The 112,298-nt window shown below is 71.5% G+C and carries 105 protein-coding genes, 1 tRNA gene and 3 pseudogenes (1 of these 109 running past the window's edge); 70 read left to right on the forward strand and 39 right to left on the reverse strand.

All coding sequences use genetic code 11. The features are described from left to right. Positions 1 to 18 precede the first annotated feature (18 nt). Positions 19 to 835 (forward strand): annotated as a pseudogene (locus Psi01_RS07345) (IS5 family transposase). A 191-nt stretch (positions 836 to 1,026) separates the two neighbouring features. On the opposite strand, the gene Psi01_RS07350 reads toward Psi01_RS07345, so the two are convergent. Continuing rightward, positions 1,027 to 1,100 (reverse strand) — tRNA-Pro (locus Psi01_RS07350). A gap of 69 nt (positions 1,101 to 1,169) precedes the next feature. Beyond that, on the reverse strand, positions 1,170 to 2,069 hold the full coding sequence (locus Psi01_RS07355) for a metallophosphoesterase (RefSeq protein WP_204063191.1): 900 nt from the start codon (positions 2,067 to 2,069) through the stop codon (positions 1,170 to 1,172). A gap of 90 nt (positions 2,070 to 2,159) precedes the next feature. Here Psi01_RS07355 and Psi01_RS07360 point away from each other — a divergent pair, with 90 nt between their 5' ends. Beyond that, positions 2,160 to 2,615 (forward strand): GatB/YqeY domain-containing protein, encoded by a 456-nt coding sequence (locus Psi01_RS07360; protein WP_204063192.1) that lies wholly within the window; start codon positions 2,160 to 2,162, stop codon positions 2,613 to 2,615. A gap of 211 nt (positions 2,616 to 2,826) precedes the next feature. Here Psi01_RS07360 and Psi01_RS07365 read toward each other — a convergent pair whose 3' ends face one another. Continuing rightward, positions 2,827 to 5,028 carry a transglycosylase domain-containing protein gene (locus Psi01_RS07365; RefSeq protein WP_307819225.1) on the reverse strand — a complete coding sequence of 734 codons (2,202 nt, stop codon included), beginning with the start codon at positions 5,026 to 5,028 and terminating at the stop codon, positions 2,827 to 2,829. Positions 5,029 to 5,329: 301 nt separating this feature from the next. Here Psi01_RS07365 and Psi01_RS07370 point away from each other — a divergent pair, with 301 nt between their 5' ends. Beyond that, complete coding sequence (locus Psi01_RS07370) at positions 5,330 to 5,626, forward strand: WhiB family transcriptional regulator (RefSeq protein WP_068898049.1); 297 nt, start codon at positions 5,330 to 5,332, stop codon at positions 5,624 to 5,626. A 139-nt stretch (positions 5,627 to 5,765) separates the two neighbouring features. On the opposite strand, the gene bagB is transcribed toward Psi01_RS07370, so the two are convergent. Both bagB and bagA read right to left on the reverse strand, forming a co-directional pair. Further along, on the reverse strand, positions 5,766 to 6,896 hold the full coding sequence (bagB, locus tag Psi01_RS07375) for an ATPase BagB (protein ID WP_204063194.1): 1,131 nt from the start codon (positions 6,894 to 6,896) through the stop codon (positions 5,766 to 5,768). A gap of 46 nt (positions 6,897 to 6,942) precedes the next feature. Then, positions 6,943 to 7,947 carry an ATPase BagA gene (gene bagA, locus Psi01_RS07380; RefSeq protein ID WP_204063195.1) on the reverse strand — a complete coding sequence of 335 codons (1,005 nt, stop codon included), beginning with the start codon at positions 7,945 to 7,947 and terminating at the stop codon, positions 6,943 to 6,945. A 175-nt stretch (positions 7,948 to 8,122) separates the two neighbouring features. On the opposite strand from bagA, the gene sp36 reads away from it, so the two are divergent. The 4 genes from sp36 to Psi01_RS07395 all read left to right on the forward strand — a co-directional run bounded on the left by sp36 (position 8,123) and on the right by Psi01_RS07395 (position 10,450). Beyond that, positions 8,123 to 8,278 (forward strand): Sp36 family protein, encoded by a 156-nt coding sequence (gene sp36, locus Psi01_RS43185; RefSeq protein ID WP_141703503.1) that lies wholly within the window; start codon positions 8,123 to 8,125, stop codon positions 8,276 to 8,278. 5 nt (positions 8,279 to 8,283) lie between these two features. Beyond that, on the forward strand, positions 8,284 to 8,742 hold the full coding sequence (locus tag Psi01_RS07385; protein WP_239127263.1) for a RidA family protein: 459 nt from the start codon (positions 8,284 to 8,286) through the stop codon (positions 8,740 to 8,742). Positions 8,743 to 8,825: 83 nt separating this feature from the next. Further along, positions 8,826 to 9,662, forward strand: coding sequence for an NUDIX hydrolase (locus Psi01_RS07390; RefSeq protein ID WP_204063197.1), 837 nt, complete (start codon positions 8,826 to 8,828; stop codon positions 9,660 to 9,662). Beyond that, on the forward strand, positions 9,659 to 10,450 hold the full coding sequence (locus Psi01_RS07395; RefSeq protein ID WP_239127266.1) for an MBL fold metallo-hydrolase: 792 nt from the start codon (positions 9,659 to 9,661) through the stop codon (positions 10,448 to 10,450). Before Psi01_RS07390 ends, Psi01_RS07395 begins: the two co-directional genes overlap by 4 nt. A 20-nt stretch (positions 10,451 to 10,470) precedes the next feature. On the opposite strand, the gene Psi01_RS07400 is transcribed toward Psi01_RS07395, so the two are convergent. After that, positions 10,471 to 11,151 carry a Crp/Fnr family transcriptional regulator gene (locus Psi01_RS07400; RefSeq protein WP_373872392.1) on the reverse strand — a complete coding sequence of 227 codons (681 nt, stop codon included), beginning with the start codon at positions 11,149 to 11,151 and terminating at the stop codon, positions 10,471 to 10,473. Between the two features lie 160 nt (positions 11,152 to 11,311). Between Psi01_RS07400 and nth the strand changes: the two genes are divergently transcribed. After that, positions 11,312 to 12,031: an endonuclease III gene (gene nth / locus Psi01_RS07405; protein WP_204063198.1), complete on the forward strand. Its 720-nt coding sequence runs from the start codon at positions 11,312 to 11,314 to the stop codon at positions 12,029 to 12,031. A gap of 113 nt (positions 12,032 to 12,144) precedes the next feature. Next, positions 12,145 to 12,789: an NUDIX hydrolase gene (locus tag Psi01_RS07410; protein WP_373872471.1), complete on the forward strand. Its 645-nt coding sequence runs from the start codon at positions 12,145 to 12,147 to the stop codon at positions 12,787 to 12,789. On the opposite strand, the gene Psi01_RS07415 is transcribed toward Psi01_RS07410, so the two are convergent. Next, entirely contained in the window at positions 12,736 to 13,338 is a 603-nt protein-coding gene (locus tag Psi01_RS07415; protein ID WP_204063199.1) for a HEAT repeat domain-containing protein, read from the reverse strand. The two genes, Psi01_RS07410 and Psi01_RS07415, sit on opposite strands and share 54 nt — an antisense overlap. A gap of 72 nt (positions 13,339 to 13,410) precedes the next feature. On the opposite strand from Psi01_RS07415, the gene Psi01_RS07420 reads away from it, so the two are divergent. Beyond that, on the forward strand, positions 13,411 to 14,604 hold the full coding sequence (locus tag Psi01_RS07420) for a MarP family serine protease (RefSeq protein ID WP_204063200.1): 1,194 nt from the start codon (positions 13,411 to 13,413) through the stop codon (positions 14,602 to 14,604). A gap of 116 nt (positions 14,605 to 14,720) precedes the next feature. Here Psi01_RS07420 and Psi01_RS07425 read toward each other — a convergent pair whose 3' ends face one another. The 3 genes from Psi01_RS07425 to Psi01_RS07435 form a co-directional block, all read right to left on the reverse strand. Further along, positions 14,721 to 15,260, reverse strand: coding sequence for a DUF309 domain-containing protein (locus Psi01_RS07425; RefSeq protein WP_204063201.1), 540 nt, complete (start codon positions 15,258 to 15,260; stop codon positions 14,721 to 14,723). Positions 15,261 to 15,359: 99 nt separating this feature from the next. Continuing rightward, entirely contained in the window at positions 15,360 to 16,283 is a 924-nt protein-coding gene (locus Psi01_RS07430; protein ID WP_204063202.1) for an alpha/beta fold hydrolase, read from the reverse strand. Next, entirely contained in the window at positions 16,280 to 16,756 is a 477-nt protein-coding gene (locus tag Psi01_RS07435; RefSeq protein ID WP_204063203.1) for a phage holin family protein, read from the reverse strand. Before Psi01_RS07435 ends, Psi01_RS07430 begins: the two co-directional genes overlap by 4 nt. A gap of 597 nt (positions 16,757 to 17,353) precedes the next feature. Between Psi01_RS07435 and Psi01_RS07440 the strand changes: the two genes are divergently transcribed. Further along, complete coding sequence (locus Psi01_RS07440; protein ID WP_204063204.1) at positions 17,354 to 18,937, forward strand: ABC-F family ATP-binding cassette domain-containing protein; 1,584 nt, start codon at positions 17,354 to 17,356, stop codon at positions 18,935 to 18,937. 61 nt (positions 18,938 to 18,998) lie between these two features. Here Psi01_RS07440 and acs read toward each other — a convergent pair whose 3' ends face one another. After that, the gene (gene acs / locus Psi01_RS07445) at positions 18,999 to 20,984 is read right to left on the reverse strand and encodes an acetate--CoA ligase (protein ID WP_204063379.1); all 1,986 of its coding nucleotides are present in this window, start codon (positions 20,982 to 20,984) and stop codon (positions 18,999 to 19,001) included. A gap of 330 nt (positions 20,985 to 21,314) precedes the next feature. Between acs and Psi01_RS07450 the strand changes: the two genes are divergently transcribed. The 9 genes and pseudogenes from Psi01_RS07450 to Psi01_RS07485 all read left to right on the forward strand — a co-directional run bounded on the left by Psi01_RS07450 (position 21,315) and on the right by Psi01_RS07485 (position 32,810). Then, on the forward strand, positions 21,315 to 22,088 hold the full coding sequence (locus tag Psi01_RS07450; protein ID WP_204063205.1) for a Fic family protein: 774 nt from the start codon (positions 21,315 to 21,317) through the stop codon (positions 22,086 to 22,088). Positions 22,089 to 22,916: 828 nt separating this feature from the next. After that, complete coding sequence (ssd, locus tag Psi01_RS07455; protein ID WP_204063206.1) at positions 22,917 to 23,984, forward strand: septum site-determining protein Ssd; 1,068 nt, start codon at positions 22,917 to 22,919, stop codon at positions 23,982 to 23,984. Further along, positions 23,981 to 25,144, forward strand: a pseudogene (locus Psi01_RS07460) (TadA family conjugal transfer-associated ATPase); the annotation flags it as partial. The gene ssd and the pseudogene Psi01_RS07460, both read left to right, overlap by 4 nt. A gap of 494 nt (positions 25,145 to 25,638) precedes the next feature. Beyond that, positions 25,639 to 26,346 (forward strand): type II secretion system F family protein, encoded by a 708-nt coding sequence (locus Psi01_RS07465; protein ID WP_204063207.1) that lies wholly within the window; start codon positions 25,639 to 25,641, stop codon positions 26,344 to 26,346. A gap of 597 nt (positions 26,347 to 26,943) precedes the next feature. Then, positions 26,944 to 27,402: a type II secretion system F family protein gene (locus Psi01_RS07470; RefSeq protein WP_239127275.1), complete on the forward strand. Its 459-nt coding sequence runs from the start codon at positions 26,944 to 26,946 to the stop codon at positions 27,400 to 27,402. Between the two features lie 880 nt (positions 27,403 to 28,282). Continuing rightward, positions 28,283 to 28,519 (forward strand): DUF4244 domain-containing protein, encoded by a 237-nt coding sequence (locus Psi01_RS07475; RefSeq protein ID WP_204063208.1) that lies wholly within the window; start codon positions 28,283 to 28,285, stop codon positions 28,517 to 28,519. 5 nt (positions 28,520 to 28,524) lie between these two features. Then, on the forward strand, positions 28,525 to 29,037 hold the full coding sequence (locus tag Psi01_RS44045; protein ID WP_275424500.1) for a TadE family protein: 513 nt from the start codon (positions 28,525 to 28,527) through the stop codon (positions 29,035 to 29,037). Positions 29,038 to 29,162: 125 nt separating this feature from the next. Beyond that, positions 29,163 to 29,606: an Rv3654c family TadE-like protein gene (locus tag Psi01_RS07480; RefSeq protein WP_275424497.1), complete on the forward strand. Its 444-nt coding sequence runs from the start codon at positions 29,163 to 29,165 to the stop codon at positions 29,604 to 29,606. Positions 29,607 to 30,116: 510 nt separating this feature from the next. Beyond that, entirely contained in the window at positions 30,117 to 32,810 is a 2,694-nt protein-coding gene (locus Psi01_RS07485) for a hypothetical protein (protein ID WP_204063210.1), read from the forward strand. 172 nt (positions 32,811 to 32,982) lie between these two features. On the opposite strand, the gene sftH is transcribed toward Psi01_RS07485, so the two are convergent. Then, positions 32,983 to 35,271, reverse strand: coding sequence for a DEAD/DEAH box helicase (sftH, locus tag Psi01_RS07490; RefSeq protein WP_373872473.1), 2,289 nt, complete (start codon positions 35,269 to 35,271; stop codon positions 32,983 to 32,985). Positions 35,272 to 35,483: 212 nt separating this feature from the next. Here sftH and Psi01_RS07495 point away from each other — a divergent pair, with 212 nt between their 5' ends. From Psi01_RS07495 to Psi01_RS07510, 4 genes are all read left to right on the forward strand, one after another. Then, positions 35,484 to 35,834: an STAS domain-containing protein gene (locus Psi01_RS07495; RefSeq protein WP_203876546.1), complete on the forward strand. Its 351-nt coding sequence runs from the start codon at positions 35,484 to 35,486 to the stop codon at positions 35,832 to 35,834. Positions 35,835 to 35,836: 2 nt separating this feature from the next. Then, a complete protein-coding gene (locus Psi01_RS07500) occupies positions 35,837 to 36,289 on the forward strand; it encodes an ATP-binding protein (protein ID WP_204063212.1) in 453 nt (150 codons plus the stop codon). Positions 36,290 to 37,121: 832 nt separating this feature from the next. After that, positions 37,122 to 39,464 carry a sodium-translocating pyrophosphatase gene (locus tag Psi01_RS07505; protein WP_204063213.1) on the forward strand — a complete coding sequence of 781 codons (2,343 nt, stop codon included), beginning with the start codon at positions 37,122 to 37,124 and terminating at the stop codon, positions 39,462 to 39,464. Positions 39,465 to 39,890: 426 nt separating this feature from the next. Beyond that, on the forward strand, positions 39,891 to 40,358 hold the full coding sequence (locus Psi01_RS07510) for a SixA phosphatase family protein (protein ID WP_239127286.1): 468 nt from the start codon (positions 39,891 to 39,893) through the stop codon (positions 40,356 to 40,358). Positions 40,359 to 40,376: 18 nt separating this feature from the next. Here the strand turns inward: Psi01_RS07510 and serB are convergent, their stop codons facing one another. After that, complete coding sequence (gene serB, locus Psi01_RS07515) at positions 40,377 to 41,597, reverse strand: phosphoserine phosphatase SerB (protein ID WP_204063215.1); 1,221 nt, start codon at positions 41,595 to 41,597, stop codon at positions 40,377 to 40,379. Between the two features lie 115 nt (positions 41,598 to 41,712). Here serB and Psi01_RS43190 point away from each other — a divergent pair, with 115 nt between their 5' ends. The 3 genes from Psi01_RS43190 (at position 41,713) to Psi01_RS07535 (ending at position 45,805) form a co-directional block, all read left to right on the forward strand. After that, on the forward strand, positions 41,713 to 42,564 hold the full coding sequence (locus tag Psi01_RS43190; protein WP_239127287.1) for a GNAT family N-acetyltransferase: 852 nt from the start codon (positions 41,713 to 41,715) through the stop codon (positions 42,562 to 42,564). Beyond that, positions 42,561 to 43,475 carry a lysophospholipid acyltransferase family protein gene (locus Psi01_RS07530; protein WP_204063216.1) on the forward strand — a complete coding sequence of 305 codons (915 nt, stop codon included), beginning with the start codon at positions 42,561 to 42,563 and terminating at the stop codon, positions 43,473 to 43,475. Before Psi01_RS43190 ends, Psi01_RS07530 begins: the two co-directional genes overlap by 4 nt. Before the next feature lie 233 nt (positions 43,476 to 43,708). Continuing rightward, on the forward strand, positions 43,709 to 45,805 hold the full coding sequence (locus Psi01_RS07535; RefSeq protein WP_204063217.1) for a glycosyl hydrolase family 28-related protein: 2,097 nt from the start codon (positions 43,709 to 43,711) through the stop codon (positions 45,803 to 45,805). 22 nt (positions 45,806 to 45,827) lie between these two features. Here Psi01_RS07535 and Psi01_RS07540 read toward each other — a convergent pair whose 3' ends face one another. From Psi01_RS07540 to Psi01_RS07555, 4 genes are all read right to left on the reverse strand, one after another. Next, positions 45,828 to 46,517, reverse strand: a complete 690-nt coding sequence (locus tag Psi01_RS07540) for a response regulator transcription factor (protein ID WP_204063218.1) — start codon at positions 46,515 to 46,517, stop codon at positions 45,828 to 45,830. 74 nt (positions 46,518 to 46,591) lie between these two features. After that, a complete protein-coding gene (locus Psi01_RS07545) occupies positions 46,592 to 47,053 on the reverse strand; it encodes a DUF11 domain-containing protein (RefSeq protein WP_204063219.1) in 462 nt (153 codons plus the stop codon). A gap of 44 nt (positions 47,054 to 47,097) precedes the next feature. Then, complete coding sequence (locus Psi01_RS07550) at positions 47,098 to 48,189, reverse strand: S-adenosylmethionine:tRNA ribosyltransferase-isomerase (RefSeq protein ID WP_239127289.1); 1,092 nt, start codon at positions 48,187 to 48,189, stop codon at positions 47,098 to 47,100. Continuing rightward, positions 48,186 to 48,851 (reverse strand): SDR family NAD(P)-dependent oxidoreductase, encoded by a 666-nt coding sequence (locus Psi01_RS07555; RefSeq protein WP_204063220.1) that lies wholly within the window; start codon positions 48,849 to 48,851, stop codon positions 48,186 to 48,188. The genes Psi01_RS07550 and Psi01_RS07555 overlap by 4 nt, the downstream gene beginning before the upstream one ends. Before the next feature lie 123 nt (positions 48,852 to 48,974). Between Psi01_RS07555 and Psi01_RS07560 the strand changes: the two genes are divergently transcribed. Beyond that, positions 48,975 to 50,129 carry a GAF domain-containing sensor histidine kinase gene (locus Psi01_RS07560; RefSeq protein WP_204063221.1) on the forward strand — a complete coding sequence of 385 codons (1,155 nt, stop codon included), beginning with the start codon at positions 48,975 to 48,977 and terminating at the stop codon, positions 50,127 to 50,129. A gap of 20 nt (positions 50,130 to 50,149) precedes the next feature. After that, the gene (locus Psi01_RS07565; RefSeq protein ID WP_204063382.1) at positions 50,150 to 50,791 is read left to right on the forward strand and encodes a response regulator; all 642 of its coding nucleotides are present in this window, start codon (positions 50,150 to 50,152) and stop codon (positions 50,789 to 50,791) included. A 10-nt stretch (positions 50,792 to 50,801) separates the two neighbouring features. Here the strand turns inward: Psi01_RS07565 and Psi01_RS07570 are convergent, their stop codons facing one another. Then, on the reverse strand, positions 50,802 to 51,521 hold the full coding sequence (locus tag Psi01_RS07570; protein WP_204063222.1) for an Rv1486c family protein: 720 nt from the start codon (positions 51,519 to 51,521) through the stop codon (positions 50,802 to 50,804). 67 nt (positions 51,522 to 51,588) lie between these two features. Here Psi01_RS07570 and Psi01_RS07575 point away from each other — a divergent pair, with 67 nt between their 5' ends. The 4 genes from Psi01_RS07575 to Psi01_RS07590 all read left to right on the forward strand — a co-directional run bounded on the left by Psi01_RS07575 (position 51,589) and on the right by Psi01_RS07590 (position 54,651). After that, positions 51,589 to 52,383 (forward strand): ABC transporter ATP-binding protein, encoded by a 795-nt coding sequence (locus Psi01_RS07575; RefSeq protein WP_203876559.1) that lies wholly within the window; start codon positions 51,589 to 51,591, stop codon positions 52,381 to 52,383. Between the two features lie 93 nt (positions 52,384 to 52,476). Beyond that, on the forward strand, positions 52,477 to 53,499 hold the full coding sequence (locus tag Psi01_RS07580) for an SPFH domain-containing protein (protein WP_204063223.1): 1,023 nt from the start codon (positions 52,477 to 52,479) through the stop codon (positions 53,497 to 53,499). 133 nt (positions 53,500 to 53,632) lie between these two features. After that, the gene (locus Psi01_RS07585) at positions 53,633 to 54,388 is read left to right on the forward strand and encodes a sulfite exporter TauE/SafE family protein (protein WP_204063224.1); all 756 of its coding nucleotides are present in this window, start codon (positions 53,633 to 53,635) and stop codon (positions 54,386 to 54,388) included. 29 nt (positions 54,389 to 54,417) lie between these two features. Then, a complete protein-coding gene (locus Psi01_RS07590) occupies positions 54,418 to 54,651 on the forward strand; it encodes a DUF8836 family protein (RefSeq protein WP_204063225.1) in 234 nt (77 codons plus the stop codon). 46 nt (positions 54,652 to 54,697) lie between these two features. Here the strand turns inward: Psi01_RS07590 and Psi01_RS07595 are convergent, their stop codons facing one another. The 3 genes from Psi01_RS07595 to Psi01_RS07605 all read right to left on the reverse strand — a co-directional run bounded on the left by Psi01_RS07595 (position 54,698) and on the right by Psi01_RS07605 (position 58,474). Next, positions 54,698 to 55,564 (reverse strand): Rieske (2Fe-2S) protein, encoded by an 867-nt coding sequence (locus Psi01_RS07595; protein WP_239127291.1) that lies wholly within the window; start codon positions 55,562 to 55,564, stop codon positions 54,698 to 54,700. Between the two features lie 88 nt (positions 55,565 to 55,652). Further along, positions 55,653 to 56,207 carry an HD domain-containing protein gene (locus tag Psi01_RS07600; protein ID WP_239127323.1) on the reverse strand — a complete coding sequence of 185 codons (555 nt, stop codon included), beginning with the start codon at positions 56,205 to 56,207 and terminating at the stop codon, positions 55,653 to 55,655. 101 nt (positions 56,208 to 56,308) lie between these two features. Continuing rightward, the gene (locus tag Psi01_RS07605; RefSeq protein WP_204063228.1) at positions 56,309 to 58,474 is read right to left on the reverse strand and encodes a molybdopterin-dependent oxidoreductase; all 2,166 of its coding nucleotides are present in this window, start codon (positions 58,472 to 58,474) and stop codon (positions 56,309 to 56,311) included. Positions 58,475 to 58,587: 113 nt separating this feature from the next. On the opposite strand from Psi01_RS07605, the gene Psi01_RS07610 reads away from it, so the two are divergent. After that, complete coding sequence (locus Psi01_RS07610) at positions 58,588 to 58,803, forward strand: hypothetical protein (RefSeq protein WP_204063229.1); 216 nt, start codon at positions 58,588 to 58,590, stop codon at positions 58,801 to 58,803. Here the strand turns inward: Psi01_RS07610 and Psi01_RS07615 are convergent, their stop codons facing one another. Next, positions 58,804 to 59,034, reverse strand: a complete 231-nt coding sequence (locus Psi01_RS07615) for a hypothetical protein (protein ID WP_204063230.1) — start codon at positions 59,032 to 59,034, stop codon at positions 58,804 to 58,806. Positions 59,035 to 59,641: 607 nt separating this feature from the next. On the opposite strand from Psi01_RS07615, the gene Psi01_RS07620 reads away from it, so the two are divergent. From Psi01_RS07620 to Psi01_RS07635, 4 genes are all read left to right on the forward strand, one after another. Further along, positions 59,642 to 60,502: a helix-turn-helix domain-containing protein gene (locus Psi01_RS07620; RefSeq protein WP_204063231.1), complete on the forward strand. Its 861-nt coding sequence runs from the start codon at positions 59,642 to 59,644 to the stop codon at positions 60,500 to 60,502. 69 nt (positions 60,503 to 60,571) lie between these two features. Further along, positions 60,572 to 60,778 (forward strand): DUF397 domain-containing protein, encoded by a 207-nt coding sequence (locus Psi01_RS07625; RefSeq protein ID WP_204063232.1) that lies wholly within the window; start codon positions 60,572 to 60,574, stop codon positions 60,776 to 60,778. 253 nt (positions 60,779 to 61,031) lie between these two features. Next, positions 61,032 to 62,135 carry a CapA family protein gene (locus tag Psi01_RS07630; protein WP_204063233.1) on the forward strand — a complete coding sequence of 368 codons (1,104 nt, stop codon included), beginning with the start codon at positions 61,032 to 61,034 and terminating at the stop codon, positions 62,133 to 62,135. 45 nt (positions 62,136 to 62,180) lie between these two features. Continuing rightward, positions 62,181 to 62,828, forward strand: a complete 648-nt coding sequence (locus tag Psi01_RS07635; RefSeq protein WP_204063234.1) for a TetR/AcrR family transcriptional regulator — start codon at positions 62,181 to 62,183, stop codon at positions 62,826 to 62,828. Positions 62,829 to 62,867: 39 nt separating this feature from the next. Here Psi01_RS07635 and Psi01_RS07640 read toward each other — a convergent pair whose 3' ends face one another. Then, on the reverse strand, positions 62,868 to 63,359 hold the full coding sequence (locus Psi01_RS07640; protein WP_204063235.1) for a hypothetical protein: 492 nt from the start codon (positions 63,357 to 63,359) through the stop codon (positions 62,868 to 62,870). A 163-nt stretch (positions 63,360 to 63,522) separates the two neighbouring features. Here Psi01_RS07640 and Psi01_RS07645 point away from each other — a divergent pair, with 163 nt between their 5' ends. After that, a complete protein-coding gene (locus Psi01_RS07645; RefSeq protein WP_204063236.1) occupies positions 63,523 to 64,062 on the forward strand; it encodes a tetratricopeptide repeat protein in 540 nt (179 codons plus the stop codon). Positions 64,063 to 64,240: 178 nt separating this feature from the next. On the opposite strand, the gene Psi01_RS07650 is transcribed toward Psi01_RS07645, so the two are convergent. The 6 genes and pseudogenes from Psi01_RS07650 to dnaK all read right to left on the reverse strand — a co-directional run bounded on the left by Psi01_RS07650 (position 64,241) and on the right by dnaK (position 71,883). Then, the gene (locus tag Psi01_RS07650; protein WP_204063237.1) at positions 64,241 to 64,984 is read right to left on the reverse strand and encodes a hypothetical protein; all 744 of its coding nucleotides are present in this window, start codon (positions 64,982 to 64,984) and stop codon (positions 64,241 to 64,243) included. 145 nt (positions 64,985 to 65,129) lie between these two features. Next, complete coding sequence (clpB, locus tag Psi01_RS07655) at positions 65,130 to 67,712, reverse strand: ATP-dependent chaperone ClpB (protein WP_204063238.1); 2,583 nt, start codon at positions 67,710 to 67,712, stop codon at positions 65,130 to 65,132. Between the two features lie 182 nt (positions 67,713 to 67,894). Further along, positions 67,895 to 68,147: pseudogene (locus Psi01_RS07660) on the reverse strand (heat shock protein transcriptional repressor HspR); the annotation flags it as partial. 2 nt (positions 68,148 to 68,149) lie between these two features. Next, positions 68,150 to 69,349 carry a molecular chaperone DnaJ gene (gene dnaJ / locus Psi01_RS07665; protein ID WP_204063239.1) on the reverse strand — a complete coding sequence of 400 codons (1,200 nt, stop codon included), beginning with the start codon at positions 69,347 to 69,349 and terminating at the stop codon, positions 68,150 to 68,152. A 28-nt stretch (positions 69,350 to 69,377) separates the two neighbouring features. Continuing rightward, positions 69,378 to 69,980: a nucleotide exchange factor GrpE gene (gene grpE / locus Psi01_RS07670; RefSeq protein ID WP_204063240.1), complete on the reverse strand. Its 603-nt coding sequence runs from the start codon at positions 69,978 to 69,980 to the stop codon at positions 69,378 to 69,380. 28 nt (positions 69,981 to 70,008) lie between these two features. Next, on the reverse strand, positions 70,009 to 71,883 hold the full coding sequence (gene dnaK / locus Psi01_RS07675) for a molecular chaperone DnaK (protein WP_204063241.1): 1,875 nt from the start codon (positions 71,881 to 71,883) through the stop codon (positions 70,009 to 70,011). Between the two features lie 173 nt (positions 71,884 to 72,056). Here dnaK and Psi01_RS07680 point away from each other — a divergent pair, with 173 nt between their 5' ends. Further along, a complete protein-coding gene (locus Psi01_RS07680; RefSeq protein ID WP_204063242.1) occupies positions 72,057 to 72,494 on the forward strand; it encodes a hypothetical protein in 438 nt (145 codons plus the stop codon). A 226-nt stretch (positions 72,495 to 72,720) separates the two neighbouring features. Here the strand turns inward: Psi01_RS07680 and Psi01_RS07685 are convergent, their stop codons facing one another. Continuing rightward, the gene (locus tag Psi01_RS07685; protein ID WP_204063243.1) at positions 72,721 to 73,209 is read right to left on the reverse strand and encodes a hypothetical protein; all 489 of its coding nucleotides are present in this window, start codon (positions 73,207 to 73,209) and stop codon (positions 72,721 to 72,723) included. 77 nt (positions 73,210 to 73,286) lie between these two features. Here Psi01_RS07685 and Psi01_RS07690 point away from each other — a divergent pair, with 77 nt between their 5' ends. From Psi01_RS07690 to Psi01_RS07720, 7 genes are all read left to right on the forward strand, one after another. Further along, positions 73,287 to 74,018 (forward strand): ABC transporter ATP-binding protein, encoded by a 732-nt coding sequence (locus tag Psi01_RS07690; RefSeq protein WP_204063244.1) that lies wholly within the window; start codon positions 73,287 to 73,289, stop codon positions 74,016 to 74,018. Next, the gene (locus Psi01_RS07695; protein WP_204063245.1) at positions 74,015 to 74,746 is read left to right on the forward strand and encodes an ABC transporter permease; all 732 of its coding nucleotides are present in this window, start codon (positions 74,015 to 74,017) and stop codon (positions 74,744 to 74,746) included. Before Psi01_RS07690 ends, Psi01_RS07695 begins: the two co-directional genes overlap by 4 nt. A 40-nt stretch (positions 74,747 to 74,786) precedes the next feature. Then, complete coding sequence (gene proC, locus Psi01_RS07700) at positions 74,787 to 75,581, forward strand: pyrroline-5-carboxylate reductase (RefSeq protein WP_204063246.1); 795 nt, start codon at positions 74,787 to 74,789, stop codon at positions 75,579 to 75,581. Between the two features lie 103 nt (positions 75,582 to 75,684). Further along, complete coding sequence (locus Psi01_RS07705; RefSeq protein ID WP_204063247.1) at positions 75,685 to 76,254, forward strand: MFS transporter; 570 nt, start codon at positions 75,685 to 75,687, stop codon at positions 76,252 to 76,254. Positions 76,255 to 76,615: 361 nt separating this feature from the next. Next, positions 76,616 to 77,986, forward strand: coding sequence for an efflux RND transporter periplasmic adaptor subunit (locus Psi01_RS07710; protein ID WP_204063248.1), 1,371 nt, complete (start codon positions 76,616 to 76,618; stop codon positions 77,984 to 77,986). Continuing rightward, complete coding sequence (locus Psi01_RS07715) at positions 77,983 to 78,795, forward strand: ABC transporter ATP-binding protein (RefSeq protein WP_204063249.1); 813 nt, start codon at positions 77,983 to 77,985, stop codon at positions 78,793 to 78,795. Before Psi01_RS07710 ends, Psi01_RS07715 begins: the two co-directional genes overlap by 4 nt. After that, positions 78,792 to 79,976, forward strand: coding sequence for an ABC transporter permease (locus Psi01_RS07720; RefSeq protein ID WP_204063250.1), 1,185 nt, complete (start codon positions 78,792 to 78,794; stop codon positions 79,974 to 79,976). Before Psi01_RS07715 ends, Psi01_RS07720 begins: the two co-directional genes overlap by 4 nt. 27 nt (positions 79,977 to 80,003) lie before the next feature. Here Psi01_RS07720 and Psi01_RS44520 read toward each other — a convergent pair whose 3' ends face one another. The 3 genes from Psi01_RS44520 to Psi01_RS07735 all read right to left on the reverse strand — a co-directional run bounded on the left by Psi01_RS44520 (position 80,004) and on the right by Psi01_RS07735 (position 82,197). Next, positions 80,004 to 80,171, reverse strand: a complete 168-nt coding sequence (locus Psi01_RS44520; RefSeq protein WP_373872472.1) for a hypothetical protein — start codon at positions 80,169 to 80,171, stop codon at positions 80,004 to 80,006. 119 nt (positions 80,172 to 80,290) lie between these two features. Further along, positions 80,291 to 80,992: a response regulator gene (locus tag Psi01_RS07730; RefSeq protein ID WP_275424498.1), complete on the reverse strand. Its 702-nt coding sequence runs from the start codon at positions 80,990 to 80,992 to the stop codon at positions 80,291 to 80,293. Beyond that, complete coding sequence (locus Psi01_RS07735; protein ID WP_204063251.1) at positions 80,989 to 82,197, reverse strand: sensor histidine kinase; 1,209 nt, start codon at positions 82,195 to 82,197, stop codon at positions 80,989 to 80,991. Before Psi01_RS07735 ends, Psi01_RS07730 begins: the two co-directional genes overlap by 4 nt. Before the next feature lie 160 nt (positions 82,198 to 82,357). Between Psi01_RS07735 and Psi01_RS07740 the strand changes: the two genes are divergently transcribed. The 7 genes from Psi01_RS07740 to Psi01_RS07770 all read left to right on the forward strand — a co-directional run bounded on the left by Psi01_RS07740 (position 82,358) and on the right by Psi01_RS07770 (position 88,435). Next, complete coding sequence (locus Psi01_RS07740) at positions 82,358 to 83,521, forward strand: acetoin utilization protein AcuC (RefSeq protein WP_204063252.1); 1,164 nt, start codon at positions 82,358 to 82,360, stop codon at positions 83,519 to 83,521. Next, positions 83,518 to 84,306, forward strand: a complete 789-nt coding sequence (locus Psi01_RS07745; protein ID WP_204063253.1) for a phosphatase — start codon at positions 83,518 to 83,520, stop codon at positions 84,304 to 84,306. Before Psi01_RS07740 ends, Psi01_RS07745 begins: the two co-directional genes overlap by 4 nt. 322 nt (positions 84,307 to 84,628) lie before the next feature. Continuing rightward, entirely contained in the window at positions 84,629 to 84,832 is a 204-nt protein-coding gene (locus Psi01_RS07750) for a helix-turn-helix domain-containing protein (RefSeq protein WP_012887307.1), read from the forward strand. Between the two features lie 208 nt (positions 84,833 to 85,040). After that, positions 85,041 to 85,139: a 30S ribosomal protein bS22 gene (locus Psi01_RS07755; protein ID WP_018654693.1), complete on the forward strand. Its 99-nt coding sequence runs from the start codon at positions 85,041 to 85,043 to the stop codon at positions 85,137 to 85,139. Between the two features lie 23 nt (positions 85,140 to 85,162). Beyond that, positions 85,163 to 86,188 carry an NAD-dependent epimerase/dehydratase family protein gene (locus Psi01_RS07760; protein WP_204063254.1) on the forward strand — a complete coding sequence of 342 codons (1,026 nt, stop codon included), beginning with the start codon at positions 85,163 to 85,165 and terminating at the stop codon, positions 86,186 to 86,188. Continuing rightward, positions 86,185 to 87,135, forward strand: coding sequence for a lysophospholipid acyltransferase family protein (locus tag Psi01_RS07765; protein ID WP_204063255.1), 951 nt, complete (start codon positions 86,185 to 86,187; stop codon positions 87,133 to 87,135). The genes Psi01_RS07760 and Psi01_RS07765 overlap by 4 nt, the downstream gene beginning before the upstream one ends. Before the next feature lie 262 nt (positions 87,136 to 87,397). Then, positions 87,398 to 88,435, forward strand: coding sequence for an alpha/beta fold hydrolase (locus tag Psi01_RS07770; protein WP_204063256.1), 1,038 nt, complete (start codon positions 87,398 to 87,400; stop codon positions 88,433 to 88,435). A gap of 211 nt (positions 88,436 to 88,646) precedes the next feature. Here Psi01_RS07770 and Psi01_RS07775 read toward each other — a convergent pair whose 3' ends face one another. From Psi01_RS07775 to Psi01_RS07785, 3 genes are all read right to left on the reverse strand, one after another. Continuing rightward, a complete protein-coding gene (locus Psi01_RS07775) occupies positions 88,647 to 89,513 on the reverse strand; it encodes an HAD family hydrolase (RefSeq protein WP_204063257.1) in 867 nt (288 codons plus the stop codon). Positions 89,514 to 89,611: 98 nt separating this feature from the next. Further along, a complete protein-coding gene (locus tag Psi01_RS07780) occupies positions 89,612 to 90,277 on the reverse strand; it encodes a DUF5667 domain-containing protein (RefSeq protein ID WP_204063258.1) in 666 nt (221 codons plus the stop codon). 138 nt (positions 90,278 to 90,415) lie between these two features. After that, positions 90,416 to 91,060: a sigma-70 family RNA polymerase sigma factor gene (locus Psi01_RS07785; RefSeq protein ID WP_204063259.1), complete on the reverse strand. Its 645-nt coding sequence runs from the start codon at positions 91,058 to 91,060 to the stop codon at positions 90,416 to 90,418. A 205-nt stretch (positions 91,061 to 91,265) separates the two neighbouring features. Here Psi01_RS07785 and Psi01_RS07790 point away from each other — a divergent pair, with 205 nt between their 5' ends. Continuing rightward, positions 91,266 to 92,951 (forward strand): putative quinol monooxygenase, encoded by a 1,686-nt coding sequence (locus tag Psi01_RS07790; RefSeq protein ID WP_204063260.1) that lies wholly within the window; start codon positions 91,266 to 91,268, stop codon positions 92,949 to 92,951. Here Psi01_RS07790 and Psi01_RS07795 read toward each other — a convergent pair. Then, a complete protein-coding gene (locus Psi01_RS07795; protein WP_204063261.1) occupies positions 92,941 to 93,189 on the reverse strand; it encodes a glutaredoxin family protein in 249 nt (82 codons plus the stop codon). The genes Psi01_RS07790 and Psi01_RS07795 overlap by 11 nt on opposite strands. A gap of 158 nt (positions 93,190 to 93,347) precedes the next feature. Between Psi01_RS07795 and Psi01_RS07800 the strand changes: the two genes are divergently transcribed. From Psi01_RS07800 to hemL, 7 genes are all read left to right on the forward strand, one after another. After that, the gene (locus Psi01_RS07800) at positions 93,348 to 94,055 is read left to right on the forward strand and encodes a redox-sensing transcriptional repressor Rex (protein WP_204063262.1); all 708 of its coding nucleotides are present in this window, start codon (positions 93,348 to 93,350) and stop codon (positions 94,053 to 94,055) included. An 85-nt stretch (positions 94,056 to 94,140) separates the two neighbouring features. Beyond that, the gene (locus Psi01_RS07805) at positions 94,141 to 95,448 is read left to right on the forward strand and encodes a glutamyl-tRNA reductase (RefSeq protein WP_204063263.1); all 1,308 of its coding nucleotides are present in this window, start codon (positions 94,141 to 94,143) and stop codon (positions 95,446 to 95,448) included. Positions 95,449 to 95,483: 35 nt separating this feature from the next. After that, positions 95,484 to 96,356, forward strand: a complete 873-nt coding sequence (hemC, locus tag Psi01_RS07810) for a hydroxymethylbilane synthase (RefSeq protein ID WP_239127294.1) — start codon at positions 95,484 to 95,486, stop codon at positions 96,354 to 96,356. Then, positions 96,353 to 97,933, forward strand: a complete 1,581-nt coding sequence (locus Psi01_RS07815) for a bifunctional uroporphyrinogen-III C-methyltransferase/uroporphyrinogen-III synthase (protein WP_204063264.1) — start codon at positions 96,353 to 96,355, stop codon at positions 97,931 to 97,933. Before hemC ends, Psi01_RS07815 begins: the two co-directional genes overlap by 4 nt. 17 nt (positions 97,934 to 97,950) lie before the next feature. Then, positions 97,951 to 98,943, forward strand: a complete 993-nt coding sequence (gene hemB, locus Psi01_RS07820) for a porphobilinogen synthase (protein WP_204063265.1) — start codon at positions 97,951 to 97,953, stop codon at positions 98,941 to 98,943. Between the two features lie 347 nt (positions 98,944 to 99,290). Then, positions 99,291 to 99,935 (forward strand): bifunctional DNA primase/polymerase, encoded by a 645-nt coding sequence (locus tag Psi01_RS07825; RefSeq protein WP_204063266.1) that lies wholly within the window; start codon positions 99,291 to 99,293, stop codon positions 99,933 to 99,935. An 88-nt stretch (positions 99,936 to 100,023) separates the two neighbouring features. Beyond that, a complete protein-coding gene (gene hemL, locus Psi01_RS07830; protein ID WP_204063267.1) occupies positions 100,024 to 101,319 on the forward strand; it encodes a glutamate-1-semialdehyde 2,1-aminomutase in 1,296 nt (431 codons plus the stop codon). 24 nt (positions 101,320 to 101,343) lie between these two features. Here hemL and Psi01_RS07835 read toward each other — a convergent pair whose 3' ends face one another. After that, a complete protein-coding gene (locus Psi01_RS07835; protein ID WP_204063268.1) occupies positions 101,344 to 101,982 on the reverse strand; it encodes a Uma2 family endonuclease in 639 nt (212 codons plus the stop codon). 139 nt (positions 101,983 to 102,121) lie between these two features. Between Psi01_RS07835 and Psi01_RS07840 the strand changes: the two genes are divergently transcribed. The 7 genes from Psi01_RS07840 (at position 102,122) to Psi01_RS07870 (ending at position 111,421) form a co-directional block, all read left to right on the forward strand. Next, complete coding sequence (locus Psi01_RS07840; protein ID WP_204063269.1) at positions 102,122 to 103,051, forward strand: LysR family transcriptional regulator; 930 nt, start codon at positions 102,122 to 102,124, stop codon at positions 103,049 to 103,051. A 57-nt stretch (positions 103,052 to 103,108) separates the two neighbouring features. Next, positions 103,109 to 103,747, forward strand: coding sequence for a histidine phosphatase family protein (locus Psi01_RS07845; protein WP_204063270.1), 639 nt, complete (start codon positions 103,109 to 103,111; stop codon positions 103,745 to 103,747). Positions 103,748 to 103,802: 55 nt separating this feature from the next. After that, positions 103,803 to 104,375: a TlpA family protein disulfide reductase gene (locus Psi01_RS07850; protein WP_204063271.1), complete on the forward strand. Its 573-nt coding sequence runs from the start codon at positions 103,803 to 103,805 to the stop codon at positions 104,373 to 104,375. A 24-nt stretch (positions 104,376 to 104,399) separates the two neighbouring features. After that, positions 104,400 to 105,134 (forward strand): cytochrome c biogenesis CcdA family protein, encoded by a 735-nt coding sequence (locus tag Psi01_RS07855; protein ID WP_204063272.1) that lies wholly within the window; start codon positions 104,400 to 104,402, stop codon positions 105,132 to 105,134. Beyond that, a complete protein-coding gene (resB, locus tag Psi01_RS07860; protein WP_204063273.1) occupies positions 105,134 to 106,690 on the forward strand; it encodes a cytochrome c biogenesis protein ResB in 1,557 nt (518 codons plus the stop codon). Before Psi01_RS07855 ends, resB begins: the two co-directional genes overlap by 1 nt. Next, positions 106,680 to 107,735: a c-type cytochrome biogenesis protein CcsB gene (gene ccsB, locus Psi01_RS07865; RefSeq protein ID WP_204063274.1), complete on the forward strand. Its 1,056-nt coding sequence runs from the start codon at positions 106,680 to 106,682 to the stop codon at positions 107,733 to 107,735. Before resB ends, ccsB begins: the two co-directional genes overlap by 11 nt. Before the next feature lie 143 nt (positions 107,736 to 107,878). Beyond that, positions 107,879 to 111,421 (forward strand): WD40 repeat domain-containing serine/threonine-protein kinase, encoded by a 3,543-nt coding sequence (locus Psi01_RS07870; protein ID WP_204063275.1) that lies wholly within the window; start codon positions 107,879 to 107,881, stop codon positions 111,419 to 111,421. A 130-nt stretch (positions 111,422 to 111,551) separates the two neighbouring features. Here the strand turns inward: Psi01_RS07870 and Psi01_RS07875 are convergent, their stop codons facing one another. After that, the gene (locus Psi01_RS07875) at positions 111,552 to 111,851 is read right to left on the reverse strand and encodes a PLDc N-terminal domain-containing protein (RefSeq protein ID WP_239127295.1); all 300 of its coding nucleotides are present in this window, start codon (positions 111,849 to 111,851) and stop codon (positions 111,552 to 111,554) included. A gap of 140 nt (positions 111,852 to 111,991) precedes the next feature. Here Psi01_RS07875 and Psi01_RS07880 point away from each other — a divergent pair, with 140 nt between their 5' ends. Beyond that, positions 111,992 to 112,298, forward strand: partial view of a hypothetical protein gene (locus Psi01_RS07880; RefSeq protein WP_204063277.1) — the start only. The gene runs 524 nt beyond the window's last position; the window shows 307 of its 831 coding nt (coding positions 1-307); the start codon lies at positions 111,992 to 111,994; its stop codon lies beyond the right edge, outside the window.

The raw sequence follows: 112,298 nt of genomic DNA on the forward strand, positions 1-112,298 counted from the left end.
GCCGGACGTTAGTAGAACATGGAAAGGAACCCCTGGGGGTGGATCGTCCCGAGCGGATTATGGGAGATCGTCCGCCCGCTGCTGCCGCCGACGCGAGCGCGACCACAGGGCGGCGGAACGCAGAACACACCTGATGAAGCGGTGTTCGCGGCCATCGTCTACGTCTTGGTGAGCGGGTGTGCGTGGCGGGCGCTGCCACCGTGTTTCGGGATCTCGAAGTCCACCGCGCACCGCCGTTTTCTGATCTGGTCGCGGGCCGGGGTATGGAGCAAGCTGCACCAGGTCGTGCTCGATCACCTGGCGCGGCCGATCTGCTCGATCTGTCCCGCGTCGTGCTGGACTCCGCCCATGTGCGGGCGAAAAAAGGGGCGACCATACAGGTCCGAGCCCCGTGGACCGGGGCAAGCCAGGTTCGAAGATGCACATCCTGTCCGACCGGTCCGGACTGCCCCTCGTGGTCGGTGTCTCATCTGGTAACACCCACGACAGCGAGGGCCTCAAGCCCATAGTGCTCGAGCTCCAAATGAGACGCGATCCGCGCCACGGCCGTCCCATCAAGCCCGGCAAGCTCCACGCGGATAAGGCCTACGACCGCGATGACCTGCGCCGGTGGCTGCGCGGCAAGCGCATCGCCGTGCTTATCGCCCGCAAAGGCATCGACTCCAGCCGGCGATTGGGCCGACATCGCTGGGTGATCGAGCGGACCATGTCCTGGCTGACCGGCTATCGACGCCTCACCATCCGCTACGAACGCTACTGCGGCAATTACCTGGCCTTTCTCGGCCTCGCTGCTGCCTTGTGCTGCTACAAGCGGCTCATCCGGCTCACCACGTAGGACACGGTCTTAGAAGCCCTGCCGAAGGATCTAGGGGCTTCGAGGCTAGGGTTGTGACTGCGAGAGAGTCGCCTCAGAGCTACCGCCTAGGACGTTCACGTCTAGGTCGTTAGTTACGCAGTTAGTCACGCAGAAAGCCGAGAAGGCTGCTTCCCATCTTCGGAAACAGCCTTCTACCTGGTCTTGCTGGGTCGGGGTGGCGGGATTTGAACCCACGGCCTCTTCGTCCCGAACGAAGCGCGCTGCCAAGCTGCGCTACACCCCGGTGCACGCCGTCTTGCTCGTGCTTGGGAAAGTCTAGCGGACTTCGTGGGTGCTTGTGTCACTCCGGGCGTCAGGTCCGGCGGCGGGGTACGAGGGTCAGGAGGGAGGCCTCGGGGAAGCAGGCGAAACGGACCGGGGCGTAGGGGCTGGTGCCCAGGCCGGCGGAGACGTGGAGGTAGGCGGAGTCGTGCCGGCTCAGGCCCTTGACGCGGGCGCGGTCGATGCCGCAGTTGGTGACCAGGGCGCCGTAGAACGGGATGCACAGCTGGCCGCCGTGGGTGTGACCGGCCAGCAGGAGCTGGTAGCCGTCGGCGGCGAAGCGGGTCATGTTGCGGGGCTCGGGGGAGTGCATCACGCCCAGGCGCAGGTCGGCGTCCGCGGGGGCGGGACCGGCGATCAGGTCGTAGCGGTCGCGGTCGATGTGGGAGTCGTGGATGCCGCCCACGGCCACGTCGAGGTCGCCGACCTTGATGCGGGCGGTGGTGTTGTTCATGTCGAGCCAGCCGGCGGCCGACATGCCGGCGCCGAGCTCCTGCCACGGCAGGCTGGGCGTGTGCTGGCGCTTCTCGCCCTTGGAGGTCCGCCACAGGTAGCGGGCGGGGTTCTTGGGCACGGGGGCGTACAGGTCGTTGGAGCCGTACACGAACAGGCCCGGCCGGGACAGCAGCGGTTCGAGCGCGTGCATCAGCGGGGGGACCGCCTCGGGGTGGGCGATGGAGTCGCCGGTGTTGACCACGAGGTCGGGCTTGAGGTCGCCCAGGGAGCGGACCCAGTTGATGAGCAGCCGCCTGCCGGGGGTCAGGTGCAGGTCGGAGAGCTGGAGGATGCGCACGGGACGCCGGCCGGGCTCCAGGACGGGCACGTCGAAGCGCCGCAGGCGGAAGGTGTTGCGCTCGATGACCGAGGCGTAGGCCAGACCGGCCAGACCGGCACCGAGCAGGGACAGGGGCACCGCTGCTGCTTTCCTCACCTTCCCATCATGCCCGAGTCCGGCTCCGCATCCCGCCCCGAAGGGAAACCCGGGATACAACCGGGCTGGTGAGAGGGCAAGATGGACCGCATGACCGCATTGAAGGACAAGCTGAAGGCCGATCTGACGGCCTCGATGAAGAGCAGGGACGAGATCCGCACCCGCACGATCCGGATGGCCCTGGCCGCCGTCAACGTCGAGGAGGTCTCGGGCAAGACCTCGCGCGAGCTGACCGACGACGAGATCGTCAAGGTGCTCACGAAGGAGGCCAAGAAGCGCCGGGAGGCGGCCGAGGCCTTCAGCGGCGCCGGCCGCACCGAGCAGGCGGAGGCGGAGCTGGCCGAGCAGGCCGTGCTGGAGGAGTACCTCCCGGCCCAGCTGTCCGACGAGGAGCTCGCCGCGCTCGTGGACGAGGCCGTCGCCGAGAGCGGAGCCTCCGGGCCGCAGGCGATGGGCCAGGTCATGAAGGTCCTCAACCCCAAGGTCGCAGGCCGCGCCGAGGGCGGCCGGGTGGCCCAGGCCGTACGGGCCCGCCTGACGGCCTGAGACCCGTCCTCCGGTCGGCCCGGGCCGTACGGACTCCTGACCGTTCTTCAGTCGGGCCCAGGCCGTACGGGCCCCCGGCGGCCCGAGATCCGTTCTCCGGTCGAGGCGGGGCTTCCCGCGCCCGGAGAACGCGCCCGGACCGATGGAACCGTCAGAGCCCTCCCCGGCGTGCCGGGGAGGGCTCTGACGTCGTCAGGGTGACGCGCCCGCGTCAGGGGACGATGGGCGTGCCGCCGTTGGGGTCCTCGCCCCAGCCCGGCGGAGGCTCGTCGCCACCGCCGCCACCGCCGCCGTCGTTGTCACGGCCGCCGCCGTCGCCGCCCCGGTCGGGCTTCTTGATCGGCTTGGGCGGCGCGCACCGGCCGGCGGAGCAGCCGCCGAAGCGCTCCATGTTCACCGGGGTGAACGAGGTCGGCTCGACGCCCTTCAGCGCGCCGATCATGGAGTCCTTCCAGATCCGGCCGGAGATCGACGCGCCGTACACGTAACCGTAGTAGCGCCCGCCGATGGTCACGCCCACCAGGTCGTGCTCGAAGGCGCCGCGCGGGTCGCCGAGGCTGACCGCGGAGGCCAGGTCGGGGGTGTAACCGGCGAACCAGGCCGCGGTGTAGGCGTCGGTGGTGCCGGTCTTGCCCGCCGCGGGCCGGCCGATGCCGCCGACCTCGGTCATCGTGCCCTTGGTGAACACGTTGGACATGATGTGCGAGGCCGCGTCGGCGACCTCCTCGTCCAGGACCTGCTTGCACTTGGGCTTGTAGGTGGTGGCCTTGCCGTTGCGGTCGCGGATCTCGGTGATCGCCATCGGCTTGCAGTAGGCGCCGCGGGAGCCGATCGTCGCGTAGGCGGCGGCGACCGTCACCGGGTCCATCTCGTTGATGCCGAGGGTGAAGGTCTCGAACTCCTTCAGCGGGGCCCCGTCGGCGCGCTTGATGCCCAGGTTCTTGGCCATCTTGACGACGTCGCAGAGCCCGACTTCCTGCTCCAGGCGCATGAAGAAGGTGTTCACCGAGCCGAGGGTGCCGGTGGTGAGGGTCTTGAACCCGCCGCCGCCCTCACTGGAGTTGCGCACCTCGTGGGAGGGCTCGCCCACCCGGTTGCCCTTGCAGTCGCGGAAGGCGCTCTCGCTCGGCGCCCGGTAACCGGAGCCGGTGCCGAAGCCGTCGTTGAGCTTCATGCCCTGGTCGAGCGCGGTGAGCAGGGTGAACGGCTTGAACGTCGAGCCGGCCTGGAACCCCGCGCCGCCGCCGTGCAGCACGTCGCCCGCGAGGTTGTAGCCCATCTCGTTCTTCTTCTTGTTCTGCCCGAACTTCCGGCTGGCGGCCATCGCCTTGATGGCGCCGGTGCCGGGGACGATCATCGCCTGCGAGGCGACCGGCTTGTCGGTCGTCCGCACGTACTTGGCGATGGCCTTCTCGGAGGCCAGCTGGGCCTTCCGGTCGAGCGTCGTCTTGATCGTCAGGCCGCCGCGCTGGAGGAACTTCTTGCGGGCCTCGGCGGTCTTGCCGAAGTCCTCGTTGTTGAGGATCTCGTACTGGGCGTAGAGGCAGAAGTAGGGGAAGTCGCTCTCGTCGCAGCCGCCGGGGACCGGGTTGTCCTTGAACCCGAGCTTCTTGGCCTTGGCCTCCGCGGCCTCCTGCGGCGTGATCTTGCCGAGCTCCTGCATCCGGTTCAGCACGATGTTGCGCCGCTCCAGGAGCCGCTGGCGGGCCGCCTTGCCCGCGTTGGGGTCGGTGCGGCTGGGGTTCTGTACGGCTCCCGCCAGCGTGGCGGCCTCCGACAGGGTCAGCTCGGAGGCCGGCTTCTTGAAGAACCGCTTGGCCGCGGCCTGGATGCCGTGGGCGCCGGCCCCGAAGTAGGAGATGTTGAGATAGCGCTCAAGGATTTCCGACTTGGTGTACTTCTCCTCGATGGCCAGGGCGTAGCGCAGCTCGTTGAGCTTGCGGGAGAAGGTGGGCGCGATGGCGGCCTCCTGCTCCTCCTTGGTCTCGGCACTGCTGAACAGCACGAGCTTGACGTACTGCTGCGTGATCGAGGAACCACCCTGGACGACGCCGCCGCCGGAGAAGTTCTTGACGGCCGCGCGGAAGGTGCCCTCCAGATCGAGGGCTCCGTGTTCGTAGAACCGGAAGTCCTCGATCGCGACGATCGCCGTCTTCATGACGTCGGAGATCTGGTCAAGACTGACGGATTCGCGGTTCTCGTAATAGAACTGGGCGAACTGCTTGCCGTCGGAGTCGAGGAGGACGGTCTTCTCGGGCAGCGGAGGCTCTTTGAGGTCCTCGGGCTGCAGATGCAGCTCCTCCGTCGCGGACTTGACGGTCACGCCCGCGCCGCCCACTGCCGGAAGCGCGATGGCAGCGACCAGCACCCCCGCGGCGGCGCCTGCGGCGACGAGCCGCAGCACGCTCCCCACTGCCGATCTCTGATCTTTGCCTTGAGCTTGCACGAGTCCAAGAGTACGTCGGGCCGATGGTTCAAACGGTAACGGAAGCATGTTTCTGCTTGACTGGTCCCTGCCCGCAGAAGAGGTGACTAGTCATTCCCGGCCACATGACCCTGGAGAACCATGCGGGAAATTGGTCCCGCCGGGGGCTGTCCGCCCGAACGTCTGATTGCGTACGGTCTCTTTCTGCGGCAACTGAATACGGAGGCTCGACGACCGCGCCCGTCGGCCCCCCAAGTCACGACTGACCACCTAAGGGGAGTGGGGTCGAATGTGGATCACGGATTGGACCTCCAGTGCGGCTTGTAAGGGTGCGGATCCCGACGCGCTGTTCGTTCAGGGCGCTGCCCAGAACCGAGCGAAGCTGATCTGTCGAGGATGCCCGGTCCGGACCGAGTGCCTCGCCGATGCGCTGGACAATCGCATCGAGTTCGGGGTGTGGGGCGGGATGACCGAGCGCGAACGCCGGGCGCTGCTGCGCCGGCGACCCGACGTCGACTCCTGGCGGGACCTGCTGGAACTCGCCAAAGAGGAGTACGAGCGGACGAACGAGCTGATCGCAGGCTGATCTCCGCCCTGTGAAACCGGCCGCGCAAAGGCGCGCGGCCGGTCTCAGCATGCTCGCGGCCCGCCGTACGGCGAGCCTCCCGGCGCCGTAGGACCAGGACCGAGCGACTGTGGGACCGGGCGGCTGTACGGCCGGACCTCTACCGCTGGGCGGCCAGCAGCTCTCCCACCTCGCGCAGACCGTCCAGGTCGTGCACGTCCGCGGGCATCGCGGGGACCTGGGCCACCGGCACCGTGGGGTGGGCGGAGACGAAGTGGTCGCGCTGGCGGCTCTCGCGCGCGGCCAGCTGCATCCGGCCGGCGTGCAGCCGCAGCACCGCGGCGGTGAGCTCGTGCTCGCCCCGTGACTCCAGGTCCTCGGCCGCGGCGGTGCTCCGGGCGGCCGACAGCGCGGCCGCGGGCGACAGGTGGACCCGGTTGATCACCAGTCCGGCCAGGGGCATGCGCTCCTCGGCCAGTCGTTCCACGAAGTACGACGCCTCGCGCATGGCGTCCCGCTCGGGCGCGGCGACGACCACGAACGCGGTCCCGGGGGCCTGCAGCAGCTTGTAGGTCTGCTCGGCGCGCACCCGGAACCCGCCGAAGACCGCGTCCAGGGCGGAGACGAACGTCTGCAGGTCCTTGAGGACCTGCGCGCCCAGCAGCTTGGTCAGCGCCCCGGCGACGAGCCCGAACCCGGCGTTGAGCAGCTTGAACGCGCTGCGCCCGCCCGCCTTGGCCGGCGCGGTGAGCATGCGGATGAAGCGGCCGTCCAGGAAGCGGCCCAGCCGTTCCGGCGCGTCCAGGAAGTCCAGCGCGGAACGGGAGGGCGGGGTGTCCACGATGATCAGGTCCCAGTCGCCCGACCGGCGGAGCTGGCCGAGCTTCTCCATCGCCATGTACTCCTGCGTTCCGGAGAAGCTGGACGAAAGAGACTGATAAAAGGGATTTGTCAGGATCTGGCGAGCTCGATCGGGGTCGGCGTGCGCCTCGATGATCTCATCGAAGGTCCGCTTCATGTCGAGCATCATGGCGTGCAGCGTGCCCTCGCCCCCGATCCCGGCGACACGCCGGGGCGTGTTGTCGAGCTCGGTCAGGCCCATCGACTGGGCCAGCCGCCGCGCGGGGTCCACGGTCAGCACGACGGCGCTGCGCCCGCGCTCGGCGGCGCGCAGGCCCAGGGCGGCCGCCGTGGTGGTCTTGCCGACGCCGCCGGAACCGCAGCACACGACGATCCGGGTGTTCGGGTCGTCGATGATCGCGTCGAGATCGAGAACCGGGACGTCCTTCACCTTGCTCCCTGAAGCTCCCTGGACTTTCACGCCACTCCCTGAACCCTCACGCCGCCCCCTGGGCGCAGATCGCCTCGGCCAGCTCGTAGAGCCCGGCCAGGTCCACCCCGTCCGCCAGCAGCGGCAGCTCGTAGCGGGGACGGCCCACGGCGTCGAGCGAGGCGCGCTCCTGGTGTTCGAGCTCGGTACGGCGGGCGTGCTCCTCGACCTCACGGGCGAGGGCGTCGGCCAGGGCGGTGGCCTTCGACCCGCCGTCGGTCAGGCCGGCCGCCTTCAGGCCCAGCGCCAGGTCCGCCGGGTCGAACCGGCCCGCGGAGGCGGCGTCGAGGGTCGCCTGGGGCAGCAGCGCGCCGCGGACCATGTTGATGAAGACGCCGCCGACCGGCAGGCCCACCCGGCGCAGCTCGGCGATCCCGTCGAGGGTCTCCTGGACCGGCATCTCCTCCAGGAGCGTGACGAAGTGCACGGCCGTCTCGGGTGAGGAGACGACGCCGTTGACCAGGTCGGCGTGGTTCTTGATCGGCCCGACCCTGGCCAGGCCGGCGACCTCGTTGGTGACGTTCAGGAAGCGCGCCACCCGGCCGGTCGGGGGCGCGTCCAGCACCACCGCGTCGTAGATCCGCTTGCCGTCCTTGCCCCTGCGGCGGACGGCCTCGGTGGTCTTGCCCGTGACGAGGACGTCGCGGAAGCCCGGGGCGATGGTGGTGGCGAAGTCGACGATGCCCATCTTGCTCAGCGCCCGGCCCGCCCGGCGCATGCCGTAGAACATCTCCAGGTATTCGAGCATGGCCTCTTCGGGATCGATGGCCAGGGCGTGGACGTCCCCGCCGCCGGGCGCGACGGCGATCCGCCGCTCCTCGTACGGCAGCGGCGGCAGATCGAAGATCTGCGCTATCCCCTGTCGCCCCTCGACCTCGACCAGGAGCACCTTGCGGCCGTCCGCGGCGAGAGCAAGGGCGAGTGCGGCGGCCACCGTGGTCTTGCCGGTGCCGCCCTTGCCGGTGACGACGTGGAGCCGTACACCATCCCAGTCGGTATCGCGCGAACTCACGTTTCGAAGGCTACCCAACGGTTACTTGCCGATACGCGTGGGCTGCCGTTTGGGACGCGACTCACACCCGATATCACCCCGGCGTCACCCCGGCGCCTCACCCCGCGCGAAGGCGTGACCCGCGTCGCCCGCACCGTCACGGTCCCCTCCGGGCCGGATCGCTACGCTGTCTCGCATGACGAAATGGGAGTACTCGACGGTGCCGCTGCTGGTCCACGCGACCAAGCAGATTCTCGACAACTGGGGCCAGGACGGCTGGGAGCTCGTCCAGGTCGTGCCGGGGCCGAACCCCGAGCAGCTTGTCGCCTACCTCAAGCGCCCGAAGGAGTAGGCGCGGTGTCGCCTGAGGAGAAGCTGGCCGAGCTCGGCCTGACCCTGCCCGAGGTCGTGACGCCGCTGGCGTCCTACGTCCCGGCCTTGCGCACGGGCGACCACGTCTACACCTCGGGCCAGATCCCGATGGTGGACGGCAAGCTGGTGGCCACCGGCAAGGTCGGCGCCGAGGTGAGCGCCGAGGAGGCCCGCGAGCTCGCCCGCATCTGCGCGCTCAACGCCCTCGCGGCGGTGGCCTCGGTGGCCGGCGGCCTGTCGAACATCGTCAGGATCGTCAAGGTCGTCGGCTTCGTGGCCAGCGACCCGGGGTTCACCGGCCACCCGCAGGTCGTCAACGGCGCCAGCGACCTGCTCGGCGAGGTGCTGGGCGAGGCGGGCAAGCACGCCCGCAGCGCGGTGGGCGTCGCCGCGCTGCCGCTCGACGCGCCGGTCGAGGTCGAGCTGATCGCCGAGGTCCGCTGACCGTTGTCCGCGGTGGGAGCCGTGCCACATGATGAACCCTGAAAACCGAGTGATGTTCTGATATTCGGCGGAAAGGTTCAGCTATGGGTGGGATTCCGCTCCCCGGAGAGCTCGGCGAGCGTGCCCGGGACATCCTGGCCGGGCGGGTGGAGCCCGTCCCGGCCAGGGATGCCGCGACCGTGGTCATCCTGCGTGAGGGGCGCGAGGGGATCGAGACCTACCTGCTCCGGCGCAAGGCGAGCATGGCCTTCGCGGCGGGCGCCTACGTCTTCCCCGGCGGCTCGGTGGACCCGCGTGACACCGACCACGCGCTCGCCTGGGCCGGACCCTCGCCCGCCGAGTGGGGCTCGGTCTTCGGGGCCGACGAGAAGACCGCGCGCGGCCTGGTCTGCGCGGCCGTACGGGAGACCTTCGAGGAGTCGGGGGTGCTGCTGGCCGGGCCGTCCGCCGACTCCGTCGTGGCCGACACCACCGGTGACGACTGGGAGGCCGACCGGCTCGCGCTCATCGAGCGGAGCCTGTCCTTCGCCGACCTCCTCGACCGGCGCGGCCTGGTCCTCCGCTCCGACCTGCTGCGCCCCTGGGCGCACTGGATCACTCCCGAGGTGGAGCACCGGCGGTTCGACACCCGGTTCTTCGTCGCCGCCCTCCCGCCCGGCCAGCGCACCCGCGACGTCGGCGGCGAGGCCGACCAGGTCGCCTGGTCCCGGCCCGCCGACGCGATCACGCGGGCCAGGGCCGGTGAGATCTTCCTGATGCCGCCCACGTACCGGACCCTGAACGAGCTGTCCGCCTACGAGAAGGTCGACGACGTGCTCGGGACCGAGCGGGAGATCGTCACCCTCATGCCGAGGATCGCCGAGGTGGACGGCGAGATGCACATCGTCCTGGACGACGACTACCGGTTCGGTGTGGCGTGAGCGGTTTGCGGATCCCGCTTGAAGGGCCGGACGGGTCGGGCACGGCGCACGCGCTCAACCTGCTGGCCCCCAACCCCTCCCCGATGACCCTGGACGGCACCAACACCTGGGTGATCGGCCGGGGGGAGGACGTGCTGGTCGTCGATCCCGGGCCGGACGACCCCCGGCACCTCGCCCGGGTCGCCGAGCACCTGCGCGACCGCAGGGTCGTCGCGATCCTGCTCACCCACGGCCACCACGACCACAGCGGCGGCGCGCGGGCGTTCGCCGGGCTGGCCGGGGCCCCGGTGCGGGCGCTGGACCCCCGGCACCGGCTGGGCGAGGAGGGGCTGGGCGACGGCGACGTGGTCGTCGCAGGCGATCTCGAACTCCACGTGGTGGGCACGCCCGGCCACTCGTTCGACTCGCTCTGCTTCTGGCTGCCGAGGGACCGGGCGATGCTCACCGGGGACACCGTGCTCGGCCGGGGCACCACGGTCATCGCCCCGGACGGGGACCTGGCCGACTATCTGCGCTCCCTGGACCGGCTGCGCGCCACCGCCGAGCAGGTCGGGGCCGAGGCGCTGCTGCCCGGCCACGGCCCGGTGCTGCCGGACCCGATCGCGGCGCTGGACGGCTACGTCGCGCACCGCAGGCGGCGCCTGGACCAGATCAGGCAGGCGCGCGAGCAGGGCGCCACGACGCCCAGGGAGATCGTCGAGATCGTCTACGCGGGGGTGGACCGCTCGCTCTGGCCCGCGGCGGAGATGTCGGTCCGGGCCCAGCTGGACTATCTCGACGGGTCGTGAGGGAAGGGGGATCCGGGGGCTCAGCGGGAACGGTTGTGCAGGCGCTCCAGGTCCATGATGACCACGGCCTTGGCCTCGATGCGCAGCCAGCCGCGCTGGGCGAAGTCGGCCAGCGCCTTGTTCACGGTCTCGCGTGAGGCGCCGACCAGCTGGGCCAGCTCCTCCTGGGTGAGGTCGTGGTGGACGCGGACGCCGTCGTCGATCTTCTGGCCGAAGCGGTCGGCGAGGTCCAGCAGGGCCTTGGCGACCCGGCCGGGGACGTCGGTGAAGACCAGGTCCGCCAGCACGTCGTTGGTACGGCGCAGCCGCTGGGCCAGGGCGCGCAGCAGGTGCAGGGCGACCTCGGGCCGGCCGGTCAGCCAGGGGCGCAGGTCGTCGTGGCCCAGACCGGCCAGGCGGACGTCGGTCAGGGCGATGGCGGAGGCCGTACGGGGGCGGGGGTCGAAGAGAGACAGCTCGCCGAACATCTCGCTGGGGCCGAGCACGCTGAGCAGGTTCTCCCGGCCGTCGGGGGCGGTCCTGGAGAGCTTGATCTTGCCTTCGAGGACGACGTAGAGCCGGTCGCCGGTCTCGTTCTCACTGAAGAGGGTCTGTCCCTTGGAGAGGCGGACCTCGGAGATGCTCGTGCGCAGGGCGGCGGCGCTCTCACGATCGAGCGCGGCGAAGAGAGGGGCCTTGCCCAGCACGTCTTCGGTGTTCACAATGCCTCCTTGTTCACGGATCACCCATCGTCGGCCCGTTCGCCGCACTCGCTATGGTGCTGTCGCGAACGCCGCATCCTCATCTTCGGTATCCGCAACAGCCATTGTGACCTATTCCACCACCGGGCTTGGAAGGGCCCCGGGAGCATAAGCTGTCGGGATGCTCCGAGAAGGCAGCCCGGCAGGCGAGTCCAGGCTCGCGCTGGTCCGTCGCGCCCGGCGGATGGATCGGATCCTGGCGGAAACCTACCCCGACGCCCACTGCGAGCTCGACTTCCGCAACCCCCTAGAGCTCCTGGTCGCCACGATCCTGTCCGCGCAGTGCACGGACAAACGGGTCAACATGGTGACCCCCGCGCTTTTTGCCAAATACCGTACGGCTGAGGACTATGCCGGGGCCGACCGCGCGGAACTCGAGGAGATCATCCGGTCCACCGGCTTCTTCCGCGCCAAGGCCAACAGCATCGTCGGCATGGCCCAGGCCGTGTGCGAGCGCTACGGCGGCGACGTCCCGGCCAGGCTGAAGGACCTGGTGACGCTGCCCGGGGTCGGGCGCAAGACCGCCAACGTGGTGCTCGGCAACGCCTTCGGGGTGCCGGGGATCACCGTGGACACCCACTTCCAGCGGCTCACCCGCCGCTTCGGCTGGACCGTCGAGACGGACCCGGTCAAGATCGAGCAGGTCGTCGCCGAGCTGATCCCCCGGCGCGACTGGACGATGATGTCCCACCGCCTGATCTGGCACGGCCGCCGCATCTGCCACGCGCGCAAGCCCGCCTGCGGCGCCTGCCCGCTGGCCGCCCTGTGCCCGTCGTACGGCACCGGCCCCACCGATCCCGCCGAGGCCGCGAAGCTGGTACGGCCCGGTCCCTTCTCCTGAGCCGGTCCCCTCTCTTCCGCCTTCTGCCGGACCCGCCTCCTCGCGGCACGCGACGCCCGCATCCGGGAAGCGCCGGAGGGGGCGCCGCGTTGGAGAAGATCGGAGGTGTACCCGTGCGAGTTCCTGGGTGGTTGGAGACGCTGGCGGAGCGGGCGGCGGGAGCGCCGGTGCATCCGGCGATGCGCCCGCCGGAGTCCGGCGGACGTCCGGCCGCGGTGCTGCTGCTGTTCGGCGAGGGGCCCAGCGGTCCCGACGTGCTGCTCATCCAGCGCAGTTCGCGCGGCAGGCGGCACGCGGGGCAGCCCGCCTTCCCCGGCGGGGGAGTCGACCCCGCCGACGGCGGCCCGGTCGCCGCGGCGCTGCGCGAGGCGCAGGAGGAGACCGGCCTCGACCCGGCCGGCGTCCACGTGGTCGGCACCATGCCGGAGCTGTACATATGGCGCAGCGACAACCGGGTGACCCCGGTCATCGGCTGGTGGCACACGCCCTGCGCCGTGCACGCGGCCTCGCCCGACGAGGTGGAGTCGGTGGAGCGCGTCCCGCTCGCCGAACTGGTCGATCCGGCCAACCGGCTCACGCTGCGCCACCCCAGCGGCTACTCCGGGCCCGCGTTCCGGGTGCGGGGCCTGCTGGTGTGGGGCTTCACCGCGGGCGTGCTCGACGGGGTGCTCGACGACTCGGGCTTCGCGCTGCCCTGGGACGGCTCACGGGTCGAGGACCTGCCCCCGGACGTCCTGAACCTCGCCTCCCGCGGTTAGGCCGCGTCCGGCGCTCCCCGGAGACCTCGCCCCGGCCGCGCCGCTCACCAGCGCCACCCCCAGGCAGGCCCAGTCGGCCACGTCGTCGTCGGGGTCGGCGGCCAGGCGGCGCAGCGCGGCCATGCCCGCGGGGTCGGGCCGGTCGCCCATGATGTTCGGCAGCGCGTAGGCCGCGCCGTACCGCACTCCGGCGTCGGGGTGCTCCGACAGCGAGATCGCCGAGGGCAGCGCGCGGCGGTCGCGCAGGTGGCCGAAGGCGATCAGCACCGAGTGGAGCACCATCGGGTCGTCCTCGCTCGCGGCCATGAAGCGCAGGATCGGCAGGCTCCGGTCGACGAAGCCGAGCCGGCCGAGGATGTCGACCCCGAGCATGCGCTCGGCGGTCGTGGGCCCGCCGCACAGGCGCCGCGCGGCGGTGAAGGTCTCCAGATCCCCGCGCTCGTGCAGGGCCGCGATGGCCTGCCAGCGCGCCGTACCGTCCGGGTCCGGATCCCGCAGTGCCGTCTCGACCAGCGACTCCACCGGCACCGGTCCCCCGATCGTTGCCATACGGCCACGATAACCGCACAGAGGCACCGCAACGGGTGCACGCGCGGGGGGCGGGCTGGATACCTTTGAAGGGTGAGTGGTGATCTCCTCGACCTTATCCTGATCGCCCTGATGGTGGCCTTCGCGGTGTCGGGATACCGGCAGGGGTTCATCATCGGAGCCCTGAGCTTCATCGGCTTCGTCGGCGGCGTGCTGCTGGGCGTCTTCATCGCGCCCCCGATCGCCGGGGCCATCATCGACGGCGAGACCGAGCGCGCGCTGCTCGCCATCGTGATCGTCTTCCTCACCGCGATCGTCGGGCAGTTCGCCTCCTCGACGGTCGGCGCGGTGATCCGCAGCCACGTCACCTGGGAACCGGCGAAGGTCGTCGACGCAGTCGGCGGCACGTTCGCCAGCGCGCTCGCGGTGCTGATCGTCGCGTGGTTCATCGGCTCGCTGCTCGCCGTCTCCCCGTTCACGATGATCAGTGAGCATGTGAACAAGTCGCTGCTGCTGAGAGCCCTCGACCAGACGATCCCGCAGGCGGCCAGGGACATCCAGAAGCCGATCAAGGACCTGCTCGACACCTCCGGCTTCCCCCAGGTCTTCGACGACATCGGGGGCGGCCGGTTCGTCGACGTGGCGCCGCCCGACAAGAGCGTGGCCAAGGGCGCCCAGCTGGAGCGGGCCCGCAAGGGCATCGTCAAGGTGCAGGGCGTGGCGTCGAGCTGCCGCAAGCACATCGAGGGCACCGGGTTCGTCTACGCCCAGAACAAGATCATGACGAACGCCCACGTGGTCGCCGGGGTCGACCAGGAGCTCGAGGTCGTCGACTATCTCAACAACGTCCGCCCGGCCAGGGTCGTGCTCTACAACCCCGACAGGGACATCGCGATCCTGCACGTCTCCGGGCTGGACCTGCCGATCCTGCGCTTCGACGGCACCGCGGAGGAGAGCGACGACGCCATCGTCGCGGGCTTCCCGCACGGGGAGGGCTACACCCTCAACGAGGCCCGCATCAGGGTCCGCCAGCAGGCCAAGGGCCCCGACATCTACGAGAGCAAGACCGTCATCCGCGACGTCTACGCCATCCGCGGCCTGGTCCGCCCCGGCAACTCCGGCGGGCCGCTGCTGACGCCCGACGGCCGGGTCTACGGCGTGGTCTTCGCCGCGGCCCTCGACCAGCAGGAGACCGGCTACGTCCTGACCGCCGCCGAGGTGGCCCCGGACGCCGAGGACGGCTCCAAGCTGTTCAACCGGGTGGACACCCAGGAGTGCGATCACTGATCCCGGCGGTCGGGGACGGCTCCGAGCTGTCCAGCCGGATGGCCACCTGCGAACACTGCCCTGGCGGCCGGAGACGGTTCCAGGCTGTTCTGTCGGGTGGACACCCGGGGGTGTGATCACTGATCCCGGCGGTCGGGGACGGCTCCAGGTTGTTCAGCCGGACGGCCGTCAGTGCCGTCACTGACCTCGGCCGGCGGGGAGGCGGTCGTCAGCAGGGCCGCGATCGCGGCGACGGCCGCGGCGGGGTCCGGGCCGTCCTGCTCGTCCAGCTCGCGGGCCGCCGCGGCGATGGCGTCGTACGGCGGGCCGTACGAGGCGATCCTGTCGGCGCCGCGCGCGAGGAGCGCCGCGGCCCCGCGCCGGTTGCCCCGCTGCAGGTGGGTGAGCCCGACGCAGACCTGCGCGAGCCCCTGCCACAGCTCGCGCTCCTCGGCCGGGCCGGTCTTCCAGCGGGCCTCCAGCACCTCGTGGGCGTGGAAGGGCCGCTCCTGCCCGAGCAGGCGGCACGCCTCGGTGAGGGCCTCGGCGGCGCCGGGGGCGTAGTCGTCGGGAACGCGCTCCACACCCTCGGCGCCGCGCGGCAGGGGACGGCCGAACGCGTCGCGGGGCCGCCGGTTGCGCGCCCGGCCGTCGGGGTCGCGGTCTCTGGGGATCATCGGCCGGACTCCGGGTTGTGGTCTTCGGGGATCACCGGCCGGCCTCCGGGTCGCGGCTTCCAGGGGTCATCGGCCGGTTCGCGTTGTGGTCTCCGGAGATCACCGGTCGGGCTCCGGGTCGGCCAGCCAGCCGATCAGCTCGGCGTCGAAGGTCTCGGGGCGCTCCTCATGGGGGAAGTGGCCCGCGCCCTCGATCAGCCGCCAGCGGTAGGGGGCGGCCACGTAGCGGCCCGAACCCTGGGCGGTGCGCGGCAGGAAACGGCTGTCGAGCGCGCCGTGCACGTGAAGCGTGGGCCTGTCGATCTCCGCGCGCATCCGCCTGGCGTAGCGCATCCCGTCCGGGCGCACCTGGGAGCGGGCGAACCAGCGGTGGTACTCCAGCGCGCAGTGGGAGACGTTGGGGATGCGGAACGCCTCGCGATAGGTCCGTACGGCCTCCTCGTCCAGCCCCTCGGGCCCGGCCCACCCCCGCAGCAGCCGGCCCACCCGGGCGGAGCCGTCGGCGGTCAGGCGGCGCTCGGGCAGGAGCGGCAGCTGGAAGCCCAGCGCGTGGCTGCTCGCCCTGAGCTGCCCGAACGGATCGGCCACCATGGCCGAGCGGAGCCGGAGGGGGTGCGGGGCCGAGACCGGGACCAGCCGCCGGACCACCTTGGGGTCAAGCACGGCCATCGTCCAGGCGAGCAGGCCGCCCCAGTCGTGGCCGACGACGACGGCGCCGGTCTCGCCCAGGGCGCGGATCAGCCCGGCGGCGTCGGCGGCCAGGGCGGGCAGGTCGTAGCCGCGCGGCGGCTTGTCGCTCGCGCCGTAGCCGCGCAGGTCGACGGCGACGGCGCGGTAGCCCGCCGCGGGCAGGGAGACGAGCTGGTGGCGCCAGCTCCACCAGAACTGCGGGAAGCCGTGCAGCAGCAGCACGAGCGGGCCCTCACCGGCCTCCACGACGTGGAAGCGGGTGCCGCGGGCGTGCACGGAGCGGTGGGTCCACGGGCCCTCGACCCGGACCACGGACTCGTCGGAGGTGATCACTGATCCGGTCTCACTGACTCTCGGTGGGCGCCGAGCCGACCGGCGGTGGGCGGCTCGTGGAAGACGACAGGGCCCATCTCGCTCTCGCCGGTCTTCAGGTACTTGAGCGAACGGATTGTCCGCTTCATTCCGGTCAGGCCCTTGAAGCGCCGGATGCCGAAGGTGACCATCACGGCGGCGGCGATCAGGTAGGCGGTCGTGACGACGCCGAAGGCCAGGACCTCGGGCCAGTCGAACAGCGCCACCAGCCCGTAGGCGATGACGAACGAGATGAGGATCAGGCACAGGTGGGCGATGAAGGCGGCGGCGGCGAACAGCCCCACCGCCACGCCGACCCGCTTGGCGTCGAACCTGAACTCGGCCTTGGCCAGCTCGACCTCGGAGCGGATCAGGGTGGAGATGTGGCCGCTGGCGGCGGCCACCAGCGAGCCCAGCGACTCCTGCTGCGGCTCGGTGGCCGGATTCTGCGTCATAACGATCTCCTATCGAGCGCGGGTGTCAACATCATCCTGCGTGTTGAGGTGTTTGCGCACGCGCACCCTGAGCAGGATCGCCGCCGGAGGCGAGGCGGCGGGCTCGCCGCGAGCACGCCGGCGGTCACCGCGGCCGCCCTCCCAGGATCATCGCCGAAGGCGGGACCGCCGAGGGGCAATGACACGGTGAATCCGGCTTCGGCCAGTATCGGCACCTCGGCGGCATCTTGCCAGTGCGACCCCTCGGGCTGTGGACAGAGGTCATCCGCCTGTGGACAAGGGCCGGTGTGCCGTGGCCCGCTCTGTTGTGGCCGTGGCCCGCTCTGTTGCGGCCGTGGACCGTTCGCCTGCGGCTGCGGACCGTTCGCCTGCGGATGAGGATCATGAGCCCGGCGCTACCCCGGCGACGGCCGGGCGAACACCGTCGATCCCGACGTCGCGGTGCAGGGGAGCATCCTCCGCAGGGAGAAAACCGGATGCGCCGGGACCCGGGGGCGATCTAACCTCGGTTCCATGGCTACGCCCCGTACTTCCTAGCTGGACGACCAGGACTCGCACCATCCCTGTGTCTTCCGTTGATTACGGAGCGTAATAAAAATGATCACTGCTGTTGACCTCGACGTGCGCGCCGGCGCCCGGCTGCTGCTGTCCGGCGCCGCCTTCCGCGTCGCCCCCGGTGACAAGATCGGCCTCGTCGGCCGCAACGGCGCGGGCAAGACCACCCTGACGAAGATCCTCGCCGGTCTGGCGCAGCCCGCCGCCGGCACCGTCGCCCGGGTGGGCTCGGTCGGCCACCTCCCGCAGGACCCCCGCACCGGAGACCTCGGCATCACCGCCGGCGACCGGATCCTCTCGGCCAGGGGCCTCGACCGGATCGTCCGCGAGCTGCGCGCCGCCGAGGTGGCGATGGCCGCCGACGACAGGGCGATGGGGGCCTACGTCCGCGCCGAGGCCGAGTTCCAGGCACGCGGCGGCTATCCGGCCGAGGCCGAGGCGGCGCGGGTGGCCGCCGGGCTGGGCCTGCCCGACCGGGTGCTGGCCCAGCCGCTGGGCACGCTGTCCGGCGGGCAGCGGCGCCGGGTCGAACTGGCCCGCGTCGTGTTCGCCGGGCACGACACGCTGCTGCTCGACGAGCCCACCAACCACCTCGACGCCGACTCGATCGGATGGCTGCGGGCCTTCCTGGCCTCCTACCGGGGCGGGCTGGTGCTGATCAGCCACGACACCGGTCTGCTGGAGGCCACCGTCAACCGGGTCTTCCACCTGGACGCCGACCGGGCGGCCGTGGACGTCTACAACGTCGGCTGGCGGGCCTACCTGGCCCAGCGCGAGACCGACGACCGGCGGCGCAGGCGGGAGCGCGCCAACGCCGAGCGCAAGGCGGGCGCCCTGCTCGCCCAGGCCGGCAAGATGCGGGCCAACGTCAACACGGCGGTCGCCGCCAGGAACATGGCCCGCCGGGCGGAGCGGATGCTCGCCGCCACCGAGCCCGAACGGCGGGCGGAGAAGGTCGCCAGGATCCGGCTGCCCGAGCCCGCCCCGTGCGGCAGGACGCCGCTCACCGCGGCGGGCCTGACCAAGTCGTACGGCTCGCTGGAGGTGTTCACCGGCGTCGACCTGGCCGTCGACCGGGGCAGCCGGGTCGTGATCCTCGGGCTCAACGGCGCGGGCAAGACGACCCTGCTGCGGATCCTGGCCGGCCGCGAGAGGCCGGACTCGGGGCTGGTCGTCCCCGGGCACGGGCTCAGGCTGGGCTACTACGCCCAGGAGCACGAGACGCTCGACGCGGAGCGCACGGTCAGGGAGAACCTGGCCGAGGCCGCGCCGCAGCTGACCGACGGCGAGGCCCGGCGGATCCTGGGGTCGTTCCTGTTCTCCGGCGACGACGCCGACAAGCCCGCCGGGGTGCTCTCCGGCGGGGAGAAGACCCGGCTCGCCCTGGCGACCCTGGTCTGCTCCGGGGCCAACACCCTGCTGCTCGACGAGCCGACCAACAACCTCGACCCCGCCTCCCGGCACGAGATCCTGGAGGCGATCCGCGCCTACCGGGGCGCGATCGTCCTGGTCACCCACGACGAGGGCGCGGTCGAGGCCCTGCGGCCCGACCGGGTGCTCCTGCTGCCCGACGGCGCCGAGGACCTGTGGAGCCCCGGCTACACGGATCTGGTGTCCCTGGCCTGACCCCGCGGTGCCCGTCGTACCACGCCGGCACGCCGGGCACCCGGGGTCGCCTCACCGATCGTCAGTCCTCGCTCTTGGCGCTGGGCAGCTTCTCGGAGATGAGGTTCATCACCGTGCTGTCGGCCAGAGTGGTGACGTCGCCGATGCTGCGGTTCTCCGCCACGTCGCGGAGCAGACGCCGCATGATCTTGCCGGAGCGGGTCTTCGGCAGCTCGGGTACCACCAGGATCTGGCGGGGCTTGGCGATCGGGCCGAGCGTCTTGGCCACGTGGTTGCGCAGTTCGGCGGCGATGTCCTCGCTCTCCTCCGCGCCGCCGCGCAGGATCACGAACGACACGATGGCCTGGCCGGTCAGCGGGTCGGTCGCGCCGACCACGGCCGCCTCGGCGACCTTCGGGTGGGAGACGAGAGCCGACTCCACCTCGGTGGTGGAGATGTTGTGACCGGAGACGAGCATGACGTCGTCGACGCGGCCCAGCAGCCAGATGTCGCCGTCCTCGTCGCGCTTGGCACCGTCGCCGGCGAAGTACATCCCTTCGAAGCGGGACCAGTAGGTGTCGATGAAGCGCTGGTCGTCGCCCCAGATCGTGCGGAGCATCGACGGCCACGGGTCGCGGATCGCCAGGAAGCCGCCGCCCCCGTTGGGGACGCTCTCGCCCTGGTCGTCGACCACGTCGGCGGTGATGCCGGGCAGCGGGCGCATGGCCGCGCCGGGCTTGCCGCTGGTCACACCCGGCAGCGGGCTGATCATGATGGCGCCGGTCTCGGTCTGCCACCAGGTGTCCACGACCGGGGTCCGGTCGCCGCCGATGTGCTCGCGGTACCAGACGTAGGCCTCGGGGTTGATCGGCTCGCCGACGCTGCCCAGGATCCGCAGGGACGACATGTCGTACTTGGCGGGGATGTCGTCTCCCCACTTCATGAAGGTGCGGATCGCCGTCGGCGCGGTGTAGAGGATCGTCACCTTGTACTTCTGCACGATCTCCCAGAACCGGCCGCGGTGCGGGGTGTCCGGGGTGCCCTCGTAGATGACGCTGGTGGCGCCGTTGGCGAGCGGGCCGTACACGATGTAGGAGTGACCGGTCACCCAGCCGATGTCGGCGGTGCACCAGTAGATGTCGGTCTCGGGCTTGAGGTCGAAGACCGCGTGATGGGTGTAGGCGGTCTGGGTCAGGTAGCCGCCGGTGGTGTGCAGGATGCCCTTGGGCTTCCCGGTGGTGCCGCTGGTGTAGAGGATGTAGAGCGGGTGCTCGGAGTCGTGCGGGACCGGGGTGTGCTCCTCGCTCTGGCGCTCCACCAGGTCGTGCCACCACACGTCCTTGTCGCCCCAGCCGACGTCCTGGCCGGTCCGGCGGACCACGAGCACGTGCTCGATGCCCGGGCACTCCTTGACGGCCTCGTCCACGGTCGGCTTGAGCGCGCTCGGCGCGCCGCGCCGGTAGCCGCCGTCGGCGGTGACCACGATCTTGGCGTCGGCGTCCTGGATCCGGCCGCTGAGCGCGCTGGCGGAGAAGCCGCCGAAGACCACCGAGTGGACGGCGCCGATGCGGGCGCAGGCGAGCATCGTGATCGGCAGCTCGGGGATCATCGGCATGTAGATCGCGACCCGGTCGCCCTTGCCGACGCCCAACTCGGTCAGCGCGTTCGCCGCCTTGGCGACCTCGCGCCGCAGGTCGGCGTAGGTGATCGTACGGGCGTCGCCCTCGGGCTCGCCCTCCCAGTGGTAGGCGACCTTGTCGCCGCGGCCCGCCTCGACGTGGCGGTCGACGCAGTTGTAGGCGATGTTCAGCTCTCCGCCGACGAACCACTTGGCGAAGGGGGGATTCCAGTCGAGGGTGGTGTCCCAGCGCTTGGACCAGTCCAGCCGCTCGGCCTGCTTCTCCCAGAAGGCCAGGCGGTCGGCCCCGGCCTCGGCGTAGGCCTGCTCGGTTACATTGGCGGCGGCGGCGAGCTCGGCAGGAGGAGCGAACCGCCGGGTCTCGTGCAGCAGGTTCGACAGCGTCTCCTGGGCCTCACGCGGTTCGGAACCAGGGGTCTCCGGGGCCACTACGCACTCCTTCTCGTACTGCTCGTCAGCTTCGGACGTGTCCCACTTCACCAGGCCAGAGGTACTCGCCACAAGAGGTCTAGACAGGTATGTACCAACCGGTGACAAGAGACGTACAGCTCGACAACATTGCTGACGGTAAGTAGCGGACACGTCAGAAACGTTGCGATTCCGACACCCTAGAAATGTCGCAGGCGTTATTCCAGAGGATCTGGTACGGCGGTGCGCCGGATGGCCCGATGCGTTCGGTGAACGGTTCAACGGCCGTTTTCGCCGGGGATTCCATGGCGGCGTCGGGAGCTTCCCGACCGGCCGGTAGGGTCGGAGTCCGTGAACGACCCATTGGCTGTCATCGCCGAACTCCCCGGAGTGCCGGAAGCGGTGGCCGGCGTGCGCGAGGCCGTGGACCGCCTCTACCGGCATCGCGTGCTGCGGCGCAAGAGCCCCGAGGTGTCGGCCCGCTCCGCCCTGCACGGCGCCAGGGCGTCCGCCGCGCTCGACGGCGTGGACGTCCCGCTGGAGGCCATCCCGGAGGTCACCGACCCCGTCGTCCAGGGCGCCCTGCGCGTCTCGGCCGAGCTGGGACGGCTCGGCCCCGTGTGGCGTACGGCACCGCGGCAGGCGCTGGCCAGGCTGCACACGCTGGCCGCCGTGGGGCTGACCGAGGATCTCGGCCGCCCCCGGGCCCGCGCCGAGGCGCCCGACCCGCTCGGCCTGGGCGCCGCGCCGGGACCCGAGGAGACGGTGGCCCGGGTGGACGGGCTGGTCGACCTGGTGACGGGCGGATCCAAGGCGCCCGCGCTGGTGATGGCCGCCGTCGTGCACGCCGAACTGGCGGTGCTGCGGCCGTTCGGCACGGCGGACGGGGTCGTCGCGAGAGCGGCGGAGCGGCTGACGCTGGTGGAGTTCGGTCTTGATCCCAAGTCGCTGGCCGCGATCGAGCTGGGCCACCTGGAGCTGGGAGAGGCGTACGGCGAGAGCCTGCGGGCCTATCTGACCGGCACCGCCGAGGGGGTGGCGCAGTGGGTGCGCCACTGCGCGGAGGCGGCCACGCTGGGCGTGCGGGAGGCCACGGCGATCTGCGAGGCCATGCAGCGCGGCTGAGGAGCGGCGGAAGCCGTACGGCGCGGCTGAAGATCCAGATGGGGAATTACGGACATCCCCGGAGCACAAAGCAGACGGCGCCCCTGGAAGGGGCGCCGTCGCCAGCACGCCACATCGGGTTACCAAGCGTGCACCTGTAATCGTCGGAGCGGGTCAAGCCCGTCTCGACGCGCCTCCCGCGGCTGGTCGCGCGTGGGTGCCCGATGGCCGTGCCCGGACACTAGGTCCGTGCAACCTTTGTACGACGGATTCGGGCTGATGGGAACCCCTGGGACCAAGACCTTTACGGAGAGGGGAAGGTTCGCCGGCCAACTGTCGTGAACGTCTCCTGAACGCCTTGAGGGCGGGCGGCGCTTGGGCGAAGGTCATCCCGGCGCCCGGGAATTGATCACCCTCCGTGATCGGCCGGGAGTCGGCTCCGGATAATTCTCGATTGCGGAAGCCGCGGTGACCAGATCGTTATTTGAAAAAAACCGGAGAAAACCAGAGATTGCTCCTCGACGAAACTCAGGCGATGAGGCAGCATACGGTTGTATCGCCATGGGCCGGGGTATTGCGCATGGTCGGTTTCACCGATCTCTTGCCACCTCCGGCCTTCTGCTGAAAGCTTTCTTCTGAAACGGGACCGGCTCTACCCCCCCGGAGCCGGACCGGTCGGCGACCCCCGCTCTCCCCCCCAGCGGGGGTCGCCGCTCATTTCCACGGCCGGACCCCGGGTTTCCACAGGCGGCCCTCGCGCCGTACGGCCGTCCACAGAACGACGCTCGGAGCCTCGGCCGAGGCGGCCTCTCCCCGAAGGTGGGCTTCCCACGCTTCTGGGAGGCACCCTTGGACCGCCCTCTGGTCATCACCGAAGACCCCGCCCTGCTCGACGACCTTCTCCGCGTCGCCGCCGCGGCGGGAGCGGAGCTCGACGTGGCCCACGCGCCCGCGCACGCCCGGCCCTACTGGACCCGTGCCCCCCTGGTGGTCGTCGGAGGCGACGCGGCCGACGCGCTGGCCGCGACCAGGCCCCCGCCGCGCCACCGGGTCGTCCTGGTGACCCACGGTCCGGAAAATCCCGACACCTGGCGCAAGTGCGTCGCGGTGGGAGCCCAGGCCGTCCTGGAGCTGCCCTCCGCGGAACGGCGGCTGGTCGACGAGTTCGCCGACGCCGTGGAGCCCGCCGCGCGGGCCGGTCTCGTCGTCTGCGTCGTGGGCGGCCGGGGCGGGGCCGGGGCCAGCGTCCTGGCCGCCTCGCTCGCGCTGGTGGCCTCCCGCGGGGGCCTGCGCACCCTTCTCGTCGACGCCGACCCGCTCGGCGGGGGCCTGGACCTGCTGCTCGGCCAGGAGGAGACCGAGGGGGCCCGCTGGTCCGACCTCGTCGCCCGTGAGGGCCGGGTCAGCTTCACCGCGCTCCGGGCGGCCCTTCCGAGCGTCTCGGAGCTGACCTTCCTGTCCTTCCACCGGGGCGAGGCGGGCGCCATCCCGGCCGAGGCCATGCGCTCGGTGCTCGACGCCGGGCAGCGCGGGTTCGACCTCGTGGTCGTCGACCTCCCCCGCCGCCCCGACCCCGCCGCCGCGGAGGCTCTGGGCCGTGCCGCCACCACCCTCCTGGTCGTCACCGCCGACGTGCGGGGCGTCCTGGCCGCGGCCCAGACGCTCACCGTCCTGCGGGAGCACACGGGGGAGATCCGGGCCGCCGTCCGCACCGGCATCCTGGACGACGAGGTGGTCGCCACCTCGCTCGGCGTCCCGTGCGCCGGGAGCCTGCCCGACCAGCCCCGCCTCACCGCCGTCCTGAACCGCGGCACCGTCCCCCGGCTCGGCGGCCGGAGCCCGCTCGGCCGGTTCTGCGAGGCGTTCCTGCGGTCCGCGGTCGCTTCCGGCCCGTTCCCGCCCGAGGCCACGGGATGAGCAGGCCCGCACCCGCCCGCGCGGTCTCACCCGACCTGATCGAAGCCGTCCGGGTACGGCTGGCGCGGACCGGCGTCGAACCCAGCGCCGCGCACGTCGCCGTCGCGCTGCGGGCCGAGCGGGCGGTCCTGGGCGACGCCGAGATCCTGGCGGTGGCCCGCGCCCTGCGCGCCGACCTGATCGGCGCGGGCCCGCTGGAGCCGCTGCTGGCGGAGGCCGAGGTCACCGACGTGCTGGTGAACGGTCCCCGGGAGGTGTGGATCGACGACGGCCACGGCCTGCGCCGCACCCCGGTCGCCTTCCCCGACGAGGAGGCGGTGCGGCGGCTCGCCCAGCGCCTGGCCGCGGCGGCGGGGCGGCGCCTCGACGACGCCTGCCCCTACGTCGACGCCAGACTCGCCGGCGGCGTCCGGCTGCACGCCGTCCTGCCCCCGGTGTCCCCCGGGGGCACCTGCCTGTCGCTGAGGCTCCCGCCCCGCCACACCTTCGGCCTGGCCGAGCTGGTCGAGGCGGGCACGATCGGGGCCGACGCCGTCCCCGTCCTCACCGCGGTGATCGAGTCGAGGCTCGCCTTCCTCATCTCGGGCGGCACCGGCACGGGCAAGACCACACTGCTGTCGGCCCTGCTCTCCCTCGCCGACCACGGCGAGCGCCTCCTCCTCGTGGAGGACTCCGCCGAGCTCAGACCGCTGCACCCGCACGTGGTGCGGCTGGAGTCCCGCCCGGCCAACCTCGAAGGCGCCGGCGGCGTGGGGCTGCGCGACCTGGTCCGCCAGGCGCTGCGCATGCGCCCCGACCGGCTCGTCGTCGGAGAGGTCCGAGGCGCGGAGGTGGTCGACCTGCTCGCGGCGCTCAACACCGGTCACGAGGGCGGCTGCGGCACCCTCCACGCCAACAGGGCGGCCGACGTGCCCGCCCGCCTCGAGGCCCTCGCCTGCGCCGCCGGTCTCACCCGCGAGGCGGTCCACAGCCAGATCGCCGCGGCCCTGGACGTCGTCATCCACCTCACCCGCGACCACGCCGACGGCCGCCGCCGGATCACCGAGATCTGCATGATGACCCGCCGTCCCTCCGGCCTCGTCGAGGCGGAACCCGCCCTCACCTTCTCCCCGACCGGCCAGGCCGTCCCCGGCCCAGCCTTCCCCGCCCTCACCACCCGAGCCCCCATCACCGAGGCCCTCCTCCCTCCCCCCAGAAGACCCACCCGCCCCACCACCGCTCCCGGCACCCGTACCGCTGAAGCCCTCCTCCCCGGAGCCGCGCCCACCTCTCTGCGGGGACCCGGTGCCCGTGCCACGGGAGTCTCCGATGTTCCCGCCAGCGGACCTGCCGCCCGCAGGGCACGCGCCTCCGTCCCCGAAGCCGCACCGGCCTCCCTCGGAGGACCTGGTGCCCGTGCCGCCGGAGTCTCCGGTCTTCCCGCCAGCGGACCTGCCGCCCGCAGGGCACGCGCCTCCGTCCCCGAAGCCGCGCCCGCCTCTCTGCGGGGACCCGGTGTCCGTGCTGGCGGAGTCCCAGCTGCTTTCATCACGGGATCTGACGTTCCTCCCGAGCGGGCTCCCGCTGCCGAGACCGCGTCCGCCCCCGCCGGGGAGTCCACTCCTGCCCGAGCCTCCGCCGCCTCCGCCAGGTGGTCCGGCGGTCCTGCCCGGCCATGACCGGGGCCGTGATCCTCGCCGCGTTGGCGGCCTGGCTGTGGATGGGGCCCGACCCGGGAACCGCGCGGCTGGAGCGTCTGTGCCTGCGCGGGCATGGTCCGGACGGACCCCGCGACCTCCTGCGATGGATCGCCCGGTTCTCCCGGCCGTCCCGTCAGGCCGAGGCGTGGAGGGCGGCTTCCGTGGAGCTCTGTCAGGTCCTCGCCGCCGAATTGGCCGCGGGACGCACCGCGGGCGAGGCGCTGTCCCGTGCCGTGTCGTCGATGGAGTTCCCCGATCCGATGGCGATGAGGCCCGTGATCGCGGTGGCGCGAGACGGGGGTGACGTGTCCGAGGCCCTACTGGCCGCGGCCCCGGAACGGGGAGGCGAAGGGCTTCGGCGCCTGGCGGCGTGCTGGCGGGCCGCCGCGACCGTCGGCGGAGGATTCTCGGCTCTCGTCGACCGGGTGGCCGCCTCCCTCCGGGAGGCCGAAGCCCACCGGCGAGACGTCGCCGCCCAGCTCGCCGGTCCTCGATCGACCGCCCGTCTGCTCGCCGGTCTGCCCGTGCTGGGCGTGCTCATGGCGACAGGACTGGGCATGCGCCCCCTCGACTTCCTCCTCGGCGGCCCCGCCGGGGTGGCATGCCTGGTCGTCGGGGTCGCCCTCGACGGCTGCGGCCTGTGGTGGACCCGTCATCTGGTCGCCAAAGCCGAGCAGACCTGAGATCCCCCGTCGCTCGCGGTGGTGGCTCGTCGTGTGGCCCGAGCCGGGAGCGGCCCACCGTACGGCCCGAGCCGGGAGCCGTGGCGTCTACGGCTGCCGGGCGTCTACTCGCCCATGGCGATGGGTTTCCCGCTCACCTGATGTGACCGCGATCGGAGAGAAGCGATGAACGCTGTGACCGCCGGTGTCCTGGCCATGGTGCTCACCGGGGCCGCCGCGTGGCTGTGGACGTCTCCTGATGACCCCGCCCGTCGGCTTCACCGGGCAGACCGGCGGGTCCCGGCCGCAGGAAGCATGATCGGCGGCGGAACGGCTTCCGCCGGAGCCGGAGCCGACATGATCAGTCGCGAAGTGAGATCGATCGGGAACGCGAGTGCGCCGAGGGCCGGTGAGCCTCCTCCGGAGGGAGCCGTTGCAGGACCGGGCGGGCACTCCGGGTCCGGAGGCAGGGGACGCTTCGACAGGCGGGAGGTCCTGGTCGCGATCACTACGGGGGCGATGCTCTTTCTCGCGGTGGGAGGTCAGGCCGGGATCGTCGCAGGAGTCATCGGTTCCGTCGCCGTGCCCTTGCTTCTCAGACGGCGGGAGTCTCCGGCGGTGCGCCGCGAGCGTGACCGGATCACCGCCGACCTGCCGCTGGCGGCCGACCTCATGGTGGCCTGCCTGCGTGCGGGACAACCGGTCACCGGGGCGCTCGACATCACCGCCCAGGCGATCGGCGGGCCGCTCGGCGACCGGCTCGCGTGGGTGAACGGGCAACTGAGGCTGGGAGCGACCCCGGAAAGCGCATGGTCCGCCTTCGGCTCCGAGCAGACGCTCGCTCCCTTCGCCCGCACCATGAGCCGGGCGGCACTCAGCGGCGCCCCTGTGGCCGACATGTTGACCAGGGTGGCCGACGACTCCCGGCATGCCGCCCGGGCGATGTCGGCGGCCGCCGCCCGGAGGGCCGGCGTTCAGGCCGTCATGCCCCTGGGGCTGTGTTTCCTGCCCGCTTTCGTTCTCCTGGGCATCGTTCCCGTCGTAGCCGGTCTCGCGAGCAAGGTCCTGCTTCCGTAAGTTATCCACAGGTTCTGTGTATTTGCGAGAAGTTGTCCACAGGAAAAAGCGGAGTGCTGTGGATAAGTCACGTGGAATTCACCGACTCATGCGAACGAAGCCGCCGGTGGTCCGAGCCGCCATGTGATCGCGCTGAGACTCTCCTCCGCGATGGAGTCCCTGTCCCAAGGGCTTTCCCTTCTCTCGTGACCTGTGAGGTTGAACCTCGCGGGGTCTCTCGGTGAGAGGGAATGCGCCTCGGTGGCTGAAGAGGCCCACTTGGGGATAAGCCGGATACCGCAAGGCGCGGGCATGACGAAGCGCGAATGGGGGCGGCGATACGAGCGGATGGGGACGGCGATACGAGAGTCCGCCGTTCCCGCTCCGTGCCTGGGTCATCTCTCCGGTGCCCAGGTACGGCATCCGCCGTGTGGTCCGGCATCTTGTGTGCATCTCAGTGTCTTCCACAAGGGGTAGCACCTTCCGCACGATCTAGTGTCTTCCGCATGGTCTAGTGCCTTCCGCATGGTCTAGTACCTTCCGCTCGATCTAGTACCTTCAGCTCTGTCTGATGCCCTCTGTGCGGCCTGGCGCCTTCCACGCGGCATAGTGCCTTCCGCGGGCACGGCATCTCCGGCATCTCCGGTGCAGTGCGGCGTCTGCCCATACGGTCCACCCGGCTGGGTGGCCCACCCGAGATCTAGCCGGATAGTCCGGTCGCAAGCTTGCCCATGTCGCTCTTCGGCCGAGGCCTCTACGTGGGCTCGATGGCTGTGGATGATCGGATGGGTTTTCCACAGAACACCGTTCTTCTCCCCAGCTCAACGCGTATGTCGGCGAATCTGGTCCGACCGACGCCGGACGCAAGAGGGCCGGCCTCACTGAGCCCGAGGGGGAAACGATGGCTGGATCGCGCTCCGGTGGTCTGCGGCATGTCCTGTCGAGGTGGTGGCAGGATCGCCGGGCCTTGCTGACTGCGGCCACGAGCCGGGACCGCGGCATGTCCACCGCCGAATACGCCGTCGGCACGATTGCCGCATGTGCCTTCGCCGCGATTCTTTTCAAGGTCGTGACGAGTCCAGAGGTCCAAGAGATGATCACGGACCTCATCAACCGGGCGCTGAACGTGGCCGGATGATCCCGATGGTCACTCCCCGCCCCCTCCCTCTCCTTCGAAGCCTGGTGCCTCATTCGCTTCCCCCGCGTGTCCGGCCGGAGGCGGAGGTCTGTCCATCCACCGCATGCCCCTCAAAGGGTTCGGTGCCTCGCCTGTCAGTCCCCTCCTCCAGAGGATCGGTGACGGCTGAGACCGCAGCGGCCCTGCCCGCCCTCGTGGTGGTGCTGGCCGCCGGGTTGTGGGCGGTGGGGGCGGTCGCAGCTCAGCTGGAGTGCGTGGATGCGGCCCGGACGGGCGCCCGGGCCGCGTCGCGGGGAGAGTCCCTCGACCGGGTTCGGAGCAACGTTCTCGCCGCCGCTCCGGCGGGAGCGCGAGCGGAGGTGGTCAGGGACACAGAGCGCGTTCGGGTGGAGGTGTCCGTCCGGGTCGGCCCGCGCTGGGGTCTTTCTCTCCCCGAGGTGACCGTCCGTGGGAGCGCCGTCTCCGCCGTCGAGCCGGGAGTGGGACCGTCCGGTGCCGTGGGTGGAGGAGGACGGTGAGGTTGTCCTGTGCTCCAAAGAGCCGGAGTGGAGCCGCCTGGTGCCGTGGGTGGAGCGGCGCGGTGAGGCTGTCTTGTGTCCGAAAGGGCGGGGGTGGAACTGGCCGGGACCATCGGCTGAGTGGAATGCCCAGGCCGTCTTTCACCCGGAGAGGCCGGGGCGGGGTCATCCGCTGGCGGGGCGGAGAGCTGAGGCCGCTTTTTGCCCGGAGGGATCGGGGTGGGGCGACGATATGGATGATCGGTCTCATCGCGGTGATCTCCACGGTGGTGCTCGCGGTGACTTTCGCCGGTGCCGCCAGGGTGATCCGGCACCGTGCGCAGACCGCCGCCGACCTCGGAGCGCTCGCCGCCGCGCGACTCGCCTTCGCCGACCCCGATGCCGGATGCGCGGAGGCCGCCTCGCTCGCGGTGACGAACGGCGCCAGGCTCACCCGATGCGTCGTGGGCGACGGTGGTGTCGCCACTGTCCGGGTCGTCGTGAGCTTCACCCTGCCCGTGGTGGGTGCGGAGGAGGTCATGGCGCACGCACGCGCCGGTCCCGTTCACATAACGGAGCCCGCCGGCTGAGCCACGCGGCGCCTTCTCCGAATGGGGAGGCACCTTCTCCAAATGAGAAGCGGTGCGGCCTTCACCGGCTGTCCTGGCAGCGGAGTTCTCGGCCGGACGATTCCGGTGGGTTTCCCTTCGCCGAGTGATCGGATCCGCAGTGATCCGTGGCAGGGGCCCGGCATGCAGATGATCTCTCAGGTGGAAGGCGGTGATCGTACGAGAAGCAAGGTCGCAATCAAATCACGACTTCTTGGACTCCATGTCCAAAAGCCGGAAGCCTCTCATAAGGTTCCGCTTACCTGCCCTCCATGCCATCTCGCGCTCAGGCTTGGGAAGGCAGGTCGCGAGTCGCCCGGCCGGGACGCCGTTCGCGGTGACCGGTCCCGCTCGCGGCCGGGGCCCGGGTCCGGACCGGTGGGAGCCGGTCTGGAGGACTGGCACGTTCGGTGCTCCGCGACGTGGGGCTCCGGGCGCGTGCGGATCTCGACGAAGGGAAGCGTCGTGACGACGGCTCGCAGAGTGGTCGCCGTGATGGTGACCGTGCCCATCGTGTCCGTGTCCGCCGTTCTCGCGATGGCGGGTCCAGCACAGGCTCAGGCGCGTCTGGACATGCCGTCACGGGTCACCTCCAACCAGGCGGTGACGATCTCCGGCAAGGTCGACTTCGCGTTCGACGCCGTCCTCTACGTCAACGGCAGACAGATCGCCAAGGGAGATCAGCGCGTCTTCTACACCTGGAATCCCCGCAGCCGTCCGAACGGCAGCTACCGGATCAAGCTTGTCCAGCGGGGCAAGTTGCTGGGCGGTAAGTGGGACGAGACATCCGAGACCCTGGTCCAGGCCGTTCCTCCGGCCGCCCCCGGCGGGGTCGGTGTCCGGCTGCAGGGAAAGCAGGCCGTGGTGACCTGGAGGAAGGGATCCGAGCCCGATCTGCGGGGCTACGAGATCTCCACGACCCGGAACGGCAAGGTCGGCAGCGTGCGGGTGAGCAGCGCGTGCGGCGGCGGTTCGTGCAGGGCGACCCTGGCCGTTCCGGCCAAGGCCGCCGGGCAGCGGGTCGGGTTCACGGTTCGAGCGCTGCGGAGCGACGGCAACGGAGGCACCGTCGCCTCGGGACAGTCGGCCGTGGCCACGGTGAGCATCCCCACCCCCAAAACACCCAAGGTCGCAGATTCCAACGAGAACGGCACCCAGCAGAGCACCGGCGACCAGGACGCCCAGAAGAAGGCCGACCGGCAGGCCGGCATCGAGAGCCTCCCGCAGCTGCCCCAGAAGAAGCCCGCGACAGCTCGGGCCGAGCCCCCGAAGACGGCGGTCGTTCCCACGAAGGTGCCCAAGCTCCCCAAGGAGGTCCAGGAGGACGACGCCTCGTCGTCCGCCGAGCAGGGCGGAGAGGGCACGACCAAGAAGGGCACCGGGAACGGCACGGAGAAGGGCGCACAGCCGGCCCCCGACTCCAAGAGGGTCGCCACCGAGACGGACGTCGTGCCGGCCGCCAACACGAACATCACGCCACAGTCGTCGGAGTCGCCGACCGGCGGGATGAGCCAGTACGGCTTGTTCATCGCGGGTGGCATGATCCTGCTGCTGCTCGCCGCGCACGGCGGTGCGTGGTTCCGCCGCAAGCTCCTGGCCGCCGGCGCCGCGGACGCCGCCACCACCGGAATCGTGATGACGACCGCTGGAGGTTCGGACAGCGACCCGGAGACCCGAACAGAGAGGACAGCCGGAGCGGCCACCGCAGGCGCGGCCACGATGACCCCTCGGCGCCCCGCCGTCATCCTCGCGGTCTCCAAGACCCGCTATCCCCAGCCGCCCCCGGCGAGCCCTCCCGCAGAGCAGAAAGCGCTCACCGCACACACGACCCATCTCGCAGAACAGTCGGTGCCCGAGGCGCGAACTGCCCGGTCAGCGGAGCAGGCCGTGTCCGAGATACGGCCTGCTCAGCCGACGGCGCAGCCCGTGCCTGAGGTGCACGGCGTCCGTCTCGTGGGGCAGTTCGTTCCCGGAGCCCGTGCCGCCCGTCCCGTGCAACAGTCCGCGCCTGAGGTGCCTGTCGCCCGCCCAGAGGACCAGGCCGTGCCCGAGGTGAACGGTGCCCGTCACGTGGGACAGAGCGGGCCTGAGACAGGGCCTGCTCGGCCGACGGCGCAGTCTGCGCCTGAGGTGCAGGATGCTCGGTCAGTGGACCGGGCCGTGCCTGAGGTGAACGGTGCCCGTCTCGTGGGCGAAGCCCTATCCGAGACGGACCCTGTTCAGGTGGCGGCGCAGCTCGCGCCCGAGGCGCAGGATGCTCGGTCAGCGGGGCAGGCCGTGCCTGAGGTGCGGAATGCTCGGTCAACGGGGCAGAGCGTGTCCGAGGCGGGGAGCGTTCAGCCGACGGCGCAGCCCCTGCCTGAGGTGCGCGGTGTTCATCTCGCGGGGCAGTCCGAGCCCGGGGCGCATGTCGCTCATCCTCAAGAGCAACCGATATCCGCCGCGCAGGCCACGTCACCCGCAGACGCGAAGGCCCGGCTTCCCGCAGATGTGCGGACTCCGTCCTCCGACCAGCGGGTTCCGTCCTCTGCACCGTGGAAGGCGGTCACCGCGCACACCGTCGACCAGCAGGAGACCGGCCTGCAGGCCGGGAACCGGCAGGCGGCCGGGACCTGGGCAGGCTCCGCGGCGCATGTGGTTGATCAGGTGGGTTCGACGGTGCAGGGCGGAGATCGGGCGGGTTCTGCGGTTCACGGGGTGGATCGGCCGGGTCCGGGTGGGCAGGCCGGGGTTCGGGTGGGTTCTGCTGTCCGTGTGATGGGGCAACCGCGCTCTGCCGTACGGGCCGAGGAGCGGTCGGGGAACGGTGGGCATGTGGCCGGGCGGCCGGTGCCCGTCATCCACGCTGTGCACACCGTGGGACGGACGGACGGACAGGGGAGCCGCACGACCTCGGGGAGGGCTCCCGCGCAGCCGGATTCTCAGACGGAAGGGGTGTCCTCCGGGTACGCCGAGTCCGTGCCGGAGATCCGGCCGGACGCGGAGCCCGTCACCGAAGTGAACGTGGTCACGCCGGTCGCGGCTCGGATGGGTGACCGCTGGGACGACTACCTCCCGCCCGCGCCCCGATCCATGGAGGACAGCGGTTTCTGGGAGCGCCCGCAGCCCGGTGCGACTGATTTCTGGGCTGCGGACGATGACGATTCGATGTACTCCGGTCGCCGCCGCCGTCCTGACGGAGCCTGATCGCGGCGGAGCCCAGCCGCGTTGAGGGGCTCACCGTGATGGAAGCCGGCGGCGGTGATCAAGGGGGTCCGTGCCTGGAGGGTGGGTCACTCCTCCAGGCCGGAGGGCAGGTGGCGTGAGGGAGTCGGGTCACTCCTCCGGGCCGGAGGGCAGGTGGCGTGAGGGAGTCGGGTCACTCCTTCGGGGTGGGGGACAGGAGGGTGGCCAGGATGTGGAGGGCGCCGGTCTTGTCCAGGGGTTCGTTGCCGTTTCCGCACTTGGGGGACTGGATGCAGGAGGGGCAACCGCGGTCGCACTCGCAGGAGTCGATGGCCTCCCGGGTGGCGGTCAGCCAGTCGACGGCGCGGGCGTAGCCGCGTTCGGCGAAGCCGGCGCCGCCCTCGTGGCCGTCGTAGACGAAGACCGTGAGCAGGCCGGTGTCGGCGTGCAGTTCGGTGGAGACGCCGCCGATGTCCCATCGGTCGCAGGTGGCGAACAGCGGGAGCAGGCCGATGGAGGCGTGCTCGGCCGCGTGGGCCGCTCCGCCGAGGTCCAGTCCCGTCTCCGCCAGGGACGCGACCGCGGAGGCGGGCAGCGTCCACCAGACCGCGCGGGTGCGCAGCGTCCGTGGAGGCAGGTCGAGCTCCTCGTCGCCGAGGAGTTCGCCGCTCTGCAGGCGCCGCTTGAGATAGGACACGACCTGGCGGGTGACCTCCACCGAGCCGAAATGGAGCTCTCCCGGGCCCAGCGGGCGGGAGCGGAGGGACTCCAGGACGGAGATCTCCGTGACGTCCCTGGCGAAGGTCGTGTAGTCGGGCGTGCCCGCCTCGACGAGCGCGACCCCCGTGTCCAGGTCGAGCTCGTCCACGAGGAAGGTCTCCCCCTGATGGACGTAGACGGCGCCGGTGTGCACGGTCGTGTGCGCCGAGGGCTCGTCCACGGTGCCCAGCAGCCGGCCCGTGGACATCTCGATCACCTGGACGGGCGAGCCGCCGGAGCCCCGGATGTCGGCGAGGTCGGTGGCCCGGTCCCGGCTGGTCCAGAACCAGCCCGTCGGGCGCTGCCTGAGCCGGCCCTCACCCACCAGCCCGGTGAGCACGTCCTTCGCCGACGGGCCGAAGATCTCCAGGTCCTCCTCGACGAGGGGGATCTCGGCGGCCGCGGCGCACAGGTGCGGGCCCAGGACGTAGGGGTTGTCGGGATCGAGCACGATCGCCTCGACCGGGCGGCCGAACAGGGCCTCGGGGTGGTGGACCAGATAGGTGTCGAGCGGGTCGTCCCTGGCGATCAGCACCGCCAGGGCGTTCTGCCCGGCCCGGCCCGCCCGTCCGGCCTGCTGCCACAGCGACGCGCGGGTCCCGGGCCATCCCGCGATCAGTACGGCGTCCAGCCCCGAGACGTCGACGCCCAGCTCCAGGGCGTTGGTCGTGGCCAGTCCGAGGATCTCCCCGGACCGCAGCGACTTCTCCAGCTCCCGGCGCTCCTCCGGGAGATATCCGGCGCGGTAGGCGGCGATCGCGTCCGGCAGGTTCGCCGGGGCCCCGGCGTCGGCGGCGAGGTCGGAGAGCCTGGCCCGGGCGGACAGGGCCACGGACTCGGCGGCGCGCCGGGAGCGTACGAAGGCGAGGGTCCGGGTGCGGGAGAGGGCGAGGTCGGCCAGGAGATCGGCGGCCTCGGCGGTGGCGGGACGGCGCACCGGAGCGCCCCTCTCGCCCCGCAGATCGGTCAGAGGGGGCTCCCAGAGGGCGAAGGTGGTCGCACCCCGCGGAGAGGCGTCCGAGGTCACCTCGGCCATCTGGAGCCCCGTCAGGCGCCGTGCGAAGGCCCCGGGCTCGCTCGCGGTCGCCGAGGACAGCAGGAAGACGGGGCGGGAGCCGTACCGAGCGCAGACCCGGCGCAGGCGGCGGAGGATCTGGGCCACGTGGGAGCCGAAGACGCCCCGGTAACCGTGGCACTCGTCCACCACGACCAGCCGGAGCCGCCGCCAGAAGGACAGCCACCGGGAATGGCGGGGCAGGAGAGTGCGATGGAGCATGTCCGGATTCGTCAGGATGTAGTTGGCGTGCTGCCGGATCCAGTCGCGTTCCTCGAAGGGGGTGTCTCCGTCGAAGGTCGCCGCGCGGAGTTCGGGCACGCCGAGCGCCTGCAGGGCCCGCAGCTGGTCGGCGGCCAGGGCCTTGGTGGGCGTCAGATAGAGGACGGTGCCGCCGTCGAGGACCGAGGCGAGGGCCGGGACCTGGTAGGAAAGGGATTTCCCCGAGGCGGTGCCGGTGGAGATGATCACGTTTTGGCCACGGTGGACCAGATCGGCGGCCTCGACTTGGTGAGGCCACAGACCTGTGACCCCCTGGTTCGCCCAGCGCGTAACGAGCGCTTCGGACACCCAGTCCGGCCAGCGGACTTGACCCGCCTGACGTGCTGGAACATGCTCCACATGAGTGACGCGCTCGCGACGTGCGGGAACATCGAGCAGACTGGACAGGAGCGGGTCTGCTCGCAACGGTGAGGAAGAGGACGGACTCACTGGTTTTCGGTCTCGTATCTCTGGGCAGAGTCGCCGGGAATCGTGATTTCGTATAGACACTGAGCGTACGCATGGTTGAATGCCGCGCGTCGGGGCTTGTCGTCGTGGGACCTCAGGGTCCCGGAAGTCACGCCCGAATCGGTACTTCGCAGGAAGGCGCTGGAGGATCTGTGGATCTGAAGTTGGACCACCATTCCGAGGACAGTCTCACCATCGTCGAGGTCGAGGGCGAGATCGATGTCTACACCGCGCCCAGGTTGCGTGAGCTTCTGATCGACCTCGTCAACAAGGGGAACTTCCACCTCCTGGTCAACATGGAGAAGGTCGACTTCCTCGACTCCACGGGTCTCGGCGTCCTGGTCGGCGGGCTCAAGCGGGTCCGGGCGCACGACGGCTCCCTGGAGCTCGTGTGCACCCAGGAGCGCATCCTGAAGATCTTCAGGATCACGGGGCTGACCAAGGTCTTCGGCATCTACGCCTCGGTCGATGAGGCCAAGGAAGCCCACGGTCGAGACAAGTAGTCATGGCTACCGTCGAGCTGACGTTCAGCGCTCTCCCCGCCCACGTGCGTACGGCGCGCCTGCTCGCCACGGCGATCGCCAGGCGCACGGGTGTGGAGGAGTCGCTGCTGGACGAGGTACGGCTCGCCGTTGGTGAGGCCTGCTCCCGAGCCGTCGAGGCGCACCGCCTCCACTGCCCGGGAGAGCCGATCCGCATCGAGCTGTGCGATGACTCGGGACGGTTCGAGGTGATCGTCACGGACTCTGCCCCGAGTGACGAGCTGGAGCAGGGGCGGGATTACTCCTCGATCCGCTTCGACGATCCGCTCGGGCAGCTCCCCGGCACTCTGATGTCGGGGTTCGGCATCGCGGTCATCGTGGGACTGGCCGACGACGTCGAGGTCTACCCGAGTCAGAAGGGCATGCGCATCCGCATGAGCTGGCCCGCTGCGGCGGGCGGCCTGTCCCCCGTCTGAGGGCGGCCCGATCACAGGCTTCCGCGCGGCCGGATACGCCCAGAGGGCGCGTCCGGCTGCGCGCGTGCGGGGTTGGCGGCGGGACCGCGGTCCGGGGGTGGGACTCGCGGCCCGGCAACGGGGCTGATCGACGGGGATGACGGTCCGGGCGGGTTCCGTCCACCGTGGACGCTCTCGGTGAGATCGGCCGGCCGGAGTACGGCGGGCAGAGAACGCGGAGTACGGCGGGCAGAGAACGACGGCCGAGGTGCGCCGTACAAGAGGCGACGAGCGGGGCATATCGGTCCGGGGGCAACGGCCGGGTGTGAATCGGTCCGGAGTACGGCGGGTCGAGGATGACGGCCGGGTTACGGCCGGGCCGGGACGGCAGTGGGTTGCGGCGGCCCGGGCCGGCGGTCGGCGTGAGGCGCCGGGGTACGGCGAGCCGGGGATGACGGCCGGGTTACGGCCGGGCCGGGTGTGGGTAGAACCGGATTCTGGACGACTTCTTCAAGGAATATCGACAGGCCGGAATGCGGGATATGTCGCATAGGCGGTTGATGTCTGCTCCCAAATGCTGGCAAAAAGGGTCGCGCTCCTGGGGATTAGCGGACGCGTCATTAATTAGCCACGTGTAGAGACTTCATATCCGCGTCCTCGCTGCGTAGACTCCCGGCACCGGCCAAGGTTTGTCCTCTGGAGCGGGCCGTAAACGGGCCCAATTCTGTAGGAAGTCTGCGGACGCAACCGGAAGCGGCACTGCCAACCACCCCGGATGTGCGCCGCAGCCCGCCGATCCACTCACCGCAGCGCACGCCGGGCAGGACGATCCCGTCTTGCCAAGGAGAGTCGGATGTCTGTGCTCCATCTCGCCGCCGTCGATGATACGGCGGTATCCCTGAGCGGTTCCCACCTCACCATCGTGATCGTGGTCGCCGCCGTCGCCCTGCTCGCGCTCGCCGTCGCCGGTGGGCTCGTGCGCGAAGTGCTCAACGCCGATCAAGGCACCGAGCGCATGCAGAACATCTCACGAGCCGTGCAGGAAGGCGCCGCCGCCTATTTGGCCCGGCAATTCCGCACGCTCGCCCTGTTCGTAATCCTGATTCCATTCCTCCTCTATCTGCTTCCCGCCGAATCGACCGGGGTGGCGATCGGCCGGTCGATCTTCTTCGTGATCGGTGCGCTGTTCTCCGCGCTGACCGGATTCATGGGAATGTGGCTGGCGGTCCGCGGCAACGTCCGCGTCGCCGCCGCGGCCCGTACGTCGGGCGAGAAGGTCGCCATGCGCATCGCCTTCCGCACCGGCGGCGTCGCGGGCATGTTCACCGTCGGCCTGGGTCTGCTCGGCGCCGCGATCGTGGTGTTCATCTACAAGGGTGACGCCCCCGCGGTGCTGGAGGGCTTCGGCTTCGGCGCCGCCCTGCTGGCGATGTTCATGCGTGTCGGCGGCGGCATCTTCACCAAGGCGGCCGACGTCGGCGCCGACCTGGTCGGCAAGGTCGAGCAGGGCATCCCCGAGGACGACCCGCGCAACGCCGCCACCATCGCCGACAACGTCGGTGACAACGTCGGCGACTGCGCGGGCATGGCGGCCGACCTGTTCGAGTCCTACGCGGTCATGCTGGTGGCGAGCCTGATCCTGGGCAAGGTGGCCTTCGGCACCGAGGGTCTGGTCTTCCCGCTGATCGTTCCGATGATCGGCGTGCTCACCGCGATCATCGGCATCTTCGTCACCTCGCCGCGCGCCGGCGACCGCAACGGCATGGCGGCCATCAACCGCGGCTTCTTCATCTCCGCGGCGATCTCGGCGGTCCTGGTGGCCGGGGCGGCCTTCCTCTACCTGCCCTCCAGCTTCTCGCAGCTGACCGGGGTGAGTCCGGAGATCGCGGCGCTCGGCTCCGACCCCCGCCTGATCGCCATCGGCGCGGTGCTGATCGGCCTGGTCCTGGCCAGCGCCATCCAGATCCTCACCGGCTACTTCACCGAGACCAACCGCCGTCCGGTGAAGGAGATCGGCGAGAGCTCCCGCACGGGTTCGGCCACGGTCATCCTGGCCGGCATCAGCGTCGGCCTGGAGTCGGCGGTCTACTCGGCGCTGATCATCGGTGGCGCCGTCTACGGCGCGTTCCTGCTCGGCTTCGGCAACACCACCGTCGCCCTGTTCGCCGTCGCCCTGGCGGGCACCGGCCTGCTGACCACGGTGGGCGTGATCGTGTCCATGGACACCTTCGGTCCCGTCTCCGACAACGCGCAGGGCATCGCCGAGATGTCCGGCGACGTCGAGGGCGAGGGCGCCGCGGTGCTCACGTCCCTGGACGCCGTCGGCAACACCACCAAGGCCATCACCAAGGGCATCGCGATCGCCACGGCCGTGCTCGCCGCCACGGCGCTGTTCGGCGCCTTCCGGACCGCGGTCGAGACCAAGCTGGCCGAGGCGACCGCCGGGGTCAAGGAGGCGCTCGGCTCGTTCAGCACCTTCAGCCTCGGTGTGGACTCGCCGAACGTGCTCGTCGGCCTGGTGATCGGCGCGGCGGTCGTGTTCATGTTCTCCGGCTTGGCGATCATGGCGGTCGGCCGGGCGGCCATGCGCGTCGTGCTGGAGGTCCGCGAGCAGTTCCGGACCAGGCCGGGGATCATGGACGGCACCGAGCTGCCGGAGTACGGCCGGGTCGTGGACATCTGCACCCGCGACTCGCTGCGCGAGCTGGCCACTCCCGGTCTGCTCGCGGTGATGACGCCGATCGCGGTGGGCTTCGCCCTCGGCTACGCGCCGCTGGGCGCCTTCCTCGCCGGCGCCATCGCCTGCGGCACGCTGATGGCCGTGTTCCTGGCCAACTCCGGCGGCGCCTGGGACAACGCCAAGAAGCTGGTCGAGGACGGGCACCACGGCGGCAAGGGGTCGGAGGCCCACGAGGCCACCATCATCGGCGACACCGTCGGCGACCCGTTCAAGGACACCGCGGGCCCGGCGATCAACCCGCTCCTGAAGGTCATGAACCTGGTGGCGCTGCTGATCGCTCCGGCGGTCGTGGAGTACGCCGACAACGTGGCCCTGCGCGTCGGCATCGCGCTGATCGCGCTGGCCGTGGTGATCGCCGCGGTCATCATCTCCAAGCGGCGCTCGGCGGGCGCCTCTCCGGCCGGGAGCGACAACGACCGCAAGCCGGAGCCCGAGCCCGAGCCGATCGCGGGCTGAGACCGGTGTGACGGGGTGGTAGCCGGAGCGGGCGGACGCCCGCCCGCTCCGGTCCGCCCGGGAGGACACCGTCGAAAAGGGGTGCACGCGATGCGTGCACCCCTTTCGCGTGTGCGGGCCATCCTGATGGGAAACTGTGCGACGTGACCCGCGAGCCTCCCGGAGAACGGCCGTCGCCTCCACCGGGGGCGCCCGCCGAGACCGACCGCTGATCAGCCACTGACCCGCCACTGATCCGCCACTGATCCGCCACGACGACATCTCAAGGGGAGGGACGGCGTCCGCCGGGCGAGGGCCCGAGGGCGGCGCCGGGAATCCGATGGAACAACAGTCTTCCGGGGGAAGGGCACTCATCACGATCCTGGTGGCGATGGCCGCGGTGTTCGCGGTGATCGTCGCCATCGCCGTGTGGGCGGCGAGGTGACGATGCGCACGCTGATCGTTCTGCGGCACGCCAAGGCCGTCCACACGCCCGGTCTCTCCGACCCCGAGCGCCCCCTCACCGAGCGGGGCGAGCGCGACGCCCGCAAGGTCGGCGAGGCTCTCGCCACTCTGGGACTCCGGCCCGACCTGGTGCTCTGCTCGCCGTCCGTGCGGACCCGGCAGACCGCGGAGCTGGTCCTGCCCGGCGGGCCCATCGAGTTCGAACGGGACATCTACGAGGCGTACGCCGACGAACTGCTCGAACTGGTTCGGCGGACCGACCCGCAGGTGCGCACGCTGCTGCTGGTCGGCCACAACCCGGGAGTCCACGAGCTCGTCCTGGGGCTCACCTCACGGGACGGGGACACCGGCTTCCCGCCCGGCGCGTTCGCCGTCATCGAGACCGACGACGAGTGGGCCGGGCTGGACAGCGGGCGTGCGGTCACCAGGTGGAACCCGAAGGAGCACTGATCCGCGTGCCGCCGGAGGTCAGGCCTCCAGGATGACGCCGTCCTCGGCGTCGGCGGCCTCGACCTCGGCGCGCGGGATGCCGAGCAGGTACAGGATCGAGTCGAGATAGGGCACGTTGACCGCGGTGTCGGCGGCCTGGCGGACCACGGGCTTGGCGTTGAAGGCGATGCCCAGCCCGGCGGTCGCGATCATGTCCAGGTCGTTGGCGCCGTCGCCGATGGCCACGGTCTGGCTGATCGGGATGCCCGCCTCCTTGGCGAAGCGCTCCAGCGCCCGCGCCTTGCCGGGGCGGTCCACGATCTCGCCGACGACCCGTCCGGTCAGCACCCCGTCGACGACCTCCAGGGTGTTGGCCGCGGAGTAGTCGATGCCGAGGTCCCGCACGAGGGCGTCGGTGATCTGGGTGAACCCGCCGCTGACGATCGCGAACCGGTAGTCGAGCCGCTTGAGGGTCCGTACCAGCGTCCGCGCGCCGGGAGTGAGCACGACCTCCTTGCGGACCTTCTCGAAGACCTCCTCGGACAGGCCCTCCAGCAGCGCCACCCGGCGGCGGAGCGACTCGGCGAAGTCGAGCTCGCCGCGCATCGCCTCCTCGGTGACCCGGGCGACCTCCTCCAGGCAGCCCGCGTGCGCGGCCAGCAGTTCGATGACCTCGCCCTGGATGAGCGTGGAGTCGACGTCCATCACGATCAGCCGCTTGGCCCTGCGGTACAGGCCCGCCCGCTGCACGGCCACGTCGACCTGCTGCGCGTGCGCCTCGACGGCCAGCTCGGCCCGCAGCGCGTCCGGGTCGGCGCCGGAGACGGCCATCTCGATGCAGGTCACCGGGTAGCTGGACAGCCGTTCGATGCGGTCGATGTTCGCGCCGGCGGCGGCGACCCGGCCCGCGATGCCCGCCATCGCGGCGGGCTGCAGGGGAGAGCCGAGCACCGTGACGTGCAGCCGCCCGCGCCGCCGCTTCTCCTTGGTGTCGGAGCCGGTGGACAGCTCGACCTCCAGGCCCAGGTCCTCGGCGATCCGCTCGATGGAGGTCCACAGGGCGCCGAGGGTGCCGCCGGTCCCGGTCGGTGTTCCGCCGGAGTAGGCGACGAGGACGCCGAGGGTCAGCCGGCCGCGGATGACGACCTGCTCGATGTCGGCGACGACGACGGGAAAACCGGCCAGGACGGAGAAGAGCCGGGAGGTGACGCCCGGTCGGTCGGGGCCGGTCAACGTGATCAGAAGCGTGCGCTGGTTCATCGTCACCTACGCTACTTGGCCCTGGAAACGACCGTGAATGCGGTTCATCATCCGGACGCCCGACGTTCGCGGACCCCTCCCTCCCGGCGTTACCCGGGCCTGGCTTCATGTCTTCATGACGACCGTTCCCGCAGAACCGCGCGTCACGCGCTACACCGTCGGGCTGGCCCGTACCGCCGCAGAGCTGCGGGAAGCCCAGAGACTCCGTCACCAGGTCTTCGCCGAGGAACTCGGCGCGCACCTGGACAGCCCCGTCAGCGGCCTGGACGCCGACCGCCTCGACGCCTACTGCGACCATCTGCTCGTACGGCACGGCGGCACGGGCGAGGTCGTCGGGACCTACCGGCTGCTGCCGCCGGGACGGGCCGACCGGCTCTACTCCGAGAGCGAGTTCGACCTGAGCGCGCTGGCCGGGCTCCGTGCCGGGCTGGTCGAGGCGGGCCGGGCGTGCGTGCACGCCGACCACCGGGAGGGGGCGGTGGCCGGGCTGATGTGGTCGGGCATCGCCCGTTACATGATCGACGGGGGGTACGGCTGGCTGGCGGGATGCTGCTCGGTGCCGGCGTCCCAGGCGGACGAGGTCATGGACCGGATCACGTTCGGCCCCGAGGAGTACCGGGTGACCCCGCTGCGCCCCTGGCGGACCCCCGGAGGCGTCCGCCCCGGTTCCCCGTCCCGTACCCCGGGCGCCACGACACGCCCGGCCGCCGCGCCCGGTCCCGGCGCGCATCCGGCCGCCGCATCCGGTTCCGGGACGCGCCCGGCCTCCGCGTCCGGTCCGGCCGGGCAGCGGGCGGGGTGGGCGGGGCTGCCCGCGCTGCTGCGGGGGTACCTGCGGCTGGGGGCCTGGGTCTGCGGTCCGCCCGCCGACGATCCCGCCTTCGGGGTCGCCGACTTCTTCGTACTGCTCCCGATGGCCGCACTGAGCCCTCGCCATCTGCGGCACTTCCTGGGAGGCCGGGAATGAGCCCGTGGCTCCCGCCGGCGCCGTGCACGCCGCCGGCCTGCGTCCTGCCTCCCGTCACCACGGCCGTCCGGCCGCTGCGGGTCCTGCGCCTCCTGGCGGCCGCGGTGCTGATCCTCGTGGGGCCGGTGCTCGCGCTCGTCGCCCTGGGGTCCGGTACGGCGCGGCGGACCGCGCTGACGGGCGCCTGGTCCCGCCTGATGCTGTGGGCGCTCGGCGTCCGGATCGAGGTACGGCGCGGCTTCACCTTCCTGGCCGGTTCCTCCCCCGAGGCACGCGTCCCGGCCAGGACCCCGGCCGCCGGGGCCCCGATCACCACAGCGCAGGCCGGGACGACCTCCGGCGCGGCCGCGCTGTTCGTGGCCAACCACGTCTCCTGGCTCGACCCGCTCGTCATGGCCGCCGCGCTGCCCTGCCGCCTGCTGGCCAAGCGCGAGGTCCTGGGCTGGCCGCTGGTCGGCGGGCTGGCGGCCGCCTCGGGCGCGCTGTTCATCGACAGGGAGCGGCTGTCGGCGCTGCCCCGCGCGGTGGCCGACGTGGCGGGGGCGCTGGCCGCGGGAGAACCGGTGGCCGCCTTCCCCGAGGGGACGACCCGGTGCGGCCGGGAGATGGGCGCCTTCCGGCCCGCGGTGTTCCAGGCGGCCCTGGACGCCGGGGCCCCGGTCAGGCCGGTGGCGATCCGCTATCTGGACGCCTCCGGCGCCCCGGCCACCGGTCCCGCCTTCATCGGTGACGACACCCTCATGGCCTCCCTCCTGCGGGTGGTCGCGTTCCGGCGGCTGACCGTGGAGGTGACGCTGCTGCCCCCGGTGACGGCGCACGACCGCAGGACGCTGGCGTGGGCGGCGGAGTCCTCGGTCGCCTCCGTGGTGGTGGCCGTCCCGGTCGAGCACGGCGTTCCCGTGGCCGCATGAGGCCGCGACGACCTCGGAGCCCCGGCAGGAGCCGTTGCGCCGGCTTGCATCGGCTTACGTCGATTTTCGCAAAAAAATGACTTAGCTCTGCATCTGGTAATCAGAAAAGAGAAACTAGTTCACAGAAGCCTTGTGGAACCGGGTGCGGGAGACCTAATGTCACCTCACTCTCAGGGCGCGCGTACCGCCTCGAGCGTGCAGGTGTTCACCCCCCCGACAGAAATGAGCATCCGATGTCCCCGAGCCCCACAGGAGCCGCGGAGAGACGCTTCGGCAGGCCGCCGCGCAGGGCCGCGGCGGCGGTCGCGGCGCTGACCGCGGTCACCGCCGGCCTCAGCCTCGCGTTCGGCAGCGCCGCCCTGGCCGACACGCGCGGCACGGCCGACGTACGCGGCACCGCCGCCCCGGCCGACGCCCGCGGGAAGACCGCGGCCCCCGTCGTGACGCGCGCCGCGCTCGACCCGTCCCTCGTCGCGGGCCGGGGCGCCGACGTCGCCTTCGTCGAGCAGGAGGCGGAGAACGCCGCGACGAGCGGCACGGTCATCGGCCCCGACCGCGCCGCGTACACGCTCCCGGCGGAGGCCTCCGGCCGTAAGGCGGTCAAGCTGGCGCCGGGACAGCACGTCGAGTTCACGCTGCCGAAGGCGGCCAACGCGATCACCGTGCGCTACAGCATCCCCGACGCGCCGGACGGGGGCGGCATCACCGCGCCGCTCGACGTCACGGTGAACGGCAGGGCCAGGAAGACCATGACCCTCACCTCGCAGTACGCGTGGCTGTACAACCAGTACCCGTTCACCAACGACCCGGACGCCGGCCTGCTCCACCCCGACTGGTGGATCACCGAGTGCGCCTGCGTGCCCGACGCCACCACGCCGCCCCCGACGATCACCAAGCCGTTCCGCCCGATGCACTTCTACGACGAGCAGCGCCTGCTGCTCGGCAGGACCTACCGGCCCGGTGACACGATCAGGCTCACCGCCCCCGCCCGGAGCAACGCCGAGTGGACGGTCATCGACCTGCTCGACTCCGAGCTCGTCGGCCCGCCGCGCGTCCGGCTCGCAGCCGCCAACGTGCTGGCGTTCGGCGCCGACCCGACCGGCAGGCGCGACTCCGCCGACGCCTTCGACAGGGCGATCGCCTTCGCCCAGCGCAAGCGCCTGAAGGTCTACATCCCGCCGGGCACCTACCAGGTCAACCGCCACATCATCGTCGACGACGTGACGATCGAGGGCGCCGGCAACTGGTACACGATCATCAAGGGCCGTGAGGTGGCCCTCGACACCCCGGCCCCCGACGGCTCGGTGCACACCGGCGTCGGCTTCTACGGAAAGCCCGCCGAGGACGGCGGGAGCCGCAACGTCCACCTGTCCGGCTTCGCGATCGAGGGCGACGTCCGCGAGCGCATCGACACCGACCAGGTCAACGGCGTCGGCGGGGCGATGAGCGACTCCACCATCGACGGCCTGCACATCCGCCACACCAAGGTGGGCATGTGGTTCGACGGGCCGATGACGAACCTGAAGATCACGAACAACATCATCGTCGACCAGATCGCCGACGCCCTCAACTTCCACACCGGCGTCACGGACTCGGTCGTGTCCGGCAACTTCGTCCGCAACACCGGCGACGACGGCCTGGCCATGTGGTCGGAGAAGAGCGCGAACACCGGCAACACCTTCGACCACAACACCGTGCAGACGCCCACGCTCGCCAACGGCATCGCCATCTACGGTGGTAAGGACAACACGGTCTCCGACAACCTCATCGCCGACCCGATCCGCGAGGGCAGCGCCATCCAGGTCGGCTCCCGCTTCGGCGCCGAGCCGTTCACCGGGCGGCTGCGGATCGAGAACAACACCACCGTCCGCGCCGGGACCTTCGAGCTCAACTGGAAGATCGGCCTGGGGGCCATCTGGTTCTACGCGCTCGACAGGAACATCGAGGCGGACATCCGGGTGACCGGGGACCACTATCTCGACAACACCTACAACGCGATCATGCTGGTCAGCGAGTGGTCGGTGAAGGACCTGTACTCCATCCCGAACGTCCACTTCAAGGACATCCGGGTGGACGGCACCGGCACCTCGGTGGTCAGCGCCCGGGTGAAGGGCTCGGCCTCGTTCGAGAACGTGGACGCCCGCAACGTCGGCGCGGTCGGCGTCAACAACTGCGGGTCGTTCAACTTCCCGCCCACCGGCTCGGAGTTCTCGCTGACCGACCTCGGCGGCAACGACGGGGGCTGGCTCGCCCCGTGGATGCTGCCCGACACCATCACCTGCGACGACCGCCCGCCGGTCGTCGCGCCCCCGGCGCCGTCCCCCTGGTGACGGCCCCCGGTGACGGCCCGGCCTAGGCCGAGCCGAGGTAGGTGATGACGGCGGCCACCCGGCGGTGGGTGTCGGGGCTGTTCTCCAGGGCCAGCTTCATGAAGATGGAGTTCACGTGCTTCTCGATCGCGGAGACCGACAGGTGCAGGGCCCGGGCGATGCCCCCGTTGGACAGGCCGTGGGCCATCTCGCGGAGCACGTCGAGCTCCCGGGGCGTCAGTTCGGCGGGCGGCGGCCTGTCACTGACGCCCCGCTTGGCCAGCAGCCCCTCCACGACCTTGGGGTCGATCACCGACCCGCCCGCCGCCACGGAGCGGATCGCGCCGAGCAGCTCGTCGAGGTCGCCGACCCGGTCCTTCAGGAGATAGGCCCGCCCCTCGGTGCCGTCCCTGAACAGGTCGAGCGCGAACATCGCGTCGGAGAACTGCGACAGGACGACGACCCCGATGTCCCGCGAGGCGGCCCGGATGCGGTGGGCGGCGTCGATGCCCTCCATGCCGGGACGGACCAGGTCGGCCGAGCCCGGCATGCGGATGTCGGTCACCACGACGTCGGGCCCCAGCCGCCTGGCGGCGTCGAGCAGTTCGTCGGCGGTGCCCACGGCGGCCACCACCTCGATCTCCCCGGATGACTCCAGGAGCCGGCGGGTGCCCTCGCGCACCAGATAGTGGTCCTCGGCCAGGATGATCCTGAGCTCGGCCGCAGCTGTCATGGAAAGGATCCTGCCGGGTCCGGCGGCCCCGTGCATATGAGGATGCCCGCACATTGCGGGGCCGCCGCCCGCGACTACCGCAGGATGCGGGTCTCGACCTTCACGTACTTCAGGCCGACGCCGGTGTCGAGGTTGTCGATGCTCAGGGTCTCCACGCCGCCCGCGGGGACGTCGATGGAGGCGGTGGCGAATTCGGCCGTCGCGGTGCCGCTCGCACCGCCCCGGAGCCAGACCTTGACCTTGACGGTGACGGTCCTGCCCGGCTTGATCCGGTCGAACAGGCAGGCGACCTCGCGGCCATCGGCCTCGCAGTAGGAGCCGGACGGGCCGGTGATCTGGACCTTGCGGGCCTGCTTGGGGACGTAGCCGCCGATGTAGACGAGGTCGGTGGCCAGGTCGCCGGCGTTCTCGGCCTTGAGCGTGTAGGTGATCGTGTCGCCCGCGTAGACGCGGCGGGGGTAGTAGGCCGTCAGCTTCAGCGGCGACAGCGGCGGCGCCTGCTGGGCGGAGGCCGTGGCCGGGGAGGAAGCGATCACGGCGAGCGCGGTGACCGCAGGGGGGCCGGGGTGCCTCCCCGCGGTCAGCGCAGGATCAGGTGGAGGTCGCCGAACTCGTGCCAGAGGTACCCCTCGCGCAGCGCCTCCGCGTAGGACCGGGACAGCAGTTCCCCTCCGGCGACCGCGGACAGCATCAGCAGGTGGCTTGAGCGAGGCTCGTGCAGCCCCGTGATCAGCCCGTCCACCGCCCGGACCCCGGCCGAGGGCGTGACGACGTGGGAGGTCCAGCCGCGCACGGCCCTGACCCCGCCGTCCGGGAGCGCCCCCGCCCCACCGTCCGCTCCCGGTACGGCCCCGCCGTCCGGGAGCGCGGCCGTCTCCAGCGCCCGCACCACGGTCGTGCCCACCGCGACCACCCGCCCGCCCGCCTCGCGGGTGAGGGCCACCTGGCGCGCGGTGGCCTCAGGCACCTCGAAGCGCTCCGGGTAGGGCGGCTCGTCCTTCTCCGGGGACGCCACACCCGTGTGCAGCGTGATCGGCGCGACGCCGATCCCGCGCGACACCAGCGCCGTCACCAGGTCGGAGGTGAACGGCCGCCCGGCGCTGGGCATCTCCGCGCTGCCCGGCACCACCCCGAACACGGTCTGGTAGGCCTCCAGCGGCCAGTCCCGCTCCACGTAGGAGTAGCGGATCGGCACGCCGTGCCTGCCCAGGTAGGCGGGGACCGGGCGGTCGAGCCGGGCCCGCCACAGGCGCGGGGTGCGGCGTTCCAGCAGCCGCAGGGTCGCCCCGCCGGGCAGCGGCAGCCACTCGCCGTCGGCGCCCCCGGTGAAGGGCTCGGTGGCCGAGGCCGTACGGCGGCGCAGTTCGACCAGCCACGTGCCGTCCTCCAGCTCGGTCGAGAAGTGCACCGCCAGCCGGTCCAGGCGGACCGCGGCGGGCAGCGTGGCGGAGTTGTTGACCACCAGCAGGTCGCCGGGGCGCAGCAGGCCGGGCAGCTCGGTGAAGGCGTGATGACCTACCTCTCCGGTCCCGCCGTCGGAGACCAGCAGCCGGACCGCGTCGCGGGAGGGCCCCCGCGCCTCCGGCGGCTCGCGTGCCTCCAGCTCGTGGGGGAGCGTGAAGTCCTCGGTCATGACGCTCGCCGCGAGCCCGCTCCAGGTTCCGGCGCTCATGCGTGGCTCACCCTGCCGCCGGCCGGGCGGGTCTCGATCAGGCGCAGGAGAGTGGGGACTACCGTTTCGGGGCCGGGAGCGGCCGCGGCCTCCCCGGCGCCGACCGCGTCGGCGAGCATGACCGTGTTCATCTCGCCGGGGTCCACCCACCAGACCGCGACGTCGGGCTCCTCGGCGGCCAGCACGTTGGACAGCTGGTCCAGGGCGGCCTTGGTCGCGCCGTACCCGCCCCAGCCCTCGTAGGCGCCCACCGCGGCGTCGGAGGAGATGTTGACGACCGCGCCGTGCCGCTCCCGCAGCCCCGGCAGGGTCGCCTGGATCAGCGCCAGCGGGGCCAGCACGTTGGTCCTGAACAACGCCTCCAGGACGTCCAGGGGATAGGAGGCCAGCGGCGGCAGCGGCACCGCGCCCAGCCCGGAGGCGTTGTTGACCAGCAGGTCCAGTCCACCCCGGTCGTGTACGGCGCGCGCCAGCCGGTCCCGGTGGACCGGGTCGGCCACGTCGCCGGCCAGGGCGAAGGCGCCGAGCTCGTCGGCGACGGGTTTGAGCGCGTCGGCGCCGCGGGCGGTCAGGAGCAGCCGCCAGCCGTCGGCGGCGAGGGCGCGGGCCAGCGCCAGGCCCAGGCCGCGGGAGGCGCCGGTGATGAGTGCTGTCTTCGTCATGCCTCCGACGCTAGGAAGCGGGCCCCGCGCGCACATCGGCCGCGGGACCGGCCTGGGCCCGGCCCATCGGCCTAGGACCGATGGCCGGGGCCGGGAGGCGGCCCGGTTGCCTAGAGTTTGTCCGTGAGCTCTGCCGGTGAGGACCTCGGTCGTCCCGCGGGGGAGGACCGCGACGGTCTCCTCAACGCGGTCAGCTCCGCCGTGCTCGCGGTGACCCGGCACCTGTCGGTCCGCGAGGTGCTCCAGGTCATCGTCCGCTCGGCGGGGCAGCTGCTGGACGCCCGCTACGCCGCGCTCGGGGTGCCGGACGAGGAGGGGGCGTTCGCCGAGTTCGTCGCCGAGGGCATCTCCGACGAGGAGTGGGAGGCCATCGGCCCGACCCCGCGCCAGCACGGCATGCTCGGGGCGATGCTGCGCGAGGGGGAGCCGGTCCGGCTGGCCGACATCCGCAGGGACCCCCGCTTCGAGTACTGGCCGCGGGCCCATCCGGTGCTCAAGGACTTCCTCGGGGTGCCCATCCGCGACGGCGACCAGGTGCTGGGCATCATCTTCCTGTCCAACAAGCGGGCCCCCGGCGGGTTCACCGAGGCCGACCAGCGGCTGCTGACCATGTTCGCCGCGCACGCCGCGATCGCCCTCACCAACGCGCGCCTGTACGAGAGCGGCCGGGAGCTCGCGCTGGTCGAGGAGCGCACCCGGATGGCGCGGGAGCTGCACGACGCGGTCACCCAGAAGCTGTTCTCCCTGCGCCTGACCGCCCAGGCGGCGGCCGCGCTGGTGGCCCGCGACCCCTGCCGGGCGGTGGAGGAGCTGGAGCGGGTGGGGCGGCTGGCCGGGGAGGCGCTGGCCGAGCTCCGCGCGGTGATCGTGGAGCTGCGCCCGGCGGAGCTCGACCGGCACGGGCTGGCCGAGACCCTCCGCAAGCAGGTCCGCCTGCTGGACCGCATCCACCCGGCGTCGTTCACCTTCGAGGAGAACCCGGTGTGCGCGCTCGGGCCGGCGGCCGAGACGGCCGTGCTGCGGGTGGCCCAGGAGGCGCTGCACAACGCCTCCCGGCACGCCGGGGCCCGGGCGGTGGCCGTACGGCTCGGCTGCGAGGACGGGCGGGTCGTGCTGGAGGTGCGCGACGACGGGGCCGGGTTCGACGTCGCCGCCGCCTCGGGGCGGGGGTTGGGCATCGCCTCGATGAACGACCGGGCCGAGGCCCTGGGCGGGAGCGTGCGGGTGACCTCGGAGCCGGGCGGGGGCACGGTGGTCAGGATGGAGGTGCCCGTGTGAGCGCGGAGGAGGGTGCCGGGATGATCCGGGTGCTGATCGCCGACGACCATCCGGTCGTCCGGCAGGGGCTGCGCACGTTCCTGGACCTGCAGGACGACCTGGAGGTGGTGGGCGAGGCGGCCGACGGGACCGAGGCGGTGGCCCTGGCGGAGTCGCTCTCACCGGACGTGCTGCTGCTCGATCTGAAGATGCCGGTCCTGGACGGCCTGGGGACGCTGGAACGGCTGGCGGAGCGGGGGCTGTCGCCGCGCGTGCTGGTGCTGACCTCGGTCAGCGACCGCGGGGACGTGGCCCCGGCCATGCGGGCCGGGGCCGCCGGGTTCCTCTACAAGGACGTCGAGCCCATGGCGCTGGTGCGGGCCATCCGCGCGGTCCACGAGGGCCAGGTCCTGCTGGCCGCCGAGGCCGCCGAGGCCGTGCTCGCCGCTCCCGCCCCGGGACCGGCCGCCGCCGGGGCGGCCGAGCCGGTGGCGCCGCTGACCGACCGCGAGCGCGAGGTGCTGGCCCTGATCGCCTCGGGCCGGTCCAACCGCGAGATCGCCCGGGACCTGTCGGTGGCGGAGAAGACGGTCAAGACCCACGTCTCCAACGTCCTGATGAAGCTCGGGGTCCAGGACAGGACCCAGGCCGCGCTGTACGCCGTACGGCACGGCCTGGCCTGAGCCGCGTGGCTCAGACGAGCTCGGTGATGGCGTGGTGGGCGGCCACCCGGGCCCGCCGTACGGCGCGGTCGAGGTCGCGCAGGGCCTGGCCCCTGACGGCGATCTGGCCCGAGGTCAGGCCGCGGTCGTCGGCCAGGCGGATCACCGCCGCCAGCCGGGCGGCCAGGGCGGCGACCCGGTGGGCGCGGGCGGGATAGCCGGGGGCCAGGCCGTCGCTGTCGGCCCGCACCGGCCGGTGGCCCTGGGCGGGCCCCTCCACGCCGCGCAGGGCGTCGGTCGCCGCGTGCATGGTGAGGGTCAGGTCGCGCTCGGCCTCGGCGAGGGAGGGAACGTCCGGAACGGCGGCGGCGGCGTCGAACACCTCCCAGCGCACTCCGGCGTACGATGATCCGCGGCGGTCCCGTACCGGGACCAGCCCGAGGCATCTGCCGGGAAGCACGGCGACCGCCGCCTGTCCGGCCTCGATGGCCGCGGCGTTGAAGGGGGGCGGTCCGGTGAGCCCGAGCGGGTCGCCGGCGACGGGGAGCGCCAGGCGCAGCGATGTCATGCCCTCGACGCGCAGGTCGGCCAGGAGGCTCCGCAGCGGGACGTCCCCGTCGGGACCGGCGGCGAGCTGGGGCCCGCCCTGGCGTTCCACGCGGTCGGCGGCCTCGTCGAGACCGGCCCGGCCGGTGAGCCATGCGTTGCCCCAGCAGACGAGCGTGGCCGAGATCGGTGAATCAGGGTGCACCGGTCCACGATATGTCCTCGCACTGCAATAGGTTTTGTTCGAGCGATTCTCAAGGAGGCGTTGGGGCATGGGCGGTCAGGTGCTTCGGTTGCAGGACGTCACCGTCCGCAGAGACGGTGCGGCCCTGCTGCGGAACATCGACTGGACCGTCCACGAGGACGAGCGGTGGGTCGTCATCGGCCCCAACGGCGCCGGCAAGACGACGCTGCTGCAGGTCGTGGGGGCCATGCTGTTCCCCTCCGAGGGCGTGGTGGAGATCCTGGGCGAGCGGCTCGGCCAGACCGACGTCTTCGACCTGCGGCCCCGGATCGGTCTCGCCAGCGCCGCGCTGGCCGAGAAGGTCCCGCAGGACGAGAAGGTCATCGACCTGGTGCTCACCGCCTCCTACGCGATCCTCGGCCGCTGGACGGAGGAGTACGACTCCAACGACGTCACCCGGGCCGTCGAGCTGATCGACCAGTTCGGGTGCGCCCACCTGATCAGGCGCCGCTTCGGCACGCTGTCGGAGGGCGAGCGCAAGCGGGTGCAGATCGCCAGGGCGCTGATGCCGGACCCCGAGCTGCTCCTGCTCGACGAGCCCGCGGCCGGGCTCGACCTCGGCGGCCGGGAGGACCTGGTGCGCCGCCTGGCGATGTTCGCAGGCGATCCCAAGGCCCCGACGATGGTGCTGGTCACCCACCACGTGGAGGAGGTGCCGGTCGGGTTCACCCACGCCCTGCTGCTGCGGCACGGCTCCGTGGTCGCCCAGGGCCCGATCGAGCACGTGATGACCGCCGACAACCTGGCGCACACCTTCGGCATCCCGCTCAGTCTGGAGCGGGGCTCCGACGGGCGCTGGTACGCCCGGGCACATCAGTTCTGAGTCGTTATGGCTTGACCGGGGTAAACAAAAGTAAAAGGAAATATCCTTCCCGAGACGAGAGATCCACTTGATTCGACCGTCCGGAGTGGCCGTATGGAACCACCGCTTGTCGTCGCTCTCATCGTGGTGGCCATCGCGGCGTTCGCGCTGATCCGGACGATTCGCATCGTCCCCCAGGCCACGGCCGGGATCGTGGAGAGGCTCGGCCGCTACCACCGCACCCTCCTGCCCGGGCTGAACCTGGTCGTGCCCTTCATCGACCGGATCAAGGGCACGATCGACCTGCGCGAGCAGGTCGTGTCGTTCCCGCCGCAGCCGGTCATCACCTCCGACAACCTCGTGGTCTCCATCGACACGGTGATCTACTTCCAGGTCGTCGACCCCCGGGCCGCCACCTACGAGATCGCCAACTTCCTGACCGGCGTCGAGCAGCTCACCGTGACCACGCTGCGCAACGTGGTCGGCGGCATGGACCTGGAGCGCACGCTCACCTCCCGCGAGGAGATCAACACCGAGCTGCGCGGGGTGCTCGACGAGGCCACCGGCAAGTGGGGCATCCGGGTCAACCGGGTCGAGCTCAAGGCGATCGACCCCCCGGCCTCCATCCAGGACTCGATGGAGAAGCAGATGCGCGCCGACCGCGACAAGCGGGCCGCCGTGCTCGCCGCCGAGGGCCAGAAGCAGGCGGCCATCCTCACGGCCGAGGGCCAGAAGCAGGCCGTGGTCCTCAAGGCGCGGGGCGAGGCGGAGGCCGCGGTGCTCAAGGCGCAGGCCGAGGCCGAGGCCAAGGCGATGCGGGCCAAGGGCGAGGCCGACGCGATCTCCATGGTCTTCAAGGCCATCCACGAGGGCAAGCCCGACCAGCAGCTGCTGGCCTACCAGTACCTGCAGACGCTGCCGCAGATCGCCAAGGGCGACGCCAACAAGGTGTGGATCGTGCCCTCGGAGATGGGTAAGGCCCTGGAAGGGCTCGGCGGCCTGTTCTCGCACATGACGGGCGAGAGCGGCGGCGTGCCGGCCTCCGGCGCCAACGGCGCCGGTCCGGACGCCACGGGCGGCCAGGACACCGCGGGCCGGGACTCCCACGGCAGGGACGTCCCCGGAAAGGACGTCTAGAGCGGGGACGTCCGGAGCAGGGAGTCGCCGGGAAAGGACACCCCGCCACCGGCCGGGCCGTGCACCCCTCCTAAGGTGCGGTGAAGTGCCGTGCACCGTTCACGGGCGCGAGCCGTACGAGTGAGGAGGGCGTATGACGCCGTGGGAGGCCGTCGCGATTTTCGCGGCCGGTGTGGGGGCCGGGGGCATCAACGCCGTCGTCGGCTCGGGATCGCTGATCACGTTTCCGACGATGGTGGCGGTCGGGCTGCCGCCGATCGTGGCCAACGTCTCCAACAACATCGGCCTGGTGCCCGGGTCGCTGACCGGGGCGCTGGGCTACCGCGCCGAGCTGAAGGGGCAGCGCGAGCGGCTGCTCCGGCTGGGGACCGGATCGGTGGTCGGCTCCCTCATCGGCGGCGTGCTCCTGCTCTTCCTGCCCGCCTCCACCTTCAACGTGATCGTGCCGATCCTGATCGGCCTGGCGTGCGTCCTGGTGGTGCTCCAGCCGAAGCTGAACGGCTGGCTGAACGCCTGGCGTGAGCACGCCCACCCGCACGGCGGCCCCTGGCTCTGGCTCGGCGTCTTCGCGGCCGGGATCTACGGCGGCTACTTCGGCGCGGCCCAGGGCGTGCTGCTCATCGGGTTGCTGGGGATCTTCCTCGACGACGACCTGCAGCGGGTGAACGCCGCCAAGAACGTGCTGTCCCTGCTGGTCAACGCGACGGCGGCGGTGCTGTTCGTCCTGATCGCGGAGGTGGACTGGATCGCGGTGCTGCTGGTGGCGGGGGGCGCGACGATCGGCGGTTTCCTCGGCGCCAGGGTGGGCCGCCGGCTGCCCGCGCCGGTGCTGCGCGGCTTCATCGTCTGCGTCGGCATAGTCGCGATAATCAAACTGGTGTACGGATAAAACCTACACGTTATGGGTATAAATCCGGCATGAAAGGCGACAAGGTAGAGATCATCATCGACGCGGGAGGCACCTCGCGTACGTACGAGGTCGAGGCGACCAAGGCGGGTCGCCGGGTGGAGGTCGCCAACCAACGCGGCGGCGTCGTCGAGGTCAGCGAGGTCACCCGGAGCGGTACGGCGGTGCGTACCGCCCGGTTCATGTCGAGCCGGATCCTGGCCTTGGTCGAACATCCCGCCGACGCCGACGGCGCGGACGACTGACCCGGACGCGCCCGGCCGACCTGTGCGCCGCCGGGCGCGAGGGCCGTCAGGTGTGCGAGGGGCGCACCTGGATGATGCCGTCGCGGCGGATCCGCGTGTCGAAGGACGGCTGCGGCGCGGTCCCGGGTCCGTGCACGACGGCGCCGTCCGACAGCCGGAAGGTGGTCCCGTGCCACGGGCACACCACGCAGGTGGTCCCGTTCTCGGCCACCAGCCGTCCCTGGTGCAGCGGTCCGGCCAGGTGCGAGCAGCGGTCGGCGAGCACCGTCACCGTCTCGCCCACCCGCAGCACGAACAGGTCGATGTAGCCCAGCCTCCGGGCCACCGGACGGCCGTCGGGCAGGTCCTTCAGGGCGCACAGGTCGTGCCAGCCCAGCGGGACGAGGTGGGTGACCACCTCGGCGTGGTTGGCCCCGGCGGCCTGCCGGTAGGCCATGTGGCCGCCCAGATAGCCGCCCGCGCCGGCCGCCGCCAGTCCCGCGTACGACAGCGCGCGCCCGGCGCGCTCGCGCCCGGTCAGCCGCATCACCAGCGAGGCGGTGTAGAGGCCGACCGCGGCCAGGTTGGCGGCCGCGTGCACGAGCCCGACCCGCTGCTGCTCCCGGTGGAGCGAGGACCAGTCGGTGATCCCGGCCGCCGCGGTCGGGATCGCGCCGCCCAGACCGGTCAGGAGCACCGCCCGCGTCGCGCGGGGGTCGGCCTTGACCATGTCGAGCACCGCGGTGGTGAACATGCAGCCCACGGTGAGGGTGGCCAGCGGAGGGTGAAGGGGTTTGCCGAGCGGGACCCCGTGCAGCAGGTCGCGCAGCGGCCCCGGTCCGATCCGTTGGCGCACCGCCTTGGCGAGCGCCCGGATCGGGCGGTCGGTTCTGGAGGACCTCTCGATCCGTCCGGCGAGATCGATCGGAGGCACCAGTTGTCTGAGGCTCCGGCGCCCCGTTTTGACTGTTTCCTTCACCATCGCCCCCTCTCAAGCAATAGGGACCTACCCGGGAACCGCGTTATGCACGCGCCAGATGTCCCCGGCTGATGGAGAGCTCGATGATCTCGGTGGCGTAGGCCCCGAGCGTCAGCGATCCCTCTTCTATGATCTTCACCTTCTCCAGGACCTGCTCGGCCGTCACCTTGTAGAGCGACCAGGTGCCGCCCTCGTTGTGGTGGTTGGCCATGATCGGGGCGATCCGGTCCAGGGCCTTGGCGAAGCGGGCCTCGGGGGTCTTGCGCTCTTCGAACTCGTCCCAGAGCGCGCGCATCCGCTTGGCCTGGTCGTCGGGGAGCAGCCCGAAGATCCGGTCGGCGGCCTTGCGCTCGATGCCGAGCTGGGCCTCGACGGCCGAGTTGTCGTAGATGAACGTGTCACCGGCGTCGATCTCGACGATGTCGTGGACGAGCAGCATCGCGACGACCCTGTCCATGTCGGTGCCGGGCGGCGCGTGCTCGGCCAGAACCATCGCCAGCATGCCCACGTACCACGAATGCTCGGCGTCGTTCTCCCGCCGGGATCCGTCCATCAGGGTGTTTCGGCGGACGATGCGTCTGAGCTTGTCGATCTCCATCGCGAAGGCGAGCTGGGACTGCAGACGATCCTGTTCTGGAGGGGTGGTCACCCGCGCAAGCCTAGTCCGCGCGGGCGGCCGATTCCCGATCGGCCATGCGATCAGATCGGAGCGAGCGTGACCGGAACCCCGTTGAACACGGCGTTGCCCGAGGGAACGTCGACCTCCGACTCGTCCGTCAGGGTGTTCACACTCACTCCGGCGTGCTCGGCCGCGACCCGCTGGGCGCTGCCGGCGTGGCCCCAGCCGTGGGGCAGGCTCACCACCCCGGGCATGATCGTGTCGGTCGGCTCCAGCGGCACGGTCAGCTCCCCGGCGGCGCTGCGGACCACGGCGTGCCCGTCGAGCCCGAGCCGGGCCACGTCCTGCGGGTTGATCTGCAGCGTGCACCGGTTGCTCCCGCCGACCAGCGGGCCCACGTTGTGCAGCCAGCTGTTGTTGGAGCGCAGGTGGCGCCGGCCGATCAGCACCATCTCCGCGGGCGGCGCGGCCAGCCGCCCGCGCAGCCGTACGACGTCCTCGACCAGCTGCGGCGGGGCCAGCTCCACCCGGCCCGAGGCCGTGCACAGCACCTCCGCCAGCCGCGGCCGCAGCGGGCCGAGGTCGATCCCGTTCGGGGCGTTCAGGAGCGCCTGCAGCGACAGGCCGTAGGGCCCGAGCTTGAGCATGGCGTCCAGGCGCTGCTCCGCCCCGGTGCCGCCCTGCAGTCCGGCGCGCAGTTCGGCCGGGTCCCGGCCCTCGACGGGCGAGCCGGGCGTCTCGACGGCCCTGCGCAGCATCTGGTCGATGATCAGCTCGTCCAGCAGCGCCGGGTCGGCCTGCGCGCCCTGACCCGAGGCGATCATCGTCAGCCGGGCCAGGATCTCGGCCTCGGCGGGCCGGTCCGGCTCCGGCGGCAGCACCGGCGGGGAGAACCTGGTGTAGTTGCGCACGGCGAAGGGCAGCAGCGCGAAGTCGTAGTGCGGCGTCCGCATCACCGGGGGCGGCGGCAGGATCACGTCCGCGTGCCGGGTGGTCTCGTTGAGGTAGGGGTCGACGCAGACCATGAACTCCAGGCCGCCGAAGGCCCGGTCCAGCCTGGCCCCGTTCGGCGCCGACAGCACCGGGTTGCCCGCCACCGTCACCAGCGCCCTGACCTGACCCTCGCCGGGGGTCTCGATCTCGTCGGCGAGGGTGGCCACGGGCAGTTCGCCGTTCGCCTCCGGCAGCCCGCGGACGCGGCTGTGCCAGCGGCCCGTGGTGTACGGCCTGCGCCTGCGGCCGGTCTCGACCGCGGGCTTGGCGAACATCACGCCGCCCGGCCGGTCGAGGTTGCCGGTCAGGACGTTGATCACGTCCACCAGCCACTGCGCGACGGTCCCGAACTCGGCGGTGCAGGTGCCGATGCGGGCGTAGACGGCGGCCGTGGGGGCCGCGGCCAGCTCGCGCGCCAGCCGCTCGACGGTCTCGGCGGGGACCCCGCACAGCTCGGCCACGGCCTTGGGGGAGAACTCCGCGGCCAGCTCGCGGATCTCCGCCAGTCCCTCGACCTCGACGCCGACCGAGGTGAGGTCCTCGGCGAAGAGCGTGTGGACGATGCCGAACAGCAGGTAGGCGTCGGTGCCGGGCCGGACGAACAGGTGCTCGTCGGCCAGGGCGGCGGTGCGGGTGCGGCGGGGGTCGACGACCACGAACCGGCCGCCCCGCGCGCGCAGCGCCTTCAGCCGGCCGGGGAAGTCGGGCGCGGTGCACAGCGAGCCGTTGGACTCCAGCGGGTTGGCGCCGAGCATCAGCAGATAGTCGGTGCGGTCGAGGTCGGGCACCGGGATGGCGAGCGGGTCGCCGAACATCAGGCCGCAGGAGACGTGCTTGGGCATCTGGTCGGCGGTGCTGGCGGAGAAGACGTTGCGGGTGCCCAGGGCCCGGATCAGCGGCGCGCCGTACAGGGCGCCGGCCATGGAGTGTGCGTTCGGGTTGCCGAGGTAGACGGCCAGGGACTGGCGGCCGTGCGCCTCGATCACCGAGGTGAGACCCCGCTCCACGGTGCGGAAGGCCTCCTCCCAGGAGACCTCGGCCCACGACTGTCCGGTGCGGACCATCGGGGCGCGCAGACGGTCGGGGTCCTCGTCGAGACGGCCGAGGCTGGCCCCCTTGGGGCAGATGAACCCCCGGGAGAAGGGGTCGTCGGGATCGCCCTTGACCGAGGTGACGTGCCCGGTGTCGTCAAGCGTGAGCCGCAGGCCGCAGACGGCCTCGCAGAGGGGGCAGGTGCGGTGCGCGGTTCTCATCGGTACTCCTGGGTTCGACGAATGGACTCATCATTACCCGGTACCGGAGGGGAAAGGAAGACCCGCGGGCGCCGGCCGCGGTCGTCTCGCCGGTGACGGCGGGGACCCAGATCATGCTCGTGAGGGCGAGGAACGGCCACCAGGCGCCCCCGCGCAGGGCGGCGGCGAGCGTCAGGATCGTGGCCGCGCCGATGATCGCCGCCAGGGTGATCTCCGTCCGCCGCCGCCGGAACCGCCCGGCGGACGCCGGCCGCCGCAACCACCGCAGAGACGTCGGCCGCTGGAGCGGTCCGGGGACGCCCAGCGGCCGGTGGGAGGTTTCGCGGTGATCATGCAGCGACATTCTCGTTCACGCTCTCGGCGTATATCCGCTCCGCCTTCTGCAGGTCGAAGAGGGGATTGCGATAGAGGCGGGCCCCGAAACCTGTCTTTTTAACGGTCCAGCCGAGCCGGTAGGCCCATTCATCCTGGTCCATGCACAGTTCCCGGTCGGCGTGCTCGATCAAACGGGTGATCCAGGTTTTGAATCCGGAAATCCCGTTGATAGCGTGGAGGCACATGGGAGGCTCCTTTCGTGGCGTCGATGCGGAGCTCTTGTGGCACCCGGGCTGGTGGCCGCCGGCCCGGTGCGTTCTTCGCCCTTTCCGGGCCCCTTGCGATGCGTGCGACCGTGAGCCGTCGCCTGCTGCTCTTCCCGTCTCCGCCGCGGTGCGCCTCCTCGATGCCCCGGCGGCTGCGCGCCGCCGTCGTGCCCCCGCGCGGGGCTCTGTAAGCAGATGGTCCTCCCCGATGTCAAATGCTGCAATACCTCCACTGGAAATATCGAAAAAATTTGAGTGCAACCCCTCGTGCAAGTTGCACGGAAGAGGAGAGGGGGCCGGGAGAGGACGGGGCGGGGATGCCTCTGGAGCAGGTCGGGTGCGGGAGGCGGCCGGGGGTCGCGGTTCTCCGGAAAACAAGGGGACCGACTCCAGTGACCGGTGCGAAGGTTCTATAGACAACCTCCTTTCGCCGTACGGTTAATAGGGGGTCGCAAGGCACTAATACCGGTGACGTCGCCGCAGTATCCCGTGCAACTTGCAGTACCATGAGCCGGGAGTCTCTGATCGAAGGACCCGAGGAGTCCTTTGGCGATACACCTGCATATCGGTGAGGGGGGTCCGGACGGTGCCCGAACGTGGCAGTCCAACCGTTCGCCGGCTCAGGCTCGGGCAGGAGTTGCGCCGGTTGCGCGAACGCCGTGACCTGAGCGGTGAGGACGTCGCAACGAGATTGAAATGGTCGGCGTCTAAGGTCAGTCGCATCGAGAACGCCAAGACCATGCCGAGAAGAAGCGACGTCGAAGCCCTCGCCGAGCTTTATGAGGTAGGCACGGCCCTGCAACAGGAGTTACTCGAGCTTCACCGTGATGCGGCACGGCGAGGGTGGTGGGAGGACTATTCTGGCTCCCTGCCCCAGGAGTACACGACTCTGCTGGGGCTGGAGGTGGAGGCCGTCTCCGCGCTGAACTGGGAACCCCAGATCGTGCCCGGTCTCCTGCAGACCGAGGACTACGCCCGCGAGGTCATCCGTTCCACGCAGGCGATCACCCGGATTCCTCCGGGGGAGTTCCGCAGCCGGGTCGAGGCACGGATGGCCCGGCAGGACCTCATCCTCAGGAGCGTGGACCCGCTCAGGCTCTGGGTGGTGCTGGACGAGTCGGTGTTGCTGCGCCGTTTCGGCGGCGCGACGGTGATGCGTGACCAGCTCGAGCGGTTGGTCGAGCTGTCCAGGCTGCCGAACGTCCGGGTGCAGATCCTGTCCCTGGACAGGGAGCACCCGGTGAACACCGGTTCCTTCTTCCATCTCAAGTTCCCCGAGTTCCACGACGTGGTGTACCTGGAGGCGCTCCACAGCGCGTGGTTCGTCGAGGACGAGGAGATGGCCTATGACTACGAGATCGCCTTCGACCGTCTGCAGTCGGAGGCGTTCGGCGTCGACGCGTCACGAGAGATCATTCAGAAAACTGTCGAAGAACGTTGGAGATAAAGCCCTCGATTGCGGAGCGGCCGTCCCAGCGGGAATCGAAGGCGCTTCCCGTTAAAGGAGATAACCAACATGTATGAAGTCGAGATTGCGGGCGCCACATGGAAGAAGAGCGCCCGCAGTGCCGCGAACGGGCAGTGCGTCGAGGTCGCCCGCCTTTCTGATGGAAAAGTGGGCGTCCGGGACAGCAAGAATCAGCAGGGTCCCGTTCTGATCTTCACGCCGGGTGAATGGGACGCCTTCGTGGGAGGCGTCAAGGACGGCGAGTTCGATATGTGACGTCGTCCCCCGTCCCGTTTTCGACAGCTTCGACGTCCGCCGCCCGAGGGCCGGCCCCGGAGACGCCCCCGGCGGAGCGCGCCGCGCGTCCGCGGGAGACAGCAGAGCGGCCCGTCCCGTGAGGTGCGGGCCGCTCGTGATGTCTCCGGCCTGACCACCGAAATTAATGAGCGGCCCCGGTTTCGGCCACGGGGACCTGTCGCGTGGCGAGTCGTCGCGCTCATCGCGGCCGAGGTGGCATGCTCGGATAACGATGGACACCTATACGCGCCGCCTCGGTGTGGCCACCGCCGCCGCCGCATCCGTTCTGCTCGCCGCGGCCTGCACCGCGGCGGAGTCGTCGACCCCGGGGGCGGCGCCGGACGTGGTGGAGAAGCCGACCACCTCGGCCGAGCCCACGGCCCCCGCGCGCAAGCCGTTCACCATCTCCTTCGGCGGTGACGTGCACTTCGAGGGCGTCCTGCGCAGCAGGCTGGACGCCAACCCGCGCACCGCGCTGGGCCCGATCGCCAAGGTGCTGCGCAAGGCCGACCTCGCGATGGTGAACCTGGAGACCGCGATCACCACCGGCGGCACCCCCGCGCCCGGCAAGCAGTACACCTTCCGGGCCCCCGCCAGCGCGCTCACCGCGCTGAAGGCGGCCGGGGTGGACGTGGCGTCCCTGGCCAACAACCACGGCATGGACTACATGCAGAGCGGCCTGGCCGACTCCCTGGCCGCGATCAAACGCTCGAAGTTCCCGGTCGTGGGCGTGGGCAAGAACGAGGCCGAGGCGTACAAGCCGTGGCGGACGACCGTCAACGGCAACCGGGTGGCGATCATCGGCGCGACCCAGGTGCTCGACGCCGAGTTCATCTCCTCCTGGACGGCCTCCGGCAGCAAGGGCGGCCTGGCCTCGGCCAAGAACGAGGCGCGGCTCGTCCAGGAGGTGCGTAAGGCGCGCCGTACCTCCGACACCGTCATCGTGCACCTGCACTGGGGCACCGAGCTGCAGAAATGCCCGAACGAGGCGCAGCGCGGCCTGGCGCCCAAGCTGGTGGCGGCCGGCGCCGACGTGGTCGTGGGCGGCCACGCCCACATCCTGCTCGGCGGCGGCTACCTGAGGAACGCCTACGTCAACTACGGCCTGGGCAACTTCGTCTTCTACAACTGGGGACCGGACACCGGCAGGACCGGCGTGCTCACGCTGACGATCGAAGGCCGCAAGGTGATCAAGGACCAGTGGACCCCCGCTGTGATCCAGGGTGGGGTGCCGATCCCGCTCACCGGGACGAACAGGCAGCAGGCCCTCACAAACTGGAAGGCGCTGCGCGGATGCACCGGGCTGGCGGCCAAGCCGGGCAAATCCGCCGATTGATTCAGAGGGCCTGACCTGGAGGGAATAGGCAGGCAAGATGGTGGGGTGTCCACCCTGCCTGTCGAGGAGTCCGGTGAGGCTCCCCTGCGGCGCCAGCCCACCCAGCGGCGCAGCGCGCGACGCGTCGAGCGGATGCTCGACGCGTGCGCCGACCTGCTGGACGAGATCGGCTACGAGGCGCTGTCCACCACGCGAATCGCCGAGCGCGCCGGTGTCGCGATCGGTTCGATCTACCAGTTCTTCCCGGACAAGAAGGCCATCACCCAGGCGGTGACCCGGCGCCACGTGGAGAGGTTCATGTCGCGCATCGGCGCGCGCTTCCTGTCGGAGGACTACTCCGGCTGGTGGGACGCGGTCGACGCGATCATCGACGAGTACGTCGAGATGCACCGCACCGTCCCCGGCTTCCGCTCCCTGCACTTCGGCGACGTGGTCGACCTCAACCTGCTCGACGGGGTGTCCGACAACAACACGGTGATCGCCGGGCGCCTGCGCGGGCTGCTCCTGAAGGAGTACGGCCTGGCCGACAGCGAGGAGTTCGACCTCGCCATCATGGTCGCGGTCGAGGCGGGGGACGCGGTGCTGAAGCTGGCCTTCCGCCACGACCCGGAGGGCGCCCCGCAGATCGTCCAGGAGGCCAAGCGGCTGATCCGGGGCTATCTGAGCCGCCAGTTCGCCGACGCCGCCCCCTGAGGACCCGGGGTTCCCGGCCGGAGGACCGGGGACTCGGATTCAGCCGAGGGGACGCCCGGAGGACCAGATCCGGTCGGGGGGCTCGGCCAGGGGCTTGGCCGGGGGGCCGTCGAGCGGGTCCACGACCTCCGGAGACTTCCTGACGACCGTGCCCTGCACGGTCTCCGACACCGCGGCGATCTCTCTGCGCTCCCGGGCCTTGCGCCTGCGCTCGCGTTCGGCCGCCCGGGCCGCCTTCTCGAAGGCGTCGGCGGGTGCGGGCACGGTCACCGTGCGCGGGGTCTTCCGGCCCGGTTCCCGCCGTTCTGAGCGCTCCGCCTCGCAGAGCCTGGAGGCGGCCAGCGCCGCGACCGTCCGGTCCTGCCGGGCGAGCTGCTCCTCCCGGAGTCGTTCCTCCAGGGAGGCGAGCCGCTGATGCGCCCGGTCGACGGCGTCCAGCCTCGCGGAGAGGTATCCCGCGGAACCCGGGACCACCACGGACAGGACGGTCATGCACGCCAGAGTGAAGGTGGTCTGCCGGGAAACGCCCATCGCAGCTCCTTCGAACGACATCACTCCGCCAACGGGAGGCGTCCCTGGTATGCCCGTCCCCTCAGGCGACACGCGCGACGTCACCAATTGCAGACATGTGGTTGCTTAACCGATACCTGTTATTGGGCGGACGAAGCAGAGTCTCGCTCGGTACGCTCGCGATGTGGCGCATGTGACACGTGAGCACCTTGATCGGCTGCTTGAGCGGGCACTGCTGGCCGATGATCACGAAAGCCTCGCCCGGCGGCTGGAAGCCCTGGTCGAAGCCTACGTGTCCGGCGACGTCCCGCGAGCGGCCATTCTCATATTGGCTGCCGAGGCGTGGCGGCAGGCCGGACAGCCGGCCCGCGCTCTCGACTGCTTCCAGCGGGCGGTGGACGACGGGGGTGATACGGGCGTCGATCCACGTGCCGGGATCGCCGACACGCTGTTCGAGCTCGAACGGCCCAACGAGGCCCGGGAGGTGATCTCGGCGATCCGGGAACGCGGAGAGGTCTCCCCGGCCACCGCGCTGACCGTCGCCGAGACGCTGGCCGCGTACGGGGACCCGCGGGAGGCCCACGTCTGGGCCACCGAGGGCGCCGTGGCGGCGGCCCCGGACAGCGAGGAACGAGCGGCGCTCCTGCGCGTGCGCTATCTGATCCGGGTGGACCTCGGGCTCCCCGAGGACGAGATGGACGCGCTGCTCGACCTGTCGCGCTGACCGCAGGCCGTGCCGCCCGAGTCCGTGCCGCCCGAGTCCGTGCCGTCGGTCGGTCGTGCGGCCCGGAGTGCGCGCCGTCGGCCGGTCGTGCCGTCCGGGGCCCGCACGGCCCGCCGGTCGTGCGCCCTGGGGGCGGCGCATGCCGGCTGGCGGGGGGTTCGTGCTCGTCTCGGGGGTCTCAGCCGAACGGCAGGACCAGCGGGGGCGCCGGTGGGGGCGTGGGCGCGGGCGACGTCCGCGGAACCGGGCGGGCGGGCTTGGCGGGACGATCAGGCCTCGGACCGGGACGCGACGGATCCCGCCTCGGGCCGGAAGCGGACCTGGCCGGGACGCTCGGCCCGATCATGCGGGGCGCCGGCTCCACCGCGGTCTCCGGCGGGGTCCGGTACGGCGCCGGCAGGGACAGGACCGTGCCGGTCGACAGCGCCCCCGCCGCGTCCCGCAGCCGCGGCACCGACGGCACCCCGGCCGTGAAGCCCGCGCGGGTCGCCGGCGCGCCGGGGAGCCCCGGCAGGTCCGGGGTGGGCAGCAGCATCTCCACCCGGTCCAGGCCGGGATGGCCGGGAGGGCCGAAGGGCAGGGCGGGGAAGCCGATGGCCGCCGCCACCCCCGCGGAATCGGCGAGGCTGAGCACGGCCGAGGCCATGGAGAGCCCTTCCAGCCCGGCCGCCCTGGCCAGCCGGTCGGCCAGCGGCCGGGACTCCGGGGCGAAGGGGTCGGCGAGGGAGTCGGCAGAGAGATCGACGGAGGGATCGACGGAGGGATCGACGGCGAAGGAGTCGACCGCGAGGAGACCGGCGGTGACGCGCCCGCCGGAGGACGGGACGCCCGCGCCGGCCGGGGCGGGCGCCGCCCAGCCGGCCAGGGCCACGAGCGTCACGGCCGTGAGGATTCCCCCCATGTTCCTCGGCACGTTCGACATGCGCATCCCCTGTTACCTTCGGCGGCCTGACGACTGCCGAAGGTAACAGCGGGAGCCGGGCGGGGAGGGCGCTTGACCCGATCCTGAACGAGCCCTTGCCGGGACGAGGGAATCACCCCCGGGCGCACGACCCGGGGGTGGGGGCTCAGCCCCTTACGGGGGCGATGGTCAGCGAGTCCCGCGCGTCGTCGAGGTCCACCACGACCTCGTCGCCGTCCTGGATCTCGCCGGAGAGCACCTTCCTGGCCAGCTGGTCGCCGATCGCCGACTGCACCAGACGGCGCAGCGGGCGGGCGCCGTACAGGGCGTCGTATCCGGTCAGCGCCAGCCACTCTCGCGCCGCCGGGCACACGGTGAGCGTGAGCCGCCGGTCGGCCAGCCGCTTGGCCAGGTGCGTCACCTGCAGATCCACGATCTTGGACAGCTCCTCGGTGCCGAGCGCCTCGAACAGGATCACGTCGTCGAGCCGGTTCAGGAACTCCGGCTTGAAGCGGCCGCGCACCGCCTCCATCACGGACTCGCGCTGGGTGTCCTTGTCCAGCTTCGGGTCCACCAGGAACTGCGATCCGAGGTTGGAGGTGAGGATCAGGATCGTGTTGCGGAAGTCGACCGTGCGACCCTGGCCGTCGGTGAGCCGTCCGTCGTCCAGGACCTGCAGGAGGATGTCGAAGACCTCGGGGTGGGCCTTCTCGACCTCGTCCAGCAGCACCACGGTGTACGGCCTGCGCCGCACGGCCTCGGTGAGCTGGCCGCCCTCCTCGTAGCCGATGTATCCGGGCGGGGCGCCGACCAGACGGGCGACGCTGTGCTTCTCGGAGTACTCGCTCATGTCGATGCGGACCATGGCCCGCTCGTCGTCGAACAGGAAGTCCGCCAGCGCCTTGGCCAGCTCGGTCTTGCCGACGCCGGTGGGGCCGAGGAACAGGAAGCTGCCGGTCGGCCGGTCGGGGTCGGAGATGCCCGCGCGGGCGCGCCGCACCGCGTCGGAGACGGCCTGGACGGCCTCGCGCTGGCCGATCAGGCGCCGGCCCAGCTCCTCCTCCATGCGCAGCAGCTTGGCGGTCTCGCCCTCCAGCAGGCGGCCCGCGGGGATGCCGGTCCAGGACGAGATCACCTCGGCGATGTCGTCGGAGCCGACCTCCTCCTTGACCATGGCCTGCTCGGGCTCGGCGGCGGCGCTGGCCTCGGCCAGCTGGGCCTCCAGCCTGGGCACCTCGCCGTACATCAGCCGGGAGGCGGCCTCGAAGTCGCCGTCGCGCTGGGCGCGCTCGGCGGCGACGCGCGCCTCGTCGAGCTGCTTCTTCAGGTCGCCGACCCGGTTGAGCCCGGCCTTCTCCCGCTCCCAGCGGGCCACCAGGGCGTTGAGGTCCTCCTGCCGGTCGGCGAGCTCCTTGCGGAGCCGCTCCAGCCGCTGCAGGCTGCTCTCGTCGGTCTCCTTGGCGAGGGCGAGCTCCTCCATCTTCATCCGGTCCACGTTGCGCTGGAGCTGGTCGATCTCCACGGGACGGGAGTCGATCTCCATGCGGAGCCGGGAGGCGGCCTCGTCGATCAGGTCGATGGCCTTGTCCGGCAGGAACCGGGAGGTGATGTAGCGGTCGGACAGCGCCGCGGCGGCGACCAGCGCGCTGTCGGCGATCTGGACCTGGTGGTGCGCCTCGTAGCGGCCCTTGAGGCCGCGCAGGATCGCGATGGTGTCCTCGACGCTGGGCTCGCCCACGTAGACCTGCTGGAAGCGGCGCTCCAGCGCGGGGTCCTTCTCGATGCGCTCGCGGTACTCGTCGAGGGTGGTGGCGCCGATCATCCGCAGCTCGCCCCTGGCCAGCATGGGCTTGAGCATGTTGCCGGCGTCCATGGCGCCCTCGGCCGCGCCCGCGCCGACCATGGTGTGCAGCTCGTCGATGAAGGTGACGACCCGGCCGTCGCTCTCCTTGATCTCGGTGAGCACGGCCTTGAGCCGCTCCTCGAACTCGCCGCGGAACTTGGCGCCCGCGACCATCGCGCTCAGGTCGAGGGCGACCAGGCGCTTGTCCTTCAGGCTGGAGGGCACGTCACCGGCCACGATGCGCTGGGCCAGGCCCTCCACGACGGCGGTCTTGCCCACGCCGGGCTCGCCGATGAGCACCGGGTTGTTCTTCGTGCGGCGGCTGAGCACCTGCACGACCCGGCGGATCTCCGAGTCACGGCCGATCACCGGGTCGAGCTTGCCGGCCCGCGCCCGCTCGGTCAGGTCGACGCCGTACTTCTCCAGCGCCTTGTAGGTGTCCTCGGGGGTCTCGCTGGTGACCCGGGCGTGCCCGCGCACCTTCTCGAAGGCGTCGAGCAGCGCCTCCGGGGTGGCCCCCCGCGACTTCAGCAGCTCGGCCACCGGCCCGCCGACGGCCGCCAGGCCGACCAGCAGGTGCTCGGTCGAGACGTACTCGTCCTCGAGCTGGCGGGCGCGCTGGGCGGCGGTGTTCAGCACGGTGAGCAGCTGGCGGGAGCTCGACGGGGCGCCGACCGTGGCGCCCTGCGCCTTCGGCAGGGCCGCGAGCTGCGTCTCCGCCTCGGCGCGCACCTTCTTCCAGTCGGCGCCGACGGCCTCCAGCAGGGGCACCGTGGTGCCGCCGGTCTGGCCGAGCAGTGAGGTGAACAGGTGAACCGGGGCGACCTCGGGATTCCCCTCGGCGGCGGCCCGCCGGATGGCGGAGGAGACCGCTTCCTGGCTCTTCTGAGTAAGTTTGTAATCCATTTATATTGCCTCACTTCGTTCGGCGGATCGGGGCGGCTCGGCCCCGCCCCCTCGCAGAACGCGTGACCCCCGGATTCGTGGCGGGAGTCAGGCGGGTGGCAGCTGGTACTGGATCAGAGCGCGGATCGTGGCCATCTCCGCGCGCAGCCGGTGGTTCTCGTCGCGCAGGCGCAGGGCCTCGGTCTCCAGCGCGAGGATCCGCTTGATGCCGGCGAGGTTGATGCCCTCCTCCTGGGAGAGCCGCTGGACCTCGCGGAGCATCACGATGTCGCGCGTGGAGTAGAGCCGTCCGCGGCCAGCCGTACGGCCCGGGCTGACCAGGCCGAGACGGTCGTACTGCCGCAGGGTCTGCGGGTGCAGACCCGACAGCTGGGCGGCGACGGAGATCACATAGACGGGAGTGTCGTCCGACAGATCGAAGTAGTTGGCGTCCATGGCTACTCGCTTCTGGCCTGTTGGATCAGCTCGGCCCGCGGGTCACCACCCGCGGTGGCGTCGCGGAAGTCCTCCAGGGCGCCGCGCGCCTTGTCATCGAGCCGCTGGGGCACCAGGACCTCGACCGTGGCGAGCAGGTCGCCCTTGGTGCCGTCCTTGCGGGGCACGCCGCGGCCCCGCACCCGGAAGGTGCGCCCGTTGGGGGTGCCCTCGGGGATGCGCAGCGTGACCGGCATGCCCTTGAGGATCGGCACCTTGATCTCGGCGCCGAGCGCGGCCTCGGTGAAGGTGACGGGAACGGTGATCGTCAGGTTCTCGCCGGAACGGCCGAAGACCGCGTGCGGCTTGACGTGGATCTGCACGTACAGGTCACCCGCGGGGCCGCCGTTCTCGCCCGGGGCGCCCTTGCCCTTGAGCCGTATGCGCTGGCCGTCGCCGACTCCGGCCGGGATGCGCGCCTGGATGGTGCGGGTGCTCTTGCCGCGGCCGCTGCCCTCGCACACCGGGCAGGGGTCGTCCACCAGCAGACCGCGGCCCTTGCAGTCGCGGCAGGGCTCGGAGAAGGCGAAGTTGCCCAGGTTCCGGCTGGCCGCGCCGGTGCCCTCGCAGGTCGGGCAGACCCGCGGGGTGGTGCCGGCCTTGGCGCCGGTCCCGGAGCACGCCGTGCAGGCCGAGGAACTGGTGAGCCGGAGCGAGACCGTCGCCCCCTCCACCGCCTCGGTGAAGGTGAGCGTGACCTCGGACTCGATGTCCTGGCCCCGCCGCGCCCTGGTGGTCCCGCCGGCCCGGCCCGCGGCGCCCCCGCCGCGGTTGAACAGACCGCCGAAGATGTCGCCGAAGCGGTCTCCGGCGCTCTGCTGGCCGCCGGCGCCGCCACCGGTGCCGCCGAACAGGTCGCCCAGGTCGAAGGGGAAGCCACCCGCGCGGGTGGCGCCCCCGGCGCCCGGGTAACCGCCGAGTCCGGAGCCGAACAGCGTGCGCGCCTCGTCGTACTCCTTGCGGCGCTTGGTGTCGGACAGGACGTCGTAGGCCTCGGTGACCTCTTTGAACTTGGCCTCGGTCTCCGTGTTGCCCTGGTTGGCGTCCGGGTGGTACTGCCTGGCCAGCTTCCGGTACGCCTTTTTGATCTCGTCGGCGGTGGCGGACTTGGGCACACCAAGGACGGCGTAGTAGTCCTTCTCCAGGTAGTCCTTGGTGCTCATCTGTCTTCCTTCTCCAGGTAGAAGCGGATCAGTTGTCGGCCGGGGCGGGGTCTTCGGGCTCGGCGACCGCGACCCGCGCGGGGCGGAGCACCCGCTCGCCGATCCGGTAACCGGGCTGCAGGATCTCCACGCAGGTCGGCTCGGTGACGTCGGACGAGTAGCTGTGCATCAGCGCCTCGTGGACCGTCGGGTCGAACGGCTCGCCCTTGGTGCCGAACGAGCTCAGCCCCAGCTTGCCGGTGGCCGCCTCCAGGGACTCGCCCACCTTGGCGAAGCCGCCGGTGAGCTCCCCGTGGTCGCGGGCCCGGCCGATGTCGTCGAGGACCGGCAGCAGCTCGGCCAGAACGCCGGCCACCGCCTGCTCCTTGACCGCGGCCCGGTCGCGATCGACCCGCTTGCGGTAGTTGGAGTACTCGGCCTGCAGGCGCTGCAGGTCCGCCGTGCGCTCGGCGAGCTGGGTGGCCAGCTCGACCGAGGCGAGGTCGGGCCCGGCGGCGGGCGGGACGGCGGAGGCCGATTCGGCCTGGTCGACGCCGCCGTCCGCCCCGCGCACCTCACCGGTCTCCGGGTCGATCTTGCGGTTGTCGCGGATCACCGGCTCCTCCTCGGAGCCGTTCTCACGCGTGCTCACGCTCGTGTCCCCCTCGACTCTCCGGCCGTCACTTGCCCTCTTCGCGCTTCGGCTCGTCGTCCACGATCTCAGCCTCGACCACATCTTCGTCGGCCTTCTGGCCCTCCTCGCCGGCGGTCTCCGCGCCGGGGGCGCCGGTCGGAGCCTCCGAGCCCTGGGCCTGGGCGTAGATGGCCGAGCCCATCTTCTGGCTGACCGTGGCGAGCTTCTCCGCGGCGGTGCGGATGGCCGCCGTGTCGGTGCCCTCCAGGGTCTTCTTCAGGTCCGCGACGGCGTCGTTGACCTCGGTCTTGATGTCGTCCGGGATCTTGTCGCCGTTGTCGGCCACGAACTTCTCGGTCTGGTAGACGAGCGAGTCGGCGTTGTTGCGCGTCTCGGCGTCCTCGCGGCGCTTCTTGTCCTCCTCGGCGTAGGACTCGGCCTCGCGCATCATGCGCTCGATGTCGTCCTTCGGCAGCGCCGAGCCGCCGGTGATCGTCATCGTCTGCTCCTTGCCGGTGCCGAGGTCCTTGGCGGAGACGTTGACGATGCCGTTGGCGTCGATGTCGAAGGTGACCTCGATCTGCGGGATGCCGCGGGGCGCCGGGGCGATGCCGGTCAGCTCGAAGGTGGCCAGCTTCTTGTTGTAGGACGCGATCTCGCGCTCACCCTGGTAGACCTGGATCTGCACCGACGGCTGGTTGTCCTCGGCCGTGGTGAAGACCTCCGACCGCTTGGTCGGGATCGTGGTGTTGCGCTCGATGATCTTGGTGAAGATGCCGCCCTTGGTCTCGATGCCCAGCGACAGCGGGGTCACGTCGAGCAGCAGGACGTCCTTGACCTCACCCTTGAGCACACCGGCCTGCAGGGCGGCACCGATGGCGACGACCTCGTCCGGGTTCACGCCCTTGTTGGGCTCCTTGCCGCCGGTCAGCTCCTTGACGAGCTCGGTGACGGCGGGCATGCGGGTCGAGCCGCCGACGAGCACGACGTGCGCGATGTCGGCGACCTTGATGCCGGCGTCCTTGATGACCTGGTTGAACGGGCCCTTGCAGCGCTCGAGCAGGTCGGCGGTGAGCCGCTGGAACTCGGCGCGGGTGAGCTTCTCGTCCAGGTGCAGCGGGCCCTCGGCGGAGGCCGTGATGTAGGGCAGGTTGATGGTGGTCTCGGACTGGCTGGACAGCTCGATCTTGGCCTTCTCCGCCGCCTCGCGCAGGCGCTGCAGGGCCATCTTGTCCTTGGTCAGGTCGACGCCGTGGGCGTTCTTGAACCGGGTGGCGAGCTCGTCGACGACGCGCTGGTCCCAGTCGTCACCGCCGAGGTGGTTGTCACCGCTGGTGGCCTTGACCTCGACGAAGCCGTGGCCGTCCTCCTGGCCGACGTCGAGCAGGGACACGTCGAAGGTGCCGCCGCCGAGGTCGAAGACCAGGATGGTCTGGTCCTTGTCCTTGTCGAGACCGTAGGCGAGCGCGGCCGCCGTCGGCTCGTTGATGATGCGCAGGACGTTGAGGCCCGCGATCGTGCCGGCCTCCTTGGTGGCCTGGCGCTGGGCGTCGTTGAAGTAAGCCGGGACGGTGATCACCGCGTCGGCGATCTTCTCGCCGAGGTAGGCCTCCGCGTCCTGCTTGAGCTTCTGCAGAACGAAGGCGCTGATCTGCTGCGGCGAGAACTTCTTGCCGTCGATCTCGGTGGACCAGTTGGTGCCCATCTCGCGCTTGACCGAGCGAATCGTCCGGTCGACGTTGGTGACGGCCTGCCGCTTGGCGACCTCACCGACGAGGACCTCGCCGTTCTTCGCGAAGGCGACCACGGACGGCGTGGTCCGCGACCCCTGCGCGTTGGCGATGACGGTCGGCTCGCCGCCCTCGAGGATCGAGACGACGGAGTTGGTCGTCCCCAGGTCGATACCTACCGCACGTGCCATGAGTACGTCCTTGTGGTCAAAGTTGAGTCGGTCTGACTCATAGTCGGACAAGGTGGATCGTTTGTCAAACGACTTGAGTCTATTCGACTCAACCTTTCGGACGCGTGAAAGCATTCCCGGCGTCCGGGAAACAAGTGGCGACGCATCCCTCCCTCCCCAACGAAGGAGCACGCATGATCGCTCCCGCCGATCCCGGGCCGCCGCCCGGGGTCGGCGGATGGTCGCCGCGCGAGAACTTCGACCGGGTCTTCGAGGCGCACTTCGCCGAGATCCACCGGTACATCGCCCGGCGCCTGTACGCCGAGCTGCCGCAGGCCGCCTCGGCCCGGGAGGTCACCGGCCTGCTGGGGCGCCGCGTCGTGGCCGTGACCTCCGGCGGCGAAGAGGGCGATCTCGGGCTCGGCGACCGTGACGTGCAGGTCGGGGTGAGCGTGTTCATCGACCCCTCGACCGGCCTCGACCGGGGAGGTGTGACCGTCGCGGTCAAGGACGGCCAGGGGTTCCCGGCGGGCACCGTGCCCATCCGCATCGCCGAGGACACGGGCTGGACGGACGAGCAGCCGCGGCTGCCGGCCGGATGCCGTCCGAAGACGGGCGCCACCTGCCGCTGACCGGTACGGCTCCCGCCGGCCGGTACGGCCCCGCCGGACCGCGGGGCCGTACCGGATCGCCGGGGCCGTGTCCGGACATGCCGGTACGGCCCGCCGGCCGGGACCGGGCCGGGCCGTTGGGCGGTCGCCGTACGTCCGGGGCCATCCGGCGGTGCCGCCGGGGGCTCGGGGACGTACGGCGGGCGGGACGGCCGTGTCCGGGGCGCCTGGCGGACGCCCCGGCGGGTCAGCGCCTGGCGCCGTCGACGACCTTGCGCTTGCCCAGGGGCTTCTTGAGCTTGACGGTCGTCACCTTCTGGATGGCGATCTCGATGCAGGCCACGTTCTGGACCTTGCTGCTCTGGCCCTCCCAGAGGGTGACGGTCACCTTCTTGCTCGTCTCCTTCACGGTCACGCGGTCGAGCACGTGGCACGGCTCGACCCCGGACCACCAGGTGATCCGCAGACTCCGGCGGTCCTTGGACGGCTTGGCCTTCAGCCAGCGGACCTTGTGGGGGTCGTCGGCGTCGCCGGTGGGCTTGGTCGGCTTCGGGTCCCGGGTCGGCTCGTCCCGGGGCGGCACGGTGTGGCTCACCGTCCGCGACGGGCCGGCGTCCGTCGCGACGGAGCCGGAGCCGCCGCTCGGGCCGCCGGCGGCGCCGGTGGTGGGCCCGGTGCCGCATCCCATGGCCAGGAGCAGGGTGCCCGCCAGGAGCGGGGTCGTGATCCTACGCATACCCCTAAGACGGATCCGCCCCCGGAGCGGTTCAAGGGGTCGTTGACGTCTATCTTCCGCAGGACTAAATTCAACATATGATGAGTTATGCGGTGGCCGTACGGGACCTCCGGGTGGAACGCGGTCGCAGAGAAGTGCTGCACGGGGTCTCGTTCGAGGTTCCGCGCGGATCGGTCCTGGGGTTGATCGGCCCCAGCGGCTGCGGGAAGACGACGCTGATGCGCGCGGTCGTCGGGGTGCAGACGGTCGCGGGCGGGACGGTCACGGTCCTCGGCGAGCCGGCGGGCGGTCCCGGGCTGCGGGCCAAGGTGGGCTACTCCACGCAGAGCCCCGCCGTCTACGACGACCTGACCGTGACGGAGAACCTGGCCTACTTCGCCGCGGTGCTCGGCGCGCCGAAGACCGACATCGCCAGGGTCATCGGCGAGGTGGGACTGGACGACGCCGCCGGGCAGCTGGCCAGGACGCTCTCCGGCGGCCAGAAGAGCCGGGCCAGCCTCGCGGTGGCCCTGCTCGGCGCCCCCGAACTGCTCGTGCTCGACGAGCCCACCGTCGGGCTCGACCCGGTGCTCCGCAACGAGCTGTGGGGGCTGTTCCACCGGCTGGCGGCCGGCCGGGGCGTGACGCTCATGGTCTCCAGCCACGTCATGGACGAGGCCTCCCGGTGCGACCGTCTCCTGCTGATGCGCGAGGGCGAGATCCTCGCCGACGACTCGCCCGGGGCCCTGCGCGACCGCACCGGCGCGACCGACCTGGAGGCGGCCTTCCTGCGCCTCGTCGCCGACAGGGAGACGGTGAACGAACGATGAGCGTCCAGATCACACTCGCCACGGCCAGGCGCATCCTGACCCAGCTCAGGCACGACCACCGCACGGTCGCGCTGATGGTCCTGGTGCCGACGCTGGTGATGGTCCTGCTGTACTACGTGATCGGCGACCAGCGGGCGTTCGATTCCTGGACGCCGGTCCTGCTGTGCGTCTTCCCGTTCCTGGTCATGTTCCTGGTCACCTCGATCGCCACGTTGCGGGAGCGGACGACCGGGACCCTGGAACGGCTGATGGCCTCCCCGCTGGGCAAGCTGGACCTGCTGCTGGGGTACGGCCTGGCGTTCGGCCTGATGGCGGTGCTCCAGGTCGCGCTGGTGCTGACGGTCTCCCTGACCTGGCTGGGCTTCGATCTCGGCACGTCGCTGTGGCCCCTGGTCGTGGTGGCGCTCGGCAACGCGCTGCTGGGCACCGCCCTCGGCCTGCTGTGCAGCGCCTTCGCCAGGACCGAGTTCCAGGCGGTGCAGTTCATGCCGGTCGTGATGATCCCCCAGCTCCTGCTCGGCGGGATCTTCGTGGCGCGCGACCAGATGGCCACGGTGCTGGAGTGGGTCTCCAACGTGCTTCCGATGTCCTACGCGATCGAGGCCATGAAGCTGGCGGCGGCGACCGGGGCCGAGGGCGACTTCTGGCGGGACGTGGCCGTGGTGCTGGGCTCGGCCGTACTGGCCCTGGTGCTCGGCGCCGCGACCCTGCGCAGGCGGACCCCTTAGGCTGGTCGCGTCCTGCATCCCCTAGGCAAGGTGTGTCGACATGATCGCGATTCTCGGGACCGGCAAGATGGGAGAGGCCCTGCTGTCTGGACTGCTCCGGGCGGGCTTCAAGCCGGGAGACGTGATCGCGACAGCCCGGCGCGCGGAGCGGGCCGAGGCGCTGCGGGAGCGGTACGGCGTGCGCGTGCTGTCCAACCCCGAGGCCGCCAAGAGCGCCGAGACGATCATCTTGGCGGTCAAGCCGCAGGACATGGCCTCCCTGCTGGCCGAGATCGCGCCCCACGTCCCGCAGGACCGCCTGGTGATCTCGGCGGCGGCGGGCATCACGACCGCGTTCGTGGAGTCCCACCTGTCCGGTGAGGTCCCGGTGGTCCGGGTGATGTCCAACACGCCGGTCCTGGTGGACGAGGCGATGAGCGTGATCTCTGCGGGCTCCCACGCCTCCGAGGAGCACCTGCGGCGCACCGAGGACCTGCTGCGCCCGGTGGGCAAGGTGCTGCGCATCCCCGAGTCCCAGCAGGACGCCGCCACCGCCCTGTCCGGCAGCGGCCCCGCCTACTTCTTCTATCTCGTCGAGGCCATGGTGGACGCGGGCATCCTGCTCGGCATGCCCCGGGCCGCCGCCCTCGACATGGTCACCCAGTCGATCGTCGGGGCGGCCATCATGCTGCGCGACTCCGGCGAGCACCCGGTCATCCTCCGCGAGGCCGTCACCTCGCCCGGCGGCACCACCATCTCGGCGATCGCCGAGCTGGAGCGCCACAGCGTGCGGGCCGCCTTCCTGGCCGCGATCGAGGCCGCCCGCAACCGGGGCCGCGAGCTGGCCGCCGGCTGAAGGTTCTCCCGCCCTCACCTGCGCTGTCCGGCTTAACGGTTAGGAAGCCTTCCTGATCTCGGGCATCATTTCCGTCGGAGTTCCGGACGGCGACGAGGGTGGCGTGAAGCAGGCCGTACGAGCCGGTGAACGGCAGCAGGCGGGACCGGCGGTCTGGTCGCGGGACTTCACGTTCTTCTTCACCGCGCGCTCCGTCTCGATGCTCGGCGCCGCGATGATCCCGTTCGCGACCGCGATCGGGGTGAACGACCTCGGCTACGGCGCGACCGGCGTCGGGCTGGCCCTGGCCGCCTGGATGGCGCCGTTCGCGGTGCTCATCCTGTTCGGCGGGGTGTTCGCCGACAGGTTCACGCCCCGCCGGATGATGATCGGCGCCGACCTGGTCAGGACCGTCACCCAGGCGCTCATGGCGGCGTTGTTGATCCCGCTCGGCTCGGTGCTCGTCACCGAGAGCCTCGGCACCACCGCCTACGGGCTGGTCATGTCCGCCTCCGGGGCGGGCACCATCGTCGGCGGCCTGGTCGCGATGCGGGTCCGGCCCGCCAGGCCGCTGATGGCCGGGGCGGTCGGCCTGTTCGGCTTCGCCCTGGAACCGCTGGCCATCGCCACCGCGATGCCGCTGGAGGTCCTGATGGCCGCCCACGTGGTCGGCGGCGCGGGGTGGGCGTTCTAGTCGGTCATGTGGGCCACCAGCATCCAGACCCGGGTCCCGCCGGAGGCGCTCAACCGGGTCACCGCCTAGGAGGTCGGCGGGTCGGCCATCGCCGTACCGGTCGGCCAGGCCCTCGCGGGCCCGCTGGGCGCCCTGATGGGCGAGGCCGACGTGCTCCTCGTCTCCTCGGCCGTGGCGGCGGGCGGCTGCGCCGGGCTGCTGCTGATCCCCGCGGTCCGCGGCCTGCGCCGGATCGCGGCGGCCTGATCCCCCGGCCGGGCCGATCTTTCCGGGGAAGCGGGGACGAACGGCAGATTCCCGGCGGGGCAATCACGGTCCTCCTACGATGAGGCGTGTGACCATCCGCCGCGGAATCCCCCCGTTGGTCCTCCTTCTCCTGCTCGTGGCGTGTACGGCGGAGGAACCCTCCCCGGTACGGCTCGACACGGTGCGCCGCGCCCCGGTCACCGAGGTCGTCGAGGCCCCCGCCACGGTCACCGCCCGTGCGACGGGCACCCTCCGCTCGCCGGCAGGGGGCACGATCGAGAAGCTGTACGTCCGGGACGGTCAGAAGGTCGACAAGGGGGAGATCCTCGCCAGGATCGACTCGCCGCAGGCCGAGGAGCAGCTCAAGCAGGCGCGCGCGGCCGAGCGGGCGGCGTCACGCGGCGGCTCCCCGCCCCGCCTGGGCACCGGCGCCCCCGGTCTCCGGCTCGCCTCGGGGCTGACCGTGAAGACCGATCCGCGGGTACGGCGCGGCTTCGCCAAGGCCCGCGCGGCGGTCCGCGAGGTCGACGATCCCAAGGTCCGCAAGCAGCTGCTGGCCACCCTGGACGCCGCCGAGGCCCAGCACCGCGCCCACCAGGAGGCGCTGGCAAGGGCCGCCCGCAGTCTCACCGAGTCGCTCAACCGCGCCCTCAGCTCGGCGCTCGGCCAGGTCACCAGCCAGATGAGCGCCGGGCTCGGCGGCCTGAGCACCTCCATGGCCTCACTCCGGGCGGCCTCCCTGTCCCAGGCGAAGGCCGCGGTGACGGTCGCCCGGACGACCGTGGACGGGCTGACGATCAAGGCCCCGTTCGACGGGGTCGTCACCCTCGGCCGGACCTCCGGCGGCGGAGCACCCGACCTGAGCGCCCTGCTCCCGCCGGGGGCGTCCGGCGCCGCGCAACTGCCCGCGTCCGCCTCCGGCTCCTCCGGATCGGGGACCCCGGTGGCCGTCGGCGTGCCCGTCGCGGCCGGGGACACGATCGTCACCGTCACCGACGTCTCGGAGCTGACCCTCTCCGCCGACGTGGACGAGACCGACGTGCTGCTGGTCAAGCCGGGGATCGAGGCGGAGGCGGAGCTCGACGCCGTGCCCGCGGGCGTGTACACGGCCGAGGTCACCGGGGTCGGGGTCACCCCCGGGGAGACCTCGACGGGCGGGACCAGCTATCCGGTCCAGCTCTCCCTCGGGTCCGGGACCTTCGACGACGGAAGCAGGGCGCCCATCCCCAAACCCGGCATGAGCGCGGTCGTCCGCCTGATCGTCCGGGAATCCCCCGACGCGCTCGCCGTACCCGCCTCGGCGATCGTCACCAGCGGCCGCGACAGCGTCGTATGGACGGTCCGCGACGGCGTGGCCGAACGCCGCGTGGTCAAACTCGGCGCCCAGGGCGAGTCCATGGTCGAGATCCTGTCCGGCCTCTCCCTCGGCGAGCGCGTCGTGGTCCGAGGCGCCGACACCGTCCGCCAAGGCCGGCCCCTCCCATGACCCCCGACGCCCCACCAACTGCCGAGGGCGGTCGGACGAGCGGGGCCGCGGCGTTCGAGGCGGTCGGGCTGAGCCGGTCCTACCAGCTCGAAGGCGTGTCGGTGGACGCGCTGCGCGGGGTGGACCTGCGGATCGAGCCGGGGGAGTTCGTGGCGATCGTGGGACCGTCGGGGTCGGGGAAGTCCACGCTGATGCACCTGCTCGGCTGCCTGGACCGGCCGACCTCGGGGACCCTGCGGGTCAACGGCGTGGACGTCTCCACGCTCTCCGACACCCGCCTGGCCGAGCTGCGCAACCGGGCCATCGGGTTCGTCTTCCAGTCCTTCCACCTGCTGGCCAGGACCCCGGCCCTGGAGAACGTGGCGCTGCCGCTGGTCTACCGGGGGGTCCCGCGGGCCGAGCGGCGCGAGCGGGCGCGTGAGGCGCTGGAGTCCGTGGGACTCGGGCACCGGCTCGACCACCGTCCCTCGCAGATGTCCGGCGGTGAGCAGCAGCGGGTGGCCATCGCACGGGCCCTGGTCGGCGACCCCCGGGTCGTGCTGGCCGACGAGCCGACCGGGAACCTCGACACCCGCAACGGCGCTGAGGTGATGGCGATCCTCGACCGGCTCAACGCCGAACGCGGCGTCGCGGTCGTCCTGGTCACCCACGAGCCCGAGGTGGCCGCCCGGGCCCACCGCCAGATCCATGTCCGCGACGGGCTGATCGAACACGACTCCGGTACGGCCGGCGGCCCCTCGGAGCGCGGCGGGAGCCCTACCGGAGCGGCGGACGGCGCGGGCCGTACCGGATCATCGGAGGAGCGGTGAGAGCGGCCGAGGCGTTCCGCATCGCGCTGGAGGCACTGCGGGTCAACCGGCTGCGCAGCGCCCTCACCATGCTCGGGGTGATCATCGGGGTGTCGGCCGTGGTCGTCCTCGTCGCGGTCGGGACCGGGGCCAAGAACGCCGTGGAGAGCGAGATCGCCGGGCTCGGGAGCAACATCATCCTGGTCGTCCCCGGCCGCCTCGGGGTCGGCGCGCTGCCCACCCAGAGCCGTCTCGACCTCGCGGACGTGGCCTACGTGCGCCGGGTGGTCGGAGATCCTTCGAAGGTCACCGTCTCGGCGCCCTCGGGGGAGACGGTCCGGGTCGGCAGGACCGAGGCGTTCGTCACGGTCACCGGCACCGACCAGAACCTGCCGAACATCTTCGACCGGCCGCTGCGCCGCGGGCGGTACCTGAGCGAGACCGACGTGGACACCCGCCGCAGGGTGGCGGTCCTCGGCTCGGAGGTGGCCGCCACGCTGTTCGGGGACGTCGACCCGATCGGCAGGCAGGCCACGGTCTCGGGGGTCAGGTTCCGGGTCGTAGGGGTCTACGAGACGGTCGGCGCGACCTTCGGCGTGAACCGCGACCAGGAGATCCACATCCCGGTCACCACGGCCCAGCGGCTGCTCGGCGTCACGCGGATCAACGGCATCGCGGTCGGCGCGTCGGGGCCCGACGAGATCGAGCCGCTGCAGCGGCGGGTGGTGGACGCGCTCGTCGAGCGGTATCCGGGGGAGCGCTTCTCCGCCGTCACCCAGACCCAGCTCCTCGGCACGATCGGCACCGTGCTCGGCATGCTCACCGGGGTGCTGGCCGCCATCGCGGGCATCTCGCTGCTCGTCGGCGGGGTCGGGGTCTCCAACATCATGCTGGTCAGCGTCCGCGAGCGGACCAGGGAGATCGGCCTGCGCAAGGCCCTGGGCGCCCGGCAGCGCGACGTGCTGGCGCAGTTCCTGATCGAGGCCGTGCTGCTGACCACGATCGGCGGGGTGATCGGCATCCTGCTCGGCGTCGGCGGCGCCCTGCTCATCGCGGGACTCTCCCCGGTCCCGGCCGCCGTCACGTGGTGGTCGGTCGCCCTGGCCTTCGGCGTCTCGGTGGCGGTGGGCGTGTTCTTCGGCGTGGCCCCCGCCCGCCGCGCCGGCCGGCTCGACCCGGTCATCGCCCTGCGCGCCGAATGACCCGGGACGCACTCGGAACCCTGGAGCTCAGGCGTCCCGGTGGTGGAGGAGGGCGGCGGCGGTGAGCAGGGCGGCCGCGATCCATGCGCAGCAGACCGCGAAGCCGGTCACACGACCGCCGCGTACCTCGAAGAAGAGCCCGTCCACGGCGACGGTCGAGCCGTACCGCTTGGTGAGCGACCTTACGTCGATCATGTCTCAAGCGTCGCCGCCGCCCGGCCCCGGATCATCGTCCCGGCGGACGGTTCCCGCCCCGGGACCGCGGTACGGCGCCGCGCGCCGTCTGGGACCGTGCTCCTACGCGGCGAGAGGCCTCACGACCCGGGGCGGACCAGCCCGGCCTCGTAGGCGACGATCACCGCCTGGGCGCGGTCACGGGCGCCGATCTTGGCGAACAGGCTCGTGACGTGGTTCTTCACCGTGGAGGGGGAGACGCCGAACTGCTCGGCGATCTCGCTGTTGGCGTGCCCGCGGGCGATGAGCACCAGCACCTCCCGTTCCCGCTCGGTGAGGGAGGACAGCTCGCCGGGCACGGGCGCCGGGCTGGGCCGGGAGGCGCGCACGAACGTGCCGATCAGCCGGGTCAGCAACCGGGGCGCCACGGCGGACTCGCCCTTGTGCACGATCCTGACGCCCTCCACCAGCTCCTCGGGCGAGATGTCCTTGGGCAGGAAGCCCGAGGCCCCGGCGCGGAGCATCGCCACCACGTACTCGTCCAGGTCGAACGTGCTCAACCCCAGCACCCGCACCCCGGGGAGACCGTCCGCGATCTCCCGGGTCGCGGCGACGCCGTCCACGCCGGGCATGTGCACGTCCATCAGCACCACGTCGGGCCGCAGCCCGCGGCTGAGCCGTACGGCCTGCGCCCCCTCCGCGGCCTCGCCGACGACGGACATGTCGGGCTGGGCTTCGAGGATCATGCGGAACCCGGTGCGTACCACGGCGTGGTCGTCGACCAGCAGGATCCTGATCGCGGGCGCTTCTCCGGCGGCCACATGCCCTCCCTCGGCGCTCACTGACCCTCCTTCGGCGGTGCGGCATCCGGGACCGCCGGGACGGGGATCCGGGCATGCACCCGGAATCCTCCCCCCGGCCGCGGGCCCGTCTGCAACTGCCCCCCGCACAGCGCGACCCGCTCGGCCATGCCGCCCAGCCCGAAGCCGGTCCCGGCCTGCGTCGCACCGCCCCGGTGGCCGAGGCCGTCGTCGAGGACCTCCACCTCGACGGCGCCGGGCAGGTAGGCGAGACGGACGCTGACGCGGGCGCCGTCCGCGTGCTTGCGCGTGTTGGTCAGGGCCTCCTGGGCGATCCGGTAGACGGCGTGGTCCACGGCGGCGGGCAGCGGGACGGCGTCCCCCGTCACCTCCAGCCCGACCGGCGGCCCCGCGCCGTCCACCCGTGAGACCAGGTCCGGCAGCGCCGCCGCCCCGACCCCCGCGTGGTTCTCCGGCTCATCCCCGTCCTCCGCACGGAGCACGTGCAGGAGCTGGCGCATCTCCGCCATCGCCTCGCGGGCCGTGCGCTCGGCGGTGACGAGGGCCTCCTGGGCCCGCTCAGGGTCGGCCGCCATGGTGGTACGGCCGGCGCCGACCATGACGTTGATCACACTGATGTGGTGGGCCACGACGTCGTGCAACTCCCGGGCGATGCGGCGGCGCTCGGCGCGGACGGCGGCGTCGGCCGCCTGCTGCCGGCGGCGCTCCCGCAGCTCGCCGCGGAGCCGGAGGAACTGCCCCACGCCGGTGATCAGGAGAGGGAAGAGGGCCGGGACGGAGGCGCCGCGCAGCAGCTCTGCAGGCTCCAGCCGGTGGACGGCCGCGTAGATGAGCGGGGAGACCACGTAGATGAGTGAGGTCGCCCCGGCGATGATCCATACCGGCCTGCCCGCCGCGTGGCGGCCCAGGCTGTACAGGCCGATCACGCTGGACAGGGTCGCGGCGTTGCCCGGGCCGGTCAGGCCGGCGAGCACGTTGAAGACCAGGGTGACGAGGGCGACGGCGACGGGGTGGCTACGCCGCAGGATCAGCGAGGCGGCGCCGGCGACGGTGAGGGCGATGAGGAGACCCCGGCCCGGCCGGTCCGCGAAGGGCAGGGTCACGGTCGCCGTCACCTCGACCGCGCCCACCAGGAGGACGAGCACGCCGTCGAGCACCATGGGGCGCCTGAGGGTTCGCCAGGCTCCGCGGACGCCCGGGAAGCGCATGGCTCGAAAGTATGACATGCCGGGTATGTCATGAAGTGCCAGGAAAGCGCGGGACGCGCCACGGACACGGCGTTCACGTCGCGAAGGCGATCAAGGGGCGCCGCCGTGGACGGGAGAACGACGGGGCGGTGTCCGTACTGTAACGTCGCCGGAAAGGAGCGAGCCGAGGAGAGCACGGATGAGCCGGTCGGTGCGGGTTGTCTGGGACGACGAACTCACCTCCTACGACTTCGGACCGGGCCATCCCCTCGCGCCCGTGCGGGTCGAGCTGACCATGGCGCTCGCCAGAGAACTCGGGGTGCTCGACGAGGTCGAGGTGGTGGGCTGCGTCCCCGCCACCGACGACGAGCTGGCGCTGGTGCACAAGCGCGACTACATCGAGGCGGTCAAGCGCGTCTCCGCCACCGGGCGGCCCGACCGCTTCGCCGGCCTCGGCACCGACGACAACCCGGCCTTCACCGGGGTGCACGAGGCCTCGGCGCTCATCGCCGGCGCCACGCTGGCCGCCGCCCGCACGGTGTGGACGGGCGAGGCCGAGCACGCGGCGAACGTGGCGGGCGGGCTCCACCACGCCATGGCGGCCACCGCGAGCGGCTTCTGCGTCTACAACGACCCGGCGGTGGCCATCGCGTGGATGCTGTCCCAGGGGGCCGAGCGGATCGCCTACGTGGACGTGGACGTCCACCACGGCGACGGGGTCCAGGCGCTGTTCTACGACGACCCCCGGGTGCTGACCGTCAGCCTCCACGAGAGTCCCAGGACCCTCTTCCCGGGCACGGGCTTCCCCAACGAGACGGGGGCGGAGGGCACCGCGGCCAACGTCGCCCTGCCCGCCGGCTGCGGCGACGGCGGCTGGCTGAGGGCCTTCCACGCGGTGGTGCCGCCGCTGCTGCGGGAGTTCGCCCCGCAGGTCCTGGTCACCCAGCACGGCTGCGACAGCCACGCGCTGGACCCGCTGGCCCACCTGATGCTCAGCCTGGACGGCCAGCGCACCGCCTACGCCGCGCTGCACGAGCTGGCCCACGAGACCGCGGGCGGGCGGTGGATCGCGACCGGCGGCGGCGGGTACGAGCTGGTCCAGGTGGTGCCCCGGGCGTGGACCCACCTGCTGGCCGAGGTCTCCGGGCACCCGCTGGACCCGGCCGCCGCCACCCCGCAGGCGTGGCGGCAGCTGGTCAGGGAGCGGACCGGTCAGACGCCGCCGCTGTCGATGACCGACGGCAGGAACCCGGAATTCCAGGACTTCGCCGATGGTTATGATCCAGCGGACCCCATCGACCGGGCCATCCTGGCGACCAGGAAGGCCGTGTTCCCCTTCCACGGACTGGATCCACTGCCGTGACCCTGCCATCCCGTGACGAGCTCAAAACCCACCTGACCCGCACCCGGATCGCCGGTGACGTGGCGACCAGCAGAGAGAACAACCTGGACCACTACCGGTCGCTGGCCAACCGGGATCCCCACCACATGTTCGGCCTGACCATGGGCGAGGGCTGGTCCTACCGGGACGTTCTGGAGCTGATGGCCAAGTCCGCCGGCGTCGTGGCCGATCCGGCGCACCGCCGGGGACAGGACACGATCGACCCGGACCGCACGATCGAGGCGACCGAGGCGATGGGCGACGTGATCGCCGAGGTGCTCCGGAGCGGGAGCCCGAGGATCCTGCTGGCCACCGGGCACCCCACCGGCCTGCTCACCGTCCACCTGGCGCTGGCCAGGCTGCTGCGCGAGCGGGGCGCGAGGCTGATGAGCCCGGCCGAGGGCTGGTCCTACTGGGGATCGGGGTTCGGCCGCAGGCGCAAGATCCGCTATCTGGACGACGTGGCCATGCTGGACGACAAGGGGGCCTTCGTCCACACCCACGACCCGGCCCCGATGGAGGCCATGATCGCCGAGATGGGCGACGACCGGCCCGATCTGGTGATCGCCGACCACGGGTGGGCGGGGGCCGCGGGCGAGGCCGGGATCCTCACCGTGGGGTTCGCCGACAGTAACGACCCGGCTCTATTCGTCGGCGAGGCGGAGGGGAAGATCGCTGTCACCGTGCCCCTCGATGACAACGTCTTGCCCAGGGATTACCACCCCCTCACCCAGCACCTGGTCGAGAGGGTCCTGAGCGGTCTCTGAGACGGGCGTGACGCCGATACGGGCGTCCCTATAGAGGGATTTCGCGCCTGCATTCAAGGAGCCCCGACTACTGTTTGCCAACTTTTTGGCGATTAGAAGCGACTCTAATGGGAGACGGCTGGTCCGTTCCAAGATCGAGGCGAGGGGTAGGCTCAGGCTGCTGGCCAGCAAGTTTTCACGTTTTGCTGACATGGGACTGCGAAGACTGAGAAACTAGGGGGTTTGCGCGCTCGGAGTCCCGCCTTACGCTGACGACAGTAGACGTGCGTGAGCGATGGCACCAGTGGGGATAACCCGGAAACACGTGCGGAAGAGGCGTCCGATGGGTGCAGGCGAAAGACCTCTCAGCGAGGTGAAGTTCCTGACGGTGGCAGAAGTGGCCACGGTCATGAGGGTGTCCAAGATGACGGTGTACCGGCTCGTGCACTCGGGCGAGTTGCCGGCCATCAGGGTCGGCCGGTCCTTCAGAGTGCCGGAGCAGGCGGTCCACGACTATCTCCGGGATGCCTACATCGAGGCGGGTTGAAGCGATCCCTGAGCTCGGGCTCTCCGGTCAGGACCGGTGTGCGGCGGGCTCGCGCTTCACAGGAGTAGCGGCGTGAACACCACGCCGTGAGTTGGGATGCCCGGGGTCCCCCGGGGGCGATCCACAGTGGATCGCCGGTAGTCTGTTGAACCGGTGTGCGTTCGCGCTACCGGTTCGGCAATCCGCTACCAGCTAACCTGGGGGTCCCGTGGGCTCTGTGATCAAGAAGCGCCGTAAGCGCATGGCGAAGAAGAAGCACCGCAAGCTTCTCAAGAAGACCCGTATCCAGCGGCGTAACAAGAAGTAGCAACGCGGATCTGCGAGGCGTCGATGACCCATACCGTGCTTGTCACCGGGGTCTCGCGCCACATCGGCGCCCGAGTGGCGAGCGTTCTCGCGGCTGACCCGGACATCGACCGGGTCATCGGAGTCGACACGGTGCCGCCGCCCTCGCTATCACGTGATGGCGGCGTACCTCTCGGCCGAGTGGAGTTCGTCCGTGTCGATCTGCGCAGTCCCGACATCGCCCAGGTGATCGCGGCCGCCGACATCGACACCGTGGTTCACATGAGCCTGGTCAGCGCTCCTCCCCGGAGCGGAGGCCGCGCGCTCATGAAGGAGCACAACGTCATCGGCACCATGCAACTGCTCGGTGCCTGTCAGCGGTCCGCGACGGTCCGCCGCGTCGTCGTGCGTTCCACCAGTGCGGTCTACGGCTCCTCGCCGCGCGACCCGGCCGTCTTCGTCGAGGACGCCGAGCCCGGCGAGCCCCCGAGCCACGGCTACGCCAAGGACGCCACGGAGGTGGAGGGCTACGTCCGGGGCTTCGCCCGCAGGCGCCGCGACGTGAGCGTCTCGACGCTCAGGTTCGTCAACTTCATGGGGCCCGGTGTCGACTCGCCGCTGACGCGTTACTTCTCCCAGCCGGTGCTCCCCACCGTGCTGGGCTTCGACCCCCGGCTGCAGTTCATCCACGAGGACGACGCGGTCGAGGTGCTGCGCCGGATGGCGATGGAGGACCACCCCGGCACGTTCAACGTGGCCGGGGACGGCGTGCTGCTGCTGTCGCAGTGCATACGGCGGGCGGGCCTGGCCTCGCTGCCGATCCCCTCGCCGGCCTTCCGCTTCCTGGGAGACTTCGCCCGGAGCGTGGGCGCGGTCGACTTCTCGCCCGAGCAGCTGCGCCTGATGTGCCACGGGCGCGCGGTCGACACCGGCCGCCTGGCGGCGGCCCTGGGATGGAAGCCCAAGTTCTCCACCGGCGCGGCCTTCGAGGACTTCCTGCGCTCCCGGGGCATGAACGGCGGGCTCTCCGGCGCCATGCTGGACATGTTGTCCCATATGGTGACCAGATGAGCGAGACGGCAGGAGAGCGCGAGCCCCGTGACGCCCAGGTGATCCCGATCTCCCGGGCCGGCTCCGCCTACGAGCCATCCTTCGACTTCGACCTCGACCCCGAGGACGACCGCCGGCTGGCCGAGTTCTTCGCGTTCCTGCGGCGCCGCCTGACGGGCGAGTACGAGGTCGACGAGTTCGGCTTCGACGCCGAGCTCACCGACAAGGTGCTCCTGGAGCTCATCCGCCCGCTCTACCGCTACTGGTTCCGCGTCGAGACCGTCGGCATCAAGAACGTGCCCGGCGACACCGGGGCCCTCGTCGTCGCCAACCACTCGGGCACCATCCCGGTGGACGCGCTCATGCTCCAGGTCGCCCTGCACGACGATCACCCCGACCGCCGCGCCCTGCGCCTGCTCGGCGCCGACCTGGTCTACCAGCTCCCGCTGCTCGGCCACCTGTCGCGCAAGACCGGCCACACCCTGGCCTGCCGGGCCGACGCCGACCGGCTCATGCGCAAGGGCGAGCTCGTCGGGGTCTTCCCCGAGGGGTTCAAGGGCGTCGGCAAGCCGTTCTCCGAGCGCTACAAGCTGCAGAGGTTCGGCCGCGGCGGGTTCGTCGCCTCGGCGATCCGGGCGGGGGCGCCCATCGTCCCGTGCGCGATCGTGGGGGCGGAGGAGATCTACCCCAAGATCGGTGACCTGCGCTTCCTCGCCCGGACCCTGGGCCTGCCGTACCTGCCGGTCACCCCGCTGTTCCCCTGGTTCGGGGCTCTCGGGCTGATCCCGCTGCCGTCCAAGTGGCTGATCGGCTTCGGCGAGCCCATCCGGACCGACGAGTACGACCCGTCCGACGCCGACGACCCGATGCTGGTCTTCAACCTCACCGACCAGGTCCGCGAGGTCATCCAGCAGCTGCTGAACGAGCTGCGCCTGCAGCGGGGCCACGCCTTCCCGCCGTTCTTCTGAGCGGTCGTTCTTCCGGGCGGCCGTTCTTCTGAATGGTCGTTCTTCCGGGTGGTCGTTCTTCTGAATGGTCGTTCTTCCGGGCCGTCCCTTTCTAGGTCGCTTCCTACCGGGCTCGCGCCGTCTCCGCGTCTTTCCGATCACGGCGGGATTGTCCGTGCCGCCCTACCGGTGGGCGATTTTTTATTAGCTTTGGAGTCTAACAACGAGTGCTTTCGACCGATATGGTGTAGTCGGCAGGGACTTCTGAGCACTGGGAGTGATCATGGGCGTACGCCGTACCGCGGCAGGGGCGGCCATCGCCGGACTGGCACTGGGTGCGGCGCTGGGGGCGGCGACCCGGCGGCGCGGGGAGCGCGACTCCGAGGCACGGCTCGGCGGGCACCGGGGACGGCCGGTCACCGTCGTCACCGACGACGGCGTCCAGCTCGCGGTGGACGTCGAGGAGGCCGAGGCGCCCGAGTTCGCCGTGGTGTTCGCGCACGGCTGGGTGATGAACCGCCACTGCTGGCACTTCCAGCGGGAGGCGCTCAAGGGCCGGGCCAGCCTGGTCTTCTACGACCAGCGGGGGCACGGCGGCTCGTCGGCGGGGGCCTTCGACGCGTGCACGATCGACCGGCTGGGCGACGACCTGGCCGCGGTGATCGACCAGGCCGTGCCCGAGGGGCTGCCGGTGGTGCTGGTCGGGCACTCCATGGGCGGAATGACGATCATGGCCTTCGCCGCGCGGCACCCCGGGAGGCTGGCCGCGAGGGTGGCGGGCGTGACCCTGCTGAGCACGTCGTCGGGGCAGCTGGGGGAGAGCACGTTCGGGCTCCCGGGACCCGTCGGACGGCTCGCGCCCGTCGTCACCTCGGCGATGTTCGAGCGCATGCGCGCCCGCGCCGCGCTCATCGACCGCAACGTCGCGCTCAAGACGCGCACCAACCTGCCGGTGACCCGCTACGTCGCCTTCGGCCCCGGCGCCCGCCGCGAGCACGTGCGGTTCGTCAACGCCATGGCCGCGGCCACGCCTACCGAGGTCATGGTCGGCTTCTACAACGACTTCCGCGTCCACGACAAGCTCAAGGCGCTGGCGGCGTTCGCGTCGGTGGAGACCCTGATCATGGTCGGCTCGCGGGACCGGCTGACCCCGAAGGTCCACAGCCACCGCATCGCCGAGGCCCTCCCGGGTGCGCGCCTGCACGTCATCCCCGGCGCCGGTCACATGATCGGCCTGGAGCGCCCCGAGATCGTGAACGAGGCCCTGTCCGACCTGTTCCACCGCGCCTCCCGCCGTACGGCGGCGCCGGAATCCGCCTGACCGCGTCCCGCCGTACCGGCGCCCGACGGCGAGGGCCGGGGCGAGCCGGGTGCCGGGTGCCGGTGTCGCGTGGTCGGCGGCGGATCGGGTGATTCGGGGCCGTCGGCGCCGGGGCGGGTGGTGAGCCGGAGTCCGGGGCCGGTAGATGCCGTGCCGGACGGTGGGCCGGGGTGCCGGTGCCGGGTGGTCGGCTGCGGTGTCGTTCAGGTGGTCAGGTCGAGCGGTAGTGGCGGCGCAGGGCGATGGCGGCGGCTACGCCGCCGGCCACGGCTCCGGCTCCGGCGGCGATGGGGACGCCGATCATCGTGGCTTTGCGGCCGGTGCGGAAGTCCCGGATCTCCCACTTGTTCTCCTTGGCGTACTCACGCAGCTCGGAGTCGGGGTTGATCGCGGTGGGGTGGCCGACCAGGGACAGCAGCGGCAGGTCGTTGGCCGAGTCGCTGTAGGCCGAGCACCGGCCCAGGTCCAGGCCCTCGCGCCGGGCCAGGGCCCGTACGGCCTCCGCCTTGGCGGGGCCGTGCAGCAGGTCGCCGACGAGGCGGCCGGTGTAGACGCCGTCCACGGTCTCGGAGACGGTGCCCAGGGCGCCGGTGAGACCGAGGCGCTGGGCGATCACGCGGGCGAGCTCGATCGGGGTGGCGGTGACCAGCCAGACGCGCTGGCCGGCGTCCAGGTGGCCCTGGGCCAGCGCCCGGGTGCCCGCCCAGATGCGGTCGGCCATGGCCTCGTCGTAGATCTCCTCGCCGAGGCGGACGATGTCCTCCACCTTGTTGCCCGCGACGAACGCCAGGGCGGTCTCCCTCGCCTCGGCGATGTGCTCGGGGTTCTCGTCGCCCCGGACCCGGAAGATCATCTGCCCGACGGCGAACTTGACCAGGTCCTTGGTGGTGAACAGGCCCCGGGAGGCGAGCCCGCGGGCGAAGTGGTAGATGGACGCGCCGCGCATCATGGTGTTGTCGACGTCGAAGAAGGCGGCGGCGGTGGGGTCGGGATCGGCCATCGGCATGGCGACGGCCGCCGCGGCTGCCACCTCTCCGGCTGCCTGTGCCTCGCTTCGCCTTCGCATCAGCCGCTTCATAACATCTCAGCTTAACCGGCACAGGTGGCGGAAATCGGTATACATCACGTTAGCGAGGTGTGACGTTTAGCAAACCCCCACCACTCCGGGCTCTCCCGTCACCCGGGTGGCGCCAGCCCCTCGATGTAGTTGAGGTAACCGTTGGCCCGGCGCTGGTCCTCCTCGTCCATCTTGGGGAGCATGCCCTCGATCTGGTTGCGCTGTTTCTGCACGAACCGCTTGAGGGTCCCGGTGGACTTCGCGTCGCGGCGCCGTACCCGGGTCAGGGACGTCACCGCGGACCTGGTGGTCTCCTCCATCGCCTCCAGGGTCTCGCCGACCAGGTCGCTGCCGGCCCGGCCGGAGGAGCCGAGCAGTTCCTCGACCTCGTCGGCCCGGGTGGAGGCGGACCGCAGCTCCCGGGTGGCCCGCTCGGTGTCGTCGGTGCTCAGCTGCAGGAGGGTGCTCTCGGCGGCCCGCTTGAGCGGGTAGAGCGTGTCCCCGGGCACCGAATCGTAGGTGGCCAGGCCCGTGACCAGCAGGGAGACGGCCGTCGTCAGGCTCACCAGCCGGGGGAACAGCATGGACCGCGCGCGGTGGCGCGCCCGGGGCCTGCGGACGGTGACGGGCGGGGCGTCCCCGTCCGGGGCGTTCATGAGGCGCTCGCGCAGCTCCTGGCGGAACTGCGGCCGGGGGGCGGCGGGCATGTGGGTGCCGAGTCGCGACACGCGGTGCTGCGCGCGCGCCCGCGACCTGCGCGAGATTCCGGGCAGCCACTTACCCATGAACGCTCCCTGCTGCCCCCGGAGGATGATCCATCGGTGCTATCTGCCTAACGACAGGCCGCCATGCGAGGTTACGCGAAGCCCCGGTCCGCCACCCTCGCTTCGCCGTCGCGTCGCGGAGGGTCACCGGCGGCACGGTCAGCCCAGGTCGGAGGGGAGTGCGCGGGCCAGCGCCCGGATCGCCCGGAACTGCAGGGCCTTGATGGCGCCGCTCTTCTTGCCCATGATGAGCGCGGTCTCGGCCAGGGACATCCCGTGCAGGAAGCGCAGGACCACGCACTCCTGCTGCTCGGGCCGGAGCGCGCGCACGGCGCTGAGCACCCGGTGGTTCACCATCGCGGTGACGACCGCGTTCTCGGGGATGTGCGGGCCGTCCAGCGGGATCTCGAACACCTCGGCGGTCGACACCTCCAGCCGGTAGCGCCCGGACTTGAAGTGATCGGTGACGAGATTCCTGGCGATGGTCACGAGCCAGGCCCCGAAGTCACGTCCTTGCCAAGTGAAGTCGGCTATTCGGCGAAGCGCGCGGAGGAAGGTCTCGCTCGTGAGATCCTCGGCGAGGGGGTGGGACCCGACCCGAAGATAGATGTAGCGGTAGACCAGGTCGAGATACCGGTCGTAGAGCGTGCCGAACGCCTCCGTGTCTCCCGTCTTGGCGCGGAGGACGAGCTTGCGCAGTTCGTCCGAGACGTCTTCGTGGACGAGGACCTCTTTGCTGCGGACGGTGTGGGTCACTCCGGTGGCGGAAGGGAGCGGCCCGGCGAACGGCCACGTGTCTGGCATCCGGTATCCCTGGGGAGGAAGGGTGCGGCGTGCCCGCCCACTCTAGAAATCATCAGGAAATTCCACAATCCACTTGGCGCTGTCGTGACTGCCGGTAGTCGGCGTATACGGTGTGGGGCTGGATGTCCCCGGGACCGTTCCGCGAGGCCGTCCGACCGGTTCGGCTACCGGTCGGAGGGCAAAGTCCGGCAGCATTGGAGACACCATGGAAGTCCTCGTCGCTGTTATCGCGTCCGCCGGAGCTCTGCTCGCCGCCATCGCCACGGTCGCTCTGGTCAGCAGGCTCCGCAGCGAGCCCAAAGGCTGGCTGGTCGCCTGGAGCGTCACAACGGCGACGCTGGGTGTGTCACTGGGCGTAGTCGCCGCAGGTCATCTTCTCGGATTCGGGACGACCACATTCCGCCTTTACCAGCTGGCCGGTTCGTTCCTGGCCCCGCTGTGGCTGGCGGTCGGGGTGATCCAGCTGCTGGCGCGCAAGCCCACGGCCAAGCTGGCCTCGTGGCTGCTGGGCGGCGGTCTCACCGTCATCGCCCTGGTGATCATCATGGTCGACCCGGTGCTGCAGGCGGAGGACTTCACCAAGAGCCTCCCGGACGACGGCCTGACGATCGGGCTCCCGCCCGCCTCCACGCACTGGGGCCTTCCGCCGACCGTCCTCCTGCTGGTCGTCCACCTGATCGTCGCGCTGATCCTGGTGGCCGGCATCGGGCTCGCCTTCATGCGCTGGCGTGACGGTGACGACTACGACACCGACAACATGCACGCCCTCCTGGTCGTCGGCCCCACGGGCCTCGCCCTGGCCGTGGCCTTCACCTTCGGCGTCCCGGGGATGTTCACCGCCCTGCTGCTGACGGCCACCGCCGCCGCGGTCTGGTACGCCGTGCTGCGCCCGCTGGCGCCGTACGAGGACGACGAGGACTTCGACGACGACTACGACGACTACGAGGAGCGCCGCCCGAGCCGCCCGGTGCCCGACCCGCCGCGGGACGTGCAGGTCGCCGGCCGCCGCGTCACGCCGGGACCCTCCGCGGCCGCGCTGCCCGAGCAGCCGTCGCGCCGCTCGGGCCTGGGCGACCTCGTGGCCGAATACCGCGCCGGCGAGCAGAACGTCGACTACGGGGCCCGCATGCAGCGGGGCGGTCCCACCCCCGACGATCCGTTCGGCGGCCCCGCCACCGGCACCTTCATGGCCGGTGAGTACGGCATGCCGCCGGCCGCCCGCCCCGCCGGCGACGACGACCGCGACCGCAACTTCCCCAGGACCGGGCAGTTCGGGATGCCGCCCGTCAGCAACGACCCGGGCGGCCCGGCGACCGGATCGTTCGGCATGCCGCCGCTGGGCTACGACTCCGGCGGCCCGGCCACCGGCGAGTACAGCGTCCCCCTCAACGAGTACGGCGAGGCCGACCCGTCCCGCGGCCGCCCCGGCCGGGGCCCCGACGCCCTGCCGGACACCAGCCTGCGCCCCATGCCCGCCGACCAGGCGTTCGGCGCCGCTCCGGCCGGCCGGAGCCCGGCGGCCGAGCGGACGGGCGGCGCGAACGGCTCCAGCCGCCCTTCACCGAGCATCTTCGGCCTGCTGACGGTGTTCACCCTGGTCGACGGGACCGGCGAGATGTTCGACCGGCTGGCCGAGGAGACGGTCGAGTCCGTGCGCACGAACGAGCCGGACACGCTGATCTACACCTGCCACTCGGTGAAGTCCGCCCCGCTCCAGCGCATCATCTACGAGATTTACCGAGACCAGGTCGCCTACGCCGAGCACCAGCGCCAGCCCCACGTGGAGCGGTTCGTCGCTCAGCGGCAGAACATGGTGCTCGCCACGAACGTCATCGAGCTCAACGTGAACGCGGCGAAGGTGCTGCCGTTGCCGACGGCGTTCATGATCTGAGCGCGGCGCGCAGGCGGTCTTCGTCGACGCGCCAGAAGTCGTGCTGGACGCCGTCGACGAGGGTGACCGGGATCATCTCCCAGTACTTCGCGTAGTCCTCCTCGGAGGCGGTGATGTCGCGTTCCTCCCAGGGGACGCCCAGCTCCGTGGCGACCCGCTCGATCACGGCCCGCGCGTCGTCGCACAGGTGGCAGCCGGGCTTGCCGAGCAGTGTTATGCGGTGGTCCTGCGGTGACATGCCCGCAACGCTAGCCGTTCGAGCACACGGGGAGGTGCGTTGAAGACCCACTTTGTGCACCGGTTCACAAAGGGACTAACCTGGATGACAGTGACCTCACCTCGCCATCCGTCGCGTCCGGGCCGAGCCGGTCGCCTGTCCCCCTGGAGCTCCGGCACGTGATCCGCCGTCTGTCCCAAGCTCGTGAACGTGGTATCCCCGAGGCGACCGTCGCCCGGCTGCCGCTCTATCTGCGAGCACTGAACGGCATGTCCGAGCGGGGTCTGGCGACGGTGAGCTCGGAGGACCTGGCCATGGCCGCGGGCGTGAACTCGGCCAAGCTCCGCAAGGACCTGTCGCATCTCGGCTCCTACGGCACGCGCGGGGTCGGCTACGACGTCGAGTACCTCATCTACCAGATCTCCCGTGAGCTGGGTCTCACCCAGGATTGGGCCGTGGCGATCGTCGGAGTGGGTAACCTCGGTCGTGCGCTCGCCAATTACGGCGGCTTCGTCTCCCGGGGTTTCAGGGTCGCCGCGTTGCTCGACGCCGACCCCGAAGTGGTGGGCGACCGCATCGCGGGATTGAATGTGGAGCACATCGACGAGCTGGAAGCCGTGATAAGGCGGCGGGGTGTGTCGATCGTGGTGCTCGCGACGCCGGCCGCGGCGGCCCAGCAGGTGGCCGACCGGGTCATCGCCGCGGGGATCACCAGCATCTTGAACTTCGCCCCCGTCGTGCTTTCCGTGCCCGAAGGCGTCGATATCCGTAAGGTCGACCTATCGATCGAACTGCAGATCCTCGCGTTCCACGAGCAGCGCAAGACGGATCGGATGACTGGGGGGCCCGCGATGGCCGAGGAATGGCCCGAGGCGGTGGATCTGTGATCCCGCCGAGGACGACTGAGAGCCGCCGCGAGCCGGACGGGCACGACGAGCAGGGGGAGCCCCGCTCCCCGCGCGGGGGGCGGGCATGAGCATCCTCGCCATCGGCCTGAGCCACCGGACGGCTCCCGTGGCGCTGCTGGAGCGGGTGTCCGTCTCCGGCGACGCCCTGCTCAAGCTTCTGCGCGACGTCCAGCGGGCCTCCTGCGTCGCCGAGACCATGGTGCTGTCCACGTGCAACCGGGTCGAGGTCTACGCCGTCGTCGACCGCTTCCACGCCGTGGTGAACGAGGTCTCCGAGCTGCTCAGCGTGCACTCGGGCGTCCCCGTCGAGCAGCTCGCGCCGCACCTCTACGTGCACTACGAGGACCGCGCCGTCGAGCACCTGTTCTCGGCGGGCGCCGGCCTCGACTCCATGGTCGTCGGCGAGGGGCAGATCCTCGGCCAGATCCGGCAGGCGCTCAAGCTCGCCCAGGACCAGGGCACGATGGGCCCGACGCTCAACGAGCTCGTCCAGCAGGCGCTGCGGGTGGGCAAGCGCTCCCACGCCGAGACGGGCATCGACCGCGCGGGCGCGTCCCTGGTCAGTGTCGGCCTCACCCTCGCCGAGCGCGTCCTCGGCCCGATCCGCGACCGGCGGGCGCTGGTGGTGGGCGCCGGCTCGATGAGCGCCCTGTCCGCCGCGACCCTGCAGCGCGCCGGGGTCACCGACATCGTGGTGGTCAACCGCACCCACGAGCGCGCCGTACGGCTGGCGCAGACGGTCGGCGGCCGGGCCGCCGAGTTCGGCGACCTGACCGCGGAGCTGGCACAGGCCGACCTGGTCGTCTCCTGCACCGGCGCCACCGACCTGGTCATCACCGCCGACATGGTGACGCCCCGCGAGATGTTCCTGCTGGACCTCGCGCTGCCCCGGGACGTCGACCCCGCGGTACGGCGCCTGCCCGGCGTCACCCTGGTCGATCTGGAGTCCATGCAGGAGGGCGCGGCCGAGGCCGGCGCCGACGACGGCGGCCGGCTGGAGGCCATCTCCGAGGTGCGCGGGATCGTCGCCGACGAGGTCAGGGCCTACCTGTCGGCCGAGCGGGCCGCGCGCGTGACGCCGACCGTGGTCGCCCTGCGCAGCAAGGCGGCCGACGTGGTCGAGACGGAGCTGGGCCGGCTCGCCGGGCGCGTCCCGGAGATCGAGGGGCGCATCCGCGACGAGGTCGCGCAGACCGTCAGGCGCGTGGTCGACAAGTTGCTCCACGAGCCCACCGTGCGTGTCAAACAGCTCGCGGAGTCCCCGGCAGGCGATCATTATGCGGAAGCGCTGCGCGAGCTGTTCAACCTGGACCCGAAGGTGCCCGACGCGGTCAGGCGCACCGAGACGATCGACATGGAGGTGGACCGGTGACGGGCCCGCTGAGGATGGGAACGCGCCGGAGCCTCATGGCGACGACGCAGTCCGGGCTGGTGGCCGCCCGGTTCACCGAGCTGACCGGGCGGGCCGTGGAGCTCGTGGGCGTCACCACCTTCGGTGACGTGACCAAGGCCGACCTCACCCAGCTGGGCGGGACCGGCGTCTTCGTCAGCGCGCTGCGCGACAAGCTCATCGAGGGCGAGGTCGACTTCGCGGTGCACTCGCTGAAGGACCTGCCGACCACGCCCGACCCGCGCATCGCCATCGCCGCGATCCCGGCGCGCGACGACCACCGGGACGCCCTGGTCGCCGGGGCGAAGCTGGCCGACCTGCCGCCCGGCGCGAAGATCGGTACGGGGTCTCCGCGACGAATCGCCCAGCTTCGTATGCTTCGTCCGGATCTCGAGTGCGTGCCGATCCGCGGCAACGGGGAGACCCGGATCGGCAAGGTCACCTCCGGCGAGCTGCACGGCGTCGTGCTGGCCGCGGCCGGGCTGGCACGGCTCGGCCGGGAGGCCGAGATCGCCCAGATCTTCGAGGTAGAGGAGATGCTCCCGGCCCCCGGGCAGGGGGCGCTGGCGGTGGAGGTCCGCTCGGACCGGACCGACCTGCTGGAGCTGCTGGGCGTGCTCGACGACCCCGCCACCCGCGCCGCGGTGACCGCGGAACGCGCGGTGCTCAACGCCCTGGAGGCCGGCTGCGCCGCTCCGGTTGGTGCGTACGCGACCGTCGACGGGCAAGATCTGAACCTGACCGCGGCCGTCGTCGCCATCGACGGCGCGCACGCGGTGCGCAAGTCCACCGCCGGGACCCTTTCGGCGGCCACTGGTCTCGGGCGCGACCTCGCGGCCGAGATGATCGGCGAAGGGGCAGGCACGTTGATAGGGGAGCAGGCACATTGAGCTCCGGAAGCACCACCTTCGAGCACCCGGCCGGGTTCGTCGCCTTCGTGGGCGCGGGACCGGGCGACGAGGGCCTGCTCACGCTGCGCGGGGCCGACCTGCTGTCGAAGGCCGACGCCGTCGTGCTCGACAAGGAGGTCTACGGCCCGCTGCTGCGTCACTGCCGTGAGGACGTCGAGATCCTCGACGCGGCGGAGGAGGACGTCGTCTCGCTCAGAGCCGTCGCGGCCGCCAAGGAAGGGCGGTGCGTCGTACGGCTGTGCGCGGGCGATCCGATGTTCTTCTCCTCGATAACCGAGGAGGTCGCGGCCTGCGCCAAGGCGGAGGTGGACTTCGAGATCGTCCCCGGCGTCCCGCCGGCGACGGCGGTGCTGACCTACGCGGGCATCCCCGCCGCGGTGTCGGTGCCGGAGTTCCGGGTCGTGGACGCGACGATGGTCGACGACTGGGGCGCGTACGCGACCGGGGCGGGCACCCTGGTGATCTACAACGGGATCGCCGAGGCCGTGGCCATCGGCAAGGCGCTCGTCGCCGCCGGCCGGCCCGACTCGACGCCGGTCGCGATCAGCAGCGCGGGCACCACCACCGAGCAGTACACCGTGGTGACCACGCTCGCCCGCATGGCGCCCGACCTCAAGCACGCCGGGATGACCGAGCCCGGGCTGATCGTCGTCGGCGAGGCCGTGGGCATGCGTGACCGGCTGTCGTGGTTCGAGACCAAGCCGCTGTTCGGCTGGCGGGTGCTCGTGCCCAGGACCAAGGAGCAGTCCGCGGGCCTGGTGGAGCAGCTGCGCTCCTACGGCGCGGTTCCCGAGGAGGTCCCGACGATCTCCGTCGAGCCGCCCCGCACCCCGCAGCAGATGGACCGGGCGATCAAGGGCCTGGTCACCGGGCGCTACGAGTGGGTCGCCTTCACCAGCGCGAACGCGGTCAAGGCGGTCCGCGAGAAGTTCGAGGAGTACGGCCTGGACGCCCGCGCGTTCGCCGGGCTGAAGGTCGCCGCCGTGGGCGAGGCCACCGCGCGGGCCCTGGTGGAGTTCGGGGTCAAGCCGGACCTGGTGCCGACCGGGGAGCAGTCCTCGGAGGGTCTGCTGGCCGAGTGGCCGCCGTACGACTCGATGCTCGACCCGATCAACCGGGTCCTGCTGCCGCGCGCCGACATCGCCACCGAGGCGCTGGTGGCGGGCCTGACCGAGCTCGGCTGGGAGTGCGACGACGTCACCGCCTACCGGACCGTGCGCGCCGCCCCGCCGCCCGCCCCGATCCGGGAGGCGATCAAGGGAGGCGGCTTCGACGCGGTGCTGTTCACCTCCTCCAGCACGGTGCGCAACCTGGTGGGCATCGCCGGGAAGCCGCACAACGTCACGGTGATCGCCGCGATCGGCCCGCAGACCGCCAAGACGGCCGAGGAGTTCGGCCTGCGCGTGGACGTCATGGCCGACAAGGCGTCGGCTTCGGCACTCGCGGCGGCCCTGGCCGAGTATGGTGCCAAGCAGCGGCAGGCCGCGCTGGCGGCCGGAGACGTTCCCCGCAGGCCCTCCCAGAACAGGCGAGGGGCCCGGCGCCGCGCCAAGTGACCTCAAGTGGAGACATCATGACCGCCCAGTTCCCCGTGGCGCGCCCGCGCAGGCTCCGCCGTACCGCGCCGATGCGCCGGATGGTGGCAGGGACCCGGCTGCACCCGTCGGAGCTGATCCTGCCGATGTTCGTCAAGGAGGGCATCGGCGAGCCGAGCCCGATCGGCTCGATGCCCGGGGTGTTCCAGCACACCCGCGACTCGCTGCGCAAGGCCGCCCACGAGGCGGCCGAGGCGGGGGTCGGCGGGCTCATCCTGTTCGGCATCCCGCAGACGAAGGACGCCCGCGGCTCGGCGGGCGACGACCCGGCCGGGATCGTCCAGCAGGCGGTGGCCGACCTGGTCTCCGACGTCGGGGACACGATGGTCGTGATGACCGACACCTGCCTGGACGAGTTCACCGACCACGGGCACTGCGGCATCCTCACGCCCGAGGGCGAGGTCGACAACGACGCCACCCTCGAGCGCTACGCGGCCGTCGCGGTGGCCCAGGCCCGGGCGGGCTCGCAGGTCATCGCGCCGAGCGGGATGATGGACGGCCAGGTCGCCGCCATCCGCGCGGCGCTGGACGCCGACGGCTTCGAGCAGGTCCCGATCCTGGCCTACTCGGTGAAGTACGCCTCGGCGCTCTACGGCCCGTTCCGCGAGGCCGCCGAGTGCGCGCCGCAGTTCGGCGACCGCAGCGCCTACCAGCAGGACCCCGCGGGCCCGGTCGGCGAGGCCCTGCGCGAGATCCGCCTCGACCTCCAGGAGGGCGCGGACGCGGTGATGGTCAAGCCGGCCATGCTCTACCTCGACATCCTGCGCCAGGTGCGCGACCTGGTGGACGTGCCGGTGGCGGCCTACCAGGTCAGCGGCGAGTACGCCATGATCGAGGCCGCGGCGGCGAACGGCTGGATCGACCGCAACCGGGCCATCATGGAGTCCCTGGTGGCGATCCGCCGCGCCGGAGCCGACATGATCCTCACCTACTGGGCGACCGAGGTAGCCCGTAACATTTGGCGACGCTGACGCGTCGCAGGCTCGGGCTGTGTCTGATTGCGACGCTTCGCGTCGCAGGCTCGGGGGCTCCTTGATCCGGCTCCCGCCCTCATCCCGTCCTCGCTCCGCTGCGGGCGTTCCTCCGTTGGTTCACCGGCGCCCCCTCACGTGTACCCCTCGGGGGTGAGACTCTTCGCACATGCCCAGAACTGGGGGTTTGCCGCATGGAGGTGGGTTGCGTGCGTTAGAGTTCGATGACCGGTGCGGATGTGTCCGAGGTGGCGTGGACCTCTGAGTGTCTCCCTGATGTCAACCAGAAAGCGGATATATCACCGCATCCGGGTATGACGCGGGGCGCGCGGACAACGGAGGACGCAATGGTGGGGGTACCGCTGGCTCGTCGCACCAGGCGACGAGCTCATCCGAAGCAGCAGATCATCACGTCCGTTCTCGAGTACGCCTCGATGGGCTGGGCGAGCTGTCCCGGGGCACGCCCGCTCCGCAACGGACCGCGTGCCTGCTCCTGTGACCGCATCGGCTGTCCCGACGCGGGCAGTCACCCGCTCTCGCGCGCCTGGCAGATGCAGGCCACCACCGACGCCACGCTGCTCACCCACTGGTGGCAGAGCGAGCCCGAGGCGAACGTGATCCTTCCCACCGGGCGCGTCTTCGACGTCTTCGACGTACCCGTGGCCGCCGGGCTCACCGCCCTGGCGGCCATGGACTCCGCCGGAACGGCCTCGGGCCCGGTCGCCGCCAACGGTGACCGGGTCCTGTTCTATGTGGCCACCCGCAACGCCTCCGACGACGAGGACGAGTGGTGGTCCTGCTCCCTGGACTACGGCCCCTCGACCATCGAGGAGATGCCCGGCCTGCGCTGGCACTGCCGCGACAGCTACGTCCTCGCCCCGCCCTCGATCCTGCCGACCGGCCAGCCCGCCTCGTGGCTGCGTCCTCCGGACGGCCGCCCGCTGCCCGACCCGCTCCGCGTCCTCGACGTCCTCGCCGACACCTGCGAATAGCCGGGCGGACAGTCCGGGCGCGCCGCCCGCGGGCGGCGTCGCGAGCCCGTGGCGGGGACCCGGCCTCCCCTGCCCGTAGGCTGGGACGGTGAGCCGTACCCAGAACTCCGAGGACCTGTTCGCCCGCGCCCGCGAGATCGTTCCGGGAGGTGTCAACTCCCCGGTGCGCGCCTTCGGCGCCGTCGGCGGCACACCCCGTTTCATGGCCGCCGGCCAGGGGCCGTACATCACCGACGTCGACGGCAACCGCTACGTCGACCTGGTCTGCTCCTGGGGGCCGATGATCCTCGGGCACCGGCACCCGGCGGTGGTCGAGGCCCTGCAGGAGGCGCTGGCGCACGGCACCTCGTTCGGCACGGCGACGCCCGGCGAGGTCGAGCTCGCCGAGGAGATCGTCGACCGGATGGCCCCGGTGGAGAAGGTCCGCCTGGTCAGCTCGGGCACCGAGGCCACCATGTCGGCCGTACGGCTGGCGCGCGGCTTCACCGGCCGGTCCAAGGTCGTCAAGTTCGCCGGCTGCTACCACGGCCACGTGGACGCCCTGCTCGCCTCGGCCGGGTCCGGCCTGGTCACCTTCGGCCTGCCCGACACCCCCGGCGTGACCGGCGCCTCGGCCGCCGACACCGTGGTCCTGCCGTACAACTCCGTCGAGGCCGTGACCGAGGCCTTCCGCGCCTTCGGTGACGAGATCGCCTGTGTGATCACCGAGGCGTGCCCGGCCAACATGGGCGTCGTCCCGCCGATGGACGGCTTCAACGCCAGGCTCCGCGAGCTGTGCACCGTGCACGGCGCACTGCTCATCGTCGACGAGGTGCTGACCGGATTCCGCGTGTCGGGGTCGGGGTGGTACGGCCTCGACCCGGTGGACGCCGACCTGATGACCTTCGGCAAGGTGATGGGCGGCGGCCTGCCCGCCGCCGCGTTCGGCGGCCGGGCCGAGGTGATGGCCAACCTCGCCCCCGAGGGCCCGGTCTACCAGGCCGGCACCCTGTCCGGTAACCCGCTGGCCTGCGCCGCCGGCCTGGCCACGCTGCGCGCCTGCGACGACGAGGTCTACGACCGGGTGGACGCCGCCGCCCTGGTCGTCGGCCGCGCCGCCTCCGACGCGCTGGCCGCCGCCGGGGTGCCGCACCGCCTGCAGCGCGCGGGCAGCCTGTTCTCCATCTTCTTCACCGACGACCCGGTGACCGACTTCGCCACCGCCCAGACCCAGGACACCGCCGCCTACCGGGCCTTCTTCCACGCCATGCTGGAGCAGGGCGTCTATCTGCCCCCGTCGGCCTACGAGGCGTGGTTCCTGTCGGCCGCCCACGACGACGAGGCGCTGTCCCGCGTCGCCGAGGCCCTGCCGATCGCCGCCAAGGCCGCCGCCCAGGCCGGGTGACCTCCGCGCCCGGCCGGTGAGGCGTCAGCGGGGGAGCTCGTCGAGGTCGATGTCGACGGGGAAGGGGACCGGGACGGTCAGCCGGCCGTGGTGGATCCCGGTCAGGCCGTACGCGCCGGTGGCCGGGTCGAGCTCGTAGACGTAGACGACGGGCTTGCCGTCGCGGTTCTCGACCCGCCACAGATGTGGGATGCCGGCCTCGGCGTAGCGGGCCGGCTTGGTCTTGCGGTCGCGCTCCTCGGACTCGGGGGAGACCACTTCGACGACGAGGTGCACCTCGTCGGGGGTGTAGAAGGTGCGCTCGTCGTCGTCGGCCGCCTCCGCGTCGACGACCAGCACGTCGGGGCAGGGACGCGTGCGGAGGCCGAGCTTGACGTCCATCTGGTCGACCACGGCCAGCCGTTCGGGGGCCAGGTCGCCGAGGACCGCGGTGAGGCCGCGGATCACGCGTTGGTGAAAACGCTTCCGGGGGGACATGAAGACGAGGGCTCCGTCGATCAGTTCGACGTGCCTGAAGAAGTCAGGCTCGCCGTTCGGCCCCTCTGACGGGAGGCGGTCCAGGTCGTCGGCGGTCCATCCCCACGGCGGCGGGGCGGGCCAGTATTCGAGCGCGCTGCTCACGTCGGTCACCGTAACGTCGTCCCCGTCACGCGGTGTGCTCATTCGGATCATCTCCGTTGCTCTCCGCCCCATTGCCCATCCGGCGGCCGACGTCGTACGACTCCATTGGAGCCATGCCCGGCGACTCTTCGTCAATTCAGCACATGACGGGCTTTTCGGATCCCTCATTTAGAATCGCTACATGCTTGACCTCAACCGGCTGAAGGCCCTGCACGCCGTGTCCGTGTACGGCTCGGTGGGCGCGGCGGCCGACGCTCTCATGGTGACCCCCTCCGCGGTCTCGCAGCAGCTGGCCAAGCTGGAACGGGAGATCGGCGCGACCCTGCTGGAGCGCAACGGCCGGGGCGTGCGGCTGACCGACGCCGCCGGGCTGCTGGCCGACCACGCCGGGCGAATCCTCGCCCTGGTGGAGACCGCCGAGGCCGACTTCGAGGCGTTGCGCGGGGAGGTCGTGGGGCGGCTGAGCATCGGCGCGTTCCCCACGGCCGCCCGGGGGCTGATGCCGCAGGCGCTGCTGCGGCTGCGCGAGCACCACCCGGACCTGCGCCTGCAGCTCCACGAGCGGGAGCCGGAGCGGCAGCTGCGCGAGGTGGCGCGGGGCGAGCTCGATCTGGCGGTGATCCAGGACTGGGTGAACCGGCCGATGGCCGTCCCGGAGGGGCTGTCCAGGGCGACGCTCTTCGACGACATCGCCGACGCCATCCTGCCCGCGGACCACCGGCTGGCCGGCCGTCCCGAGATCGAGCTGTCCGAGCTCTGCGACGAGCGGTGGATCAGCGGGTCGCCCGGCACGGTCTGCCACGACTGGCTGGTCTACACGCTGCGCGCGGCCGAGCTGGAGCCGGAGATCAGCTGCATGGCGGACGAGTATCCGACCCAGCTCACCCTCGTCGCCGCCCGGCAGGGATGCGCGATCATCCCCCGCCTCGGCCGCGACTTCATGCCCGAGGGGGTGCGGGCCGTACCGCTCCGTCCCCGCCCGACCCGCAGGATCTACGCGGTCTGGCGGAGCGACGCGGCCCGCCGCCCGGCGATCCGCGCCGCCGTCGAGGCGCTCAAGGCCGTCTCCGCCGAGCGACTGCAGCTCCAGGAGCTCCGGGCCTCCGCGTGAGCGCATGATGCGCCCTCAGTGATAGCGATCGCTACCAATGGGTAGGCTGACGACACCATGGCTGAGACCACTGTCGTTCACCTCCTGCGCCACGGCGAGGTCCACAACCCCGCCAACGTCCTGTACGGCAGGCTGCCGGACTACCACCTGTCGGAGAACGGCCGGCAGATGGCCGAGACCGTCGCCAAGTCGGTCGCCGGCCGCGACGTCGTCGCTCTGTTCTCCTCCCCGCTGGAGCGGGCCCAGGAGACCGCCGAGCCGCTCGCGGAGACCTTCGGCCTGGAGGTCGTGCTCGACGAGCGGCTCATCGAGGCCGCCAACGTCTTCGAGGGCGTCTCCGTCGGCAACGGCGACGGCGTCTTCCGCAACCCCCGCTACTACCGCCACCTGTGGAACCCGCTGCGTCCCTCCTGGGGCGAGCCCTACGCCCAGGTGGTCGCGCGGATGCGGGGGGCGGTCCTGGCCGCCCGCGCCGCGGCGCGCGGTCACGAGGCGATCCTGGTCAGCCACCAGCTCCCCATCTGGAGCATCAGGCTCGCGGCGGAGGGCCGGCGGCTCCCGCACGACCCGCGCCGCAGGCAGTGCGGGCTCGCCAGCCTCACCACCTTCACCTTCGAGGGAGATCGCCTGGCCAGCGTGGGGTACGGCGAGCCGGCGGCCGCGCTCGTCAGACGCCCCACTGTGCCGGGCGCCTGACTGCGCCGGTAGAGTGACTGCTCTACCGCCTGTAGTACAGGGAGATCTTCCTCTGATGCGCGCCACACCGTTCGCCGCCGCCGTGCTCGCGCTCGTCGCCGTCGCCGGGTGTGCGGGAAGCCCGTCCTCGCAGCCGCAGGCAGGCGACACCCGCTTCGTGGCCGGAGACGGGAAGGTCACCCTGTTCGAGGCGGGCGAGCGCAAACCCGCCCCCGCGGTGGAGGGCGAGACGCTCGACGGCGGCACCGCCTCGCTCAGCGCGCACCGGGGCAAGGTCGTCGTGATCAACTTCTGGGCGTCCTGGTGCGCCCCCTGCCGCGCCGAGGCGCCGGTGCTCAAGGACATCGCCGCCACGACCAAGGCGGACGGCGTGGAGTTCCTCGGCGTCGACTTCAAGGACCGCAAGGCCGACGCGCTGGCCTTCGAGCGCAACCACCGGTCCGGCTACCCGAGCATCTTCGACCAGCCGGGCAAGGTGGCGCTCGCCTTCCAGGGCACGGTCCCCCCGGCGGCCATCCCCTCGACCCTGATCATCGACCGCCAGGGCCGCATCGCCGCCCGCGCCCTCGGCGCGGTCAAGTACCGCGACCTGCTCGACGCGGTCACCAAGGTCAGCGATGAGAAGTAGGAGCGCGGTCCCGGAGCCGCGGCGATGAGCGCCGACCTGGCCGGCACGGTCGCCGGCGGCTCGCTCGCCCTGGCGCTGCCGATCGCGGTGGCGGCGGGGCTGGTGTCGTTCCTGTCGCCGTGCGTGCTGCCCCTGGTCCCCGGATACCTGTCGTACGTGACCGGGATGAGCGAGGACCCCAAGCGGGGCCGCATGGTCACCGGGATCGTGCTGTTCGTCCTCGGCTTCGCCGCGGTGTTCGTGGCCGGCGGGGCGCTCGCCGGGAGCCTCGGCGCGGTGCTGTTCGGCAACGCCGAGACCATCACCCGGGTGCTCGGCGTGCTCACCGTCGTGCTGGGCCTGGCCTTCATGGGCGCGATCCCCGGCCTCCAGCGCGACTTCCGCATCCACCGGCTCCCGGTCGCGGGGCTGGCCGGGGCGCCGCTGCTCGGCCTGGTGTTCGGCCTGGGCTGGACCCCCTGCATCGGCCCCACGCTCGCGGTGGTGCTCAGCCTCGGTGTGAACGAGGGCAGCGCCGGCCGCGGCGCGCTGCTCGCCTTCGCCTACGCGCTCGGTCTCGGCCTGCCGTTCGTGGCGGCCGGGATGGCCTATCGCAAGGCCCTGCACACGTTCAAGGCGGTCCGCCGCCACTCCCAGCTGATCACACGGGTGGGCGGGGCCATGCTGGTCGCCGTCGGCCTGCTGCTCGTCACCGGGCTCTGGACGGAGCTGATCGCGACGATGCAGGCGTGGATCGGCGGATTCCAGCCGGTGATCTGATGACCGTTACCGAAACCCCCGACAGGACGGCCGAGGCGCGGCCCGCGAAGCTGGGCGCCGCAGGCTGGGCGCGCTGGTTCTGGCGCACGCTCACCTCGATGCGGACCGCGCTGATCCTGCTGTTCCTGTTCGCCCTGGCCTCGGTCCCCGGATCGGTCTGGCCGCAGCGCGGCGTCTCCGACGCCAAGGTCGCGCAGTACTACACCGACAGCCCCGAGCTCGCCGAGTGGCTGGACCGGCTGTGGCTGTTCGACGTCTTCAAGGCGCCGTGGTTCGCGGCGATCTATCTCCTGCTGTTCATCTCCCTGGTCGGCTGCGTGCTCCCGCGCACTGCGGCCCACCTGCGCGAGCTGCGCAGGAAGCCGCCCGCGGCGCCGCGCAACCTGTCGCGGCTGCCCCAGCGCGCCGTGCTCGACGGTGACCTGACCGTCGAGGAGGCGGCCAGGAGGCTGCGGAAGCTGCGCTTCCGGGTCACCACCGGGCCCGGCTGGGCGGCGGGCGAGAAGGGCTACCTGCGGGAGACCGGCAACCTGCTGTTCCACGTCGCCCTGCTGGGGCTGCTGATCTCGGTCGGCGTCGGCTCGCTGTACGGCTACCGCGGCAACGTGCTCATCGTGGAGGGCGACGGGTTCGCCAACACCGTGGCCGCCTACGACCGCTACATGCCCGGCACGCAGGTGAACGCCGAGTCGCTGGAGCCGTTCTCCTTCACGCTGGAGGACTTCCAGGCCACCTACATCGCCAGGGGCGAGAAGCGCGGCCAGGCGCTCGACTACTCGGCCAGGCTCGCGGTGAGCGACCGGCCGGGGGCCGCGGAGCGGACCTACGAGCTCAAGGTCAACGAGCCGCTCGACGTGAACGGCACCATGACCTACCTGCTCGACCACGGGTACGCCCCGACCTTCAAGATCACTGACGGCAGCGGCCAGGTCGCCTTCGAGGGGTCGGTGCCGTGCCTGGTGGTCCAGCCGGCCACCTTCGCCTCCGAGTGCGTCATCAAGATCCCGGACGCCCAGCCGCGGCAGCTCGGCATCATGGTCGCCTTCCTGCCCAGTGCCGTGCCCACCCAGGACGGGGAGTGGACGTCGGTCTTCCCCGGCGCCGCCAACCCGGCCGCGCAGGTGTACGGCGCCTTCGCCGGCGACCTCGGGATGAAGGACGGCCGTCCGCAGTCGGTCTACGAGATCCCCGCCGAGATCCTCAAGAAGATGACGCCGCTGGTCATGAAGGCCGACCCGCTGGAGGTCGGTCAGAAGCTCGACCTGCCGGGCGGCGCGGGATCGATCGAGTTCACCGGCGTCAAGGAGTGGATCGCCCTCCAGATCACCCACGATCCCGGCCGGATGCCCGCGCTGCTGTCGGCCGCGCTGGCCACCGTGGCCCTGGTGTTCTCCCTGACGATCCGCCGGCGCCGCGTCTGGGTGCGCGCCGGCGACGGCGGGGCCGAGGCCGGCGGTCTCACCCGTACCGAAGGCGGCGACTTCGGCGAGGAGTTCGCCCGCGTCGTCGCCGCTCTGAACCACGGTCCGAACGATGGAGCCAAGAATGCCCGCTGAGGCCGATGCCACCCTCGCCGCGCTGAGCGACCAGCTCATCCTGGCGGCGGTGCTGTTCTACGTCATCGCGATGCTCGGCTACGCGCTGGAACTGGCCTTCGGCCGCGCCTCGGCCCGGTCCTCCGCCGCGGGGACGCCCGCGCAGGAGGCGGCCGCGCAGGAGGCGGCCGCCGTACCGGCCGAGGCCGCGCTCGCCACCGTCGGCGGCGGCGCGACCACCGCGCCGGAGAAGGACGGGGACGCGACGGCCTCGCCGGAGCCGGGCGGGGACGCCGGTACGGGCGCGCGCGCTCCCGCCGGTGGGCGGGGGCCGTCCCCCTGGGTGCTGCGCGCGGGCCCGGCCGCCCTCGTGCTGAGCTGGATCGGCTTCGCCCTGAACCTCGGGTCCCTGCTCACCCGCGGCCTGGCCGCGGGCCGGTGGCCCTGGGGCAACATGTACGAGTTCGTGGTCGCGATGTGCCTGGCGGCCATGGGCGCCTTCCTGCTGATGCAGCTGCGCTACCCGATCCGGTTCCTGGGCGCCTCCGTCTCGGCCGCCGCGGCCCTCGGGCTCGGCTTCGCCGTACACTCCCTGCACGTGGAGACGGGGCCCGCGATGGTCGCCCTGAACTCCTACTGGATCGCGATCCACGTCTCGGCGGCCATCATCGCCAGCGGCCTTTTCATCGTCGCTGGAGCCTGCGGCGTCATCTACCTGATCAGGAACGACGCGGCGGTCCACCTGCCGACCCGGGAGGAGCTGGACCGGGTCGCGCACCGGGCCATCGTGATCGGCTTCCCGATCTGGACCTTCGCCGTCATCGCCGGCGCGCTCTGGGCCGACAAGGCGTGGGGCCGCTACTGGGGCTGGGACCCCAAGGAGGTCTGGGCGTTCATCACCTGGGTCGTCTACGCGGGCTATCTGCACGCCCGGGCCACCGCCGGCTGGAAGGGCCGGGCCGCGACGGCCGTGCAGCTGGTCGCCTTCGCGTCCCTGCTGTTCAACCTCATCGGCGTGAACATCTTCTTCGAGGGCCTGCACTCCTACGCCGAGCTCCCCGGCTGAGCCTATGGCCGTGCCGTGTACGGCGGCTCGGGGGCTCCTTGACCCGGCTCCGGTCGGTTCACCGGCGCCCCCTCGCAGATCCCGGGTTTCCGTGAACTTCGGCGTCGTCCGGGGCGTCACAACCCGGGGGACGGGAGGGGCGGATGAGCTCTGGACTGATCGACGGGGACCCGCAGCGGCTGGGTGACTACTGGCTGGCGGGGCGGCTGGGCGCCGGGGGCCAGGGGGTGGTCTACGAGGCGTACGACGCCGGAGGACGGCGGGTCGCGGTCAAGGTGCTGCACGGGGACGCCGCCACCGACGCCGAGCTGCGTCAGCGGTTCGGCCGTGAGGCGACCGCCGCCAGGAAGGTCGCCTCGTTCTGCACCGCGGCGGTGATCGACGCCGACCTGGACGGCCCGCGGCCGTACATCGTCTCCGAGTACGTGGAGGGCCCCAGCCTGCGCCGGGCGGTGAGCGATGGGCGCCGTTTCGGCGGCGGTGACCTGCACCGGCTGGCGACCGCGGTGGCCACGGCGCTGACCGCGATCCACGACGCGGGAGTGGTCCACCGGGACCTGAAGCCGGACAACGTCCTGCTGGGACCGGACGGCCCCCGAGTGATCGACTTCGGGATCGCCCGCACCGCGGACATGTCGCTGACCGCGACCGGGATGGTCACGGGCACGCCCACCTACATGGCGCCCGAGATCTTCACCGGGGAACGGGCGCAGCCCGCGGCGGACGTGTTCGCCTGGGGCGGGATCATGGTGTTCGCGGCGACGGGGGCGGACCCCTTCCAGGCCGAGACGCTGGGCGCGGTGATGCACCGGGTGCTCTCGTCCGAGCCGGATCTGGACGACCTGCCCGAGGGGGTGCGCCCCCTGGTGGCCGCCGCGCTCGCCAAGGACCCCCGGGCCAGGCCGTCGGCCAGGGACCTGCTGCTCGCCCTGGTCAGCGGCGGCGGGCTCGACACCACGAGCCTGCTCATGGCGGGCAGCGACGCCGGGGCCCGGGTCCGCGGCGATTCGAGCGATCCGGCGCTGGGCACCCTCGCCGAGGACTGCTACGCCCTCCTGGGACCGGTCGAGCGGGAGCTGGCCCCCGAGGTGTTCCTGCGGCTGGTGACGGTGACCGACGACGGCCAGCAGATCCCGCGACGGGCCCAGTGGGCCGAGCTCGTCGACGGCCGGGACGAGGAGGAGACCGCCGCCGTCCGGCGGCTGCTGGAGATCTTCGCCTACCTGGTCGGCCGGGACGACCGGGAGGTGTGGCTGTCGCGCCCGGCGCTCCCGCTGGCCTGGCCCAGGATGCGCCAGTGGGTGCGGGCCAACTGGGACGGGCTGAGGGCGCACCGGGAGATCCTCTCCGCCGCCTGGCGCTGGCACGCCCAGGGCCGCCGGGACGGGGACCTGTTGCAGGGCGGCAGCCTGCAGAACGCGATGACCTGGGCCGCCACCGGCCGGCGCGACATCACGCTCAGCACGGTGGAGCGGGACTTCCTGGAGGCCGCCACCGCCCTCTCCCGGCGCCGCGCCCGGCGCAACCGGCTGGTCTTCTCGGCGCTGGTGGTCCTGCTGGTGGCGGCCCTGGTGGCGGGGACGATCGCCGTGCAGCAGAGCAGGGTGGCCGATGAGCGCGCCGCCACCATCGCCGCCCGGCTCGAAGAGGCCCAGGCCCGCCAACTGGCCGCCACGGCAGAGTCGCTGCGGGTCTCCGATCCGGTGCGGGCGATGCTGCTGAGCGTGGCCGCCTGGCGGCTGGCCCCGGTGACCGAGGCCCGGGCGGCCCTGACCGGCTCGCTGACCCGGCGGGAGATCGCGACCTTCCGGGACCCGGCCGTCGAGGTGCGGACGGTGCGGGCGCTGAGCCGGGACGGGCGCGTCCTCGCCAGCGCGAGCGGGGGCCGGGTGCGTCTCTGGGACGTGCGGACCGGCCGGCGAATCACGAGTTTCTCCGGCGTGGGCGACGACGTGCGCCAGATCGCGCTCAGCCCGAGCGGCAGGCTGCTGGTCACGGTCGGCGACGCGTGGATCCGGACCTGGGACGCGGCGACCGGCAGGCCTGTCGGTCCCGGACGCATTCACCCCGACCAGGCGGACACCGACCTGGGCGTCTCCTTCGGCCTGTCCGACGACTGGGTGGCCGTCCACGGCGGGCAGGGCACGGCCGGCATCCAGCACACCGGGACGGGCCGGATACGGAAGATGCCGGCCTCCGTCTACGGGATACACGCCGACATCTCCCCCGACGGGCGTTACTTCGCCACCGGCGGGTTCCTGACCCGTCCGGCGATCGTCGAGCACGACACACAGCGGGTCATCCCGCTGGGCGCCGCGTGCGAGTGCTCCGCGCCGATCGCCTACAGCCCGGACGGCCGGACCCTCGCACTCGGCAAGGGCGGGCGGGTGGAGCTGTACGACGCGGCCACCGGATCGATGAAGAGCCGGCTCTCCGGCAGGGACGAGCAGGGGAACCTGGTCTTCAGCCCCGACGGGCGGTTCCTGGCGGCGGCGGGCCCGGCCGGCATCAAGGTGTGGCGGCTGGAGGACCGGCGGCTGCTGATGACGCACAAGACCGGTATGGACGTCTGGCCTGTGGTGGCGTTCGATCCGGACGGACGCACGCTCCGCTATCTCGTCGAGGACGGCGTCACGACCCTCGACCTCTCCCACGTGTCCGGCGCCCGCGGGGAGCCGCTCTACGGCGAGCTGGAGACGTTGCTGAGCCCCGACGCGCGCCTGGCCGCCGTCAAGGAGTACGAGGAGAACCGGGTCCGGCTCATGGACGTGCGCGGGAACACCACCCTCGCCACCCTGGAGCTGGGGGAGGGAACGGCGGAGGAGTACGCCGAGATGGCCTTCAGCGCCGACGGCGGGCGCCTGGCGGTCAACGCCGGCACGGACGGTGAGATCACCGTCTGGGACACCGCGACCTTCCGGCGGGTCGCCGCCCTGTCCACCGGCGGGGAGGCCACCGTGGAGGGTCTGGCGGTCGACGCCGACGGGAGCGCGGTGGCGGCCCACCTCAGCGATTTCACCGGGGAGACGTCGCAGGACGAGGTCCGGCTGTGGGAGGTGCCCACGGGACGGCGGCTCTGGGCCCGGCGCGAACCGAGGCCCGACGAGCTGGTGTTCAGACCGGACGGCCGGGCTGTGGCGATCACTTCCGGCGATCGGCGGCTGCTGGAGGCGGCGACCGGCCGTCCGTACGGCGCGCCGTACGGCCCACCGCTCACAGAGAGCAGGATCACCGTCGTCTTCGACCGGGACGGCTCCCGCTTCGCCGTCGCCGACTCCCTGGGGCGGGTCTCGGTGTGGGAGACCGCGAGCAGGAACCGGGTGGGGCCGGTACTGAGGATCGGCGCCGAGGAGGAGCGGGGCGCGCTGTTCTTCTCCCCGAAGGGGGACGTGCTCGCGGTGAGGACCGGTGCCAGGACGGTGGGACTGTGGGACATCGCCACCGGCACGCGGCTGGGAGGTCCCCTTCCCACGGGGAGCGGGCCGCTGCGCGGCATGGCGTTCACGGCGGACGGATCCCGGCTGATCACCCTGGACGGCGACGGCGAGCGGGTCGAGCATCCTGTCGACCCGGAGGCGGTGGCCGCCGCGGTCTGCTCACGGGCCGGGCGGACGCTGGCTCCCGCCGAGTGGCGGGAGCACCTCCCCGGCCTGGCCTATCGGGACGTGTGCGCGGCCCGGCGCTGAGCCGGAGGACCGGAGGACCGGAGGACCGGAGGACCGGAGGGCAGGAGGGCCGGAGCCCGGCCGCGGCGGGCGGTGGCCGGTTGCGGTGACGGGTCGTTGACGGCGGGTCGTTGGTGGCAGGTCGTGGTCGTCAGTCTTCGTCGCGCAGGCGCCGGTCGAGGTCCCTGAGGAAGTCCGGGTCGTCGTCGGGGCCTCGCGGGGCGTCGGGGCGCTGGGGCAGGTCGGGGCGGAAGGTCGGGCGCGGGGGGCGGGGGCCGAGGGGGCGGCCGAGCAGCAGCCAGAACAGGCCGCCGACCACGAACGTCACCACGACGATGACCACCCACAGGAGCTTGGGCAGGTTTCGTGCCTTCTCGTCCGGCGTGGTGATGACGTCGAACAGGCAGTAGAGCCAGAAGGCGAGCATGGTCAGGCCGAGAAGCACGGACATGCCCGAACTGTAAGCCATCACGGAGACAGCTGCGGTCGTGACCGATGTTCGGGGTGACGCGGTGAAGATCGGCGTCGTACGGTGGAACCCGTTGCCGCTTTCCCAGGGGACGTGATGACGCAACCGTACGAGCGAGCGCGATGAACACCGACAAGGGCCGTCACCGGCGGCACTGGTGGCAGCGGGGAGCGTCCCACCGCGCGGACCGCGCGGTCAGGGAGGCACCGCGAGAGGTCCCCCGCGAGCCCGAGCGGCGCAGGAGGGCGGTGGCCGCCCCCGCGGTCGACCGCCCGCAGTACAGCTGGCGGGATTTCGAGCTCGCCGACGAGCGTCCACGCGCGCAGCCCAACGCCCCCGACACCCCCGGCCTGGGCGACGGATTGCGCCACTGCGGGCCGCTGGAGCGCGTCCTGCACCGCCAGTGGGACGTCCGGGAGGGGCCGCCGT

It is taken from the genome of Paraplanobispora siamensis (assembly GCF_016863175.1).
Classification (GTDB): Bacteria; Actinomycetota; Actinomycetes; order Streptosporangiales; family Streptosporangiaceae; genus Planobispora; species Planobispora siamensis.

Bases quoted from the DNA above. Each gene is read 5' to 3' on its own strand.
- Psi01_RS07360 (WP_204063192.1), top strand. From the start codon at position 2,160: ATGACCGCATTGAAGGACAAGCTGAAGGCCGATCTGACGGCCTCGATG.
- Psi01_RS07370 (WP_068898049.1), top strand. From the start codon at position 5,330: ATGTGGATCACGGATTGGACCTCCAGTGCGGCTTGTAAGGGTGCGGAT.
- sp36 (WP_141703503.1), top strand. From the start codon at position 8,123: ATGACGAAATGGGAGTACTCGACGGTGCCGCTGCTGGTCCACGCGACC.
- Psi01_RS07390 (WP_204063197.1), top strand. From the start codon at position 8,826: ATGGGTGGGATTCCGCTCCCCGGAGAGCTCGGCGAGCGTGCCCGGGAC.
- nth (WP_204063198.1), top strand. From the start codon at position 11,312: ATGCTCCGAGAAGGCAGCCCGGCAGGCGAGTCCAGGCTCGCGCTGGTC.
- Psi01_RS07415 (WP_204063199.1), bottom strand. From the start codon at position 13,338: ATGGCAACGATCGGGGGACCGGTGCCGGTGGAGTCGCTGGTCGAGACG.
- Psi01_RS07425 (WP_204063201.1), bottom strand. From the start codon at position 15,260: ATGATCCCCAGAGACCGCGACCCCGACGGCCGGGCGCGCAACCGGCGG.
- Psi01_RS07435 (WP_204063203.1), bottom strand. From the start codon at position 16,756: ATGACGCAGAATCCGGCCACCGAGCCGCAGCAGGAGTCGCTGGGCTCG.
- Psi01_RS07440 (WP_204063204.1), top strand. From the start codon at position 17,354: ATGATCACTGCTGTTGACCTCGACGTGCGCGCCGGCGCCCGGCTGCTG.
- Psi01_RS07465 (WP_204063207.1), top strand. From the start codon at position 25,639: ATGACCGGGGCCGTGATCCTCGCCGCGTTGGCGGCCTGGCTGTGGATG.
- Psi01_RS07475 (WP_204063208.1), top strand. From the start codon at position 28,283: ATGGCTGGATCGCGCTCCGGTGGTCTGCGGCATGTCCTGTCGAGGTGG.
- Psi01_RS44045 (WP_275424500.1), top strand. From the start codon at position 28,525: ATGGTCACTCCCCGCCCCCTCCCTCTCCTTCGAAGCCTGGTGCCTCAT.
- Psi01_RS07480 (WP_275424497.1), top strand. From the start codon at position 29,163: ATGCCCAGGCCGTCTTTCACCCGGAGAGGCCGGGGCGGGGTCATCCGC.
- Psi01_RS07500 (WP_204063212.1), top strand. From the start codon at position 35,837: ATGGCTACCGTCGAGCTGACGTTCAGCGCTCTCCCCGCCCACGTGCGT.
- Psi01_RS07505 (WP_204063213.1), top strand. From the start codon at position 37,122: ATGTCTGTGCTCCATCTCGCCGCCGTCGATGATACGGCGGTATCCCTG.
- Psi01_RS07510 (WP_239127286.1), top strand. From the start codon at position 39,891: ATGCGCACGCTGATCGTTCTGCGGCACGCCAAGGCCGTCCACACGCCC.
- serB (WP_204063215.1), bottom strand. From the start codon at position 41,597: ATGAACCAGCGCACGCTTCTGATCACGTTGACCGGCCCCGACCGACCG.
- Psi01_RS43190 (WP_239127287.1), top strand. From the start codon at position 41,713: ATGACGACCGTTCCCGCAGAACCGCGCGTCACGCGCTACACCGTCGGG.
- Psi01_RS07530 (WP_204063216.1), top strand. From the start codon at position 42,561: ATGAGCCCGTGGCTCCCGCCGGCGCCGTGCACGCCGCCGGCCTGCGTC.
- Psi01_RS07535 (WP_204063217.1), top strand. From the start codon at position 43,709: ATGTCCCCGAGCCCCACAGGAGCCGCGGAGAGACGCTTCGGCAGGCCG.
- Psi01_RS07540 (WP_204063218.1), bottom strand. From the start codon at position 46,517: ATGACAGCTGCGGCCGAGCTCAGGATCATCCTGGCCGAGGACCACTAT.
- Psi01_RS07550 (WP_239127289.1), bottom strand. From the start codon at position 48,189: ATGAGCGCCGGAACCTGGAGCGGGCTCGCGGCGAGCGTCATGACCGAG.
- Psi01_RS07555 (WP_204063220.1), bottom strand. From the start codon at position 48,851: ATGACGAAGACAGCACTCATCACCGGCGCCTCCCGCGGCCTGGGCCTG.
- Psi01_RS07565 (WP_204063382.1), top strand. From the start codon at position 50,150: ATGATCCGGGTGCTGATCGCCGACGACCATCCGGTCGTCCGGCAGGGG.
- Psi01_RS07575 (WP_203876559.1), top strand. From the start codon at position 51,589: ATGGGCGGTCAGGTGCTTCGGTTGCAGGACGTCACCGTCCGCAGAGAC.
- Psi01_RS07580 (WP_204063223.1), top strand. From the start codon at position 52,477: ATGGAACCACCGCTTGTCGTCGCTCTCATCGTGGTGGCCATCGCGGCG.
- Psi01_RS07585 (WP_204063224.1), top strand. From the start codon at position 53,633: ATGACGCCGTGGGAGGCCGTCGCGATTTTCGCGGCCGGTGTGGGGGCC.
- Psi01_RS07590 (WP_204063225.1), top strand. From the start codon at position 54,418: ATGAAAGGCGACAAGGTAGAGATCATCATCGACGCGGGAGGCACCTCG.
- Psi01_RS07600 (WP_239127323.1), bottom strand. From the start codon at position 56,207: ATGGAGATCGACAAGCTCAGACGCATCGTCCGCCGAAACACCCTGATG.
- Psi01_RS07605 (WP_204063228.1), bottom strand. From the start codon at position 58,474: ATGAGAACCGCGCACCGCACCTGCCCCCTCTGCGAGGCCGTCTGCGGC.
- Psi01_RS07610 (WP_204063229.1), top strand. From the start codon at position 58,588: ATGCTCGTGAGGGCGAGGAACGGCCACCAGGCGCCCCCGCGCAGGGCG.
- Psi01_RS07615 (WP_204063230.1), bottom strand. From the start codon at position 59,034: ATGTGCCTCCACGCTATCAACGGGATTTCCGGATTCAAAACCTGGATC.
- Psi01_RS07625 (WP_204063232.1), top strand. From the start codon at position 60,572: ATGTATGAAGTCGAGATTGCGGGCGCCACATGGAAGAAGAGCGCCCGC.
- Psi01_RS07630 (WP_204063233.1), top strand. From the start codon at position 61,032: ATGGACACCTATACGCGCCGCCTCGGTGTGGCCACCGCCGCCGCCGCA.
- Psi01_RS07640 (WP_204063235.1), bottom strand. From the start codon at position 63,359: ATGGGCGTTTCCCGGCAGACCACCTTCACTCTGGCGTGCATGACCGTC.
- Psi01_RS07650 (WP_204063237.1), bottom strand. From the start codon at position 64,984: ATGTCGAACGTGCCGAGGAACATGGGGGGAATCCTCACGGCCGTGACG.
- clpB (WP_204063238.1), bottom strand. From the start codon at position 67,712: ATGGATTACAAACTTACTCAGAAGAGCCAGGAAGCGGTCTCCTCCGCC.
- dnaJ (WP_204063239.1), bottom strand. From the start codon at position 69,349: ATGAGCACCAAGGACTACCTGGAGAAGGACTACTACGCCGTCCTTGGT.
- dnaK (WP_204063241.1), bottom strand. From the start codon at position 71,883: ATGGCACGTGCGGTAGGTATCGACCTGGGGACGACCAACTCCGTCGTC.
- Psi01_RS07680 (WP_204063242.1), top strand. From the start codon at position 72,057: ATGATCGCTCCCGCCGATCCCGGGCCGCCGCCCGGGGTCGGCGGATGG.
- Psi01_RS07685 (WP_204063243.1), bottom strand. From the start codon at position 73,209: ATGCGTAGGATCACGACCCCGCTCCTGGCGGGCACCCTGCTCCTGGCC.
- Psi01_RS07690 (WP_204063244.1), top strand. From the start codon at position 73,287: ATGATGAGTTATGCGGTGGCCGTACGGGACCTCCGGGTGGAACGCGGT.
- Psi01_RS07695 (WP_204063245.1), top strand. From the start codon at position 74,015: ATGAGCGTCCAGATCACACTCGCCACGGCCAGGCGCATCCTGACCCAG.
- proC (WP_204063246.1), top strand. From the start codon at position 74,787: ATGATCGCGATTCTCGGGACCGGCAAGATGGGAGAGGCCCTGCTGTCT.
- Psi01_RS07715 (WP_204063249.1), top strand. From the start codon at position 77,983: ATGACCCCCGACGCCCCACCAACTGCCGAGGGCGGTCGGACGAGCGGG.
- Psi01_RS44520 (WP_373872472.1), bottom strand. From the start codon at position 80,171: ATGATCGACGTAAGGTCGCTCACCAAGCGGTACGGCTCGACCGTCGCC.
- Psi01_RS07735 (WP_204063251.1), bottom strand. From the start codon at position 82,197: ATGTCATACTTTCGAGCCATGCGCTTCCCGGGCGTCCGCGGAGCCTGG.
- Psi01_RS07740 (WP_204063252.1), top strand. From the start codon at position 82,358: ATGAGCCGGTCGGTGCGGGTTGTCTGGGACGACGAACTCACCTCCTAC.
- Psi01_RS07750 (WP_012887307.1), top strand. From the start codon at position 84,629: ATGGGTGCAGGCGAAAGACCTCTCAGCGAGGTGAAGTTCCTGACGGTG.
- Psi01_RS07760 (WP_204063254.1), top strand. From the start codon at position 85,163: ATGACCCATACCGTGCTTGTCACCGGGGTCTCGCGCCACATCGGCGCC.
- Psi01_RS07765 (WP_204063255.1), top strand. From the start codon at position 86,185: ATGAGCGAGACGGCAGGAGAGCGCGAGCCCCGTGACGCCCAGGTGATC.
- Psi01_RS07770 (WP_204063256.1), top strand. From the start codon at position 87,398: ATGGGCGTACGCCGTACCGCGGCAGGGGCGGCCATCGCCGGACTGGCA.
- Psi01_RS07775 (WP_204063257.1), bottom strand. From the start codon at position 89,513: ATGAAGCGGCTGATGCGAAGGCGAAGCGAGGCACAGGCAGCCGGAGAG.
- Psi01_RS07780 (WP_204063258.1), bottom strand. From the start codon at position 90,277: ATGGGTAAGTGGCTGCCCGGAATCTCGCGCAGGTCGCGGGCGCGCGCG.
- Psi01_RS07785 (WP_204063259.1), bottom strand. From the start codon at position 91,060: ATGCCAGACACGTGGCCGTTCGCCGGGCCGCTCCCTTCCGCCACCGGA.
- Psi01_RS07790 (WP_204063260.1), top strand. From the start codon at position 91,266: ATGGAAGTCCTCGTCGCTGTTATCGCGTCCGCCGGAGCTCTGCTCGCC.
- Psi01_RS07795 (WP_204063261.1), bottom strand. From the start codon at position 93,189: ATGTCACCGCAGGACCACCGCATAACACTGCTCGGCAAGCCCGGCTGC.
- Psi01_RS07805 (WP_204063263.1), top strand. From the start codon at position 94,141: ATGAGCATCCTCGCCATCGGCCTGAGCCACCGGACGGCTCCCGTGGCG.
- hemC (WP_239127294.1), top strand. From the start codon at position 95,484: ATGGCGACGACGCAGTCCGGGCTGGTGGCCGCCCGGTTCACCGAGCTG.
- hemB (WP_204063265.1), top strand. From the start codon at position 97,951: ATGACCGCCCAGTTCCCCGTGGCGCGCCCGCGCAGGCTCCGCCGTACC.
- Psi01_RS07825 (WP_204063266.1), top strand. From the start codon at position 99,291: ATGGTGGGGGTACCGCTGGCTCGTCGCACCAGGCGACGAGCTCATCCG.
- Psi01_RS07835 (WP_204063268.1), bottom strand. From the start codon at position 101,982: ATGAGCACACCGCGTGACGGGGACGACGTTACGGTGACCGACGTGAGC.
- Psi01_RS07840 (WP_204063269.1), top strand. From the start codon at position 102,122: ATGCTTGACCTCAACCGGCTGAAGGCCCTGCACGCCGTGTCCGTGTAC.
- Psi01_RS07845 (WP_204063270.1), top strand. From the start codon at position 103,109: ATGGCTGAGACCACTGTCGTTCACCTCCTGCGCCACGGCGAGGTCCAC.
- Psi01_RS07850 (WP_204063271.1), top strand. From the start codon at position 103,803: ATGCGCGCCACACCGTTCGCCGCCGCCGTGCTCGCGCTCGTCGCCGTC.
- Psi01_RS07855 (WP_204063272.1), top strand. From the start codon at position 104,400: ATGAGCGCCGACCTGGCCGGCACGGTCGCCGGCGGCTCGCTCGCCCTG.
- resB (WP_204063273.1), top strand. From the start codon at position 105,134: ATGACCGTTACCGAAACCCCCGACAGGACGGCCGAGGCGCGGCCCGCG.
- ccsB (WP_204063274.1), top strand. From the start codon at position 106,680: ATGCCCGCTGAGGCCGATGCCACCCTCGCCGCGCTGAGCGACCAGCTC.
- Psi01_RS07870 (WP_204063275.1), top strand. From the start codon at position 107,879: ATGAGCTCTGGACTGATCGACGGGGACCCGCAGCGGCTGGGTGACTAC.
- Psi01_RS07875 (WP_239127295.1), bottom strand. From the start codon at position 111,851: ATGTCCGTGCTTCTCGGCCTGACCATGCTCGCCTTCTGGCTCTACTGC.